The sequence below is a fragment of the Colwellia hornerae genome (genome assembly GCF_007954355.1).
GTDB classification, from domain to species: domain Bacteria; phylum Pseudomonadota; class Gammaproteobacteria; order Enterobacterales; family Alteromonadaceae; genus Colwellia_A; species Colwellia_A hornerae.
The window spans coordinates 1-115343 of record NZ_VOLR01000014.1; the positions used below are offsets into that span (position 1 = coordinate 1).

Annotated in this window: 106 protein-coding genes and 1 riboswitch (1 of these 107 running past the window's edge); of the genes, 53 read left to right on the forward strand and 53 right to left on the reverse strand. The window is 38.9% G+C overall.

All coding sequences use genetic code 11. The features are described from left to right. From ftsY to ftsX, 3 genes are all read left to right on the forward strand, one after another. A partial coding sequence (ftsY, locus tag ESZ26_RS11015; RefSeq protein WP_146829403.1) for a signal recognition particle-docking protein FtsY occupies window positions 1–1057 on the forward strand: 1057 nt, incomplete at its 5' end. A 71-nt stretch (window positions 1058–1128) separates the two neighbouring features. Beyond that, the gene (gene ftsE, locus ESZ26_RS11020) at window positions 1129–1827 is read left to right on the forward strand and encodes a cell division ATP-binding protein FtsE (RefSeq protein ID WP_070375328.1); all 699 of its coding nucleotides are present in this window, start codon (window positions 1129–1131) and stop codon (window positions 1825–1827) included. Then, a complete protein-coding gene (gene ftsX / locus ESZ26_RS11025; protein ID WP_395880379.1) occupies window positions 1811–2797 on the forward strand; it encodes a permease-like cell division protein FtsX in 987 nt (328 codons plus the stop codon). Before ftsE ends, ftsX begins: the two co-directional genes overlap by 17 nt. Before the next feature lie 21 nt (window positions 2798–2818). Here the strand turns inward: ftsX and ESZ26_RS11030 are convergent, their stop codons facing one another. Then, window positions 2819–4036, reverse strand: a complete 1218-nt coding sequence (locus ESZ26_RS11030; RefSeq protein ID WP_223271714.1) for an EAL and HDOD domain-containing protein — start codon at window positions 4034–4036, stop codon at window positions 2819–2821. 311 nt (window positions 4037–4347) lie between these two features. Here ESZ26_RS11030 and rpoH point away from each other — a divergent pair, with 311 nt between their 5' ends. Then, complete coding sequence (gene rpoH / locus ESZ26_RS11035) at window positions 4348–5211, forward strand: RNA polymerase sigma factor RpoH (RefSeq protein ID WP_146796426.1); 864 nt, start codon at window positions 4348–4350, stop codon at window positions 5209–5211. Window positions 5212–5501: 290 nt separating this feature from the next. After that, entirely contained in the window at window positions 5502–8132 is a 2631-nt protein-coding gene (locus tag ESZ26_RS11040) for a bifunctional diguanylate cyclase/phosphodiesterase (RefSeq protein WP_146796428.1), read from the forward strand. 7 nt (window positions 8133–8139) lie between these two features. On the opposite strand, the gene ESZ26_RS11045 is transcribed toward ESZ26_RS11040, so the two are convergent. Then, entirely contained in the window at window positions 8140–9162 is a 1023-nt protein-coding gene (locus tag ESZ26_RS11045) for a hypothetical protein (RefSeq protein WP_146796431.1), read from the reverse strand. Between the two features lie 92 nt (window positions 9163–9254). On the opposite strand from ESZ26_RS11045, the gene tatA reads away from it, so the two are divergent. From tatA to ESZ26_RS11080, 7 genes are all read left to right on the forward strand, one after another. Then, window positions 9255–9494, forward strand: coding sequence for a Sec-independent protein translocase subunit TatA (tatA, locus tag ESZ26_RS11050; protein ID WP_146796436.1), 240 nt, complete (start codon window positions 9255–9257; stop codon window positions 9492–9494). Between the two features lie 3 nt (window positions 9495–9497). Further along, the gene (gene tatB / locus ESZ26_RS11055) at window positions 9498–9917 is read left to right on the forward strand and encodes a Sec-independent protein translocase protein TatB (protein ID WP_146796439.1); all 420 of its coding nucleotides are present in this window, start codon (window positions 9498–9500) and stop codon (window positions 9915–9917) included. Between the two features lie 4 nt (window positions 9918–9921). Continuing rightward, entirely contained in the window at window positions 9922–10665 is a 744-nt protein-coding gene (gene tatC, locus ESZ26_RS11060) for a twin-arginine translocase subunit TatC (RefSeq protein ID WP_146796442.1), read from the forward strand. 21 nt (window positions 10666–10686) lie between these two features. Continuing rightward, window positions 10687–11478 carry a TatD family hydrolase gene (locus ESZ26_RS11065; protein ID WP_146796444.1) on the forward strand — a complete coding sequence of 264 codons (792 nt, stop codon included), beginning with the start codon at window positions 10687–10689 and terminating at the stop codon, window positions 11476–11478. Window positions 11479–11606: 128 nt separating this feature from the next. Next, window positions 11607–12314, forward strand: a complete 708-nt coding sequence (locus ESZ26_RS11070) for a GGDEF domain-containing protein (RefSeq protein ID WP_223271713.1) — start codon at window positions 11607–11609, stop codon at window positions 12312–12314. Between the two features lie 39 nt (window positions 12315–12353). Continuing rightward, window positions 12354–13373, forward strand: coding sequence for a porphobilinogen synthase (gene hemB, locus ESZ26_RS11075; protein WP_146796447.1), 1020 nt, complete (start codon window positions 12354–12356; stop codon window positions 13371–13373). Between the two features lie 155 nt (window positions 13374–13528). After that, window positions 13529–14380 (forward strand): DMT family transporter, encoded by an 852-nt coding sequence (locus ESZ26_RS11080; RefSeq protein WP_170246365.1) that lies wholly within the window; start codon window positions 13529–13531, stop codon window positions 14378–14380. A gap of 84 nt (window positions 14381–14464) precedes the next feature. Here the strand turns inward: ESZ26_RS11080 and ESZ26_RS11085 are convergent, their stop codons facing one another. Then, window positions 14465–15991 (reverse strand): Ppx/GppA phosphatase family protein, encoded by a 1527-nt coding sequence (locus ESZ26_RS11085; RefSeq protein WP_146796453.1) that lies wholly within the window; start codon window positions 15989–15991, stop codon window positions 14465–14467. A 6-nt stretch (window positions 15992–15997) separates the two neighbouring features. After that, window positions 15998–17260, reverse strand: coding sequence for an ATP-dependent RNA helicase RhlB (gene rhlB / locus ESZ26_RS11090; RefSeq protein ID WP_146796456.1), 1263 nt, complete (start codon window positions 17258–17260; stop codon window positions 15998–16000). 177 nt (window positions 17261–17437) lie between these two features. On the opposite strand from rhlB, the gene trxA reads away from it, so the two are divergent. The 5 genes from trxA to arfA all read left to right on the forward strand — a co-directional run bounded on the left by trxA (window position 17438) and on the right by arfA (window position 21907). Further along, window positions 17438–17764, forward strand: coding sequence for a thioredoxin TrxA (gene trxA, locus ESZ26_RS11095; RefSeq protein WP_070375344.1), 327 nt, complete (start codon window positions 17438–17440; stop codon window positions 17762–17764). Between the two features lie 214 nt (window positions 17765–17978). Further along, window positions 17979–19238 (forward strand): transcription termination factor Rho, encoded by a 1260-nt coding sequence (gene rho, locus ESZ26_RS11100; RefSeq protein WP_146796459.1) that lies wholly within the window; start codon window positions 17979–17981, stop codon window positions 19236–19238. A gap of 138 nt (window positions 19239–19376) precedes the next feature. Then, window positions 19377–20879, forward strand: coding sequence for a 4-hydroxy-3-polyprenylbenzoate decarboxylase (ubiD, locus tag ESZ26_RS11105; RefSeq protein WP_146796462.1), 1503 nt, complete (start codon window positions 19377–19379; stop codon window positions 20877–20879). Between the two features lie 53 nt (window positions 20880–20932). Further along, window positions 20933–21628 carry an NAD(P)H-flavin reductase gene (fre, locus tag ESZ26_RS11110; RefSeq protein ID WP_146796465.1) on the forward strand — a complete coding sequence of 232 codons (696 nt, stop codon included), beginning with the start codon at window positions 20933–20935 and terminating at the stop codon, window positions 21626–21628. Between the two features lie 75 nt (window positions 21629–21703). Further along, entirely contained in the window at window positions 21704–21907 is a 204-nt protein-coding gene (arfA, locus tag ESZ26_RS11115) for an alternative ribosome rescue factor ArfA (RefSeq protein ID WP_146796468.1), read from the forward strand. 100 nt (window positions 21908–22007) lie between these two features. Here the strand turns inward: arfA and ESZ26_RS11120 are convergent, their stop codons facing one another. From ESZ26_RS11120 to cyaY, 7 genes are read right to left on the reverse strand one after another with little or no spacing between them, the layout of a single operon-like run. Next, complete coding sequence (locus tag ESZ26_RS11120; protein WP_146796471.1) at window positions 22008–22436, reverse strand: hypothetical protein; 429 nt, start codon at window positions 22434–22436, stop codon at window positions 22008–22010. A gap of 53 nt (window positions 22437–22489) precedes the next feature. Next, window positions 22490–23128, reverse strand: coding sequence for a hypothetical protein (locus ESZ26_RS11125; RefSeq protein ID WP_146796474.1), 639 nt, complete (start codon window positions 23126–23128; stop codon window positions 22490–22492). Then, window positions 23125–24369, reverse strand: coding sequence for a heme biosynthesis HemY N-terminal domain-containing protein (locus ESZ26_RS11130; protein WP_146796477.1), 1245 nt, complete (start codon window positions 24367–24369; stop codon window positions 23125–23127). Before ESZ26_RS11130 ends, ESZ26_RS11125 begins: the two co-directional genes overlap by 4 nt. Further along, a complete protein-coding gene (locus ESZ26_RS11135; protein WP_170246366.1) occupies window positions 24369–25793 on the reverse strand; it encodes a uroporphyrinogen-III C-methyltransferase in 1425 nt (474 codons plus the stop codon). The genes ESZ26_RS11130 and ESZ26_RS11135 overlap by 1 nt, the downstream gene beginning before the upstream one ends. Further along, a complete protein-coding gene (locus tag ESZ26_RS11140) occupies window positions 25786–26544 on the reverse strand; it encodes a uroporphyrinogen-III synthase (RefSeq protein ID WP_146796483.1) in 759 nt (252 codons plus the stop codon). Before ESZ26_RS11140 ends, ESZ26_RS11135 begins: the two co-directional genes overlap by 8 nt. Next, window positions 26531–27466 carry a hydroxymethylbilane synthase gene (hemC, locus tag ESZ26_RS11145; protein ID WP_146796486.1) on the reverse strand — a complete coding sequence of 312 codons (936 nt, stop codon included), beginning with the start codon at window positions 27464–27466 and terminating at the stop codon, window positions 26531–26533. Before hemC ends, ESZ26_RS11140 begins: the two co-directional genes overlap by 14 nt. A 4-nt stretch (window positions 27467–27470) precedes the next feature. Further along, complete coding sequence (gene cyaY, locus ESZ26_RS11150) at window positions 27471–27791, reverse strand: iron donor protein CyaY (protein ID WP_146796489.1); 321 nt, start codon at window positions 27789–27791, stop codon at window positions 27471–27473. Window positions 27792–27872: 81 nt separating this feature from the next. On the opposite strand from cyaY, the gene lptM reads away from it, so the two are divergent. From lptM to ESZ26_RS11190, 8 genes are all read left to right on the forward strand, one after another. Next, complete coding sequence (gene lptM, locus ESZ26_RS11155; RefSeq protein WP_146796492.1) at window positions 27873–28079, forward strand: LPS translocon maturation chaperone LptM; 207 nt, start codon at window positions 27873–27875, stop codon at window positions 28077–28079. A 2-nt stretch (window positions 28080–28081) separates the two neighbouring features. Continuing rightward, the gene (lysA, locus tag ESZ26_RS11160; RefSeq protein ID WP_146796495.1) at window positions 28082–29332 is read left to right on the forward strand and encodes a diaminopimelate decarboxylase; all 1251 of its coding nucleotides are present in this window, start codon (window positions 28082–28084) and stop codon (window positions 29330–29332) included. 25 nt (window positions 29333–29357) lie between these two features. Next, complete coding sequence (dapF, locus tag ESZ26_RS11165; RefSeq protein ID WP_146796497.1) at window positions 29358–30188, forward strand: diaminopimelate epimerase; 831 nt, start codon at window positions 29358–29360, stop codon at window positions 30186–30188. A gap of 46 nt (window positions 30189–30234) precedes the next feature. Then, a complete protein-coding gene (locus ESZ26_RS11170) occupies window positions 30235–30918 on the forward strand; it encodes a DUF484 family protein (protein ID WP_223271712.1) in 684 nt (227 codons plus the stop codon). An 8-nt stretch (window positions 30919–30926) separates the two neighbouring features. Next, window positions 30927–31688: an HAD-IA family hydrolase gene (locus ESZ26_RS11175; protein ID WP_146796499.1), complete on the forward strand. Its 762-nt coding sequence runs from the start codon at window positions 30927–30929 to the stop codon at window positions 31686–31688. Between the two features lie 46 nt (window positions 31689–31734). Further along, a complete protein-coding gene (gene uvrD, locus ESZ26_RS11180) occupies window positions 31735–33909 on the forward strand; it encodes a DNA helicase II (protein WP_146796502.1) in 2175 nt (724 codons plus the stop codon). Window positions 33910–33970: 61 nt separating this feature from the next. Next, window positions 33971–35224, forward strand: coding sequence for a diguanylate cyclase (locus ESZ26_RS11185; protein ID WP_146796505.1), 1254 nt, complete (start codon window positions 33971–33973; stop codon window positions 35222–35224). Window positions 35225–35340: 116 nt separating this feature from the next. After that, window positions 35341–37251 carry a YfiR/HmsC family protein gene (locus ESZ26_RS11190; protein WP_146796508.1) on the forward strand — a complete coding sequence of 637 codons (1911 nt, stop codon included), beginning with the start codon at window positions 35341–35343 and terminating at the stop codon, window positions 37249–37251. A 332-nt stretch (window positions 37252–37583) separates the two neighbouring features. On the opposite strand, the gene rarD is transcribed toward ESZ26_RS11190, so the two are convergent. Together rarD and ESZ26_RS11200 are read right to left on the reverse strand one after the other, a co-directional pair. Further along, window positions 37584–38507: an EamA family transporter RarD gene (gene rarD, locus ESZ26_RS11195; RefSeq protein ID WP_146796511.1), complete on the reverse strand. Its 924-nt coding sequence runs from the start codon at window positions 38505–38507 to the stop codon at window positions 37584–37586. 261 nt (window positions 38508–38768) lie between these two features. Further along, a complete protein-coding gene (locus ESZ26_RS11200; protein WP_146796513.1) occupies window positions 38769–39236 on the reverse strand; it encodes a thioesterase family protein in 468 nt (155 codons plus the stop codon). A 164-nt stretch (window positions 39237–39400) separates the two neighbouring features. Here ESZ26_RS11200 and recQ point away from each other — a divergent pair, with 164 nt between their 5' ends. Beyond that, entirely contained in the window at window positions 39401–41212 is a 1812-nt protein-coding gene (gene recQ / locus ESZ26_RS11205; RefSeq protein ID WP_190278359.1) for a DNA helicase RecQ, read from the forward strand. Window positions 41213–41285: 73 nt separating this feature from the next. On the opposite strand, the gene ESZ26_RS11210 is transcribed toward recQ, so the two are convergent. Then, window positions 41286–41585, reverse strand: coding sequence for a c-type cytochrome (locus ESZ26_RS11210; RefSeq protein ID WP_146796519.1), 300 nt, complete (start codon window positions 41583–41585; stop codon window positions 41286–41288). A 251-nt stretch (window positions 41586–41836) separates the two neighbouring features. After that, window positions 41837–42838: a GGDEF domain-containing protein gene (locus ESZ26_RS11215; RefSeq protein WP_146796522.1), complete on the reverse strand. Its 1002-nt coding sequence runs from the start codon at window positions 42836–42838 to the stop codon at window positions 41837–41839. Window positions 42839–43075: 237 nt separating this feature from the next. Then, window positions 43076–43158: riboswitch (cyclic di-GMP riboswitch) on the reverse strand. A gap of 174 nt (window positions 43159–43332) precedes the next feature. On the opposite strand from ESZ26_RS11215, the gene ESZ26_RS11220 reads away from it, so the two are divergent. Beyond that, window positions 43333–45165 (forward strand): tetratricopeptide repeat protein, encoded by a 1833-nt coding sequence (locus ESZ26_RS11220; protein ID WP_146796525.1) that lies wholly within the window; start codon window positions 43333–43335, stop codon window positions 45163–45165. Window positions 45166–45374: 209 nt separating this feature from the next. Here ESZ26_RS11220 and ESZ26_RS11225 read toward each other — a convergent pair whose 3' ends face one another. Next, window positions 45375–45629, reverse strand: a complete 255-nt coding sequence (locus ESZ26_RS11225; RefSeq protein ID WP_190278360.1) for a hypothetical protein — start codon at window positions 45627–45629, stop codon at window positions 45375–45377. Window positions 45630–45781: 152 nt separating this feature from the next. Here ESZ26_RS11225 and tesB point away from each other — a divergent pair, with 152 nt between their 5' ends. Further along, window positions 45782–46639, forward strand: coding sequence for an acyl-CoA thioesterase II (gene tesB / locus ESZ26_RS11230; RefSeq protein WP_146796527.1), 858 nt, complete (start codon window positions 45782–45784; stop codon window positions 46637–46639). Between the two features lie 12 nt (window positions 46640–46651). Here the strand turns inward: tesB and ESZ26_RS11235 are convergent, their stop codons facing one another. Next, window positions 46652–47887: a mechanosensitive ion channel family protein gene (locus ESZ26_RS11235; RefSeq protein WP_146796530.1), complete on the reverse strand. Its 1236-nt coding sequence runs from the start codon at window positions 47885–47887 to the stop codon at window positions 46652–46654. 26 nt (window positions 47888–47913) lie between these two features. Continuing rightward, entirely contained in the window at window positions 47914–48816 is a 903-nt protein-coding gene (locus ESZ26_RS11240; RefSeq protein ID WP_146796532.1) for an acyltransferase, read from the reverse strand. A gap of 419 nt (window positions 48817–49235) precedes the next feature. Here ESZ26_RS11240 and proB point away from each other — a divergent pair, with 419 nt between their 5' ends. Next, the gene (gene proB / locus ESZ26_RS11245) at window positions 49236–50333 is read left to right on the forward strand and encodes a glutamate 5-kinase (protein WP_146796535.1); all 1098 of its coding nucleotides are present in this window, start codon (window positions 49236–49238) and stop codon (window positions 50331–50333) included. Between the two features lie 30 nt (window positions 50334–50363). Here proB and ESZ26_RS11250 read toward each other — a convergent pair whose 3' ends face one another. The 3 genes from ESZ26_RS11250 to ilvC all read right to left on the reverse strand — a co-directional run bounded on the left by ESZ26_RS11250 (window position 50364) and on the right by ilvC (window position 52969). Then, entirely contained in the window at window positions 50364–50759 is a 396-nt protein-coding gene (locus ESZ26_RS11250; protein ID WP_146796537.1) for a Fis family transcriptional regulator, read from the reverse strand. A gap of 280 nt (window positions 50760–51039) precedes the next feature. Continuing rightward, window positions 51040–51357, reverse strand: coding sequence for a pyrimidine/purine nucleoside phosphorylase (ppnP, locus tag ESZ26_RS11255; RefSeq protein WP_146796539.1), 318 nt, complete (start codon window positions 51355–51357; stop codon window positions 51040–51042). A 127-nt stretch (window positions 51358–51484) separates the two neighbouring features. Beyond that, on the reverse strand, window positions 51485–52969 hold the full coding sequence (gene ilvC / locus ESZ26_RS11260) for a ketol-acid reductoisomerase (RefSeq protein WP_146796542.1): 1485 nt from the start codon (window positions 52967–52969) through the stop codon (window positions 51485–51487). Window positions 52970–53171: 202 nt separating this feature from the next. On the opposite strand from ilvC, the gene ilvY reads away from it, so the two are divergent. Further along, complete coding sequence (ilvY, locus tag ESZ26_RS11265) at window positions 53172–54050, forward strand: HTH-type transcriptional activator IlvY (protein ID WP_146796545.1); 879 nt, start codon at window positions 53172–53174, stop codon at window positions 54048–54050. Window positions 54051–54439: 389 nt separating this feature from the next. On the opposite strand, the gene ESZ26_RS11270 is transcribed toward ilvY, so the two are convergent. Further along, window positions 54440–55963, reverse strand: coding sequence for a YifB family Mg chelatase-like AAA ATPase (locus tag ESZ26_RS11270; protein ID WP_146796547.1), 1524 nt, complete (start codon window positions 55961–55963; stop codon window positions 54440–54442). A gap of 502 nt (window positions 55964–56465) precedes the next feature. On the opposite strand from ESZ26_RS11270, the gene ilvG reads away from it, so the two are divergent. The 8 genes from ilvG (at window position 56466) to ESZ26_RS11310 (ending at window position 66638) form a co-directional block, all read left to right on the forward strand. Next, a complete protein-coding gene (gene ilvG, locus ESZ26_RS11275) occupies window positions 56466–58130 on the forward strand; it encodes an acetolactate synthase 2 catalytic subunit (protein WP_146796549.1) in 1665 nt (554 codons plus the stop codon). 1 nt (window position 58131) lies between these two features. Next, entirely contained in the window at window positions 58132–58377 is a 246-nt protein-coding gene (ilvM, locus tag ESZ26_RS11280) for an acetolactate synthase 2 small subunit (protein ID WP_146796552.1), read from the forward strand. Window positions 58378–58492: 115 nt separating this feature from the next. Beyond that, the gene (locus tag ESZ26_RS11285) at window positions 58493–59419 is read left to right on the forward strand and encodes a branched-chain amino acid transaminase (protein WP_146796554.1); all 927 of its coding nucleotides are present in this window, start codon (window positions 58493–58495) and stop codon (window positions 59417–59419) included. A 232-nt stretch (window positions 59420–59651) separates the two neighbouring features. Further along, window positions 59652–61514, forward strand: a complete 1863-nt coding sequence (ilvD, locus tag ESZ26_RS11290) for a dihydroxy-acid dehydratase (protein ID WP_146796556.1) — start codon at window positions 59652–59654, stop codon at window positions 61512–61514. A 35-nt stretch (window positions 61515–61549) separates the two neighbouring features. Then, window positions 61550–63121 (forward strand): threonine ammonia-lyase, biosynthetic, encoded by a 1572-nt coding sequence (gene ilvA / locus ESZ26_RS11295; protein WP_146796559.1) that lies wholly within the window; start codon window positions 61550–61552, stop codon window positions 63119–63121. Between the two features lie 137 nt (window positions 63122–63258). Beyond that, window positions 63259–64701 (forward strand): DUF418 domain-containing protein, encoded by a 1443-nt coding sequence (locus tag ESZ26_RS19455; protein ID WP_223271646.1) that lies wholly within the window; start codon window positions 63259–63261, stop codon window positions 64699–64701. A gap of 234 nt (window positions 64702–64935) precedes the next feature. Further along, the gene (locus tag ESZ26_RS11305; RefSeq protein ID WP_146796561.1) at window positions 64936–65706 is read left to right on the forward strand and encodes a response regulator; all 771 of its coding nucleotides are present in this window, start codon (window positions 64936–64938) and stop codon (window positions 65704–65706) included. 209 nt (window positions 65707–65915) lie between these two features. Next, window positions 65916–66638 (forward strand): helix-turn-helix domain-containing protein, encoded by a 723-nt coding sequence (locus ESZ26_RS11310; RefSeq protein WP_146796563.1) that lies wholly within the window; start codon window positions 65916–65918, stop codon window positions 66636–66638. A gap of 60 nt (window positions 66639–66698) precedes the next feature. Here the strand turns inward: ESZ26_RS11310 and ubiK are convergent, their stop codons facing one another. Further along, entirely contained in the window at window positions 66699–66947 is a 249-nt protein-coding gene (gene ubiK, locus ESZ26_RS11315; RefSeq protein WP_146796566.1) for a ubiquinone biosynthesis accessory factor UbiK, read from the reverse strand. Window positions 66948–67143: 196 nt separating this feature from the next. On the opposite strand from ubiK, the gene rep reads away from it, so the two are divergent. Together rep and ESZ26_RS11325 are read left to right on the forward strand one after the other, a co-directional pair. Further along, on the forward strand, window positions 67144–69165 hold the full coding sequence (gene rep, locus ESZ26_RS11320) for a DNA helicase Rep (RefSeq protein ID WP_146796568.1): 2022 nt from the start codon (window positions 67144–67146) through the stop codon (window positions 69163–69165). Window positions 69166–69300: 135 nt separating this feature from the next. Beyond that, complete coding sequence (locus ESZ26_RS11325; protein ID WP_146796571.1) at window positions 69301–69663, forward strand: hypothetical protein; 363 nt, start codon at window positions 69301–69303, stop codon at window positions 69661–69663. Window positions 69664–70151: 488 nt separating this feature from the next. Here ESZ26_RS11325 and ESZ26_RS11330 read toward each other — a convergent pair whose 3' ends face one another. From ESZ26_RS11330 to ubiE, 5 genes are all read right to left on the reverse strand, one after another. Further along, complete coding sequence (locus tag ESZ26_RS11330; protein WP_146796573.1) at window positions 70152–70433, reverse strand: hypothetical protein; 282 nt, start codon at window positions 70431–70433, stop codon at window positions 70152–70154. 71 nt (window positions 70434–70504) lie between these two features. Further along, the gene (locus tag ESZ26_RS11335; RefSeq protein WP_146796576.1) at window positions 70505–70864 is read right to left on the reverse strand and encodes a hypothetical protein; all 360 of its coding nucleotides are present in this window, start codon (window positions 70862–70864) and stop codon (window positions 70505–70507) included. Between the two features lie 499 nt (window positions 70865–71363). Beyond that, window positions 71364–72929: a ubiquinone biosynthesis regulatory protein kinase UbiB gene (gene ubiB, locus ESZ26_RS11340; protein WP_146796579.1), complete on the reverse strand. Its 1566-nt coding sequence runs from the start codon at window positions 72927–72929 to the stop codon at window positions 71364–71366. A 15-nt stretch (window positions 72930–72944) separates the two neighbouring features. Next, window positions 72945–73583: a ubiquinone biosynthesis accessory factor UbiJ gene (locus ESZ26_RS11345; protein WP_146796581.1), complete on the reverse strand. Its 639-nt coding sequence runs from the start codon at window positions 73581–73583 to the stop codon at window positions 72945–72947. Between the two features lie 2 nt (window positions 73584–73585). Continuing rightward, on the reverse strand, window positions 73586–74377 hold the full coding sequence (gene ubiE / locus ESZ26_RS11350) for a bifunctional demethylmenaquinone methyltransferase/2-methoxy-6-polyprenyl-1,4-benzoquinol methylase UbiE (RefSeq protein ID WP_146796583.1): 792 nt from the start codon (window positions 74375–74377) through the stop codon (window positions 73586–73588). A 152-nt stretch (window positions 74378–74529) separates the two neighbouring features. Between ubiE and ESZ26_RS11355 the strand changes: the two genes are divergently transcribed. Together ESZ26_RS11355 and ESZ26_RS11360 are read left to right on the forward strand one after the other, a co-directional pair. After that, window positions 74530–74838, forward strand: coding sequence for a hypothetical protein (locus ESZ26_RS11355; protein WP_146796586.1), 309 nt, complete (start codon window positions 74530–74532; stop codon window positions 74836–74838). Window positions 74839–74860: 22 nt separating this feature from the next. Then, window positions 74861–77482: an immune inhibitor A domain-containing protein gene (locus tag ESZ26_RS11360; protein ID WP_146796589.1), complete on the forward strand. Its 2622-nt coding sequence runs from the start codon at window positions 74861–74863 to the stop codon at window positions 77480–77482. A gap of 48 nt (window positions 77483–77530) precedes the next feature. Here ESZ26_RS11360 and recG read toward each other — a convergent pair whose 3' ends face one another. The 8 genes from recG to ESZ26_RS11400 form a co-directional block, all read right to left on the reverse strand. Next, entirely contained in the window at window positions 77531–79621 is a 2091-nt protein-coding gene (gene recG / locus ESZ26_RS11365) for an ATP-dependent DNA helicase RecG (RefSeq protein ID WP_211361224.1), read from the reverse strand. Window positions 79622–79706: 85 nt separating this feature from the next. Further along, complete coding sequence (gene trmH / locus ESZ26_RS11370; protein ID WP_146796592.1) at window positions 79707–80414, reverse strand: tRNA (guanosine(18)-2'-O)-methyltransferase TrmH; 708 nt, start codon at window positions 80412–80414, stop codon at window positions 79707–79709. Between the two features lie 165 nt (window positions 80415–80579). Continuing rightward, window positions 80580–80972, reverse strand: coding sequence for a RidA family protein (locus ESZ26_RS11375; RefSeq protein WP_146796595.1), 393 nt, complete (start codon window positions 80970–80972; stop codon window positions 80580–80582). A 35-nt stretch (window positions 80973–81007) separates the two neighbouring features. Continuing rightward, a complete protein-coding gene (gene spoT / locus ESZ26_RS11380) occupies window positions 81008–83125 on the reverse strand; it encodes a bifunctional GTP diphosphokinase/guanosine-3',5'-bis pyrophosphate 3'-pyrophosphohydrolase (protein ID WP_146796598.1) in 2118 nt (705 codons plus the stop codon). Window positions 83126–83295: 170 nt separating this feature from the next. Next, window positions 83296–83580 carry a DNA-directed RNA polymerase subunit omega gene (gene rpoZ, locus ESZ26_RS11385; protein ID WP_070375402.1) on the reverse strand — a complete coding sequence of 95 codons (285 nt, stop codon included), beginning with the start codon at window positions 83578–83580 and terminating at the stop codon, window positions 83296–83298. A gap of 105 nt (window positions 83581–83685) precedes the next feature. Then, window positions 83686–84312: a guanylate kinase gene (gene gmk / locus ESZ26_RS11390; RefSeq protein ID WP_146796601.1), complete on the reverse strand. Its 627-nt coding sequence runs from the start codon at window positions 84310–84312 to the stop codon at window positions 83686–83688. 176 nt (window positions 84313–84488) lie between these two features. Then, window positions 84489–85517: an L-threonine 3-dehydrogenase gene (tdh, locus tag ESZ26_RS11395; RefSeq protein ID WP_146796604.1), complete on the reverse strand. Its 1029-nt coding sequence runs from the start codon at window positions 85515–85517 to the stop codon at window positions 84489–84491. A gap of 22 nt (window positions 85518–85539) precedes the next feature. Continuing rightward, complete coding sequence (locus ESZ26_RS11400; protein ID WP_146796607.1) at window positions 85540–86751, reverse strand: glycine C-acetyltransferase; 1212 nt, start codon at window positions 86749–86751, stop codon at window positions 85540–85542. Between the two features lie 178 nt (window positions 86752–86929). Between ESZ26_RS11400 and ESZ26_RS11405 the strand changes: the two genes are divergently transcribed. After that, the gene (locus ESZ26_RS11405) at window positions 86930–87358 is read left to right on the forward strand and encodes an Lrp/AsnC family transcriptional regulator (protein ID WP_070375406.1); all 429 of its coding nucleotides are present in this window, start codon (window positions 86930–86932) and stop codon (window positions 87356–87358) included. Window positions 87359–87372: 14 nt separating this feature from the next. On the opposite strand, the gene ESZ26_RS11410 is transcribed toward ESZ26_RS11405, so the two are convergent. After that, window positions 87373–88143, reverse strand: a complete 771-nt coding sequence (locus ESZ26_RS11410) for an alpha/beta hydrolase family protein (RefSeq protein WP_146796609.1) — start codon at window positions 88141–88143, stop codon at window positions 87373–87375. Window positions 88144–88328: 185 nt separating this feature from the next. Here ESZ26_RS11410 and waaA point away from each other — a divergent pair, with 185 nt between their 5' ends. Next, the gene (gene waaA / locus ESZ26_RS11415) at window positions 88329–89621 is read left to right on the forward strand and encodes a lipid IV(A) 3-deoxy-D-manno-octulosonic acid transferase (RefSeq protein ID WP_146796612.1); all 1293 of its coding nucleotides are present in this window, start codon (window positions 88329–88331) and stop codon (window positions 89619–89621) included. A gap of 6 nt (window positions 89622–89627) precedes the next feature. On the opposite strand, the gene ESZ26_RS11420 is transcribed toward waaA, so the two are convergent. From ESZ26_RS11420 to ESZ26_RS11440, 5 genes are all read right to left on the reverse strand, one after another. Next, window positions 89628–90434, reverse strand: coding sequence for a DUF4198 domain-containing protein (locus tag ESZ26_RS11420; RefSeq protein ID WP_146796615.1), 807 nt, complete (start codon window positions 90432–90434; stop codon window positions 89628–89630). Between the two features lie 51 nt (window positions 90435–90485). Then, window positions 90486–91004, reverse strand: a complete 519-nt coding sequence (locus tag ESZ26_RS11425; RefSeq protein ID WP_223271647.1) for a DUF2271 domain-containing protein — start codon at window positions 91002–91004, stop codon at window positions 90486–90488. Window positions 91005–91057: 53 nt separating this feature from the next. Further along, entirely contained in the window at window positions 91058–91648 is a 591-nt protein-coding gene (locus tag ESZ26_RS11430; protein WP_146796618.1) for a PepSY-associated TM helix domain-containing protein, read from the reverse strand. A gap of 71 nt (window positions 91649–91719) precedes the next feature. Further along, complete coding sequence (locus tag ESZ26_RS11435) at window positions 91720–93813, reverse strand: TonB-dependent siderophore receptor (protein ID WP_146796620.1); 2094 nt, start codon at window positions 93811–93813, stop codon at window positions 91720–91722. Between the two features lie 231 nt (window positions 93814–94044). Beyond that, complete coding sequence (locus ESZ26_RS11440; protein ID WP_146796623.1) at window positions 94045–95118, reverse strand: glycosyltransferase family 9 protein; 1074 nt, start codon at window positions 95116–95118, stop codon at window positions 94045–94047. A 52-nt stretch (window positions 95119–95170) separates the two neighbouring features. On the opposite strand from ESZ26_RS11440, the gene ESZ26_RS11445 reads away from it, so the two are divergent. Further along, window positions 95171–95938 (forward strand): 3-deoxy-D-manno-octulosonic acid kinase, encoded by a 768-nt coding sequence (locus ESZ26_RS11445; protein WP_223271648.1) that lies wholly within the window; start codon window positions 95171–95173, stop codon window positions 95936–95938. Window positions 95939–96014: 76 nt separating this feature from the next. Here ESZ26_RS11445 and ESZ26_RS11450 read toward each other — a convergent pair whose 3' ends face one another. Then, the gene (locus ESZ26_RS11450; protein WP_223271649.1) at window positions 96015–96695 is read right to left on the reverse strand and encodes a TetR/AcrR family transcriptional regulator; all 681 of its coding nucleotides are present in this window, start codon (window positions 96693–96695) and stop codon (window positions 96015–96017) included. A 144-nt stretch (window positions 96696–96839) separates the two neighbouring features. Between ESZ26_RS11450 and coaD the strand changes: the two genes are divergently transcribed. Further along, complete coding sequence (gene coaD, locus ESZ26_RS11455) at window positions 96840–97313, forward strand: pantetheine-phosphate adenylyltransferase (protein ID WP_146796626.1); 474 nt, start codon at window positions 96840–96842, stop codon at window positions 97311–97313. Here the strand turns inward: coaD and mutM are convergent. The 9 genes from mutM to radC all read right to left on the reverse strand — a co-directional run bounded on the left by mutM (window position 97310) and on the right by radC (window position 102454). After that, a complete protein-coding gene (gene mutM, locus ESZ26_RS11460; protein WP_146796629.1) occupies window positions 97310–98125 on the reverse strand; it encodes a bifunctional DNA-formamidopyrimidine glycosylase/DNA-(apurinic or apyrimidinic site) lyase in 816 nt (271 codons plus the stop codon). The genes coaD and mutM overlap by 4 nt on opposite strands. Before the next feature lie 29 nt (window positions 98126–98154). Continuing rightward, complete coding sequence (locus ESZ26_RS11465) at window positions 98155–99060, reverse strand: ATP-grasp domain-containing protein (protein WP_244947084.1); 906 nt, start codon at window positions 99058–99060, stop codon at window positions 98155–98157. A 33-nt stretch (window positions 99061–99093) separates the two neighbouring features. Then, entirely contained in the window at window positions 99094–99579 is a 486-nt protein-coding gene (locus tag ESZ26_RS11470; protein WP_146796635.1) for a hypothetical protein, read from the reverse strand. A 96-nt stretch (window positions 99580–99675) separates the two neighbouring features. Then, window positions 99676–99831: a 50S ribosomal protein L33 gene (gene rpmG, locus ESZ26_RS11475; RefSeq protein ID WP_070375415.1), complete on the reverse strand. Its 156-nt coding sequence runs from the start codon at window positions 99829–99831 to the stop codon at window positions 99676–99678. Between the two features lie 24 nt (window positions 99832–99855). Next, complete coding sequence (rpmB, locus tag ESZ26_RS11480; RefSeq protein WP_070375416.1) at window positions 99856–100092, reverse strand: 50S ribosomal protein L28; 237 nt, start codon at window positions 100090–100092, stop codon at window positions 99856–99858. A 233-nt stretch (window positions 100093–100325) separates the two neighbouring features. Continuing rightward, on the reverse strand, window positions 100326–100706 hold the full coding sequence (locus ESZ26_RS11485) for a hypothetical protein (protein WP_146796638.1): 381 nt from the start codon (window positions 100704–100706) through the stop codon (window positions 100326–100328). Beyond that, complete coding sequence (locus ESZ26_RS11490; RefSeq protein WP_070375418.1) at window positions 100693–101361, reverse strand: AAA family ATPase; 669 nt, start codon at window positions 101359–101361, stop codon at window positions 100693–100695. Before ESZ26_RS11490 ends, ESZ26_RS11485 begins: the two co-directional genes overlap by 14 nt. Window positions 101362–101426: 65 nt before the next feature. Further along, the gene (locus tag ESZ26_RS11495; RefSeq protein ID WP_146796641.1) at window positions 101427–101753 is read right to left on the reverse strand and encodes a PilZ domain-containing protein; all 327 of its coding nucleotides are present in this window, start codon (window positions 101751–101753) and stop codon (window positions 101427–101429) included. 26 nt (window positions 101754–101779) lie between these two features. Then, window positions 101780–102454, reverse strand: coding sequence for a RadC family protein (gene radC / locus ESZ26_RS11500; RefSeq protein ID WP_146796644.1), 675 nt, complete (start codon window positions 102452–102454; stop codon window positions 101780–101782). Window positions 102455–102535: 81 nt separating this feature from the next. On the opposite strand from radC, the gene coaBC reads away from it, so the two are divergent. The 4 genes from coaBC to ESZ26_RS11520 all read left to right on the forward strand — a co-directional run bounded on the left by coaBC (window position 102536) and on the right by ESZ26_RS11520 (window position 106744). Next, on the forward strand, window positions 102536–103756 hold the full coding sequence (gene coaBC / locus ESZ26_RS11505) for a bifunctional phosphopantothenoylcysteine decarboxylase/phosphopantothenate--cysteine ligase CoaBC (protein ID WP_146796647.1): 1221 nt from the start codon (window positions 102536–102538) through the stop codon (window positions 103754–103756). 11 nt (window positions 103757–103767) lie between these two features. Beyond that, window positions 103768–104352: a nucleoid occlusion factor SlmA gene (slmA, locus tag ESZ26_RS11510; RefSeq protein WP_146796649.1), complete on the forward strand. Its 585-nt coding sequence runs from the start codon at window positions 103768–103770 to the stop codon at window positions 104350–104352. Between the two features lie 95 nt (window positions 104353–104447). Further along, entirely contained in the window at window positions 104448–105920 is a 1473-nt protein-coding gene (locus ESZ26_RS11515) for an aminoacyl-histidine dipeptidase (protein WP_146796652.1), read from the forward strand. 164 nt (window positions 105921–106084) lie between these two features. After that, on the forward strand, window positions 106085–106744 hold the full coding sequence (locus ESZ26_RS11520) for a response regulator (protein WP_395880463.1): 660 nt from the start codon (window positions 106085–106087) through the stop codon (window positions 106742–106744). A gap of 132 nt (window positions 106745–106876) precedes the next feature. Here the strand turns inward: ESZ26_RS11520 and ESZ26_RS11525 are convergent, their stop codons facing one another. Continuing rightward, window positions 106877–110314 carry a hybrid sensor histidine kinase/response regulator gene (locus tag ESZ26_RS11525; protein ID WP_146796656.1) on the reverse strand — a complete coding sequence of 1146 codons (3438 nt, stop codon included), beginning with the start codon at window positions 110312–110314 and terminating at the stop codon, window positions 106877–106879. A gap of 184 nt (window positions 110315–110498) precedes the next feature. Between ESZ26_RS11525 and ESZ26_RS11530 the strand changes: the two genes are divergently transcribed. The 3 genes in view from ESZ26_RS11530 to ESZ26_RS11540 are tightly spaced (at most 28 nt apart) and all read left to right on the forward strand, a layout consistent with a single transcriptional unit that may run on beyond the window. Then, a complete protein-coding gene (locus ESZ26_RS11530) occupies window positions 110499–111221 on the forward strand; it encodes a TetR/AcrR family transcriptional regulator (RefSeq protein ID WP_146796659.1) in 723 nt (240 codons plus the stop codon). Window positions 111222–111249: 28 nt separating this feature from the next. After that, window positions 111250–112347, forward strand: coding sequence for an efflux RND transporter periplasmic adaptor subunit (locus tag ESZ26_RS11535; RefSeq protein WP_146796661.1), 1098 nt, complete (start codon window positions 111250–111252; stop codon window positions 112345–112347). Window positions 112348–112356: 9 nt separating this feature from the next. Beyond that, window positions 112357–115343, forward strand: partial view of an efflux RND transporter permease subunit gene (locus tag ESZ26_RS11540; RefSeq protein ID WP_146796664.1) — the 5' portion only. The gene runs 118 nt beyond the window's last position; only the first 2987 of its 3105 coding nucleotides appear in the window; the start codon lies at window positions 112357–112359; its stop codon lies off the right edge, out of view.

The following is a 115343-nucleotide window of genomic DNA, read 5'->3' on the forward strand; positions in this document are numbered from 1 at the left end:
AGAGCCAGAGCCAGAGCCAGAGCCAGAGCCAGAGCCAGAGCCAGAGCCAGAGCCAGAGCCAGAGCCAGAGCCAGAGCCAGAGCCAGAGCCAGAGCCAGAGCCAGAGCCAGAGCCAGAGCCAGAGCCAACAGCTAAGGCTGGTTTTTTTGCTCGATTAAAGCAAGGACTTACTAAAACACGCGAAAATATTGGTGGTGGAATATTTACCTTATTCAGCGGTAAAAAAATTGATGATGAGTTATTTGAAGAACTCGAAACACATTTACTGTTAGCTGATGTGGGTATTGAAACCACCACGAAAATTATTAAATCACTTACCGAAAGTGCATCGCGTAAACAGCTTAAAAATGCTGAAGCTTTGTATGATTTACTCAAAGAAGAATTAAAGAAAATTATTGAGCCAGCAAGTGTACCGCTAGAGATTAATAATGATTCAGGTCCTTTTGTCATTTTAATGGTTGGCGTAAATGGCGTCGGGAAAACTACCACTATTGGTAAATTAGCGAAAAAATTTCAAGCGGAAGGTAAATCGGTCATGCTAGCAGCTGGTGACACGTTTAGAGCGGCGGCGGTCGAGCAATTACAAGTTTGGGGCGAGCGCAACGATATTCCTGTCATTGCCCAGCATACTGGCGCAGACAGTGCTTCAGTTATTTTTGACGCGATTAGTGCGGCAAAAGCCCGTGGTGTAGATGTACTCATTGCCGATACGGCTGGGCGACTGCAAAACAAAAGTCACTTAATGGATGAATTGAAAAAAGTCGTTCGTGTTATGAAAAAAATTGATGATAAAGCACCTCATGAAGTAATGTTAACCCTAGATGCAGGCACTGGACAAAATGCTTTAAGTCAAACAAAGCTATTTGATGAGGCTGTTGGTTTGACTGGACTAACACTAACCAAGCTTGATGGTACCGCTAAAGGTGGTGTTGTTTTTGCTATTGCCGATAAAAATGCGATTCCGATCCGCTATTTAGGTGTCGGTGAAGGCATCGATGATTTGCGGCCATTTAATGGTGATGACTTTATTGATGCATTGTTCACTCAAGATAGTTAATACTTACGGCATAGTTTTGATGCCCGACTGCACTATGTAAAAACTAATAAAAATAAGAGTATGGCCATTTTATGATCCATTTTAATAATGTCAGTAAAACCTATCCTGGTGGCTTTTTAGCACTTAAGAATGTCAGCTTTGAGTTAGCTGCAGGTGAAATGGCATTTTTAACCGGACACTCAGGAGCGGGGAAAAGCACACTCTTAAAGCTGATGAGCTTAATGGAAAAACCGACCAGTGGTAAAATCCAAATTAATGGTAGTGAAATATCAAATATCAAATATAAAGATATTCCTTATGCTCGTCGAAAAATAGGAATGATTTTTCAAAATCATAACCTATTAATGGACAGAACTATTTTTGACAATGTTGCGCTACCTTTAGTTATTGAAGGGTATAGCCACAAAGAAACCCGCAAACGTGTTGAAGCGGCACTAGATAAAGTCCATTTAAGTGATAAATTACGCTGTTTTCCTAATATGTTGTCAGGTGGCGAGCAACAACGGGTCGGTATTGCCCGAGCATTGGTAAATAAGCCATTAATCTTGCTTGCTGATGAGCCTACGGGGAACTTAGATCCTAAACTCTCCTTAGATATTATTCGCTTGTTTGAAGAGTTTAATGATTTTGGCGTTACCGTACTCATTGCCACACACGATCTGGGTCTGATTGCTAGAATGAAATACAGAACGTTGACGCTAAAGCAAGGCTCTATGATCACCGATGGTATTGTTGAAGGTTTACAAGTTAGGCATGAAAACAATGAATAAATCTTCCCGCTTTGGCCAACCTGCACAGAAATTAAGTTTTGCAGCAAAAATAACTGCACGATTAATTCGACATGTCCAACAAGCGGTTGGTAGTTTAGGTGATTTATGGCGCACCCCTTTCACCTCAATCATGACAGTTTTAGTGTTAGGTATCAGTTTGACCTTACCTGCCACATTACATTTATTTGTCAAAAATGCTAAGGCGATCAGTGAACAGTGGGATACCGCCTCAGAAATTAGCTTGTTTTTGAAGTTGTCTGTTACTGATAAAGCGGCACAAAATTTAGTCCATAGAATTGAACTTTATCCTGAGGTCGCCAAGGTTACTTACATTTCGGCAGACAAAGCTTTAGAAGAGTTTAAAACGTTATCTGGTTTTGGACAGGCGCTAGAATATTTAGATAAAAATCCTCTACCGGCAACACTGTTAGTGACCCCAACAACACGTGCTAGTCAAACACAAGCGGCCGGTGAGTTGTTATTAAAATTAGAAAAAGAACGAGAGGTTCAGCAAGGAAAGTTAGATCTTGAATGGCTTTCTCGACTAGAGGCTATTGCTAAACTCATTGAAGATATCGTGGTGGGTATTGGTGCCTTGCTATGTTTGTCTGTAGTGCTTATTATCGGCAACACCATACGGTTAGCTATTTTAAATCAAAAAGACGCGATTGCGGTGATGAAACTTGTTGGTGCAACTGATAGCTTCATTCAACGGCCTTTTTTATATGCGGGTCTCTGGTATGGTGTCTTGGGTGGTGTGGTTTCCTGCATATGTGTGGCTATACTCGCTAAATACTTATCGGGAGCTCTCTCTGAATTAACAAATTTATACCAGAGCAATTTTACCATTAGCGGCTTAAGCTTTGTAGAAGCGATGACACTGATATTATTGGCCGTTATACTTGGCTTGTCAGGAAGTTATATTTCAGTGCGTAAACATATTCGTGCGATAGAGCCTACTGCAGATTAATAAAGTCTACTTACTATAGGTTTAAGTGCCACTGCTAAGCATTTCGTCTGCCCATGACAGTGAGTCTTTATAAGCTTGAAAACAAATCTCACTATCTAAGGTAATTGTGTTGGCAATTTTTTCAGCTTCTGCCCATAAGCCTTGTTCTATCTTTCTCACTAACGACAGATAATCGCCAAGGTCGCACTGCTCGCTTCTTAATGCTGACTTTATACCTTCATGAATAGGTAACACCCCCAGTACATATTCTAATTCATGATCTAAAATACCATCGATTAACGATAATATTCCGGTGAGAAAAGCTTTAGGGGGATTTTCATTTTCAAAGCGAGAAAGGGCTATTTTTTCACAGAACTTAGCTCTAACTAAAGAAAGACGCATAATCTCTGGGTTTTTATCTGAGCTCAAATCTGACAGCGCAAGCAAAGCAATGAATTTTTTCAGTTCAACTTGTCCGATGTATGCAAGAGCATGTTTTAATGATGTTATTTCTTGGCTACTGCCATAGGTAGGGCTATTGATAAAACGCAGTAATTTATAGGTTAAGCCGGGGTCAATGGCAAAAATTTCACTGATTTTGTCAATGTTTAACTCTATTTGACTCGCTTGGCTGATCAGTTCGAGGATATTTTGTTTTGCGGTAGTAATTTTACGCTGTTTAAGCATTTCTGGCCTAGCAAAAAAATAACCTTGAAAAAGTGTAAAACCGAGCATTTTTAATCGTTCAAATTGTTGTGAGGTTTCTACTTTTTCCGCTAATAGCGTTACATTTAGTCCGGCAAGCTTTCTGACCAGCTTGCTAATTTCTATAATAGAAAACTGCAGGACATCAATTTTGATAATATCAATGATTGGGTAAAATGGAGCCCATTTTTCATCAAAATCAAAATCGTCTAAGGCGAGTTTATAACCTTTCTCATAAAGTGATTGGCAAGCGGCTAATAGTTGAGGGGTTACTGGAACGTCTTCTAAAATTTCTAATACCACGTTTTTGGGATCGAGGAAGCTGGGAAAGTGAAAAATCAAGGTATCGGCATGAAAGTTAATATAAGCGGGTAAATCACCAGTAATTTGCTCTATTCCTAAGGTTAAATGGTTGTTAGTCAGTATGTTAGATGTTGCTTGATTGGGATCAATGTCAGGAAAACTGTTACTTTTTCCATCGCGAAAAAGCAACTCATAGGCCACAACATTCTGTTTAATATCTAAGATTGGCTGACGAGCAACATATGAGTACAAATTGTAACCCTCTAAAATTCATTTATAAGCTAATTAAATAGGTAAAGTCATAGCCACATCCTTGTTGAACTACTTGTTGATAAAAAATAAGTTATTGTTTTTTATATTATAAGTGTTTATTTCTGCTTTTATGTTAACAAATATACACAAAAAAAGCAGATAAATTTACAGGACTGAGTTGTTTCGTCTTGTGTTGTAAGGTAATGTGTGATGCGTTGCTCGCCTACACGGTTGATGTATGCTATTATAGCGGGCTAGAAAGTTAAGAATTTTTTAAGAGTTATTAAAGAGCGATAAAGAGGGGTTTTAAAATGAGTAAACCGATACAATCAATGGCGCTAACGGTTCCACGTAGCGGTAGTATTGAATCTTACATGCAGTCTGCTTACGGCATTCCAATGCTTACTGCACAGCGTGAGAATGAACTCGCCACTCGTTTATATTCAGAAAATGATTTACAAGCGGCACAAGAGCTTATTATGTCGCATTTACGTTTTGTTATTCATGTAGCAAAAGGTTATGCAGGTTATGGTTTACCTCAAGCAGATTTAATTCAAGAAGGTAACGTTGGTTTAATGAAAGCTGTTAAGCGTTTTAATCCAGAAGTGGGTGTTCGCTTGGTTTCGTTTGCTGTTCATTGGATAAAAGCTGAAATTCATGAGTTCGTGTTACGTAATTGGCGTATTGTTAAAGTGGCAACGACCAAAGCACAACGCAAATTGTTTTTTAACCTACGTAAAAATAAAAAGCGTTTAGGTTGGTTTAGTAACGACGAAATTAATAATGTTGCAGAGACACTGGGTGTTACACCTAAAGACGTTTTAGAGATGGAATCTAGAATGAGTAATCAAGATCAGGCTTTTGAGCTGTCATCTGATGATGTTGATAACTCTGCCGGTGGAGGTTACTCGCCTGCATTGTATCTTGAAGATCATCAGTCAGATCTCGCTGTTCAGGTTGAAGACGAAGATCACTCTGCTCATGCTAATAAACGTTTATCTAATGCCTTAGTGATTCTTGATGAGCGCAGTCAAGATATTATAAGAACTCGTTGGTTAACTGAAGATAAAACGACACTACAAGATTTAGCCAATAAATATCATATTTCGGCAGAACGTGTCAGACAGCTAGAAAAAAATGCCCTTAATAAACTTAAAGGCTCAATGGCTGCTTAGTTATTAAATATCGTCTGTCATAATAAAAAAACCGACGACAGTCGGTTTTTTTATGGCTGTTTTTGTCGATTTGACCTTTTGATTATTGGTATTAGTTTGTTTTAGTTAATTGAACCGTTATTGCCTCTATTTTCGATCAAATTAGCGTAATTCCTCAACTGTGGTGTATAAAAAGCATACATATACTGTATTGATCTTAACAATTCAAATAAGGTACTAGCCAAGTGATATTAATTTGGTAGACTAAACGCTTAAAAATAATACTAATAACTAAATATGGAATCGCCTTGATGGAATCAAAGGCAAAGGAAGATATTCTGGCATTACGTCAGCTTCCAAAATTAAAGTCTCTACTTAAAAAGTATCGGCAAGTTAAAACCATGCAATCGGGGTTGTTGCAGTTGTCTGAATTGGCAAGCACAGTTACCGATATGGCAGCGTTTTATGCTGAGCTTAAATCGGTGATTAAAACCTTATTAATTACCGATAGTTTTCATATCACCTTGATCAACTCAAAGCATAATCTCGAACTTGCCCATTGCCACAACCCTGAAGAAATTCGTTTACATGATCATTTAAAAGTTGCTGATTGGCGAAAATGCCTAACAGGTATGGTTTTTGAAAATGAAAAACCTATGCACTGTTCTGCCAAAGAACGTATGGCATTAGCAAAATCAGGTAATATTTTTCTCTATGGTTCATCGTGTATTGATTGGCTTGGTGTACCTCTTAGGCGTGGCAGTCAAGTTATTGGTGTTTTAGCCTTACAAAGTTACGATGATAAACTTTATTTTGATGAATCTGACTGTCAGTTGCTTGAGTTTATTGGCCTACACTTAGTGACAGCGATCGATCGTGTTCGTAGTCGTGAGTTATTAGAGCAAAGTATTTTACAGCGTACAGAAAAGCTGACCGAAACGAATAAGCAGTTACAAATTGAAATTGCCGAGCGAAAAAAAGCGGTAAAAATGCATAAAGCCTTATTATCAATTTCAGAAATTACCGCTAATTCACAAGATATTGACTGCTTCTATCGAGCTATTCATCAAGAAATAAACACCCTATTACCGGCAAAAAACTTATATATTGCCCTGTTAGATAATAGTGATAGCAAAGATCACTCTATAGTGACCTTTCCCTATTATGACGATGAAAAAGTACATTCTCCTCTACCAAGAATGCTAGGTTACGGTTTAACCGAATTGGCAATTAAAGCTGCCGCGCCGACTTTAATTGCGGAAGGTGAAGTATTTTATTTATCCGAACAAGGTAAGATAACAAGTGAACCACTGACCTTAGATTATCCTGAACATAAAATGCCACAAGCATGGCTTGCTGCGCCATTAATGGAAGATGGAAAAATATTTGGCATTTTAGCTATTCAGCATTACCAAGATTCGCAAGCCTATCAACAGAGTGATTTAAAACTTATTCGTTTTATTAGCCAGCATGTTGATACCGCTATTTTGCGCAAACGCTCACAAGCTGAAATTAAAAAGCATCACGAAAAATTAGAGAAAACGGTTAATCAACGCACTCAAGAACTACAAGCAAGTAATTTAAATTTGCGTATGCAAATTGATGAAAGACGTAAAGCTGAAGCGCAACTTTACTATCAAGCACACCACGATGGGCTGACGAAATTGCCCAATAGAGCGATGTTTTCAGACCGATTGAGCTACGCACTGCGACATTTAAAGCGCCATCCAGAACAAGGGTTTGCGGTGTTATTTATCGACTTAGATCGCTTCAAAATGATCAACGATACACTGGGACACCATGCTGGAGACGAATTTCTTATTGAGATTGCGTTAAGGTTGCAAGACTGTGTCAGAGATAACGATATTTTGGCGCGTTTAGGTGGAGATGAATTTGTTATTTTGCTCGATTCACTGCAATGCCAAGGTGACATTGAAGAAGTCGCCTCACGCATTATTACCGCTATTGCCAAACCCTTTAGTTTAGGTGGCCATACACTTTACTCTAATGCCAGTATAGGTATTGCACAATGCAGTGATCATTATAAAGATTCTCATGAGATTTTACGTGATGCTGATGCTGCCATGTATCAAGCAAAAAACTTGGGTCGCGGTCGTTATGTTTTTTTCGATGAAAGTATGCGAGAACAACTTATGGCAAGTATGACTTTAGAGCAAGAGTTGCGTGTTGCGATTATTGAGAGCCAGTTTGAACTGCATTATCAGCAAATATCAAACTTAACGCTAACTAATACTATTGGTTTTGAAGCCTTATTACGTTGGCAGCACCCAACTAAAGGCCTATTAACACCAAGCGAATTTTTATACATGGCTGAAGAAACGGGCATGATATTAGACATTGAAGCTTGGGTTATTAAAGAAGTGAGTGAACAATTAAAAAGCTGGCGACAAAGTAGCGAGTATTTTAATGCTTTTATCGGTATTAACTTATCGGGACGTCACTTAGTTCAGGCCAATCAGCTCAATAAATTGATCAAGCAAATTAAAGACGCTGGCATAGAGCCACATCGCTTAATTCTCGAATTTAACGAGTCCGCATTTGCGCAACAAAGTGAGTTAGCCCTGAAAAATTTACGTCGATTAAAAGATTTTGGCGTTAAACTTGCCCTTGATGACTACGGTGCTGGTTCATCGTCATTAAATTTCTTGCACAACTACCCTTTTGAATTTATCAAACTCGACAGAAGCTTTGTCCGTACACTGAATACTAATAATAAAAATTTATCGTTAGTAAAGGCTTTGCATGATCTCGGCAGTAATTTTGGTTATCATTTAGTCGCTGAAGGGATAGAGTCAGAAGAAATGTTGAAAAAGCTGCAGAACGCTGGTTGTGAGTTTGGTCAGGGTTTTCATATTAGTCGACCAGTAAAAATGCCGCGAATCATGGCTGAAAATGAAGCCATACTTGAAGTGAACGGCTAACTATCAGTTATATTTTACTGAAAAAACCTTCTATGCGTAAAGCAATTCCGGGTGTAGTGGTATAGTTATCCTCTTGGGACCATTCTAAAAAAGGTTCAACTTCAAAAAATAACCATTTTTCTAACGCATTGAATCGGTAACGATAACTTAGCGTATACTTGTCGGTAAAAAAACCATATTGACCATTACGCTCACCTTCAACTTGCAAACCAACAACTGATGCCGTTGTTGAATTTAATTGGTTTAATTGATAAAAGCCGTGTTTCCATCGAATACCACTAAATGATTCAGAGCCACGAATAGTATAGTTGATTCTATATTGTGATTTTTCATTATATTGATAATTATATTCAAGAAATAATTTTGCACCAAGACCATCACCTAAAAAGTAATAGGTTGAAGGTTCAACTTTAAAACCGTGCTTTTCATTGTAAGTATACAACTGGCGCTGGCGTACCTTTATAAAGATATCACCGCCTGAAATTCCTAATCGAGTATCAACTAAGCTATCGCTCTTCTTTTTGACTACATAACGCAATGCTGCAGCGAAGCTCTCTTCATTTATTTCTGGGCGAGTACCAATGCCATCGAGCGGCAACTGGCCATCTTCAACATCATCTTCATCAGAAAGGATCAAGCTCATTTTGTCTTTAAAGTGGGGTAACTTTACTTTTAATCGAAAACGAGAATCAAGCTCTGCCAAATGACGGGCTTTTGGGATCCAGCCAAAACGTATTTTTGCTGTTGCTTTAGGTTCAATTTGTTGACTATCAATATCGGTAAAAAAACTATCAAACCAAGTCGCTGATTGATAAACAGAGTTAGCGATGGTGTCGTGTACTTCTTGACCCCAGTGATCGGGCACAAGCGTAGGCACGACATGCCTTTCTGGCTGTTTGATTGGTTTTACTATTTGCTTCTCAGTGTCACTGTCCATGTTTTGATCTTGTCTAGCATTACTTTGAAAAGTAGTGAAGGTAATGCTGATCATCAACAAGCAACTCAGATAAATAAGGTGCTTTTTCTGCAAAGTTTGTCCTATCGCATTATTTTGTCTATCAAAGGATGATTTTTCATTTTAAAACTTTATAATGAATCCATTCTAAATAATAGGGGTTTATCATGGGAAATATGGGAATTTGGCAATTATTAATTGTTGCGGTTATTATAGTGTTGTTATTTGGCACAAAAAAATTACGTAATCTAGGTGGGGATTTAGGTTCTGCCGTAAAAGGGTTTAAAAATGCTATGACTGATAGCAGCGCCAAAAAGGAAGAAGAAAGTGCAGAAAATATTGCTGATAAGTCTACTGCTGTCGATGCCGAAGAGAAAGTAAAAACAAAAGAAAAAGATCAGGCATAAGCGATGTTTGATATTGGCTTTTGGGAGCTGTCGCTGATTGCGATAATAGGTATGATCGTTTTAGGTCCAGAGCGTTTACCTGTTGCTATTCGTACGGTTCGCAGCTGGATAAGTGGTGTTCGTAAGTTTAGTGACAGTGTGAAAACTGAGCTTACTGAAGAATTACGTATTCAAGAATTACATGCTAATTTGAAAAAAGCAGAACAAGCGGATATGAAAAATCTCTCACCTGAGATTGCAGAATCATTAAAAACCTTACAAGAAGCTGCTGAGATGGTCAATCGTCCTTATCAACTAGATAAAGGGCCTGAAAAAGTTGACTCACCAAGCATTGTCTCAGAAAATATTGAAAAGAGTGATAAGGTGACTGAAGAAACAACGGTCACTGCGAACCTTTCATCTTCACAAGAAAATAAAAAGTAACACCATGAATTCATCTTCAGCCAGTAGCTATACTTTATTTGATCATTTACTCGAATTACGCAGCCGATTATTGAACGTTGTAGTGGGAGTATTGATTGTCTTTTTAGGTTTGTTTTATTTCGCTAATGAGATTTATGAATATGTTTCCAAACCCTTAATGGAAACCTTACCTGAAGGGGGGCAAATGATCGCAACAGATGTTGCCTCGTCATTCTTTGCTCCGTTTAAATTAACCATGGTGCTTTCTATATTTATCGCCATGCCATTTATTCTTTATCAAATTTGGGCTTTTGTCGCGCCTGGTCTATATAAAAATGAAAAACGCTTAGTTATTCCGTTGATGTTTGGCAGTACCTTGTTATTTTATAGTGGTATTGCTTTTGTTTATTATGTGGTCTTTCCAATAATTTTTGCTTTTTTTACTTCTGTCGCGCCTGAAGGGGTAAATATTGCAACGGACATTACCAGTTATTTAGATTTTGTTCTAAAATTATTCTTTGCCTTTGGAGTTGTTTTTGAAATACCCATTGTCATTATTTTACTGTGTTGGACCGGTTTTACCGATCCCGCCAGTTTACGTGCAAAAAGGCCCTATGTTGTCGTTGGTGCCTTTGTGGTTGGCATGTTATTAACACCGCCTGATATTATTTCACAAACATTACTGGCAGTACCTATGCTGTTATTATTTGAATTAGGCGTTTTTATAGCGTCTATATACCAGAAAAAAAACGAATCTGAAGAAGCTTAGTTTGATGAAATTGGATAGCTAATGATAGATGTTGGCGTTAATTTAACAAATACGCGTTTTGATAAAGACCGTGATGAATTAATCGCGCGGGCTAAATCTGTTGGAATTACTGCTATGTTGGTCACGGGTACCAATATAGCTGAAAGCCATAAAGCTTTACAATTGTCTGCACAATATCCTGATTATCTTTATAGCACAGCAGGTGTGCATCCTCATGATGCCGATAATGTCAGTGATGATTATTTACACGATATTAGAAGGTTAGCCAAACATAAAGCGGTAAAAGCGATTGGCGAATGTGGTTTAGATTTCAACCGTAATTTTTCAACGCCAAAGCAACAAGAAAAAGTATTTGCCGAACAAATCTCGTTAGCGGCAGAACTCCAGTTGCCACTTTTTCTTCACCAGCGAGATGCTTTTCCTGCTTGGTTTCAATTACTTTCTCCTTACTTAACCGCTGTGCCCGCTATGGTTTCTCATTGTTTTACTGGTAATGCTGATGAGTTAGACCAATGCTTATCAGCAGGAATGTATATTGGTATTACTGGCTGGGTTTGCGACGAGCGTCGCGGAAAACCATTACAAGCGCTTATACCATCAATTCCATTAGATAAGTTGATGATTGAAACCGATGCGCCATACTTAACGCCAAGAAGCATTAAGCCTAAACCTAAAAGCAGCCGAAACGAACCGGCCTATTTGCCATACGTTATAGAAAAACTTGCTGAATTATACCAGTGCAATAATAACGATATTATTAATGCTACCAGTGAAAATGCACGAAAAGTTTTTAATTTAGGTGAGTTTCAATGATTTCACTATTTAATCGTTCGATTTCCTACCTTTTTATCGTCACAATATTAGTGTTGATGTTCACGACAATTCAGTTGGTTTTGCAATTTTCATCGCTAACCTTATTAATATTATTAACGGCTCTGTTAATGACACTATTAGTCTGTCTACAAGAAAAAAACACTACTAAATTTCATGATAATGTTACTGAAAATCAGCATGTTGAAAATGAAGTTCAAGATAACGATGAGCTCGAAAGTAAAGTGCAAGAGCGTACTTTAGAACTCAACATTGCCTTGCAAGAACTCGAAGAAGTTAATAAAGAGTTGGAAGAAAAGAATACGTTAGACGAGCTGACCGGTTTATATAACCGCAGATTCTATGATCAAAAAATACTGGCTGAATATCGACGTAGTCGCCGTAATTTAACGCCCTTGAGCTTATTGGTTATTGATATCGATCATTTCAAAACAGTGAATGATAATTATGGTCATTTAGCTGGTGACGAATGTTTAGTCGCGGTTGCTGCTTGCATTAAAAGTTGCTTGCGGCGCAGTGCTGATATTAGTTGTCGTTATGGTGGTGAAGAGTTTTGTTTAATATTACCCGAAACCGACAGCAAGGGCGCAATGGCGCTTGCTGAGGAATTAAGGGAAAGTATTGCCAGCTGCCAAGTTAGCTATAACGACATCATCATAAATTTAACCATTAGCTGTGGCATTAGCACTTATTTACAACAAAAAGATGTTCAAGCTGAGCATCTCTTTGTCGTAGCAGATCAAGCCTTATATCAAGCAAAACATAATGGCCGCAATCAAGTGATTCAACAAGATTTTGTAAAAGTTAGTGATATTTAACCACTAATCTATCAACTTTATTTATATAGGAATATTTTTATGAGTAACGCTTTTGGGCAATTTCCTGCCCGCAGAATGCGCCGCATGCGCCGTGATAATTTTTCGCGTCGCCTAATGTCAGAAAATCAATTAACCGTTAATGATTTAATTTATCCCGTTTTTGTCCTCGATGGCGAAAATCAGCGCGAAGCTATTGCCTCTATGCCTGGCGTGGAACGTAAAAGTATTGATTTATTATTAGAAGAAGCGCAAGAACTGGTTGATTTAGGTATTCCTGCCATCGCTATATTTCCTGTCACCCCGGCAAATAAAAAGTCATTAATGGCTGAAGAAGCTTATAACCCTGAGGGACTAGCACAACGCACTGTTCGTGCACTTAAAGCTAAGTTCCCAGAATTAGGGGTAATAACCGATGTTGCTCTCGACCCTTTTACGACCCATGGACAAGATGGCATTCTTGGCATTAAGGGTAAAGATGAAGGTTATGTATTAAATGATATTACCAAAGAAATTCTAGTTAAGCAGGCCTTATCTCATGCCCAAGCTGGCGCGGATGTCGTTGCTCCTTCTGATATGATGGATGGTCGTGTTGGCGCTATTCGTCAAGAATTAGAAAAACATGGTTTTGTAAACACACGAATTTTAGCTTATTCAGCAAAATATGCCTCTAATTATTATGGCCCCTTCCGTGATGCTGTTGGCTCTGCGAGTAATATCAAAGGCGGTAATAAATTCTCATATCAAATGGACCCAGCAAACAGCGATGAAGCATTACATGAAGTTGCTCAAGACATTGCTGAAGGTGCAGATATGGTGATGGTAAAACCGGGTATGCCTTATTTAGATATTGTACGCCGGGTAAAAGATACCTTTCAAGTGCCAACATATGCTTACCAAGTGAGTGGCGAATATGCAATGCACATGGCAGCTATTCAAAATGGCTGGTTAGCTGAAAAACCTTGTGTAATGGAGGGTTTACTGGCTTTTAAACGCGCAGGCGCTGATGGTATTTTAACTTACTTTGCCAAAAAAGTGGCTTGCTGGTTAAAAGAGCAGTAACTTTATCACTTAGCCTTAAAGGTGCTAAGCGTAAAAATCGTACTTTGCAATGGCATAAGTAGATAGTAAAAATATATAGGCAAACGACTTATTCTATTAGCTGATGTGTTTTAGCTGATAGAATGACTTGTTTAATTTTACTAAATCGAGCATTAATGCCCAGTCACAAACAGTCATTATTTTCACTGCATAGTGCGGTGTTACTTTTCGCTATATCGGGTCTTTTTGCTAAGTGGCTAAATATGCCAGCCAGCCATATTGTTTTTGGCCGTGCTGCTTTTGCCGCGGCGACTATCGCACTCTTTGTTTTGCTGATAAGAAAACAATCACTAAGGGTTGAAAAGTCACTGCTACTGCCGCTTGCTTTTACCGGTTTAGTTTTAGCTTTTCATTGGGGCAGCTTCTTTTATGCTATTCAGGTATCAAGTGTCGCAATTGGCTTGATCACTTTTGCAACTTTTCCTGTTTTTGTTAGCTTTTTAGAGCCGATGTTTTTCAAAGAAAAATTTCATTATCAGGCATTATTACAGGCCTTACTCACTGTTGTTGGTATCCTATTTATTTTACCACTTAACCATTTAAGTGCCGGTGATATCGAAGGGGTGATATGGGGAATGACATCGGCAATGAGTTTTGCTTTGTTAACACTGTTAAATCGAAAATTTGTTGCTAAAACCTCGGCTAAAAAAGTGGCATTTTATCAAAATGCGTGTGCTACGGTATGCTTATTACCCCTGATGTTTTTATATCCGATCACCATATCTTACCAACAGTTGTCGGTATTAATTATTTTAGGTGTTCTTTTTACGGCTGTTGCTCATACATTATTTAATCATTCTCTAAAAGTTGTTAAAGCGCAAACAGCAAGTATCGCGGTAAGTTTAGAGCCTATCTACGGTTCTATAGCGGCATATTTTCTTTTAGGCGAACAAATAACTGTAATGATGGTAATAGGTGGTAGTATTGTTATTTTTACCAATCTTTGGGCATCTAAAACCAATAGCTAATGGTCACTAAAGATCGATATTTAAGTGTGTTATTGACCTTTGCAGAGCAGATACCAAACGATAAATAAATTGTTATTTAGGGGCTTATTGAGTCTCACAAAAGATGTTAAGTGATAAATGAAGCTGTGTTAAATGGGCACTTTCTTGGAGCAGTTCGTCAGCGATAAGGGGGTGTGTAGCAAGCCAAGTCGTTGGTAAACATAAATTGATAATGTCATCAGACTTACTTTTAATAATAGCGGTTTGATAATCGGGTAAAGCATCATCTTTGCGGCGTCGACATAAAATGATGGCTAAACGTAAAATAACTAACAGGTAGCTTGCTTGCTGAAAATTTACTGCCGTTTGATTTCGTAGCAAATCGACATCAATGTCACCTTTGTGTAATAAAACTAAGCTGACTAGCAATTGTCGTTCTATTTGGTTAAAGCCAGGTAAATCTGCGTGTTGTAATATGTAAGCACCATGGCGTTGATGCTGCTTAAACTCTAATAACAAACCAATTTCATGTAAATCACAGGCAGCATTTAATAATGCCAAGCTGTTTTCTTCATCTAATGACCAAGACTTTTTGTAGGTATGAAATAAGCTCGTCGCTTGCTTTTGTATCCGCTTAGCATGTTGGTTATCAATATGAAATTTTTCAGTGAGAGAATTAATCGTACCCTGTCGAATACTCATATCTATATTTTCAGGTAGCATGCTGTAAAGTAAACCTTCACGTAAAGCACCGCTTGATAACTGAATATTCTCAATGGTGAAACATTCAATGACGGCAATTAAAATAGCGACGCCACTGGCTATAACCGGCGATCTTTCCTGGCTAAGCCCAGCAATCTTAATTTCACTTATTGTTTTACATTGCATTAACTGTTGTTGAATGGTCTGTAAGAAAAGCAGATTAACGCCAGTACTTTTATGGGTAAATTGTTGCATTTCGGTGAGGGCTTGCATAGTGCCAGAGCCACTTAATACTAACTTCCAACCTGTCTCTTTAAAACGCTCAACTAAAGGAAGGATTACTTTTTTTGCTGCAGCTGTAGCAAGAGCAAAATTTTCAGCCGTTAATTTATTATCAGAGAAATAACGGCTATTAAAAGTGACACAGCCAATATTTAAGCTTTCAACTTGTTTAGTGACAAAGCCATCACCTAAAATAAGCTCAGTACTTGCGCCGCCAATATCAATAACAAAGCGTTGTTTAGCACCACAACTGGTATGTGCTACTCCTAAATAAATATTTTTAGCTTCTTGTTTGCCACTGAGTAGCTTTATTGGTTGTCCTAAAATCTTATTGGCTTGCGTTAAAAACTCTTCACGATTTTTAGCAAGACGTAGGGTTGCTGTCGCAACAATACGGACATTTTTTTGAGGAATATCTTGCAGCCGTTCAGCGAAGAAGCTTAAACATTCAAGCCCTCGGGCAATAGCGGCTTGGCTAAGTTGGTTGTCTGAATTTAAACCGGAGGCTAAACGCACTTTACGTTTAACTTTATCAACCACCTGAACACTATTTGCTAGCTGTCGGGTGATCAACATATGAAAGCTGTTTGAACCTAAATCGATCACCGCATAAAGAGGTGTTGAAATCTCAGTATGGGTGATCGTCATAGCTGCCTAGTAGCGACGCTGGTTGTTACCACCCGTTCTACCACGATTTTGTCCACCATTTTGAGGCTTATGGCGACGAGGACGAGGTTTAGGGGTAGGGAAGTCTGTTAATAACGCATCTTGATTATATTTACTTACTGGTAAGGCATGTTCAATATAAGTTTCGATAGGAGGTAAGTTAAAAACGTAACCTTCACAGGCAAAACTAATGGCATGACCGGTTGCACCAGCACGACCAGTACGGCCTATGCGATGAACATAATCTTCACAATCATCGGGTAAATCATAATTAAATACATGACTAACGCTAGGAATATGTAAACCACGTGCAGCAACATCGGTTGCAACAAGAATATCTAATTCTCCGGCACTGAATTGCTCAAGAATTTTTAAACGTTTCTTTTGTGGTACATCGCCAGTTAATAAACCAACGCGAATGTTATCTATTTCTAAATGTGAATATACCTTTTCACAAACATGTTTAGTATTGGCAAAAATGATCGCTTTTTCAGGCCACTCTTCTTCAATTAATGTTTGTAATAAAGCCATTTTATCTTCGTTTGAAGGATAAAATAATTCTTCAGAAATTCGAGTGTTTGTTTTTTGTTCTGGCGCGATTTCAACACTTTCAGGCTCATTCATGTGTTCAAATGCAAGTTCTTTTACACGAAAAGACAAGGTCGCTGAAAACAACATACTTAAACGTGCTGTTGCAGCAGGCATGCGATTAAACATGTATCGAATGTCTTTAATAAAACCCAAGTCGAACATACGATCGGCTTCATCAAGTACAACAACTTCAATGTTATTAAGGTTATAGATGCCTTGTTTCATGTAATCGAGTAAACGACCACAAGTACCAATAAGAATGTCAACGCCAGCTTCAAGCTCTAAACGTTGGCTTTCATAGCCTTCACCACCATAAACTACGCCTAAACGTAAGCCGGTGCTTTTTGCCATTTCTTTAGCATCGCGGTGAATTTGAACCGCTAATTCACGTGTTGGTGCCATAATCAGCGCACGTGGTTGATTATGCTTAGGATCTGGTTTTTGTAATAAGTGATGAAAGGTTGCAGCTAAAAAGGCGATTGTTTTACCTTCGCCAGTTTGTGCTTGGCCTGCAATATCAGTACCTTTCAATAAAATGGGCAAAGATTGCTCTTGAATTGAAGTGCAATACTCAAAGCCCATAGCGTCAAGACCTGCGACAACTTTTGCGTCGAGGTTAAGTTCTGAGAACTTAGTTTCAGTTAAGTGTGTTTTATTCATGCGCACAGCTTAACAGGTTATATTGTTAATAAAAAACGGTATCGAGCAAATGTATTCATAAATACTTAATTAATGTTAGAAATAGCCAACAGTTATAAGATCAAAGTTGGTAATTCATTATGATGGCGTTATAATCCCCAGCAATTGGCAAAATGCCACCATTTAACGGAGATACAAATGAGCGATAGAATTGTTCAGTTAACAGATGACAGTTTTGATACTGACGTAATTACCGCCTCAGGCCTTATATTAGTCGATTTTTGGGCTGAATGGTGTGGTCCTTGTAAAATGATTGCACCTTTATTAAATGACATTGCAGAAGAATATGCAGGTCAAGTAACTGTTGGTAAATTAAATATCGATCAAAATTCAATTACTCCACCTAAATATGGTATTCGTGGTATTCCTACGTTATTGCTATTTAAAGATGGCGCAGTCGCTGATACTAAGGTCGGCGCATTATCTAAAACTCAATTAAAAGAGTTTATTGATAATAATTTATAAGTTTTCATAAAAAGGTTCGTATTTACGAGCCTTTTTTGTATATATTAGCTTAATAATTAAAGAAGAAAGCCATAGATCAAATTTTGATCCTTTACCTGATTAAATTTTAGTGCTAAATTTAGCTTTCTAATGAACCACATTTCAAACCAAACTCCAATTTCAATGATGCCAACAGGCAAACTCACTTCAATATAAATAGTTAAAGAACCCCACTATGAACCTGATCGAACTTAAAGAAAAACCAATAAGCGAACTTGTCGAGCTTGCCGCATCTATGAAGCTTGATAATTTAGGCCGCAATCGTAAACAAGACATAATTTTTGCTATATTAAATGCCCATGCCGAAAACGATAATGATATTTTTGGTGGCGGTGTTTTAGAAATTTTACAAGACGGCTTTGGTTTTTTGCGTTCTTCAGATTCCTCATACTTAGCGGGACCTGATGATATTTATGTTTCACCGAGTCAAATTCGCCGTTTTAGTATGCGTACTGGTGATACTATTCACGGAAAAATTCGTCCACCTAAAAAAGGTGAACGTTATTTTGCGCTATTAAAAGTCGCAGAAGTCAATTTTGACAAGCCAGAAAATGTTCGCAACAAAATACTCTTTGAAAATTTAACGCCTATTCATCCTGATCAGCGTTTAATCATGGAACGTGGTAACGGCTCAACCGAAGATATTACCGCACGTGTTTTAGATTTAGCTTCTCCAATTGGTAAAGGACAACGTGGTTTAATTGTTGCCCCACCAAAAGCCGGTAAAACCTTATTACTTCAAAACATTGCGCAAAGTATTGCTCATAACCATCCTGATGCCGAGTTAATGGTCTTGCTTATTGATGAGCGTCCGGAAGAAGTGACAGAAATGCAGCGCTTGGTAAAAGGCGAAGTCATTGCATCAACGTTTGATGAACCAGCAAACCGTCATGTACAAGTAGCTGAAATGGTTATTGAAAAAGCGAAGCGTTTAGTTGAACATAAAAAAGATGTTGTTATTTTACTCGACTCAATCACGCGATTAGCTCGAGCTTATAATACGGTTATTCCATCATCAGGTAAAATTCTTACTGGTGGTGTTGATGCTAATGCTTTACATCGTCCAAAACGCTTTTTTGGTGCAGCACGTAACATTGAACACGGTGGTAGTTTAACGATTATCGCCACAGCGCTAGTAGAAACTGGCTCTAAGATGGATGAAGTTATTTACGAAGAGTTTAAAGGTACCGGTAACATGGAACTACACCTTTCTCGTAAAGTGTCTGAAAAACGTGTTTTCCCAGCGATTAATATTAATCGCAGTGGTACTCGCCGTGAAGAACTCATCACTAAACCTGCTGAATTACAGAAAATGTGGATTTTACGTAAAATCGTTCATGAAATGGATGAAGTTGGCGCGATTGAGTTTCTTATCGATAAACTAGCGATGACTAAAACGAATAACGAATTTTTTGACTCTATGAAACGTAAATAGTTTATTGGTCGCTCATTCACATTCGTGAGATTGCGACAAACCGTACATCCTGTACATAAACGCCAGCGTTAGCAATAACGACTGGCGTTTTTGCTTAAAACACTGTCAAATTATTAAGTGGGTAAGTGATTTAAATTTATGAAATATAGTGACTTAAGAGACTTTATTAAGCAGTTAGAAAAAATAGGCCAGCTCAAGCGTATTTCTCAGCCTATTTCTACAGACTTAACGATGACCGAAATCAGTGACCGTACCTTGCGCGCAGAGGGGCCAGCGTTACTGTTTGAAAACCCCGTTGATAAAAATGGTGTTCCACACGGCATGCCAGTACTAACCAACTTGTTTGGTACCCCTGATCGGGTTGCCTTGGCTATGGGGCAACCCGATGTACGAGCCTTGCGTGATGTTGGCAAATTACTGGCTATGTTAAAAGAGCCAGAGCCTCCGAAAGGATTTCGTGACGCGATAAGTAAAATTCCGGTCTATAAGCAAGTCTTAAATATGCCGGTAAAGGTCATTAAAAAGCCATTATGCCAGCAAGTTATTATTGAGGGTGCTGATGTAGATTTAACTAAGCTACCTATTCAAAAGTGTTGGCCAGGTGATGTTGCTCCTTTAATTACTTGGGGATTAACCGTGACACGCGGCCCTCATAAAGAACGTCAAAATTTAGGTATTTATCGCCAGCAATTAATCAGTAAAAATAAAATTATTATGCGTTGGCTATCACATCGTGGTGGCGCATTAGATTTTCAAGAATTTAAGCAAACTAATCCCGGTGAGAAATACCCTATTTCTGTCGCTTTAGGGGCAGACCCTGCCACTATTTTAGGTGCGGTAACGCCCGTTCCTGATACCTTGTCAGAGTATGCTTTTGCCGGTTTACTCCGTGGCGCTAAAACAGAAGTGGCAAAATGTATTAGTAACGATTTAGAAGTACCTGCGACCGCTGAGATTATTTTAGAGGGGTACTTAGACCCTGCTGAGGTTGCTCCAGAGGGGCCATATGGCGATCATACCGGTTATTATAATGAAGTTGATAACTTCCCTGTGATGACAGTTACCCATATCACCCATCGTAAAGACCCTATTTATCACAGTACTTATACCGGACGTCCACCCGATGAGCCAGCTATTTTAGGTGTGGCATTAAATGAAGTGTTTGTGCCTATTTTACAGAAACAATTTCCTGAAATTCAGGATTTCTATTTACCACCAGAAGGTTGCTCATATCGCTTGGCGATTGTTACCATTAAAAAGCAATATGCAGGACATGCAAAACGCGTAATGATGGGGGTTTGGTCTTTTTTACGGCAATTTATGTATACTAAGTTCGTAATTGTTTGTGATGATGATATTAATGCCCGTGATTGGAAAGACGTAATTTGGGCAATGACTACACGGATGGATCCAAGTCGTGATACGGTATTAATTGAAAATACACCCATAGATTATTTAGATTTTGCCTCACCGGTTTCTGGTTTAGGTTCAAAAATGGGCATGGATGCAACAAACAAATGGCCAGGTGAAACAAATCGCGAATGGGGTGAGCCCATTGTAATGACCGAAGAAATTAAAGCAGATGTTGATAATATTTGGGATGAACTTAATATTTTTCCAGCAACTGATAAAAAGAGCTAGTAACTGTTATCCTAAACCCGCTTTAGGATCTGAATAATGAAAGGTTTAAATAAATGAATAAAATTAAGTGTCAGGTAGAATCATTAACATCACTGACAGAGTTTGTTTATAAAGTGCTATTAAAGCCAAGTGAGCAAATCGATTTTCAAGCCGGCCAATACTTAAACTTTGTGATGAGTGAGGAGGATAAACGTCCATTCTCTATAGCCAGTGCACCAAATGCTGAATTAATTGAACTACAAATCGGTGCTTCTGGTGCTGACAGTTATCCAATGCAAGTTATTGAGCATATTAAAGCCAATAATACCGTTACTGTTGAGATGCCACTAGGTAATGCGCAGCTGCGCAGTGAAAGTGAACGTCCGCTTTTGCTCTTGGCGGGCGGAACAGGCTTTTCTTATATAAAATCTATGTACGAATTATTAGCGTCACAAAACTCATCACGAAAAGTTGTTGTTTATTGGGGATTACGTGATCAAAATGCTTGTTATGAACTAGAAAAAACAGCTAAAATTATTGCTGGTTTAGAAAATGGTGCTTTTCATCCCGTCGTAGAGAACCCTGATGACAATTGGCAAGGGCAAGTTGGCATGGTTCACCACGTTGTGATGAAGGATATTAAAAATTTAGCAGATTATGATATTTATCTGGCGGGTCGTTTTGATATGGTGGGAGCAGTTCGTACTGACTTTTTAGCGCAAGGTGCCTTAGTTGAACATATGTTCGCTGATGCTTTTGCCTATATTTAATATTAGATAAAGTTTTAGATGAATTACCGATAAAGCCATCATACCGATGGCTTTTATGATTAAAGAGTAAAGTTAATGAGTAAAAATAAACAGGGTCAAGTATTGCAAAATGCTATAGCAACAGACTTAGGACGAGGGAAAATCAAAGATAATTTTTTTGCGGCTATTGTCACATCGAAAATTTATAAACTGCAGGTTGTGCAGGCTAAAAAAGGTAAAGGGTCATTCAAACGTAGCAACAAACATCAAGGTAGAGAACCTTATTTAATAAATGCTTAGTGCGTGAGTATTTATTAAATAAGGCTTTGTGAAGATAGTCATCAGGGTAGGAGTGATGATGGCTATTTTATTTTTTATAATGACTTACGATATCAAGTAGCTATGTATTCGCTATTTGATTGATGCTTAAACTATCAACAAAAAAACCATGACTCGCTAACCAGACCGACGCATCTTCAGTATTGGTAAACACTTGTCGTTCATAAGACTCATCAGTATGCGGTATTAACCTTTCTAATTGCATTTCTTTGGCGGCACTGACCGTGTAAATATGACAATCTTTGCTGCAACCATTGTCCTTAAACCACTGGCAATGTTCTTCAATATGTTTATCAATTGCAGGAACACCGAACTCCCAATCCTCAAAAGAAGAAACAATAGCCCAAGGACTACCTTTAAGCGGGCTTGCTTTAGCACGAAACTCTTTAACATAAGCAATAATAGCTTCTTCGTTCCAAGTGCCCGAAAACCATTGCACAACAACATTGCCACAAACTTCAATTCTCCATTCTCCGTGAATGCTAAACATAGTGGGCCTCTTTTATTTGTTTTTGATATAAGCTACTTAAGCTCAAAATATTTTTAGATTGAGTCTTTTAATATACTCTGTGGGCTAGCAACAAATATTTGATAGGGTAAAGGCTCAGCGAGTAAACTTTCGTCGACAGTAAACTCAACGAAGCCACTTTTAGTAAAAAAGTGAGTCAAATCCCCTATCGCTACTTTTTCAGTTTGTAAATCAGCGGCTTGATAATAAGCTTTAATAGCATCATCTTCACATTCATCGGCATCAACAAATTGGTGCATTGGCATGCTTAATACCGTGATAGATTGAGCCTTTTGATGATGCTTAACAATCTCTTTAAGCAGGTATTGACCAACAGCTTGTTGACGATATTGTGGCAAAACACTAATCGCTTCAAGTAAAATATGTGTCTTAGCTTTTTTTGTCTCAGCGGTAATACTTAACTGTTCACACAAGCCTTGCTCAAGGTTTTGGCCTTTAAAATAAAGATTGAGTGGAATTTCCCAATCAGTATCTTCATTGGCTAATAAAGTATAAGAGCCAATCGCATCGCGGTGTTTGTTGAGGGTGATCAGCTCAATTTCGGCTTTAGCAATAATATCGCCTTGCTCGTTTTTTACATTGATTTCTTGGCACAATTGCCAATCAAAAGCACCAGCAATTTCAGGTTTTTTAAAGTCGATTGTTAAATTCATTTTTGTTCATTTCCGTTATTTATAGCTAAGATATTATTTTTAAAACCGTCAATTTGACCTAAGGCTTTATTTAATACTTGATTCGCTTTTTTATAGTCGCCTTGCTGCTCTAATACTTGAGAAAAAGTCAGTAAATCAATAACGTCATATTGTCTGCCGGCTAAATTAACCAGGCTATTAAAGGCTTTTTCTGCCATTGGCAGTTGCTGAGATTTAGCGGCTAAATTAGCTAAACAACTTAACCATTTAGCGCTATGAGGATCATTATGTAATTGTTTTTGTACTGCACTGATTAATTCATCAGCAGCAAAAATAGGTAGCTGGCGAATCTTCTGTAAAAATTTATCATCGGCGCCCTTTTTAATTACAGGCAATAATATTTTATTGAGCGGCTCAGTGATTTTGTGCTCGGCTAATACTTGACAATAAGCCCATAGAATAGCTTCACTTTGCTTTAATTTACGGGCAAGTTTTTGCCAACGTAGTGCTAACGAATCCTTGCTTTCTTTGCTTATTGTTTCATTAAAAGCCCCGTAAAAAGCGCTGGTTTCCCATAGTGCTATTTTTTCACCACTAATGGTTTTTTGTTTACGGGCTGAAACGAGTTGTTCTATCACATAATCAAAGCGCTTTTCTTGCAAGCTTAAGGTGATTTCTAAGCTTAATAGCCGTGCATCATGACCAATATGTTTGTGGTGTTCATCAATAAGACCACGTGCTTGTGCAAAGTCTTCTTGAGAGATTAATAACTTAATGGTCACTAAGGTTGACTCTAACCCCGAACCTTTAAAATCACTGCCTTCTCGCGCTAATAAGGCCAAGTAATGATTAGTATTTGATCGTAGCGATTGTTTTGACGATGCCGCTGCTGCCAATAGGTAAGCGATATGAGTAAACGTCGATGGTTCAGCCGCTTTAGCTAATAAATGCTCTGCTTGTTGATGGTCTTCAAGAATAAACGCCGCAATACCGCGCTTAAAGTCTTTTAAAGCACGGCGACGGTTAGCAAAAGCAATCTTGTTCCAACCGCCAAACCCCAAACGTAGACTGCCACGCACAAGTGTCATTGACAACGCTAAGGCGATAAATAATAGCGTTAACATAATAGCTGCCGTTACTACGGTTGATTCTATGGTTAAATCGCCGATCGCAATTAAGATATAACCTTTTTCGTTGATTAACAGTGGGCTAATAGCAACCGCAGCAAAAAATATTAATATCAACAGTATTAATTTTTTCATTATAACGCCTCACTGATACGACTAGCCGGTACTTTTGACTCTTTTGGTGCAACTTCTTCAGGTAATGCTTTGGCTGAGCTATCAAGCGACTGCTCTTTGCTATCGAGTAATTTATCTGGCATCGCATGCGGCACTAATTGCTCAAGTGTTGGTTTTAAAGTAGGTTCTGCGAGCATTTTGCTAATCGCTTTTAGTGATAAAAGCGTGCTTGGGTAGTCATAAGTGATAATTTTACTTTTTAGTTGTTGAATGCCTTGATAAAAATTTTGGTTTTCAACTTTTGTCATATTAAAATATTCAGTTAACCATAATTGAATGTCATTTAAGCTTTGATTATAAACTTTTTGTTTTTTCTCTGTCACTGCCCACTGAGCTAATTGTATTTTTAAGCTGAGGTTTTCAATAAGGTTTTGTTGATGTTGTGGCGACATTAATGGTGTTACATTACCACTACTTCTGCGGACGGTGATAAAATCAGCAAGAATCTTTTGCCATGTTTTAGCTAAGTTTGCTCGCCAATCATTGGTATTATCAGACAAAGTTAAATCAGTGCCCTTACTGTCATTGTTGGGGATTTTGACCATAGCTAAGGGTAAATTTGTTAATTGTTGACTCATCGCCATTAAGGTCATAACGGTATCTTCGCTGTCTACAATCGGTATCAATGTTAATTGGGCGATGTCTTGACGAATTAATTGACGAATAGGTAAAAACTGCGGATCTTCAAGTTCTTTGAGGCGCATATCAGCATCTTGCAACAAAGCAATAGCGGCCTTTGTATCCTGCTCTAGCCACATCGTGCGAGTAGCAATACGAATAAGGTACTCTGCTTCGTGTAACAACCAATCACTGGGTTGATTTTGTGATAATCGTTCAACAGTCTTTTCAAGCTGAGCGATTTTAACTTGGCTGTCTGTTGTTATTGTTGCAATCTCACTGCTTAAACGCTGTGAAAACATGGTTTGTTGCTGAGCGAATAATTGTTTAATTTTTTGTTCACTACTAGCCAAGCTTTGTTGGGTTTTTTGTTCACTACTGGCTAAGCTTTGCTGAGTTATTTGAAAGAAGTCGTCTTTGTTCTGTGCTTGCTGCTGCATTCCCCAATAATATAAACCGCCGACACTAGCACTTGTTGCTAAAGCTATGATTAAAGAAACTACGGCAGTCTTAGATAATTTTTGTTTATTCACCTTAGCATCGTTAGCTGTGGTTGGTTCAGTTGTTTTTCCTGAGCTTTTAATGGCTGGTTTTTTTTCATCAACCACAGCTGATGTATTATTCTTTTCGGCCGGCTTCTTTTCTTCACTCGAGGATGCTTTTTTCGCTGATGTCAGTGAAATAGAAGTTGAAAAACCTTGCTCTGACTTTTCGTCAATTGCTTTGTTTTCTGGCGTATTTGACTCGTTTAGCTTTTTATCAGTCATTATTTTTTCCATATGAAGTGATTGCACTAAGCATGGCTTGATCATTAGCACCGTTAGCATTAATGATATTGAGTAACCCTAGTTGTTTTGCTTGTGCGGCTATACGCTTGCTAGCGACAACCCATAAACAATTGGTTTGCCAGTAACTCTCTGAATTCTTTATTAAGTGTACTATGCTTTCTAGCAAAGCGTTACTGGTTATAACAATACAATTTATTCGCTGATTTCGCCATTGCTGAACATGTTTTTGTGTGATGGGTTGCCATACTTTTTTATAGCTTTCTAAATAGCAAACCTTGGCGCTACGTAAACTCAGTTGCTCGGCAATATGCTCTCGGCCACCATCACCTCGAACAATAATAATGGTTTCGCCACTTATCATTTCTTCATCGAGTATATTAAGTGTTAATAAACCTTCACTGGTATGAAGCTCAGGAGAAACAGCGTTAAGCCCTCTTGATTTTAAAGCAGCTAAAGTGGCGCTACCAATGGCAATGACACGTTTTTGTTGCCATTGAGAAAAATGAACGGCGCGATGGGCAAACTCGACCGCAGCGACACTGACGAAAATAACGGTGGCTTGTGGATATTGCTTAACGAGCTTTTCGGTAGTGGTTTTACTGGCAAGTGCTTGGTAATCAAAAAAAGGTTGGCAGTGACTGTCAATGCCAATGCTTTTTAACTGTTGTGCTAAAGCACGCCCTGCTTTTTCAGGACGTGTAATTAAAACTTGCGTATTACTGCTCAGCATATACCTGACGCAATATTCTATCAGCGCCTTTTTCAAGGAGTTGTTCCGCTAGTGTATGACCTAATTGTTCAGCATTTTCACTATCACCGGTTATTTCACTGGTCAGTATCTCACTACCGTCAGTTGCGCCGACTAAACCACGTAAAAATATTTCGCCATTTTCTTGAATTACAGCATAGCTACCAATAGGGACCTGACAGCCACCTTCTAATGCACGATTCATTGCTCGTTCGGCTAACACCCGAATACGGGTGGTTTCACAGCCTAATGGTGCGAGTAAAGCTTTAAGGGTTTCATCGTTCGTTCTACATTCAATCCCAACAGCACCCTGTCCATTTGCTGGTAGCATAACTTCGGGTTCAATAAATTCTTGAATGCGTTCTGGCATTGCTAAACGTATTAAACCGGCCGCAGCAAGAATAATGGCATCATATTCGCCGTTATCTAATTTTTTTAAGCGGGTATTCACGTTACCGCGTAAATCACGAATGTCTAAATCTGGGCGCATGGCTTTAATTTGACATTGGCGACGTAAACTTGAGGTACCAACAACGGCACCCTGTGGCAGTTCGGCTAAACTGTTAATGGTATTAGAGACAAAGGCATCACGAGGGTCTTCACGTGGACAAATCACTTCTAAGCCCAGTCCTTCAGGGAACTCTACTGGTACATCTTTCATTGAGTGAACGGCGATGTCGGCGCGATCTTCTAGCATGGCAACTTCAAGTTCTTTAACAAATAAACCTTTACCACCAACTTTAGCCAAAGGCGTATCTAAAATAATATCGCCTTTGGTGGTCATGGGGACAAGTTCAACAATAATGCCAGCATGGAAATGCTCTAATTGTGCTTTTACATATTCGGCTTGCCATAAGGCGAGTGCACTTTTACGTGTGGCTATGCGTACGGTTGTTGTGCTCATTAAATTATCCTGCGCTAATAGTTATTTCGGTGTCGGCCTGAATACTGATCGCTTTTGATAAGAACTGCCAAAGTTCGCCGCCACCACGTTTGTCTGTCCATTGGCCATTCTCACACTGAAAATGATGGCCATTAAATTTAGTTGCCACCCATATTTCCTTTAAAGGTGCTTGTTTATTAATGATGACTTTACTACCACTTTTAAAGGTGAGTGTTAACATGCCGCCCACACCCTCATAATCAATGTCGGTACCACAATCTTCAATGGCTTCTTCTATTTGAAGAATAATTTCATCGGCGAGTAAATTGTATTGGCTGTCGTTCATTAATGCTTCCTTTTCTAGCGCAATGAAATTTATTCATCTTTGCTAGCTATTTGTTGGTCATGAGATTATAAAACGTCTATCATGAGAAAAAAATCGAATAAATCAAGTATGCGTAAACAAAATTCAATTATTTTAGCGTTTTTCATTATATCAGTGCTTTTAAGTGGATGTGGAATTAAAGGTCCACTAACGCAAAAATCTGTGCAAGTAAAAGCACAACAGCAAACTGACTACGCTAATACTGAGCAAAAACAACACTCACCAGCACCAAAATCGCAGGAAAATTAATCGTGGATTTTTTCAATTACAAAAATACTTCACTCTATGCTGAAGATTGTGCCGTTACTAAACTTGCTAAACAACATGGTACGCCATTATACGTATATTCGCGCGCGACTATTGAGCGTCACTGGCATGCGTTTGACCAAGCGGCTGGCGATAAACCCCATTTAGTGTGTTATGCAGTGAAAGCCAATAGTAACATTGCCGTGTTAAATGTAATGGCACGTTTAGGTAGTGGTTTTGATATTGTTTCAAAAGGTGAGCTTGCACGTGTACTACAAGCCGGCGGTGATGCCCGTAAAGTGGTGTTTTCCGGTGTAGGTAAAAAGTCAGATGAGATTGCCTTTGCTTTAGAAAAAGGTATTTACTGCTTCAATGTTGAATCAGCAGCAGAACTAACGCGCATTCAGCAGGTAGCTGAGCGCATGAAAATGATTGCCCCTATTTCTTTAAGAGTAAACCCTGATGTCGATGCCGGTACCCATCCTTATATATCGACGGGCTTAAAAGAAAATAAATTTGGTATTAGCATCGATGATGCTTTTGAGCTTTACCAACACGCCAACGGCTTATCAAATATTGCTGTAAAGGGCATTGATTGTCATATTGGTTCGCAGTTAACTGAAGTACAACCCTTTTTAGATGCACTTGATCGAGTATTAGCACTTGTTGACCGGCTGGCAGAGGTAAATATTACCTTGTCGCATATCGATGTTGGTGGTGGTTTAGGCGTTTGTTATAACAACGAAACGCCACCTCATCCAAACGAATATGCTAAAGCAATTGCTGATAAATTAGCTGATCGTGATATTACGCTGATTTATGAGCCCGGTCGTGCCATTATGGCTAATGCTGGAATTTTAGTGACCGAAGTTGAATTGCTAAAAACAAATCAAGACAGACATTTTGCGATTGTTGATGCCGCGATGAATGACTTAATTCGTCCGTCGCTTTATCAAGCATGGCAAGCGATTATCGAAGTTGAAAAAAATGAAGTTGCTGATAAAAAAACTTACGACATTGTTGGGCCGATTTGTGAAACCGGTGATTTTTTAGGTAAAGCTCGAGAACTGAGTATTGTTGCCGGTGATCTATTAGCGATTCGCTCATCAGGTGCCTATGGTTTTTCGATGAGTTCAAATTACAATAGTCGTCCAAAAGCGGCTGAAATTATGGTCGATGGTAAAGAAAACCACTTGATCCGTGCTCGGGAAACACTTGAGCAATTATGGCAAGGCGAGTCTTTGTTACCAAAGTAAGTATAAAATTGAATATGGGAAGTAAATGTTAGTTAATTTTTCAAAAATGCACGGTTTAGGTAACGACTTCCTAGTACTAGACAATGTTACCCAGAATGTTTATTTGTCTAATGAACAAATAAAGCAGTTATCCGACCGAAATTTTGGTGTCGGTTTTGATCAAGTATTAGTGGTTGAGCCACCGTACGATCCCGATTTAGACTTTCATTATCGTATCTTTAATGCCGACGGTAGTGAAGTAGGGCAATGTGGCAACGGTGCTCGTTGTTTTGCTAAATTTGTGCGTTTAAAAGGCTTAACGAATAAAAATAAAATTAAGGTGTCGACGCAGTCAGGCAAGATGACCTTGTTTGTTGAGCGTGATGGTAACGTTTCAGTGAATATGCCAACGCCTAAATTTGAACCCAGCCAAATTCCTTTTACCGCCCAAAAAGTAGAAGGTACTTATATTCTCCGTAGTGATGAAGACACCGTATTATGTGGCGTCGTTTCTTTAGGCAACCCACATTGTGTATTGACAGTTGACTCGGTTGATGAGGCTCCTGTTGCTACATTAGGTAAAGCTTTGTCGCATCACGAACGATTTCCCCAGCAAGTGAATGTTGGCTTTATGGAAATTGTTGCCCCTGACTATATTAAACTTCGTGTTTATGAGCGTGGTACGGCTGAAACGTTAGCCTGTGGTAGTGGTGCTTGTGCAGCAGTAGTTATTGGCCAAATACAAAATAAATTAGGTCGAGATGTTACGGTGGAATTACCGGGTGGTAAGTTAAAAGTTTATTGGAAAGGACCAGGTAACTCAGTAAAAATGACCGGTCCAGCCGTACATGTATTTGACGGGCAATTAAATTTATAATTAGTATAAAATTAGCTTATAACCATTCAAGATATAGAGAATTAATTTGAACGACTCAACCCCAATGCAGTTAGATGAAATAAGTTTAACGGATGATCTCATTGTTGATTACTTACACGATAATCCTGAATTTTTTAATCGTAATCCTGAACTGATCACTAGCCTACGTTTATCCGATGTTAATCGTGGTACGGTCTCGTTAGTGCAAAGGCAGCAAAGCCAGCAACGTCAAAAAATTCATAGTTTAGAAGAAGAAATTACTGAACTCATGGCGATAGCTAACCACAATGAGCAGCTTTTTGCTTTGTACAGTGATTTGTATTTACGCTTATTAGATTGCAGTTCTGCGCCTGAGTTACTTGATTGTTTGTATCAAGCAACAACAGAATTATTGTCGTTATCGGGTTTAAAAGTCTGGTTAAAAGAGAGCACCGTGGTTGACCATGCCAGCATTGTTAAAAATGACTGTGCTGGGGTGATGAATAATCGTTTATCCAAGGATGACTATTATTTTGGACGTTTACAAAAAAGTGAGCAAGAACTGATTTTTTCACAACATCAAGAAGGTTCTGTGGTCTTAATTAAGCTAAACCATATTAATGATGACATTGGTTTTATAGCAATAAGCAGTGCCGATGCCGACCATTTTGATCCACGCATGGATACTTTATTGCTCAGTCAATTTAGAAAGCTGGTGGCAAAATTACTTTTTCAACAACTGCATAAATAACACAGCCAATGAAATTTTATCGTCGCTTAGCCCCCTTTCAAGCCATTAGTTTTGATCTTGATGATACCTTGTATAGTAATTATCCGGTGATGATGGCAACAGATGCGAAAATGGTTGCTTATTTTTCGACACTTTTCTCACTAGAGATAAGCCCAACTCAGGCGATAAGAAGTACTACTTTTGATTACCGCTTTTGGTCACCCTTTAGCCAACAAGCCGTCACAGCCGATCCGCAATTAATTCACCATGTTGGCGATATGCGTTTAGCCACTTACACGCTGGGTATGAAAGCATTGGGTTTAACTGATGACATAGCGAGTGAGCAAGCACAAAAAGCGTTAGATTATTTTGTTCAACAACGCAGCGATTTTGTTGTACCTGCAGCTGTTCATCAATTATTGCAAAGCTTACAACAAAAATATCCTTTGGTGGCGATCAGCAACGGCAATGTTGATACTGACAAAATAGGTATTTCAGCTTACTTTCAGTATCGTTTTCATGCCGGCGATTTATCAACAACCACTTTACATAAAAATCAACGACTTCGACAAAAGCCTGCTGCAGATATGTTTGCTGAGGCCTGTGAAAAATTATTAATAAAGCCTTCACAATTACTACATGTTGGTGATTGCGGACGCTCTGATATTCAAGGTGCTATCAATGCCGGCTGCCAAACCGCATGGATTTCTTGCTATGATGTCGGCAAACCACTGACTGTTTTACCTAATATTGAGCTAGCTGATATTAGTGAATTGTGTCACTTGTTATAATTTTATCTATACTTACTTTCTACTTTTCTAAGGTTATTTTTCCGTTATGGACGTTTCTGAACTACTTGAGTCACTCAATGAAAAACAACGAGATGTTGTCGCCGCTCCACTACAAAATATGTTGGTATTAGCTGGCGCAGGAAGTGGTAAAACTCGGGTGTTAGTGCAACGTATTGCCTGGTTAATGCAAGTTGAAAATGCTTCTTCTCATAGTATTTTAGCGGTTACCTTCACCAATAAGGCGGCAGCAGAGATGCGGGTGCGTGTTGAAAAAACCGTTGAAGGTAATGTTCATGGCATGTGGGTCGGTACTTTCCATGGTTTAGCCCATCGCTTACTTCGTATGCATTTTCAAGAAGCTAAATTACCACAAAATTTTCAAGTGCTTGATTCTGATGATCAGCTGCGCTTAGTTAAGCGTATCGTACGTTCGTTAGGTATTGACGAAAAACGTTGGCCGCCCAAGCAAATGCAGTGGTATATCAATGGTAAAAAAGATGAAGGCATTCGTCCACAACATATAGAGGTTTATGACGATCCCACCGAACAAACGTTTGTTAAAGTTTATCAAGGGTATCAAGAAGCCTGTGATCGAGCTGGTTTAGTCGATTTTGCCGAGTTATTATTGCGTGCTCATGAACTTTGGTTGAATAACCCGGTTTTGCTTGCCCATTATCAGCAACGCTTTAAGCATATTTTAGTGGACGAATTTCAAGATACCAATGCCATTCAGTACGCCTGGTTAAATATTTTGGGTAACGCATCGAGTAAGGTAATGATTGTTGGTGATGATGACCAATCAATTTACGGCTGGCGTGGCGCAAAAATTGAAAATATTCAGCGTTTTCTTAATGAATTCGAGGATACGAAAACCATACGTTTAGAGCAAAATTATCGCTCAACGGCTAACATTCTTAATGCGGCCAATAAACTTATCGCCAATAATAATAACCGTTTAGGTAAAAAATTATGGACTGAAGATGAAGCAGGCGAAAAAATATCTATTTACACGGCATTCAACGAAATAGACGAAGCCCGCTTTATTGCGGGTCGAATTGCTGATTGGCGTAAGGAAGGCAGCTTAGATGATGTCGCTATTTTATATCGTAGTAATGCGCAATCACGTTTACTCGAAGAGGCGTTATTACAAAGTCGTTTACCTTATCGAATTTATGGTGGCCAACGCTTCTTTGAACGTTTAGAAATTAAAGATGCACTTGCCTATTTACGTTTATTAAATAACCGTGATGACGATGCGGCTTTTGAACGCATTATTAATACGCCAACACGTGGTGTTGGTAATACCAGCCTGTCGTTAATACGTGATGCTGCGCGCAGTTTAGAAATGACATTATGGCAAGCATGTCAATTCATGTTAAAAAATGATGAATTGAAAGGACGAAGTGCTAAAGTCATTCAAAACTTTGTTAATATTATTGACACACTCGAAGACGACTCTAGCCACTTAGACTTAGACCAACAAGCCAACTACGTTATTCAACACAGTGGTTTAAAAGCCATGTATCAAGCTGAAAAAGGTGAGCGTGCTGAAGCAAGAATAGAAAACTTAAATGAGCTTGTTACTGCTTGTCAGACCTTCGAAGCTGACCCAGAATTAATAGAAGAACAAACAAAACTCACTTCATTTTTAACCCATGCCGCCCTTGAAGCGGGTGAGTCGCAAGCCGATGATTATGAACCGGCGGTGCAATTAATGACTATGCACTCTGCGAAAGGCCTAGAGTTTCCATTAGTGTTTATTGCCGGTTTAGAGGAAGGAATGTTTCCTTCACAAAAGTCAGTAGAAGAAATAGGACGTTTAGAAGAAGAGCGGCGTTTATGTTACGTCGGCATGACACGAGCGATGAATAAGTTATACTTGTGTCACGCAGAAAGCCGCCGACTTTACGGACAAGAAAAGTTTCATAAAGCCAGTCGCTTTTTACGTGAATTACCGCCTGAGTGTACTGAAGAAATAAGGTTACAAAACCAAGTCACTCGTCCGTCTACTAAAGGCAAGTTTTCTTCGACTTTTACACTGGAAACCTTTGAAAATAGTGGCTTTAGTTTAGGGCAATCTGTGGTTCATGCTAAATTTGGTGAAGGTGTGGTCTTGAATTATGAAGGTTCAGGAGCGCAAAGCCGTATTCAAGTTAATTTTGCTGATGTAGGTAGTAAATGGCTGGTGGTTGCCTATGCTAACTTACAAGCTATCGTTTAATATCAGGTGAAAATGATTGGTTTTTTCATTTAATACCATTATAAAAATAAGGTAAAAATATATGTCAAAGCAATTACTCGTAGTAGAAGATAGTAAACCTATTGCTCGTGTTATTCGGCAGATTGGCGAGGCATTAAATTATCAGGTAACTATTGCGACCACTCTTGCTGAAGTAGAAGGTATTTTACAGGGTAAAACTGATTTTTTTGCTGCCACTATAGATTATGCCTTACCCGACGCTCCTAATGGCGAGGCAATAGCCTGTGTGCTCTCACATGGTATTCCAAGTGTCGTTATGACAGGTAAAATGGATGAAGCTACCCGACAGCAAATACTTGCTCAGCCGGTTGTTGATTATATTCCCAAAGAGAATAGTCAAGCTTTCCTTTATTTAAAACGTATTTTACATTGGCAAATAACCAACAGTAGCACAGGTATTCTTGTTGTTGATGATTCCCTAGCGGCACGAAATTATGTTTCTCAGCTTTTAAAACGTCGCAATTTCAATGTCTATTTAGCCAATGATGGTGTGCAAGCGCTAGAACGCTTAAAGCAGCACAAAGACATTAAATTGGTGATCACCGATCTTGAAATGCCAATCATGGACGGTATCGAATTAACCAATGAAATCCGTAAAATTTATAGTCGCGATCAACTCGCTATTATCGGTATATCTGGAGCAGACAACGGTATGCATTCGGCACGCTTCATTAAAAATGGGGCAGATGATTTCTTACGCAAACCTTTTTGCCCAGAAGAATTTTATTGTCGAATTACTCAAAATATTGAGAATTTAAACAATATTGAACAAATCCAAAAAGCAGCGAATATAGACTATTTAACAGACTTACCCAATAGACGAGCCTTTTTCTCTAAGGCCGAACAACTTGTGCCACAATACACTAAAAGAAATATGCCTTATTGTGTTGCTATGCTCGACATTGATTTTTTAAAAAAAATCAATGATAACTATGGAAATGACGCTGGCGATCATGTTTTAAAAGTAATGGCATTATATATGCGTAAACATTTAGGGTCAGGTTTGTTGGCTCGCTTAGGTGGTGAAGAGTTTGCGGTCTTAATGTATGGTACTGATGAGGACCAACTTTACACTAAATTAGACGATCTTCGCCGAGATATTTCAGTCTCTCAGCTAACCTTTGAAGAACACCATATTGTCTTTAATATCAGTGTAGGCTTAGTTTGTAATAGTACTGAAAAGTTTGCTAAACAACTTAATCAGGCAGAAAGTGCTCTGTATAACGCTAAAGAAAATGGCCGTAATCAAATGAGTGTTTTTGGTGTTGATGATTAGCTATTTAGCTGAAATTAACATCTCAAAACAATGTCAATTTCCGATTAACTTATAGGTGCTTTTTTCTAGAAAAAAAAGTAAAGTGGCTAAATTATTTTAACAATAAGGTGCATTAAATGAAGAAAAAAATAATGCTCATGAGCAAACCTTTGCTGATGTGGTTTTGTTTTTTTATTTGTTCCTCGAGCTCAATCCTTGCTCAGCAACTTGATAGCGAGCAAGTCAAAGCCGCTTATATTTATAATTTTATTAAACATGTCAGCTGGCAAAATGAAAATAAGAAACAACAATTTGTTATCGGTGTTTATGGCGATGATATTTTTGCTGATTTGCTTAATAAAACACTGGCAAAACGTGTTATCAGAAACAAGACAATTAAAGTTATCGCCATAAAAAATATTAGAGAAGGTAAAAACACCGACTTACTTTTCTCTGCTGCCAATCGTAATACAGAAATTGCCAATATCGCTGCCACTCTTCGCCGTAGTAACACTCTTTTTATCACAGATAACAGTATTGATAAGCATAGCGTCATGATCAATCTGGTGAATGATGCTAAAAATTCGGCGATAAGTTTTGAAGTGAACAAATCAAATATTGTTTTTGAAGGTTTAGTGATGTCTGCTGAATTATTACTGCTAGGAGGCACTGAGCTTGATGTAGCGACCCTGTATCGAGAAACAGAGTTGGCGTTACAAGCCATTAGATCGCGCGAAGCCAGATTAAACCAAAAGCTTACCGACCAAGAAAATCAAATAACCTCAGCAAAAGAAAAATTAAATACCTTAAATGAGAATCTAACACAGCAAGAAAAAGTTGCGGGTAAGCGTCAACAAGAGCTTAATGTTTTAAAAATAGATACTGAACAACAGCAACACTCGATAAGAACCAAAGAGCTGCAACTACAGCAAGTAGCAACACAGTTAAAAGTAGCAAAAACTAATTTAGAAAACCAGCAGAGCTCAGTTGACAATAAGGAACAAGAAAATATTGTTATGGCTGAAAAAATATCGACCAATAAAGATATATTGCAACAGCAACAGCAACAAATAAGTTTTCAAGGTGTGCAATTAAATAAAAAAAATGAAGAGTTAGAGAATCGCGAAGAACACATTGATAAACAAAGATTTTATCTTATTGTGATGGCTTTTTTTATTACCCTATTAGTGTTGATTTCAGGATTAGTGGTCTTACTTTTTGTTAAAAATCGACAGACAACACGAACATTAAGTCGTACGCTCGAAAATTTAAAAAATATGCAAAAACAATTAATTCAATCTGAAAAAATGGCGTCGCTAGGCACGTTAACCGCAGGTGTTGCTCATGAAATTAATACCCCGCTAGGTATCGCGGTAACATCAACAAGTTCGGCTTTAGAAAGTACTTTGAAAATTCGTAAAAATTTTGAAACAGGCAATTTGACCCGTACAGCAATGCAACACTATTTTAACGGCATTGAGAAGGCTTCAAATTTGAATACTAACGCTTTAGAGCGTGTTATTGAGTTGTTGAATAACTTCAAGCAAGTCGCAGCAGATCAAATGGTGGGTGAAGAGCGAGAAATTGATTTAGTCAGTTATATTGAAGAGGTCATGTCTACGTTATCGGCAGAAATGAAGCGCTTTAGGGTGAGTTATCAATATAGTGGTGAAAGTGAATTGAAAATAACGACTATTCCTGGAGCGTTAGCGCAGGTGCTAACAAATTTAGTGACGAATGCGTTAAAGCATGCTTTTGAAAATAAAGCACAGGGCAATATTGCTATAGCCTTAACGAAAACCAAAGACGATCATGTTGTTATCGTCTTTAAAGATGATGGCCATGGCATGACTCAACATGTGCTAGATAATATTTTTGAACCTTTCTTCACTACCAAAAGAAATTCTGGCGGTACTGGCTTAGGCATGAATATTGTTTATAATATTATCTGTCAAAAACTACAAGGCAATATTAAGATAGAAAGTAAGTTAGAACACGGCGCAAGCTTTCAGATTACTTTGCCAATGAAACTGAAGGCTAACACCTAACCAATCTTAGCTAATATCTTTAGCTAGTGTCCACAGCATTGCGATCTGTCAAAAACTACAAGGCAATATTAAGATAGAAAGTAAGTTAGAACACGGCGCAAGCTTTCAGATTACTTTGCCAATGAAACTGAAGGCTAACACCTAACCAATCTTAGCTAATATCTTTAGCTAGTGTCTACAGCATTGCGATCTGCCAAAAACTACAAGGCAATATTAAGATAGAAAGTAAGTTAGAACACGGCGCAAGCTTTCACATTACCTTGCCAATTACTTTGCCAATGAAACTAAAGGCTAACACCTAACCAATCTTAGCTATAATCCCAGTAATAAAATTAACTGTTTAATCGCTTATCTAACGCTAATTTGCGTTTTTCATTTCTGGCTTTTAGTGAGTCAAGGCTATAAACAACTAATGCCAACCAAATAGCAGCAAAGGTGACTAATTTAGCGGGTTGCAATGCTTCTTGATAATAGAAGGTTGCTAAGAAAAACATAATACTGGGTCCTATGTATTGAAAAAATCCCAGCGTTGATAACGTTAATCTCTTTGCCGCAGCAGTAAAACATAGCAGCGGTGCTGTAGTAACTACGCCTGCAGCGATCAATAATAGGTTTAAATTTGAGCTGTTTTCAAACATGTTAGCGGTATTACTATTAACAAATAATAACCAATAAACAATGGCGAGTGGCAGCATCATGCTTGATTCAATTAATAAACCAACAAAAGAATCGAGGTGCATTTTTTTACGCAACAAGCCATAAATACCAAATGTTCCAGCAAGTGCTAATGAAATCACGGGTAATGAACCTAACGCAACCAGTTGAATTAATACCCCACATAACGCCAGTGCAACGGCAAACTTCTGCATTGTTCGCAAACGTTCACCTAAAAAAATAACACCGAGTGCGACACTAAATAAAGGATTGATAAAATAACCTAAACTCGCGTCTAGCAGATGATCATTATTTATCGCCCAGATAAATAAAAACCAATTTACTAATAAAAAAGTAGCAGATAAGGCAAGTTTAGCCAACAACTTAGGTTGTTTAAGAGTGTCGAGTAATACGCGAGATCTTTTACTGATGATAACAATTAAAAATAACAGTAGGCTCGACCAAATAATACGATGAACCATAATTTCATCAGAGCTGATGGAAGAAATTAATTTAAAATAAATGGGCGCTAAACCCCAAAGGAGATAAGCACTAATCGCGTTAATTACACCATTACGGTCTTTGTTATCAGTTACAGTCATGATTGTCAGTAAACTTTAGCAGCAAAAATAAAGAGCCGAATTATAGCACAATGATTTTAATTTCAGCGCTTTACTTGCTCTATAACAGCATACTTTTCGGCTGGATCTTTAGCATACTTTAGCTGGCGTTATTCACTTTAATTAGGCAACTATTATTCATTTCCAATAAATAATAGTTTAACGTTTTTAAACGGACACTGAGTCTTGAAATGGCCCAGCCATAGAATTAAAGCCGACACTTTAAAAACTGATCGGCTTAAATTAACCGACTAAATAAGTACCGGTGCCAAAAGCAATGTGGTCACCTTTTTCGTTATGCAATTCCATACGAGCGACCGCGACTTTATTGCCGCTGCGAATAATATGGGCAGTGGCGATAAACTCTTCTCCGCGACCGGGTCGTAAATAATCGGTACGAAGATCTATCGTTCCTAAGCAGCTTAAACTTTGCTGAATCGTTGTTGGCGTTTTGTGTTCAAGTTGTTGAATCATATTTGCTGCGACGACGACACCACCGGCAAAATCAAGGGCTGATGCGGTAACACCACCATGGAGAGTTTTTTGTAATGGGTTGCCCATTAATTTATCTTGCCATAAAAAACGCACTTCAGAAGTATTACAATCGAACTTACTCACGGTGAGACCTAGTAATTTATTAAAGGGAAGGTTGTTTGACCAAAAATGAGTAAGTTGCTCAATCATTTGTTTTTCATCTAAATTATTTGTCATAATACTTCCAATTCAGCCGGTAGATTTTTCTAACTGGTCTAATGTCTTCATTGTAGCTTAGCACTTATCTTTCTAGGCATTCAAGAAATACTAAAATAGTGCTCTCGACTTTTTTGTGGCTGAGGTAAAATAACAGTAATTGTCGTTTAATAAAGTTTATTCCGTTGCTAAAAGCTCCCCCTACAGTCTCACAAGCTCAGCTTGAAGATGCGTTAAAACATCATTTTGGTTATCAAACGTTTCGAAGTGGACAATTAGAAATTATTCAGCAATTATTTCAGGGTCGAGACAGTTTAGTGCTTATGCCAACAGGTGGCGGAAAATCAATGTGTTATCAACTACCTGCGGTATTATTACCCGGAATAACCATAGTTGTTTCACCCTTAATTGCGTTAATGAAAGATCAAGTCGATGGTTTAACTCGACAAGGTATTTCAGCGGCTTTTGTTAATTCGAGTTTAGATCAAGAAACAATTAATGATATTTTTGAGCGTTTATCCCGTGGTGAGCTTAAGTTGTTATACATAGCTCCAGAGCGCTTAAAAAATTATTATTTTATGCAACGCTTGGCGAATATACAGATAAGTTTATTTGCTATTGACGAAGCGCATTGTATTTCACAATGGGGACATGATTTTCGACCTGCCTACACACAACTTCATACAATCAAACAGCGGTTTCCATCGGTACCCGTTATGGCGTTAACAGCAACAGCCGACGTTACAACCCGTAGAGATATTCTTCTTCAACTCGCATTGAATGATCCTTATATTCATCTTGATAGCTTTGACCGACCAAATATTCGTTTTACCCTCGCCGACAAATATAAGGGCGATCACCAGGTATTACGCTACATTAAAAAGCGTGGTGATGATTGTGGTATTGTTTACTGTAGTAGCCGCTGGCAAGTTGAGAAATTATCAAAAATGTTAGCAAGTGCGGGTATCAATTGTTCTGCCTATCATGCAGGCATGGAAACAGAAATGCGCAATATTGTCCAAGATGGTTTTGCCAAAGATAATATTCAAGTGGTGATTGCCACCGTAGCTTTTGGATTGGGTATCAATAAATCAAACATTCGCTTTGTGATCCATTTTGAACCTCCGAGAACATTAGAGTCATATTATCAAGAGATTGGCCGTGCCGGGCGAGACGGTTTAGCGGCAGAAGCGTTATTTTTGTATGATGAAAAAGATGTTGAACGCATTACCAAGTATATAGCTGATGGCGATAATGAAGAAAGAGTAAATGTTGAACAACAGCGTTTTCAAGCGTTAAAAGGCTTTATTGAAGCTCAAACCTGCCGTCGACAAGTTGTGCTTAATTACTTTGCGGAATTTACCACTAAAAAATGTGGTAACTGTGATATTTGTTTAGATCCACCCACTCAATTTGACGCCACTGAAGCTGCACAAAAAGTATTATCTTGTGTGTTTCGTATTCAGCAACAAGGTGATATTGAGCATGTTGTGCAAGTGCTCAGAGGGGAATTAACCGAAAAAGTTAGGCAACTGCAGCATGAAAAAGTGTCAACTTTCGCTATTGGTAAAAGTAAAACGCCGGGTTATTGGTTTGCTATTATTAGGCAATTGATTCATTTGGGTTTTTTACAGCAAGACATTTCTCAACAATCTGCGTTATGTTTAACACAAGCATCACGTTCGGTGTTGAAAGGTGAAGAACCCTTAATGTTAGCCTCGCCAAGGTTGCAAAAAGCGAGTTACTGGCAACAAGATAAAACGGATAAACGCTATGACCGTGTCTTATTTGTTAAATTAAGAAGTTTGCGCAAAACAATTGCAGATGCGGAGGATATTGCGCCTTTTATTGTTTTTAATGATGCAACGTTATCAGAGCTTGCCCGTGTAAAACCAAAGACATCACAGCAAATGCTAAATATTAATGGAATTGGTGATACTAAACTTGCGCGTTATGGGCATGAATTTTTACAAATTATCCAACAGCATAGTGCTTAAAATAAAAAACGCTCAATTGAGCGTTTTTTAATATTAATTTTTGATGAACGAGGTTCAACAAAAATTATTGAGGTTATTTTAAACTAGCGTAATAAGCCGCAATATTTGCGATATCTTCATCACTTAAACCCATAGCCATAGGTGCCATAACAGGATCTTTACGTTTGCCAGCTTTAAAGTCTTTTAACTGTTTAGCAATGTAAGCTTCTTTTTGGCCAGCAAGGTTTGGGTACATAGGTACAGCAGAGATACCAGCAGCTCCATGACAAGCAGCACACATACCAGTTTTTGCTTTACCAGCAGCAGCATCACCAGCAAAAACAGGAGACGCCATCATTAAAGTAGCAGCAACAGCTAAAGTAATTTTTTTCATAAATTATTTCTCTCTTAGTCGTTAGGAATTTTACACTGCATTCAGTATATGAGAAAAGAAGGAGGCTGTCGTCGACTTTTTTTAGCTAAACCGTAGCAATGTAACCTTCTTTGATTTGTCACCAGAAATATAAGGATTATCACGGGTTATATTGACTCAAAGAGGGGAATACCTGACTGATGTTATTTACTGAAGTATGAATATCATGCGTTTGAGAACTTTAACCTAGTAAAAGGTATTATGTTGAATTATTAAGAACTTAATGTATTATTTTTTTGGTGTAAATCGGGTATTAACTGGCGAGATTTTTTTAAAATACTGTTGGCATTTTCAGCAACATCAAAGGTATCTACGCCAATAGATAATGTCATTTGAGGTAATCTAACACCAGACTTACTACTAACAAAGCGCAACTTTTCAACGCCCTGCGTTATTTTATCAGCAATCTCTTGGGCACTTACTTTGTTTACATCCGGTAAAAGAATTAAAAACTCATCGCCACCAGAACGAATCGGCAAACCGCTACCATCAACATAGCTACTTACTTTACTCGCTATTTTTGATAAGAGAACATCACTAATTAAATGACCAAACTGTAGATTAACTTCAGAAATTTGGTCAACACTGACGACAATCGCAGCAACTTGTCTGCTTGGATCTTCTGTTAGCCATAAATCTAAATGCTTAGACATCGCCTTACAATTATAAAGACCAGTGAGTGGGTCCATGTAAATTTCTTTACGCACTTCTTTTAATTCAACTTTTAATGCTCGTGTTTTTTTACGGGTAAATAAAATATGTTCAGCAAATTTTTGTTGATGTAGTTTAAATGCTTTAGATGCATGGCAAATACTATTTACCGCAGCGACTATTTTTTCTTTATCAGTCGATTGTAGATCAGAAATATTGCTGTCTAGCGTGGTAATAAGCTTATTTATACTCAAAGATGATTTTTGGCTATTTTTTTCGACATGGGTGACAACATCATCAAGGTCGTCAATAAGTTCATCTCTGAATTTACTTTGGCCTAAAATGAATTGACGGTAGTTTTCTTCAATAAAAAAATTATCGAGCTTTTTACCTGTGGCAAGTTTGTTTTCAATAGCGGTATTGAGGGGAATATTTTTTTTATTAATATATTCGTAGCTTACAGAATAATTAATTGGGCTGACAGGTAAAAACCACCGCTGTAATTGTTTTACAGCCATGTTCATTTTTAGTTCAGCTTGTTCTATGGAATCATGATATTTCATTGTTCCATCTCAATTTGCACACCCAATTAAAATCTTAATAGACCATTTTCTAGTAAAAACAAGTAAAGTACCACATATATTTTTTATCTATAAAAAACAGTTAATTAATTACGTAGTATTCGAGTTCAAGGTTATTAAAAATATATAAAGAAGAAAATATTAAAAAGAAGAGAAGGACCGCAAAGTATACCGAAAGCAAACTGTTCAAAATAAAGACAAGCCCCCACTATATCTAAATTTGGCAGCTCCGCTATCTTAGGTTTCCCCTTAGACCGGTAACTTTGCGTCTCTAGCTTTCACTAGATTTGCCCTTTTCGAGTTTTAGAAACTCTAATTTCATTATAAGCGTTGAACTATGCTTGTAAACCTTTATTATGAATAATTTGTTGTACTATAATTTGTTGTACTATAATTTAAGGCTATAAATAATAGATCAATTTATAGGCTATGGCTGATCACTCTACAGATCATTAGATAAAGGATTTTAGTTAATAATGCCATGTAAACTCTTGTTGATCCTTTTTTTATTTATCGCTCCTTCATTCTGTTTCGCCAATGATGCTTTAAACGTTGAGCAAAACATTAAAGATGTTGAACGCTATTTTTTACAAGACGCTGAAAATCTTCCTTATGAAGATGTTATTGCCTTATCAAAAAAAATTTTGGAATATCAAGAAAATTATACCGTTCAAACCCGTGGCAAAACCTTCATTATCCTTGCTGATGTTGCCAATAATAAGGGTGAAGATAGCGAAGCTTTTCAATTTGCTCAAGATGGACTTTCTTTACAAGGACTTGAGCAGGCAATAAAGTTTAATTTATTACTTAAAGTTGCGGATGGTTATTACTTACAGGAGAAGTACGAACAAACTGAAAATATGGCAACCAATGTCATTTTAATGGCAGACTCCCCCCAAGTGTTAAAATATCGTTTAATTGCTTTAAGTTATCGGGCCGTTACCTATGCTTTGCAAAATAAAAACGATTTAGCGATGAACGACCTTAAACAAGTAGAGATACTTATATCGGTGAACCCTCAGTATGAGGATCATCTTTGTCTTTTAGAAATATTATCAACGGCACATTATTACTTAAGCGATTACCAAACGTCGCTAACCATGCAAAATAAGTTACTGACGTTAAAATTTGATTTAAATAAATTAGCTAATATTGATCAAACTTATTTACATTTAGGCCGTGCTTATTTTCAGTTAAATTTATTTGATGACGCTTACAATGCTTTTTGGGAAGCACAAAAATACAGTAAAAATAAAAATGCTCCAATTAGTGTTGCCTATGCCGAATTAGGATTAGCAGAGGTGTTATTAAAACAGGGAGAGTTTCGTAATTCACATAATTGGCTGTTATCAGCCAGTGCGAAATTTAATGAAAAGACTCTAAGTAAGCCTTATTTAACCTCGTTAATTTTATTAGCCGAGACCGCAAGTCTATTAAACAACAAAGCTTTATATCAACATTATCTCCAGCTAGCTGAATTAATAGCTAAAAATATAAAATTATCAAAAAAACAAGCTAAATTGCTGCTCTTATTGAGCGATATGTATCAGCAAAATGGCGATTATAAAAATGCCTTGATGGTACATAAAAATTATCTCAAACTCCTCCAACAATTTCAGAAAAAGGTTGAACCATCATTAATTACAAATCCCAGTCATATGTTAAGTGCCAATGACAAGAGTCGAAATTTAATATTGAACTTGGCTGAGCAGAGTAAACTACAGGCTCAATTTAATGCTAAATATATAGCACAAGAACAAATAATATACTTACTGGTTGTTATTGTTATTTTATTATTAATTACCTTAGTATTTTTTGGATTAAGGCAAAGAACATTGCGCTTAAACCAGGTCTACGATGAAGTGGAACAGCCATTATCTTATTTAGTAACGCCCTCTCAAACTAAAAAAAATTATCAACTAAACTATAAAATGGCGAGAAAATATGACTACCCCTTAGCGATTGGCTATTTATCAGTGGTTAATTGGCAGGAACTCTCCTTTCATTTTAATGATAAAATAATGCTTGAGGTTTCGAAAACATTAGCGACCTTACTTAATGGCTCAAAAGGTGAGTTTGATGAAGCGGGCACTATTAACGATGGTGAATATTTACTGATAGGTCCTCACCAAACAGAAAGTGAAATAGCGATTAAACTAAATAGTTTAGCTAACGCAATTAAGCTCAGGTTCTTTGCTAATTTAGGGGATTATTCAGTTAAAATTGGCTACGCTTATGGTTCACCAACAGCACAAGATATTGACCCTTATATCTTTTTGTCGCGTTTAAGTGAAGCCACTAAAGCTTAAGAAAAAATTATTTTTTATCTTAATAGGTATACATGATTGTTGCGTTGAGGATTTATTTTTGAGCGGATGGCGTATGTTATAGAGCAAGAGTTTGGCGGAGTATATTTCTCCAATAGCCGCTTTATTACTGACTAAAACTAAAAAAGATGCCTAGTAATAGTCACCTTTTTTAATGGAGCTTTGAAAATAGGGTGGCAATCAGCCTATTATTAAGGGCGAATAATAATACTAGGTGTTGAGTCTACTTCACCCTCACCATTAATGGTTGCTGTTTTACCATTGCATTGCAATATGGCTAAGCTACCACTATTACTGTTTCTAATAAAAGATAAGTCGTAACCAAACTGAGTCATGCTGCTGGCGGCAAACTTTTGTGCAAGAGAAAGCCTATCCCATAGAGATTGTTCCTCATGAGAATATTGCCTTCTTTCTAATAACACTTCTCTTTCTAATAATGCTTCCATTAAAATCTCTTCGTGTTTTTGATCATTAATGCTATCTGTTAACAGATACTACCCTGCACCGTATGAATTTTCAACAATTTTAAAATGTCGTTAAAGATATAAATTATAACTATGCTATAGTCAAAATTTTATATCAGTGAGTGCTAAATATTATGAGTCAAGTGTTGGATGATTTATCTTCATTATTGGAATTAGAGGTAATCGAACAAGGAATCTATCGGGGTCAAAGTCAAGATTTAGGCTTTCGGGCACTGTTTGGTGGCCAAGTAATGGGGCAAGCCGTTTCTGCCGCACAAGAAACCGTTGATTCAGCACGTAATGTTCACTCTCTTCATTCTTATTTTTTACGTCCAGGTGATGCGAGTAAGCCCGTTGTCTATGAAGTAGAAAATATCCGCGATGGTAAAAGTTTTAGCACTCGTCGTGTTAAAGCTATTCAAAATGGTAAAGATATTTTCTATATGACCGCTTCTTTTCAACAGCATGAGAAAGGCATCGAGCATCAAGATATTATGCCCGATGTTCCGGCACCAGAAGACTTAGCGTCCTATACTGATTTTATTTTCGATCACCAAGATAAAATACCTGAAGAAATTAGAGGTAAATTTTTAGCAGAAAAGCCTATCGAGATGCGTCCTGTTAAACCTTATAATTGGCTGCAACCTGAAAAAACCGCAGCTAAATCTCAAATGTGGATAAAAGCAAACGGTACTTTGTCTGATGACTTACGTATTCACACCTACATGTTGGCCTATACTTCTGATTTCCTTTTTTTACCAACAGCGTTATTTCCACACGGCTTGAGTCATTGGCAGCCAAATTTACAAATTGCCACTATTGATCATGCCATGTGGTTTCATCGCCCATTCCGTTTTGATGATTGGCTGCTTTATGTAATGGACAGTCCGTCTGCTAGTGGCGGTCGAGGTTTAGTCAAAGGGCAAATATTTAATCGTCAAGGACAGCTTGTTGCCTCGACGATGCAAGAAGGTGTGGTTCGCCAACGTTAGGGTTAACAGACTTTACTTTTTTTGCCAGTCATAACCGGTAGGATGTTGAAATACGCGTAAGCTGAATATCGGTGCCATGGCAAATAAATGATCAAAAATGTCGGCTTGAATAGCTTCATAATTTTTCCAGTTCTGATCATTACTGAAACAATAAATTTCCAGCGGTAAGCCTGATTCGGTTGCCGCTAACTGTCTGACCATACATGTCATTTCATGGTGTATTTTGTCATGTGTAGATAAGTAAGCGGTAATATAAGCGCGAAATGTGCCGACATTGGTTAATTGTCGGCTATTAACATTATTACCAGATAAATTAGCTGTCTTTAAACTTATCGCTATATCATCAGACTTTTGCTGCAAATAATCTTTTAATAAACTGATTTCTTTAAGCTTTTCAATCTGTTCATTTTGATAAAACAAAATACTATTGATATCTATAATAATGCTACGCTTAATTCGTCTTCCGCCTGAATTGAGCATGCCTCGCCAATTCTTAAACGAGCCGTTTATTAAGGCGTACGTAGGAACGGTCGTCACGGTATTATCAAAGTTTTTTACTTTAACGGTATTTAAACCAATATCGATGACATCGCCATCCGCCCCATAATTAGGAATTTCAATCCAGTCACCAGGTGCGACCATTTTGTTCGCTGAGATTTGAATACTCGCGACTAAGCCTTTAATGGTGTCTTGAAACACTAATAATAAAACAGCAGTTAATGCGCCTAAGCCACTGAGTAAATAAATAGGTGATTTATCTAATACAAATGAAACGGCTAAAATAGTGGCAACTAAATAAATAATCAGTTTTATGACTTGGATAGTTGAGCTTAATGGCAAGTAACGTTCACGAGCGGTATTTTGATATAGACTTCTAATGACGTTCAAAACAGCACTGATAGACCGGGCAATTTGAAAGCTTAGCGCTATTTTTACAAAAACCACTAAAACGGTGCCGAGCAATGCTTGTTCAGGAAGTAAAATAGGCGTTAAAAATAGTAGTACTAATAATGGAATTAAAAAGGCAAAGCGAGAAAAAACATTGTGCTCTAGTAAAGCATCATCCCAAGTGTTCTTTGTTTTACTGACAATTTTATTTACAAAAGCTAATACCTGATACTTTGCTAGGTAATAGCCCAATGCAGAGATGATGAAAATAAGCATGCAACCAACAAATATCGTGGTCATCGCTAAATAAGCTTGAGCGATACCTTGGTTAGTTAACCATGTACTAATGAGTTCACTCATTTAAATTTCCTTTTTACATTTCAATGTTATTTTGCACGGGGTTCATTATTGAACTCGATAAGTTTTTGGTCTTTATCAAGCCATAATTGATTAACCCATTTTTGAAATTTAATTTTAAAATGTCGATCGCGAACATAGTCGCCAACAAGTTCATCACCAATGTTAGAAACTTCTACATCGACATTAACCTGTTTAATCTGACCCGCCAAAAAGTCACTAAAAGTTGGAATACCTTCGGGGTAATGAATGGTAATGTTGACTATTTTATGTAAGTTGCCACCCATGGCTTCTAACACAAAACCTATACCACCCGCTTTGGGTTTAAGGAGATGTTTAAAAGTAGAATTTTGCTTATCGTGTTTTACATCGGTAAAACGCGTTCCTTCAATAAAATTCATTATACTGACAGGTTTATGTTTGAACTTAGCACAAGCTTTACGCGTAGTTTCAACGTCTTTACCTTTTAAATGAGGGTTCTTTTTAATGAAAGATTGGCTATAACGCTTCATAAATGGGAAGTCGAGTGCCCACCAAGCCAAGCCTAAAAAGGGCACAAAAATAAGTTCTTTCTTTAAAAAAAACTTCAAAAAAGGAATTTTGCCATGCATTACTCGCTGCAATATAACAATATCAACCCAGCTTTGGTGATTACAGACCACTAAATACCATTCTTTCATGGTTAGTTGATCTAAGCCGGTCACCTTGATTTCTGTTTTATTAAAGAGCTTTTGAATGAAAGTATTAACGCCGACCCAATTGCTTGCCATTTGGTCTAATAAATAGCTGAATATTTTTTTAGTAAAGGCTAAGGGAATAATAGCCTTACAAAATGAAAACAAAATAATGGGTATTAACCAAAAAAGCGTATTGGCGGTATAAATCGTTAGCGAAAGAATGTGAATAAGCAGACGAGGTAAAAAGTTCAACATGGAATACTTGCTCAATGAAACGAAAATAAATAGATGTCCGATCATAAGCTGATTTGAAGTTATTTTCAGCAAAAACAGTGAAATAAATTAATCACGATTAACAACTGTTTGAAAACGATTATTCATCAAGTTGTTGAAATGAGTGAAAGTTAACGGGAATTTACCCAACAATCCCTAGAGAATGGCATTTTAGGCGTCTATCATTGATATTTTAAAATGAGTTAAAAAGCACCATCTTGTTATTTCAAGGTAGGTAACTCGCTATATTTTCAACTTTAACAAAGATAAACACCGAATTAATTAGATATAACCAGGCAACAGCCTGAAAAGAACAAACTCTTCTATATTATGGTAAAAAGTTGATTGCAAACCACCCGCATATCGAGGCATGCTAGGGCTTGGAACATAGAGGAATAACAATGAATTTTAATCGTGCGGTTATTAAAGTAGGCAGTGCTTTAGTTGCACCAGACAATAACGGTTGTAGCGGTAAGTATATTCTCGCTATTGCCCGTTTTATTACCGAATGCCAACAAGCAGGTAAAGAAATTATTATCGTTTCATCAGGCAGTGTTGCTGCCGGACGGCAATTGATTAAGCACGGTTCGCCCATTCCCTCTATTCCCACTAAACAAGCGATGGCATCTGTTGGACAAATGAAAATGATGGCCAACTGGCAGCGATTTTTTGATGTTCCCTGTAGCCAGTTGCTTATTACCCACGGTGATTTAAAAGATCGGCAGCGTTACATCAATATTAAAAACACCCTACGTATCTTATTGGAAAATGGTGTTATCCCTATTGTTAATGAAAATGACACGGTCGCGACCGATGAATTAAAGGTCGGTGACAACGATAATTTAGCCGCTTTAGTGGCTTTAGTAAGCGAGGCTGATTGCTTATTTATTCTAAGTGATATCGATGGGCTTTATGATCAAGATCCTCGTGAAAATCCTAAGGCAAATTTACTTCCTGAAATTCATGAAATTACCGCTGAAATTTATGCCATGGCAGGGACAACAAATAATGTTATTGCCACTGGTGGCATGAGAACAAAAATTCAAGCGGCTGACAAAGCGGTTGAAAATGGCATAGAGACTTATATTTTAAATGGTAGCCGTAGTGAAGTTTTTCAACAGATTTTAAAAGGTGAAAACCCTGGTACACATTTTAGTGCTAAGCAAGCGGCTACCAAAGCACGCAAACACTGGTTAAAACATACTTTAAAAAGCAGTGGCAAAGTCTATCTTGATAAGGGGGCGGTGCATGCTGTGATTCATCAAGGTGCTTCGCTATTACCCTCAGGTGTTAGTCAAGTAGACGGTGACTTTGTCGCTGGAGAGTCTGTTGATATTATTGACGCGCATTCTAAAAAAGCGATTGCTAAAGGTATTTGCCAATACAGTCAACGAGATTTGTTGCGTATTATGGGCTGTAATAGTGATGACATCATCACTTTATTAGGCTGTTGCCCCAGTAAAGTGATTATTCATCGTGATGATATGGTGGTTTTATAAGGCTAGGTAACGGGGTGACTACCTGAGGCTCTAGCGACCAAACTGTTTACTTTGTGTCGGCTTTTGCTTAGTAACCCTGAGCTTTAGCCGTTCAGGCCATTGGCCGTTATGGTCACGTAAACAAGACTCTTCACTATCTAAATGTACATTATGACGAACGTTTTTTAAGACAATACCCACTTTGAGCAACTGCTTTTGAATAACGTCACGCAAGTGGTCATCAACTTTTTGTTCTTTGGCTGCAAGCACTTCTGCATCGATATCAAAAACACAAGTCACCACTAAACTCGCTGGAAAATTAGTGTAATTAGCGCGGTGGGTTAACCAACAAAAGCCATCAACTTCACTAGTGAAGTCTTCGCAGGCTAATTTAAGTGCTTTACAAACATTATTATCGATTTTTTGCGTGGTTTTATTGAGTTTCATTATTTAGATTCAGCAATGATTAATGAGGACAATTTTTTCATTAAATGAGTAATATTGATAGTAAATCATTAATATTTTTAGTGGTGAGGTGTTAAAGAGTTTTTCAGCGGTTCTTGGCAAAAGCAAGTTCAACTATAGTGATAATAGAGTTGAATGGCCATGCCCGTTTTAAGGCATCGGTAGCTTCAAGGTATAAGTGCTTCTTGGTCTGTTATTTCTAAGGTAGTTATAATTACCTCCACTATCCATGGAGGTACTAGTTAAGCGCGCCAATATGGCTTTATGCTGCGATATAAGAACAACAATAATCAGCTAAGCTTTTTACTTTGATATCAAATTTAGCATCGCCGTCGACATAAAAGTGTCCACCTGCAGAAATGCTTTGCCATTGTGTCTCATTAGGTAATAATATTTCAACCTCACCCGCGATAATTTCCATCAATTCTTTTTCTGCAGTAGCAAAAGTATACTCACCGGGCATCATAATACCTAAGGTTACTACCGAACCATCTGCTAGCGTTACTTTTCTACTGGTTACCTTGCCGTCGAAATAAACATTAGCGGCCTTGGTCAGTGTCACATTCTTGAATTCTGTCATGATAATCTTCCTCTTTATATAAAGTAAAGCGTTGCAGTTTAGCACTTGTTGGCCAGAAAATAATATCAACAGAGTATCTGGCCTAAGTGTTTACCTTCAGTGTACTACAAGGCTATTCTTATTTTACTTATTGATTTGACTCTACAATGCGTTTCATATCTGTCATGTAACCACGCAATTTTTTACCTACGCTTTCAACACCATGGCTGCGAATTGCTTCGTTAACTTCAATCAAACGTACGTTATCAACACCATTTGAACTTTCTTTTATGCCTTCACCCAATTCTTCAAGTGACAATTTGCTAGCGAAATCACTAAGTAAAGGTTGTGCAGCATGAGTAAATAGGTAGTTACCGTATTCAGCGGTATCTGAAATAACCACGTTCATTTCGTATAATTTGTTACGGGCAATACAGTTAGCAATTAATGGTGTTTCGTGTAATGACTCGTAATAGGCTGACTCTTCAATAATACCGGCAGCAACCATAGCTTCAAATGCTAGTTCAACACCCGCTTTTACCATAGCAACCACAAAGATGCCTTTGTCGTAGTATTCTTGTTCGGTAATTTCAATGTCGCAATCAGCTGCTTTTTCAAAAGAAGACTCAGCTGTTTCTTCACGCCATTTTAATAAATTCACATCATCATTCGCCCAATCTTCCATCATAGTAGCAGAGAAGCGACCTTCGATAATGTCGTCCATATGCTTTTCAAACAACGGACGTAAGATGACTTTTAAGGCTTCAGACATATCAAACGCTTTAACTTTTGCAGGGTTTGATAAACGGTCCATCATATTAGTGATGCCGCCATGCTTTAAGCCTTCGGTCGTTGTTTCAATGCCGTATTGTAATAATTTACGTGCATACGCAGCATCCATACCTTGCGCAACTAGCTGCTTATGGCCAAGTACCGCTGCAGTTTGCAACATGCCACATAAAATAGTTTGCTCGCCCATTAAGTCAGACTTCACTTCAGCAATAAATGATGATTCAAGTACGCCAGCACGATCGCCACCGGTAGCTGATGCGTAAGCCTTAGCTATTGCTAAGCCATTACCCTGTGGATCATTCTCAGGGTGAACAGCAATTAAAGTAGGAACACCAAAACCACGTTTGTATTCTTCTCGTACTTCAGTACCCGGACATTTAGGTGCAACCATGACTACTGTAATATCTTCACGAATTTTCATACCTTCTTCAACGATATTAAAACCGTGTGAGTAGGCTAAAGTTGAACCCTGTTTCATATGAGGCATAACGGCAGTCACTGCAGAAGTATGTTGCTTGTCTGGTGTTAAATTAAGCACTAAGTCAGCTTGTGGAATTAATTCTGCGTATGTACCTACGGTAAAACCGTTTTCTGTCGCCCATTGCCAAGATTGACGTTTTGATGAAATGGCAGCTTCGCGTAATGCGTAAGAGATATTTAAACCCGAATCACGCATGTTCAAACCTTGATTTAGCCCTTGGGCGCCACAACCAACAATGACAATATTCCAGTCTTTAATAAAATTACAGCCATCGCTGAACTCTTCACGCTGCATAAAACGACATTTGCCTAACTGGCCTAATTTTTCGCGTAAACTTAAAGTGTTAAAATAATTGCTCATTGGGTTGTCCTCTTGGTCTCAAATCTGCTCAGGGCTATGCTGGCGATTTGATAAATTAAATGGCTTTATCGGTCTTTCCGACGATGGAGACATCATAGCGCAAGATTAATGTTGCTTAAAATGATATATTCGCAAGGTGGCGTTGCATAAAATGCAACGATTAGTGAGAAAACAAGTCACCAATGAATGATAAGAGTAAATAATGGATCTTAAATCGTTAAAAATGTTTGTGCATTTAACCCACAGCCTCCACTTTGGGAAAACCGCTGAAGCCCACCATGTCAGTACTTCTACCTTAAGTCGAATTATTCAAAGGCTGGAAGATCAGTTAGGCTGTTTGCTATTACATCGTGATAATCGCTCTGTCGTGTTAACTGAGGCAGGCGTGTTATTTTACAAATATGCTGAGCAACAACTTGAACAATGGCAATTATTGCAATTGTCGCTCGACCAGAAGCAGGCTGAGTTGCAGGGTAAACTTCATATTTATTGTTCGGTAACTGCCGCCTATAGTCATTTACCGCCGTTATTGGAACGCTTTCGCCAGCAACACCCGCTAGTTGAGATTGTATTAACGACTGGTGATGCTGCTGATGCCTTTGACCAAGTGCAGCAAAAATTGGTAGATTTCGCCTTTGGTGTAAAACCTGAAAGCTTATCAAGAATGTTCTATTTTCAGCATATTGCCAATGTGCCGTTAGCCGTAATTGCGCCAACGATGGCTTGTCGGGTTCAGCAACAATTACAAGATGAAACGATTACTTGGTCTGAAGTACCGATTATTTTAGCTGAGCATGGTGCGGCACGTAAGCGTTTTGAGTTTTGGTATCGTAAAAAGCAACAAGGTAAGCCCAACATTTATGCGACCGTTTCGGGACATGAAGCGCTTGTTAGTATGGTTGCTTTAGGTTGTGGCGTTGGCATGGCGCCAAAAGTTGTTGTTGAAAATAGCCCAGTAAAAGACCGGGTGCAATATTTACAAAATGTTGGCGACATTGAACCATTCGACCTCGGGATTTGTTGCTTAAATCAAAGTCGAGAACAAACCTTAGTCAAAGCCTTTTTTGAGGCGATTAAATAGCCTCAGCAATCCATTTATGCCAGATATATGCAATATTACTGCTCCAATATAATGACTGTAATCTTATTGATTGTGCTGTCCGGCTAAAGAGAAACAGCATCGGTTAGGTGTCTCAGTTATTGCTCCATTGCTGGGTAATTATTAGCACTATGCTTGAATACTACTGCTTGAATACTACTGCTTTGATACTACTGCTCCAATATAATGGTTTAAATCTTATTGATTGTGCTGTCCGGCTAAAGAGAAACAGCATCGGTTAGGTGTCTCAGTTATTGCTCCATTGCTGGGTAATTATTAGCACTATGCTTGAATACTACTGCTTGAATACTACTGCTTGAATACTACTGCTCCAATATAATGGTTTAAATCTTATTGATTGTGCTGTCCGGCTAAAGAGAAACAGCATCGGTTAGGTGTCTCAGTAAACGGTCCATTGCTCGGTAAGACAAGGCTTCAATGATATGTTCATGCAGAATATCTTCAATACCATTCATGTCTGCCAAGGTACGGGCTATTTTCAATATCTTATGGTGGGCTCGGGTCGACAAACCAAGTTTTTCAACCGCTAGCTCTAAAAACTCATGTTCATCATTGCTGAGTTTGCAAAACACCCGTGTTTCAGCACTTCCTAAGTGAGCATTAGCTTTACCCTGTCGCGCTAATTGCACTTCTCTACAGATTGCGACCCTTTGCTGTATTTGCACGGAACTTTCATTGTGATGATCATTCTTGGCCCACATACCTTTTGGTAAACGGGTCACCTCAATTTGAATATCAATACGGTCAAGAAAAGGTCCCGATAGGCGATTCAAATAACGTAAAATCTGCTCGGGTGTACTGCGGTTGTCATTGTAAAATCCAGTTGGGCTAGGATTCATCGCAGCCACTAATTGAAACTTTGCCGGAAAGGTTTGCTTGTACATCGCTCTAGAAATGGTGACTTCGGCTGATTCCATAGGTTCACGTAAAACATCGAGCACTTTACGAGCAAATTCCGGTAATTCATCTAGGAACAACACGCCATTGTGCGCTAACGAAATCTCCCCCGCTTGCGGCTGGCTACCGCCGCCAACCAGGGCTGCAGAAGAAGCAGTATGATGGGGAGCACGAAACGGACGAGTTAACCAAGATTTATGATTGATTTTTTGATGGCTAATGGAAGCAATAGCCGCAGCCTCTAACGCCTCACTTTCGCTCATCGGTGGTAATATGCCGGGTAAGCGGCTCGCTAGCATGGTTTTTCCTGTGCCGGGTGGACCAATAAAAAGTAGATTGTGTGCGCCACAAGCGGCAATTTCTAGCGCTCTTTTTGCCAGAGGTTGACCAATAACATCAGCAATGTCTTTACTGGTAGGCACTTGATAATGTTCTACTGCTTGTGCTGATACTAAGGGTAGCGAGCGTTGCTTTAAAAAGTGTGGGTATAATTGACTTAAATGTTCTATTGATAAAATATTGGCTTGTTTAACCCAACTGGCTTGTTCAGCATTTTGCTTAGGAATCACTAAGGTTCTTTTAGCGTTAGCGCAAGCAATCGCCATCGGAATTTCACCAATGATTTCACGCAATTCACCTGAAAGTGCGAGTTCGCCGGCAAACTCATATTGGCTTAAATCTGTATTCGGCAGCTGCTCACTCGCCACCAAAATACCGAGCGCTATTGGTAAGTCGAAGCGACCGCCCTCTTTAGGTAAATCAGCGGGGGCTAAATTTATGGTAATACGCTTCGCTGGGAATTGATAACCACAATTGATGATAGCGCTGCGCACCCGATCTTTTGATTCACGTACCGAGGTTTCTGGTAAACCGACAATATTAAATACTGGCAGTCCATTGGCTAAATGCACTTCGACTGTGACAAGGGGAGATTCAAGCCCAACCCGGGCTCTGCTATAAATACAAGCTAGGCTCATAAAAATCCATTTAATTAGCAATCCTGTAAGTTACAGTTTAGGCAGGATTTATCTAAAGTGCTAACACAGCATATAACTAAATTATTTATTTCAATTAAAAAACGCTAGTAAAAAAACTTGCACTTAATATTAGAGCTATGGTACTAATTTAAATAGGCAGTGCAATAGCCAACAAATTTAAAAGTTTTTCATTGTGTTTTTATAAAGAATCAAGGTAATTGAATAAACATGCAAAAATTTAGTTCAGTGATTATTAACATTCTCGTCGTGGTGATTATTAAATCATCGCGGGGTTGTTTGTTGAGCTAAGAAAAACTAAAGCAAAAAACAAACCCTCGCTCCGAAAGGAACGGGGGTTTTTTTATAGATAAAGATGAAAGTAATGATGGCTTGTTTTTAAATCAATATTTTATATCAATTAATCATACCAACTCAGCGCAAAGGAGAAAGCTCAAACTAACGGTTATGCAAAATGTATTCAGTTGGGTGGGTTAAAAAAAAGATGACAAGTGAAAAGAAACAAACAGGCGGTTCATTACTTTTTGACGTACTTCAACAGCACGGTGTTGAGCATGTTTTTGGTTATCCTGGTGGCGCTATTATGCCAATTTATGATGCACTTACCGATAGCGACATCCAACATTTTTTGTGTCGTCATGAGCAAGGTGCGGCATTTTCAGCGGTTGGTTATGCAAGAGCTGCCGGTAAAGTAGGGGTTTGTTTTGCGACTTCTGGTCCGGGGGCAACTAATTTAATTACTGGCCTCGCTGACGCTCTTGCCGATTCAATACCTATTGTTGCCATAACCGGGCAAGTTGCCACCTCGGTGATGGGCTCAGATGCTTTTCAGGAAATTGATATTTTTGGTTTATCACTCGCCTGTACTAAGCATTCTTTTCAGGTAACCGATATTAATGATCTGGAAAAAGTTTTACATCAAGCTTTTGCTATAGCACTTGAAGGGAGACAAGGTCCTGTTCTTGTCGATATCCCAAAAGACATTCAAATTGCGCATGTGGTTAGTCAAGGCAGTGTGGTTTCAACCTTGAAAAATAAAGTTAATTTACCGCCTGCTAATGTTGGTTCTGCTATCGCTATGCTTTGTCATGCAAAACAGCCCATTTTATATGTGGGTGGCGGTGTTGGTATGGCAAATGCGGTCGATGAATTACGCGACTTTATTGATATTACCCATATACCGAGTGTTTCAACACTAAAAGGTTTAGGTGCAATTTCGCCCGATAATGAAAACTATCTTGGCATGTTAGGTATGCACGGCACCAAAGCGGCAAACTTGGCGGTACAAGAAAGTGATTTATTAGTCGTTGTTGGTGCTCGTTTTGATGACCGGGTTACCGGGAAGTTAACTGAATTTGCGCCCAATGCGAAAGTTATTCATTTTGATATTGATACCGCTGAAATTAATAAACGCCGAGCCGCTGATTCAGCGATTTTAGGTGATTTAAAAACTAATCTTCCCGCCTTAGCGATCCCTTTAGAAATCAAAGGTTGGCAACAAAAATGTCAGCAAATGAAAGCTGACTTTGCTTGGGATTATAATCATCCAGGCAGCACTATTTTTGCACCAGCGGTATTAAAAGAGTTGAGTGATAAAATGCCGTTAAACAGTTGTGTTACCACTGATGTTGGTCAACATCAAATGTGGGCGGCACAGCATATGTCATTTGATCATCCCAGTAACTTTCTAACCAGTGCTGGTATGGGCACCATGGGCTTTGGTTTACCGGCAGCGATTGGCGCGCAAGTGAGCCGTCCAACAGATTGCATTATTACTGTTTCAGGGGATGGTTCTATTATGATGAATGTTCAAGAGCTATCAACCATTAAGCGTTTTCAGTTACCGGTAAAAATTGTTCTCATTGATAATGCCAAGCTAGGTATGGTTCGCCAATGGCAAGATTTATTCTTTGAAGGACGCTTGAGCGAAACGGATCTTTCTGATAACCCCGATTTTGTCATGCTTGCTAATGCGTTTGATATAAAAGCCAAACAAATAAGCTCTAAAGCAGAGGTTTCGGGGGCGATTGAAGAGATGTTAGCACATAACGGTCCTTACCTTTTACAAGTGAAAATAGATGCAGCAGACAATGTTTGGCCACTAGTTCCACCCAATACAGCCAATGATAAAATGATGGAGAGTACTTAAGATGAATCATTATCAATTACTTATAAAGGCTGATGATAAGCAAGTGGTGCTAGAACGTATTTTACAAGTTGCCCGCTACCGAGGCTTTCTCATTGAAGGCATTAAGGCGCGAGTTAATACCGGTACAAATATTGGCACAATAGAATTGATGGTGCGAAGTGAGCGACCTATTTCTCTTTTGGTTGATCAAATTAATAAACTGATTGATATCAAAGACGTCAAGGTAGACAAAAATACCACGCAGTAATATTGCTCATAACCAGTTATAATAATTACGTAACAAGCACTCATAAAAATTCAGAGTTGGTTGGGTCATTAAACTACAGCTAACTCGTTAAAAATATTATAAATTAGGAAGAAAAATGGCTAAAGTAAATGCAGAACTAATTTGGTTTAATGGTGAACTCATGCCGTGGAAAAATGCCACTGTGCACGTAATGAGTCACGCTTTGCATTATGGTTCTTCAGTATTTGAAGGTATCCGTGCTTATGATACTCATAAAGGTACGTGTATTTTTCGTTTAGAAGAACACATCAAACGTTTATTTGATTCAGCAAAAATTTATCGAATGAATATCCCTTTTACCCAAGAAGAAATTGTACAAGCCTGTAAAGATGCTGTTGCTGAAAATGGTTTAGCTTCTGCGTACTTACGTCCGTTGGCTTTTCTGGGTGATATCGGTATGGGCTTACGCCCACCAATTGATGCAAAAGCTGATGTAATGATTGCCGCATTTAGCTGGGAAGCATACTTAGGTGCTGATGCTATTGAGAATGGGGTAGAAGTTGGAGTGTCAAGTTGGAATCGATTAGCACCTAACACTATGCCAACAGCAGCAAAAGCTGGAGGGAATTACCTTTCATCACAATTAATTTCAGCCGAAGCTGCTCGTCATGGTTATGCAGAAGGTGTTGCACTTGATATCAATAACATGGTTAGTGAAGGAGCCGGTCAAAACTTATTCTTGATCCGCAAAGGTATTCTTTATACGCCTCCAGGAACCGCTTCTATTTTACAAGGGTTAACGCGTGACACCGTATTCTTCCTTGCAGAACAACTCGGTTATGAAGTACGTGAAGAGCCTATTTCTCGTGAGTCATTATACTTAGTTGACGAGTTCTTTATGTGTGGCACGGCAACGGAAGTTGTACCGGTAAAATCAGTGGATGGAATGCTGGTCGGTAATGGTTCTCGTGGACCAATTACTAAAGCGATTCAAGAAGCCTTTTTTGGTATTTTTAACGGAACAACCACTGTCCCAGACAATTGGTTAGATCCGGTTAAATAGCGGTAATAATTCAACTCGTTGTTATTTTTACTTTATCGGCAATACTTACTTATAGCGATAAGTTAAGTATTCCTTCTTTGTTAAAGTGGCAAATCTTGGCGAGTTGCGTCATCACCGTAAACTATAAATAAAACCGATAAGGTTTTATTTTAAAAGCTTATTGATTCAGTGGCTTTCAAAATAAAATTTTTCACCAATATTAATCAATACTATCAATTGGAATGTAAATATCATGCCTAAATTAAGATCTGCAACTTCTACTCAAGGCCGCAATATGGCTGGTGCTCGTGCATTATGGCGCGCAACAGGAATGACGGATAATGATTTTGGCAAACCAATTATTGCGGTTGTTAACTCCTTTACTCAGTTTGTACCCGGTCATGTACATTTAAAAGATATGGGGCAGCTTGTTGCTGGCGCTATCGAAAAAGCTGGCGGTGTCGCTAAAGAATTCAATACCATTGCGGTTGACGATGGTATTGCCATGGGTCACAGCGGTATGCTTTACAGCCTACCTTCGCGTGATTTAATTGCCGACTCGGTTGAATATATGGTTAATGCGCATTGTGCTGATGCTATGGTCTGTATTTCAAACTGTGACAAAATTACGCCGGGCATGTTAATGGCGGCTATGCGCTTAAATATCCCGGTAATTTTTGTTTCGGGTGGCCCAATGGAAGCCGGTAAAACCAAGCTTTCAAACCAAATTATCAAGCTTGACCTCGTTGATGCAATGATCCAAGGCGCTGATCCAAAAGTGTCTGACGCGCAAAGCGACCAAGTTGAACGCTCAGCGTGTCCTACTTGTGGTTCATGTTCGGGCATGTTCACCGCTAACTCAATGAACTGTTTAGCAGAAGCGTTAGGTTTAGCACAACCGGGTAATGGTTCCATGCTCGCCACCCATGCCGACCGTGAGCAGTTATTCTTAAACGCCGGTAAAGAAATTGTTAAATTAACTAAGCGCTACTATCAAGAAAATGACGAGTCGGCATTGCCACGTAATATCGCTAACAAAGCGGCGTTCGAAAATGCCACGTGTTTAGATATCGCTATGGGTGGTTCAACAAATACCGTGTTGCATTTAATCGCCGCTGCGCAAGAAGCGGATATCGATTTCACCATGAAAGACATGGACCGGTTATCTAGAATTGTGCCGCAGTTATGTAAAGTTGCCCCTTCTACGCCTAAATACCATATGGAAGATGTGCATCGCGCCGGTGGTGTTATTGCAATCTTAGGCGAATTAGCTCGTGCTAACTTATTAACCATGGACATCAAAAACGTGCTTGGTTTAACACTTGATGAAATGCTAGAAAAATATGATATAACGTTAACTAAAGACCCAAGCGTCATCGACTTTTTCCGTGCCGGCCCCGCTGGCATTCGCACCACTAAAGCCTTTAGCCAAGATTGTCGTTGGGATACGGTTGATGACGATCGTGAAAACGGCTGTATACGTTCACTTGAACACGCGTATTCATTGGAGGGTGGCTTAGCGGTATTAGCCGGTAATATTGCCCCTGACGGTTGTGTTGTTAAAACGGCTGGTGTAGCCGATGATAATCTAGTCTTTACTGGTCCGGCTCATGTTTTTGAAAGCCAAGATGATGCAGTTTCAGGTATTTTAGCGGGCAAGGTTGTTGCTGGCGAAGTAGTTGTTATTCGTTACGAAGGCCCTAAAGGGGGGCCAGGTATGCAAGAAATGCTTTACCCAACTACTTACTTAAAATCTATGGGGTTAGGTAAAGAATGTGCCTTGTTAACCGATGGCCGTTTCTCTGGTGGCACTTCTGGTTTATCTATTGGTCATGTTTCTCCTGAAGCCGGCAGTGGCGGTACGATTGCCTTAGTCGAGCAAGGTGACATTATTCATATTGATATTCCTAATCGTGATATTACCTTAAACGTCAGCGAAGCAGTATTAACTGAACGTCGCGCTAACATGGAAGCAAAAGGCAAAGATGCTTGGAAACCACTTGATCGTGTACGCCCGATTAGCTATGCCTTGAAAAATTACGCGATGTTGGCGACAAGTGCAGATAAAGGTGCAGTACGTAACCGTGATTTACTTGACGGTTTAGTTGGGGCGTAATGTGAATTTCTTGATGGCCTTTTGGAACAAATATAATGACTGAAGCTGAACAGCAAGCTTTAGTGCTTGCGAAAGAAACTCAAGAACAAGGGCTCGATTATTTACGAAAAATTCTATTGGCGCCAGTTTATGATGTTGCTATTGAAAGTGAATTAACACCATTAACTAAGTTATCATCACGTTTAGGTAATCAAATCTTCCTTAAACGTGAAGACCAACAACCAGTTCATTCTTTTAAGATCCGCGGTGCCTATAATAAGCTCGTTAATTTAACCGAAGAGCAGTGTATTCATGGGGTGATTGCCGCTTCTGCCGGTAATCATGCTCAAGGCTTGGCACTTGCGGCAAATAAGCTTGGTATTAAAGCCACGATTGTTATGCCCATAACAACACCGGATATCAAGGTTGATAACGTGCGCCGTTTTGGCGCCGAAGTACGTTTAGTTGGTAAAAGCTTTAATGAAGCGCAAGTTGCTGCATTAGATTTTTCCCGTGATGAAAATAAAACCATAGTTCCTCCATTTGACGATATTGATGTTATCGCTGGACAAGGAACGGTTGCCAAAGAACTTTTACAGCAACACCCAAAAGTTGAAGTGGTTTTTATTCCTGTCGGTGGCGGTGGTTTACTGGCAGGTATGTCGGTTTATTTAAAGCAACTACGACCCAATATAAAAGTCATCGGTGTTGAAGCAGAAGATTCTGCTTGCTTGAAGGCCGCGATGGAAGCTGGTAAACCGGTCGACTTAGCACAAGTGGGACTCTTTGCAGACGGGGTTGCCGTAAAGAGGATTGGTGAAAACACCTTCAATGTCATTAAACATTATTGTGATGACGTGATCACAGTAACAACTGATGAAATTTGTACCTCTATCAAAGATATATTTGAACAGACGCGCGTGATTTCTGAACCGGCCGGTGCATTGTCATTGGCGGGCTTACAAAAGTATTGTAAAACCAGTGTCGGAGATGAAGCATTAGTTGCCATCTTGTCTGGCGCTAATATGAACTTTCATACTTTACGATATATTTCAGAGCGATGTGAATTAGGTGAGCAAAAAGAAGCGGTATTGGCAGTAAAAATTCCAGAAAAGAAAGGTAGTTTTAGAACATTTTGCCATGCCTTAGACGGACGTGTGATCACTGAATTTAATTATCGTTATGCAACAAAAGCTGATGGTAGCCATAAAAAGGCTAATATTTTTGTTGGAGTGAGAACCAGTGGTGAAGACGATCGAAATCACTTACTTTCACTGTTAACTGAAAAAGATTATCAAGCAACAGATCTTACTGATAACGAATTAGCCAAACTTCATGTCCGCTATATGATTGGTGGCCAAAATTCTTTACCAACTCGCGAACGTATTTTTCGTTTTCAGTTTCCTGAATACCCAGGCGCATTGGAAAAATTCTTAGATACCTTAGGAGAGCATTGGAATATTACCTTATTTCATTATCGTAATCATGGTGCCGCTTTTGGTCAAGTATTAGCCGGTTTTGAAGTGAAAAATGATGACCAGCTCGCCTTTTTTAATCATCTAAAAGATTTAGGTTATGAATGGCAAGAAGAAACCGAAAATAAAGCTTATCAAGCATTTCTAAATTAAGCAGATAGATTATTTAAATAACCTTTACTGATCAAATACTAAAGCCACTTTAATTGAAGTGGCTTCTTACATTTTATACTTTTCAATTGCAGGTGAATTAGTTTATTCTATATCGATAAAAATTATATGGACAATTCATGATGCAAGTAAGCCAAGAAGATGAATCAGTAATACCCCCCCCTGAGTTAAAACCCTTAGATAAAAATAAACGTGTTGATGCCTTAGATATTTTACGTGGCCTAGCCCTCGTAGGTATTTTATTGATGAATATTGAATGGTTTAACCGTGCAATTATTTCTTTAGGCGGCCACGATACAACATTAACCGGCATTGACCATGCGGTTGGTTGGTTAATTCGTTGTTTTGTTGAAGGTAAATTTTATAAATTATTTGCCCTTATCTTTGGAATGGGCTTTGCTGTTATGTTGTTACGTGCCAAAGATGCAGGTCGACCTTTTGGTGCTTGGTTTGTTCGTCGCATGCTGGTATTGCTGCTCATCGGTATAGCTCATATGATTTTTTTATGGGGTGGTGATATTTTACACGACTACGCTATAGCGGGTTTAATTTTGTTAGCTTGGGTTACTTATAAAAAAACAGAAGACCCAAAAGCTTACCTAAAATTAGCCTTAATGTGGCTAGCAATCCCTATTTTTCTGGTTAGTTTTGGTGGCTCTATATTTGGTATGATGTTCAATGAATCTAAGTATCAAGAAATGTGGCAAAACGAACTTGATATATATACGGCTGTAGAACAGCAATTAGCTATTAATACTGACGCTATATTAGAAAATAATGATGCCATTGATGGTGTAGCATCTAGCGTGGAAGACACTTCATTTATTATGCCTACCGATGAAGAAATAAGAGAGATCACTATTGCTGAAACTATCGAGCAACGTAAAAAATTACTGGTCGATATTGCTGAAGAAGATAGTGCATTTATGCAGAATAGTTATTGGCAAGCAACCGAATATCGTTTTGGTTTTATGGGGTTCATGTTGATGTTCACGCCTATTATGTCGTTGGTCGTTTTAATGCCAATATTTATCTTAGGTTTTTGGCTGGTGGTAACAGAAAAAATAACCAAACACCAAGAGCATCATAAGTTTTTTAGTCTTTTGGCTAAAGTCGGCTTAGCCGTCGGTATTCCATTAAATGTTGCTAGTGTCTTAATTATTCAACACCCTGCGGCAGGTATTTCAGGAATACTGCAAGGTGTCGGGCAAATGCTCTTTTACATTGCTCAATATTTATTATCGGCAGGATATTTAGGTCTTGTCGTTTGTGCGTTGAATAAACAAAAGTGGCAACAATTTTTTGCCGCATTTTCACCTATGGGGCAAATGGCATTAACCAATTACTTGATGCACTCTGTTATTTTAACCAGCATTTTTTATGGTTATGCCGGTGGACAATACGGAGAGATATCAAGAGCACCGCAAATGCTCATTGTTATAGCGATTATTGTTGCACAAATAATATTCTCTAAATGGTGGTTAAATCGCTACCGTTTTGGCCCTATGGAATGGTTATGGCGTAGTCTAACCTATAAACAAAGGCAGCCAATGAAGCTGTAACGGGCTGTAGGTTTAATTGAGTTTATTTCTAAAAGTAAAAAGCAGTCATTGGCTGCTTTTTACATAAATGAAAGAGATTAACTGGTTTTATTGTTTACTTTAATGATGCCGGTTACCTCTGCTTAGCAGCAACAAATAAGCAAAGTACAGCTATCAGGTAATATAAGTTTACTTAGTGAAAGTCTCAGGTATAGTAATTTATAATTAAGTTATAATAATTCGAGTGAGTTTGATATGACAAAAAAAAGGTTACTCGTTGTTGAGGACAGTAAATCAATTGCGTTAGTTATTGAAAAAATTGCTGTTTCTTTAGGGTACTCTGTGACCATCGCGCATACCTTTGCTCATGTTAAAGTGTTGCTCGCCCAAGAGCATAGTTTTTTCTTAGCGACGCTGGACTATGGTTTGCCTGACGCACCTAATGGTGAAGTTGTCCCCTATATTGTTCAGCACAATATCCCTAGCATCATCATGACTGGCCGAATTGATGACACCACACACAAGAAATTACTTAACCAACCCATTATTGATTACATTACAAAAACGAATGCTCAGGCTTATCATTACTTACTTAGAATTCTTCATGGTCAACTTCACAACCCAAAAATTGGCGTTTTAGTCGTTGATGACTCTTTAGCTTCAAGAAATCATGTTTGTCAGTTACTCAAACGAAGAAATTTTACCGTATATGATGTTGAAGATGGTACCAAAGCGATTAAAAAGCTTGAGGAACAACCCGATATAAAAATTGTGATCCTTGAGCAAGATTTAACGGGGGTAAGTGGTTTAGAATTAGTGCATAAAATTAGAGCGAAACACCCGATTAATGAATTAATCATTATAGCGGTAGCGAGTTCAGAAAAGAGTTTTCAATCAGCACGATTCATTAAAAATGGTGCCGATGATTTTCTACGAAAACCTTTTTGTCCCGAAGAATTCTATTGCCGCGTTATGCTAAATATTGAGAAGCTACAATATATTGAGAAACTAAAAGATATCAATTAAATTAAGTTTATCTTTAAAATAAAAAAGCAGCCAATGGCTGCTTTTTTATTGGTAAGCAATGACAATAAACATAGATGTCAAATAAGCCTAACAACATTTCTATATTCAACAATATTCTTAAATATTCACCTTTATATTATTACAGGAATAACCAAGAATAAGCTTGCTGTCGACGGCATTTTAAAACTTAATCTAAAAAGGAAAAGCAAATGACGCTTGGTGAACAGTTAAAAAAACTTAGAAATGAAAAAGCATTAAGTCAGCCTGATTTAGCTGATTTAACAGGAATAGAGCAATCTTATTTATCAAAGTTAGAAAATGATAAATCAATGCCATCAAATGATATTTTTAGAAAGTTATTAACCGCTTATGGTTTATCTTTAGCTGATTTTATAGCTTTATTTGACCGGCGTTACGCTGAGACTCAGCTCAAGCAAATACCTGATATAGAGCATTGGTTAAAGCAGCAACAACAATCACAAATGTTAAATCAAAGGCGTTATCTTTATATCTGCAGTACACTGATTGTCCTTGCGCTTACTTTATTTTATGTCGGGCAAAGTAAAATATTGTTTCCAGAGGTACAGTTTGGATACTATTCTCAAGGCGTTGTTTTAGCGGGAGAGCCAAAAGATATATTTGATGATTGGGACAAAATGATCCCGCGAGAAGATGTAAACAACCAGCTTTATTATAAAAAGAAGATGGAGATGACACAGCGTAAGGATGAAAAATTCATCTTGTCTGAGAAATTCTTAGGGAAAAACTATGTAGTAACATTACCAAAAGGGCTGCGACTTTATCGTGCTGACAGTGAAAAAATGATTGCTCAGCCAATAAATGCCTGGCTATGCATAGCGGGTGTATTCTTTTTTGTCATGGGAATTATGGGCTTTATTTTAGAACGACGTGTGTATAAAACCGTCACTTAGTAATACTCTTCGAAGCGATAAGTTAATTGGATCGATAATAACTTATCGCTATTTATGACGTTATTCAGCTAACTTAGCTTCGATTTCAGCGAGCTTATTTTCTAATTCAGCCAGTTTCTGACGCGTTTTTAATAATACTTGTGTTTGAACATCAAACTCTTCACGCGAAACTACGTCAAGTTGTGCTAATTTTCGTTGTAACACTACTTTGGTTTTTTCTTCAATATCTGTAGCTATATCTTTGAATTTAGGTGGAATTGCATCGGAAACTTGTTTGGCGATTTCTTCAATCTTTTTAGCGTTAAACATTATTATTATCCATAGTTCATCAATGAGCTTATTGTAATGTATTTAATGATTTTGCCAATGGCTAATTTATTAACTCAATGATATTTAAAATGTAGGATTTTAGCCGCATTTTGCCGATTCATGGGTATATACGGTATAGGACAAACAAGGTAAAATTAGCGCCCTGAAAATATAATTATCTGAAAAACTGATCACTATGAAACTTAACCCTGGACAAAATGAAGCGGTAAAATATGTTACTGGCCCCTGCTTAGTATTAGCCGGCGCGGGTAGTGGTAAAACAGGGGTTATCTGTAAAAAAATTGCTTATCTTATTGAAAAATGTGACTACAAAGCGCGTAATATTGCCGCAGTAACCTTTACCAATAAAGCTGCACGAGAAATGAAAGATCGTGTAATTAAAATGATGGACAAAAGTTTAACGCGAGGTCTAACCGTTTCTACTTTCCACTCGCTGGGTCTTGATATTATCCGTAAAGAAATTAAAACCTTAGGCTATAAACCTGGTTTTACTTTATTTGATGACCAAGACACTTTGTCTTTATTGAAAGAATTAACCCATGATGAGCTTGATGGTGATAAAGATTTACTGAGTAAATTACAGAGCATGATTTCCAATTGGAAAAATGACTTAATGTTACCCGATGCCGCAATAAAAATGGCTGGCGATGCAGATACCACCATGTTTGCTGAATTCTATCAGCTCTATCAGAAGCATATGAAAGCCTATAACGCGCTTGATTTCGATGACTTAATTTTAATCCCTACCTTGTTGCTAAAAAACTTTCCTGACGTTAAAGCTCGCTGGCAGAAAAAAATTCAATACTTACTGGTTGATGAATATCAAGATACCAATGCCAGCCAATATGAGTTAGTAAAATTAATTGCCGGTGAACGGGGCTTGTTAACGGTTGTTGGTGATGACGATCAATCTATATATTCATGGCGTGGTGCCAAACCACAAAACCTTGTTTTACTCGGTGAAGATTTCCCTCAGCTCAAGCTGATTAAGTTAGAGCAAAATTACCGCTCAAGTGGCCGTATTCTTAAGTGTGCCAATACTTTAATCGCTAATAACCCTCATGTTTACGACAAAGCGTTATTCAGTGAGCTGGCTTACGGCGTTGAACTGCGCGTTATTCAAGCGAAAAATGAAGAGCATGAAATTGAGCGAGTGGTCGGTGAATTAATTGGTCATAAGTTCTTAAACAAAAGTAAATTTAAAAATTATGCGATCTTATATCGTGGTAATCATCAATCGCGCTTATTAGAGAAAGCATTAATGCTTAACCGTATTCCTTATAAGATCAGCGGTGGAACGTCATTCTTCTCACGCAGCGAAATTAAAGACATGATGGCATTTCTACGTGTTTTGGTGAACCCTGATGATGACAATGCCTTTCTAAGAATAGTCAATGTACCACGCAGAGAGATTGGACCCACGACTCTAGAAAAGCTGGGTAATTACGCCAATATGCGGCAAATAAGCATGTTCGCCGCTAGTTTTGAGTTGGGGCTTGAGCAGCACTTAACGGGGCGTGGTTTAGTGCACGTACAACGATTTACGCGTTGGTTAGTTGAAACCGGCGACCACGCTGAGCGAGGTGACACCCCAGCCGTGCTTAGAGCGATGATCCGTGAAATAAATTATGAAGACTGGTTGTACGATACTTCGCCCAGCCCAAAAGCGGCAGAAATGCGCATGAAGAACGTTACGCAACTTTTTAGTTGGGTAACCAATATGCTTGAGGGTGATGACGAAGAAGAGCCTATGTTATTGCCAGCCATTGTCACCCGCTTAACCTTGCGCGATATGATGGAACGTGGCGAAGATGAAGATGATGCTGACCAAGTGCAATTAATGACACTGCACGCTTCTAAGGGGCTAGAATTTCCTTATGTCTTCTTGATTGGCATGGAAGAAGGTTTATTACCACACCAAACAAGTATGGACGAAGGTAACGTTGAAGAAGAGCGCCGCTTAGCTTATGTGGGTATTACTCGTGCGCAACGAGAATTGATCTTTACTTATGCCAAAGAGCGCCGACAATATGGTGAAGTTTCTCGCACTGAAGCGAGTCGATTTTTACACGAATTACCGCAAGACGATTTAAGTTGGGAGCTTACAGAAACTAAGAAAAGCCAAGAGCACAAAGACAAAACAACTAAAATGGGTGTGGCGAATTTACGTGATATGCTCAAGAATAAAAATAAGTAAGTACTTTTTTATTAAAAAATTAGCCATAAAAATTAAAATAATCTTACAAAGTTAAACAAATGAAATACAAAAACTGAACAGTTAACGTTTTGTATTTCATTATAATTAATTTACAAAAAGCTGGACCTTAGCTTAATGAAGGGTGATGAGTCGTTTGTTGGCCTTACTTTTAATGAAAAATTAATTATATGGATATCGCCGTTGATGAGTTTAAAGAAAGTGCTGTTGAGTTGTTTTATTTGTCTTTCCGTCACTTCATGTGCATTCGTTCCCTCTTCTTCACCTGATCAGCCTTACTATTATGACTGTGACATGGTGACTAAAAAACTAACCTTAAAACCAACTCAAATGGGCGAATTAGGAGATTGCGACGATGGCGGTATAGCGGAATGTATCATTATGACGGGCATTTTAAGTACAGCAATTTTGATTGTTTCTGGCAGTATCGTTTTGTTAGGGAATACTTTGCATTGGTCAGAATATAAGTTGAAATGTTAGACAGACAATAAGGTCATCTAAAATTAAAACAGCCCAACAGATATAATTTATTGCTGGTAGTTTTCCTATTCATTATCTTAGGGTTTGTAAAAATAACTTATGCGCTTTATGAAAGCGAGTAACGCACAAATTACAAAGTCTGCTTCAAGTTCAAAGCGGTCTGAAATCACAAGTAATAATCACCTCAATTAATGGTAACTAAGATACGAAAGCTGACATTAAAATAAATTGCTTTTTGAGCTGTTTTTAGTGTTCATCAGGCATTGAGCTACCTTCATCTTGATAGTCAACAAAGCAGTCATAGATACTTTAAATCAAAGCGGAAACTGATCCGGCAGAGCATAGATTAGTAATACTAAATTAAATCTAATTAAGTTATTTATTCAACCATTTTTAATACTAATCTAGACCACACATTACCAATGTTCAATAAATGGTTAAATAAGCTCTAGTCTATTATTTAAATTTCAATAATGAGATTTATATGCTTAAACTTTAGCGTTAAAGCGAACACTTGTATTTTGTACTATATCTAGTACATTGAAATAGACATCTTCACTGAACATGGATCTTGCATCATAAGGTTTCATAACAACATTCTCTTCAGTGATTCTGACTCTTTCAGCAGACCTTTTTTCAGCTTGTTCAATTACGTCCCTGACATGAATTCGGCCAACAACGTCTTCTTTGGTGTATATTGTATTGCTTCTTGATGTCTGTGTTTTTTCTCTAGCTAGGTCAGTATTTAAAAAATCAGTGGCTTCAATCAATTTATCACTAGCGTTAAGTTTGGCTTTTAAGTAGTTATATTCTCTTTTTGTTAGATCATGATCAATGATGTCTATTTCATCGCCTGTGTTGGTAAAATCAAATTTTTTTTTAGTAGGTTGGGTTGCTCTTTTGCCACCTCCGCTAAAATACGCTGAGTTTCAGAGACCATGTCATCAGCATATTTTTTTTGTTCCTTTTCAATAGCTACTAAGTCTAGAAGACCCTCTTTTAATTCAGCTGCTGTTGGTTTAGTTACTACCTTAATTGTTACCGTATTTTGTTGTGATGATGTTGCTATCGTGTTATTGGAAGTGCGGGTGTCATAGTGTGTTTTAGACTGGCTCACTTCCATGCTATTAATTTTTTGCGCTTGTGCAGAGGAGTTAGCTGAAACAGATATTGGCGTGGGTGTTGACGTAATAGCTTTCATGTTCTATTCCTTTTGAACGTTATTTATAAACTTGACAGAAAAGGTTATCGGCTACTTTTTTATTAACTTAAGCCATCCCATAAATGAGACCATACTTTAATGACACATCAATGAGTAGTTTAAGCTCATTATTAGCATTCATAGGCCAATTATTAACGGCAGCAATGAGCTTACAGCAGACCCATAGGTATGCAGTAAATTTTGATTAAAATTATCCTTAATATGTTCATGACTTCACAAAAGCTAATGTCAGCTTATGGCTATCAGTTGACCTGAAGAATAATCAGCAGAGAACGTCAGGAATGTGCGCAGAGTGATCGTTAATGTTGGTTAGCGGCCTTTATAACACTAGTAGTTAAGACCTCAAATAGGCACAAAATAATAAGGCTTTGTCGTCTCAAAAAATTTATTTCGTCTTAAGCCGATAACGTTAACTTAGATTTAGTCCTCGAACGGATAACTCCATTACTGATATCTACTCAGACAGTTGAAGCAGATATCAATGAAATATAATGGCTGCACAAATACATAAGGTACTAAAGAGCAAAGTACCAATAATAATTTTATGGTTTTTGTGCTGCTGCGCTTTTAATTCAGTGAATAAGTGCATTTGCTTTTGACGGGTTACTTGGGTCGTTTTTAAATAATCATAAAGCAAGTCTGGCATTTCAGGCAATTTCTCATTCCAAAAAGGCAGATTCTCTTTTATCTTTTTGAATACGGCTTTAACACCCATTTGCTGTTTTACCCAATTCTCTAAGAAAGGTTTAGCTGTTTGCCATAAGTCGAGTTGCGGGTATAGTTGTCGGCCTAAACCTTCAATATAGAGCAAGGTTTTCTGTAATAAAACCAATTGCGGTTGTACTTCCATATTGAATCGTCTGGCGGTGTTAAAAAGACTGACCAGCACTTGTCCGAAAGATATTTCTGATAAGGGTTTGTTAAATATTGGTTCGCAAACGGTGCGAATAGCAAATTCAAATTCATCAACACTGGTCTCGCTTGGTACCCAGCCAGAGTCAACATGAAGCTCGGCAACTTTGCGATAATCTCTATTAAAAAACGCGACAAAATTTTCGGCCAAGTAGCGTTTATCTTCACGGTTTAACGTGCCACAAATACCACAATCTATCGCTATCCATGTTGGATCTGCAGGGTGTGTTGCATCGACAAAAACATTGCCTGGATGCATATCGGCATGAAAAAAACTGTCACGAAATACTTGGGTAAAAAATACTTCAACACCACGCTCAGCCAGTAATTTCATATCTACGCCAAGCCCTTGAAGTGTTGCTATTTCTCCAACGCCAATACCATAAATACGCTCCATAACCATCACGTTTTCATGGCTAAAATCACTATAAACCTTGGGGACATATAATACGCTATCGCTGGCATTACCTTGGGAGAAATTATGCTTTAATAAGGTTGCATTCGCAGCTTCACGGTTGAGATCTAGTTCGTCAATAATTGTTTTTCGATATTCATTAACGACTTCTTTTGGGCGTAGTCGTTTACCATCAGGTAAAAATTTAGCGACAACACCCGCAAATAACGACATGACTTTTACGTCAGCTAAAATTGTCTCGGTAATATTGGGCCGTAAAACTTTAAGGACCACTTCAAAAGATTGTCCGTCTTGCAGCAAAGTGGCGGTATGCACTTGGGCAATTGACGCCGAAGCAAGGGGTTGAATATCAAAATCACTAAAATGCTGATTAAATGTTTCTTCACCTATGGCTTTTAAAATAATAGCCTTGGCTAATTCACCGTCAAAAGCAGGTACTTGATCTTGCAGTAATGCCAGTTCGTTGGCAAAATCTTCAGGGAGTAAGTCACGACGGGTTGATAGCATCTGGCCAAATTTTACAAACACCGGACCTAAAGATTCAATCGCTAGACGAAGGCGCAAGGCTGAAGGTTTATCTTGGTGTTTATTGCGTAACCAGAATAATGTGAAGCGAATAAGTTTCGCATACCAAGGTAGCATATGGCTTGGGATCAGTTCATCAAGACCAAATTGAAGAAATGTTTTAATGATGCGATAAAGTCGAAAACTGCTCACAATGTTCCTTGAGAATTAAGTTAAGAGAGTTATTTTTTCAGCAAGTCGCTGAATACGTTCCGCTACTGTATTTGTTTGCTTAGTTATTTCAGTGACTTGCTCACTAAAACTACCGAGTTGACTGGCTGTCACCACTAAGCGTTTTTCATGTACTAACCATTCGCTGGCGTCTGCTTGTATCTGTTGTGTGGCAAAATTAATTTTTTTTGCCCAACTCTTACCTAACTGCGACAACTTATACGTAGGAATATCACCAATATGCTGAGCAAGCTCGCTTTGCCAATCTATTTCTAATGATTGGGCAATATTAGCAAATTGTTGAGCCACTTTAATATCGCCTTGAACATCGAGTTTTTCTTGTTTGATCAACTCAGTAATTTGTTGTTCTTTCTTTAGTTCTCGTAAAGTTTTTATGCTGGTATTTATTGTACAGTCGCTGCGCTCAGTTAAGCTGGTCACTAAAACTTTGTTGCCATCAATAGAAAAACTTAGCGGAAAACCTAACTCAGTTAATAAAACGGTTAATGTTTTTTGCTCTAAGACCTGTAAAACTCCAGCACCCTTAATATTGAGTGCCAGTGCTTGGTTAAAGGCAAACTCTACTGTCGAACAGAGCGTTTGCTGAAACATTAACTGACTATTGAGGTTTGTCACGATTAAAACTTATAACCTTTGTGCAAGGCAACAACACCGCCGGTGAGGTTTTTGAAACTTGTTTGTTCAAAACCCGCTGAGTCCATCATCTCTTTTAATGTTTCTTGATCTGGGTGCATGCGAATTGATTCGGCTAAATATTGATAGCTATCGCCATCTTTAGCGACTAACTCGCCCATTTTAGGGAGAATATTAAAAGAATAAAAGTCGTAAGCCTTACTAATTAACTCGTGCTCGGGTTTTGAAAACTCTAGCACCAATAAACGACCTCCGGGTTTTAATACGCGGTAAATAGAGCGTAGCGCCATGTCTTTATCAGTAACGTTACGTAAACCAAAAGCGATAGTGACAATATCAAAGGTATTATCTTCAAAGGGTAAGTATTGTGCATTAGCTTGTACGTATTCAATATTTTGTACTAAACCTTTGTCACGTAACTTATCTCGGCCAACATTGAGCATAGAGCTATTAATATCAGCAAGAATAACCTTACCTTCTCGGCCAACTAGTTGTGAAAACTTTGCGGTTAAATCACCGGTACCACCAGCGAGATCTAGTACTTTATTACCAGGACGTACACCACTAGCATCAATGGTAAAGCGTTTCCATAAGCGGTGAATACCAAAAGACATCAAGTCATTCATCACATCATATTGTGCGGCGACAGAGTGAAACACACTGGCAACCTTCGACTCTTTATCGTTTTTATCTACCGTTTGGTAGCCAAAATGCGTAGTGTTGTCACTTGCAGAGCTTGAGCTATTTTCTTGATGATTATCTTGTTGAGCAGCCATCTAACATTCACTTATCACTAAAATTACTAACAGTTTACCGCATTTTTTAGCAATTATTAACACTTGAAATCAAGTGGCAGTGTTTTTTATTAAATGGACTGTGCTGGTTAAACTTTATCCGCTAATTAATATACGTTATTATGGTTAATATTATGTTTACCCTTATTGTTGCAGGTGGCGATATTATGAAATTTTATTTAGTAGTGTTGATGTTTTTATTGCAGGGCTGTCAGCAAAATTCAGCAGCAGTGGCAGCAAAAAATAGTAGTGAAAAAGTAGGTATAAATAAAATTATTTGTCAGCAGTCAACGACACCACCACTTAAAAACACGCTGAAGTTAAAAGAGTTGTTAATTGCCAACGGGAAAATTGACGCTTCATTATCTGACCAAGAAGTAGAGCATGCAGTTAATGCGTATATCCGTAAGAAGAATGCGGCCTTGAAAAACTGTGCTAAATAATAAGTCACACCGAGGAAAATTGATGAAGATACCCTATTTATTAGCGTTGTTGGTCTTGATAATCCAGCTGCCTTTACGAGCCGAAAACATTGACAACACAAAACGTTTTTCTAAAAGTGCACCAGCAGATGCCGGTGTTATTAATAAAGAGCGTATCCTCTATTGGTTAGAAAAAAGAGGTGAATTGTCAATAAACGCCACCGAAGAACAAAAAAAACAAGCACTGACTGACTATCTGATAAAAAAATCATTTAAACCTAAAGCTTTGCCGTTGGCACTATCAAAAAAAGTTGTTGCGGCTGAACGTTTTAGTAGTGGTGAGTTTCGTCAAAAGATGAGCTTCAATCATGAGTTGAAAAAAACTCAAATCGCCCATTATTTATTACAAGAAACTGCTGCTGCCGACGTTGAAACCACGGTTAAAGTTTTAGCGATACTGATCGATTTTAATGATTTAAAGCATAATGATAATGGTTTGTCAGCGAATGATACCGATATGTTTTATTCAAGCTATTCGGTTGCTCATTACAATGATCTTTTATTCTCTGCGAAGGGCTTTGATGGCCCTTCAGGACAAAATATTGAATCGGCTTTTCAATATTATCAACATGAGTCTGGTCAGCAATTCTTTTTTACTGGTCAAGTTAAGGGGTGGGTGACTGCAGAAAACAATGCCAGTTACTATGGTAGCAACGACGAAGAAACTGAAAATGATCAAAATGTTAAGGAGCTTGTTGTTGAGGCAGTTACACAACTTGTTGCTGAAGGTATAGATTTATCAGCTTACGACAAAACTGATTTATTTGATTTTGACGGAGACGGTAATGTTAATGAACCCGACGGTATTATTGATCATATTATGCTTTTCCATGCCAGTATCGGTGAGGAAGCGGGCGGTGGTAACTTAGCCGAAGATGCTATTTGGTCGCATCGAAGTTTTGTGCTCAATGAAACGGGTGATCAACCAGCCACTATTCCGGGCTCTGAGATAAAAGCGTTTGGTTATACCATTAACCCCATCGATGCGGCTCCTGGTGTTGTTGTCCATGAATTTGGTCATGATTTAGGTTTGCTTGACGAATATGATATCGATAGTAGTGATATCGGTGCGCCTGTTTCAGAGTGGTCAGTCATGGCTTCTGGCACTTGGCTCGGTTCTCCAGCAGGAACGCGTCCTTCTGCCTTTAGTCCTCTTGCGCGTGATTATCTACAAGAGCGTTATCAAGGCAACTGGATAACTCAACGCGAAGTTGATTTTGCAAGCTTAAGCACTGAAAGTATTTCCTTGGTTAGTACTGTCGATCATACTGCGATTAACCAAATCAAGGTGAACTTACCGCCGTTAGCATTAGACTTTCCTGCGGCTTACGCAGGCACATATCAGTTTTATTCTAATAAAGGCGACATGATGGAAAACAGTATGTCGTTTTCTGCCAATTTACCTACGGGTACCTCAATATTATCGATGAAGGCGCGTTGGGAAATAGAACAAGACTACGACTACGTGCAAGTATTGGTAAATAACACCGCGATTAAGGGAAATTACAGCCAAAATAGTAATCCTTATTACCCGAGTATAGGCGAGTATATCAGTGGAAATTCAGCAGATATTGTTAGTGGCGAAGGTGATTTAAAATGGGCTGATTTAACTTTTGACCTCGCTAGCTTTGCCGGACAAAGTGTCGTTATTAAAATTAATTATGTTACTGACCAAGCAGAAGGTGGTTATGGTTTTGTCGCGGATGAAATAAAGGTAACCAATGGTGTCAGTGAGGTTATTGCGATTAACGGTGAAACTGAAAATCAGGCAACATTGGCGGGCTTTAGTCGTTTATCGGATAAAATTGCTGGTTTAGCTCATTATTATTATGTACAGCTACGTAGCCATACCAGTGTCGATAGTCGCTTGAACAGCATTGGTTATGATGCCGGTGTTTTACTTTGGTATCGTAATGACAATGTTGCTGATAACAAAGTCGATGAGCATGCCGGGCAGTTATTTATTGGTGTGGTTGACGCGGATCAAAACCTAGTAAAAGCAGGTGATGGCAGTAGCAAAAATTCGGCATATCAGATACACGACGCAGCATTTAGTTTATACGACCAACAACCCTTTAATGGTGATGTTAATAATGTCGCGACGAGTTTCTTTAGTGATGCCGATGATCACTCCTCGCCAGGTCAGCCTGAATCTGGTGTGATCCTACCCAAACTCGACTTTAGCATGAAGGTCGACTTGCAAAGCTCTGATAGCACATCGGCAACGGTAACACTTTCAAGCTCCTCGGAAGCGTCCGATTTAAGCGTTTCATTTTCTTATTCAGCCAATGATTTAGTGGTGAACTTTACTTCAGTGCCAGTTGGGGGCGATTCGCAATATAGCTATGCTTGGGATTTTGATGATAATAGCAGCAGTAACATACAAAACCCGAGTCATACTTATACTCAGGCTGGCAGCTATAGTGTTGAATTAACGGTAATGGACAGCACAGGTCTTAGTGTTAAAACGACCAAAAGCATTACGGTCAGTAAAACAGCTGCTGTTGTTGTTATAGCGCCATCAAAAGTGAAAAGTTCAGATGGAGGAGCAATAAGCTTTGCTCTATTATTGGGCTTATGTTTATTGAGAATAATAAGAAAGTAATTTTGGCTATTCGCCTTTGCTTAGGTGCTTTTATTTTTATAAAGCAGTCTAAGCATTGGTAAAGTGTTCGCGCTCTCCCATCCAACGCTCAATAATAGCTTGGGCATTTTGTGGGTACTTTTTCCAAATAAGATAAGCATGTTGCTGAACTTCTGGAATTAAATGAGCATCTCTGAGCAAGTCTGCAATTTTCAGATCGGCGAGACCGGTTTGCTTGGTACCTAAAAATTCACCTGGGCCTCGTATTTCTAAGTCTTTTTGTGCAATGACAAAACCGTCATTACTTTCACGCAATACCGCTAAGCGTTTGGTTGCGGTTTTAGAGAGTGGGCTTTTATACATTAAGACACAATGTGAAGCGACGGTGCCTCGTCCTACACGCCCACGTAGCTGATGGAGTTGCGCTAAGCCTAACCGTTCCGGATTTTCAATGACCATTAAACTCGAGTTGGGTACATCAACACCGACCTCAATAACGGTTGTCGCAACCAATAAGTCTAGTTCGCCTTTTTTAAACGTTTCCATTACCGACTGTTTTTCAGCGGCTTTCATTCTTCCGTGTATCAAACCAATTTTTAATTCTGTTAATTGCTCTTGTAAATACACCGCGGTATCTTCTGCTGCTTGGCATTGTAATACCTCAGACTCTTCAATTAATGTACACACCCAATAAGCTTGTCGGTTGTCTTCTACACAGCCTTTTCGAATGCGTTCAACTACGTCGTCACGGCGTGTATCAGGTAAGGCAATAGTATTTATTGGGGTTCTTCCTGGGGGAAGTTCATCAATAATCGAGGTGTCTAAATCGGCATAAGCAGTCATGGCTAATGTGCGAGGGATTGGGGTTGCTGTCATAATCAATTGATGTGGATAATTCCCCTCAAAAGCGCCTTTCTCACGCAGTGATAAACGCTGATGTACACCAAAGCGATGTTGTTCATCAATAATAATCAGTGTTAAATTATGAAAGATAACTTTATCTTGAAATAAAGCATGGGTACCAACAATCATCTGCATAGTGCCATTTTCGATATGCTCTAGTGCGCTACGTCTTGCTTTTGCTTTCGTTTTTCCAGCTAGCCAGCCAACGCTGATATCGAGTGGTTCAAACCAGTTTTTAAAATTAAGGGCATGTTGTTCTGCTAATATTTCTGTTGGCGCCATTAAGGCAACCTGAAAGCCTTTACTGATAGCGGTGAGTGCCGCAAGTGCTGCAACTAAGGTTTTTCCTGAACCAACATCACCTTGTACTAAGCGCATCATTGGCTGAGTTTTCATTAGGTCGTGACGAATTTCTTTTACCACTCTCGCTTGAGCATTGGTGGGTGAAAAAGGTAATGAGGCTAAAAATTTATCACTGAGCGCTTTATCATCGATTAAAGAGATTGAACGATGAGCATCACTAGACTGGCGCAATTTCAGCATACTAAGATTATGCGCCAACAATTCTTCTTTTATTAATCGCAACTGTGCTGGGTGCTTACCCTCTTCTAATTGTATAACCGATGTTTCAGGGGGCGGACGATGAATAAGTGCCAAAGCTTGTGCGAGTGAGTAGTTTTGTAAATTAAATTCATCCGGTAATAACTCTTCAACTTGACCACGTTCCAATCTAATTAACGCTTGCTCTGTTAGATTGCGTAAGGTTATTTGTCGTAAGCCTTCAGTGGTTGGGTAAACGGGTGTCAGCGTTTCTTCTACCTCGGTTAAAGGCTGGTCTTGGTCAAGAGGTTTATACTCAGGATGGATTATTTCAAAACCACGAGCGCCACGCTTAATTTCACCATAACAGCGAATGCTCAGCCCCAATGCTAAGCTATTTTTTTGTGCAGCGCTAAAGCGGAAAAAACGTAAATTTACTGTTCCTGAGCCATCTTGAACGGTAACCAATAACATACGCCCCTTGCCATTAATGATTTGGCTACCGGTGATTTCACCAATAATATTAGTGAAAACACCAGGGAAACAGTCTCGTATTGCGGTAACACGAGTCCGGTCTTCATAACGATTGGGTAAATGAAAAAGTAAATCTTGTAGTGAGCGCAAGCCAACTTTTTCAAGTTTTTCTGCCATGCTTGGACCAACACCTTTTAAGCTGGTGATGGCTATTTGTGCGAGTTTGGCTAGCCCTTTTGACACTAAGTTATTGTCCTTTTATCATGTAGTCAAATCACCTAAACGGCATCTTTAAGGGCTTAGCTATAAAATTCAGCAATGCTGTCGATTAATTATCTAATGCTTTCCAAGCCGCTTGAGTCATTTGCATCTGTTCCCACCATGGTTCAGAGGCAATGATTTGTCCCTCTTCATCAATTACAGGGTAAGGTAGCCCTTTACGTTTACATGCCTCAGCAAAAATTGGGTGCCCGCCTTCAAATAAGAAACGCTGACGACGGTTATCATCAATACGAGCCGTGTCATACATTCCCGCTATTTGACGCTGACGTTGTGCTTCATACAAGACCACAGACGAGGCAACAGAAACGTTTAACGATTGCACCATGCCAACCATAGGAATAACAATATCTTGATCGGCCATTGCCAGTGCAACATCCGAAGCACCAAATTTTTCTTGGCCTAAAATAATAGCGGTTGGTTTGGTGTAATCGATCTCGCGAAAATCTACAGCGCTATCAGAAAGGTTGGTCACTAAAATTTGCATGCCTTGCTTTTTTAATTCATCAATAGCAGCTTTAGTTGTCGTGTAATTGTGCACATCAATCCAGTTTTGACTACCGGCAGCACTGCCGCCACGGACTTCCATTTCGTCACTTTTCCAGATGGCATGCACATCACTAACGCCAACTGCATCGGCGGTGCGAACAACCGCGGCCAGGTTATGTGACTTATGAACACCTTCCATACAAACCGTTAAATCTGGTTGGCGTTTATCGAGCATCGCGTTTATTCTTTTTAATCTTTCAGGAGTCATTACACTTCACATCTACACTTTATAGTTCATGGTCTAAAAATACCTAAAAAATCACTTATAAGAGATAAGTTCATTGTTCATATATTTTTGACGGTTTCCCCTTAAAGTTACCTGTAACACTGCTCTTTAAGGAGGGGTAATATACTTTACAGCTTACGGCGGGAGTTAGCCGACGTTAGGTAATTCCATCACGCCATCTATTTCAATTAATACATCTTTGGGTAAACGAGAAACTTGTACGGCAGCGCGTGCTGGGTAGGGTTGTTGAAAATATTGACTCATCACCTCGTTTACGGTTGCGAAGTTGGCAAGATCCATCATAAAAATGTTTACCTTGACCATATCGTTAATATTACCACCTGCGGCTTCGCATACCGCAACTAAGTTCTTAAATACCTGGTGGGTTTGCTCGGTAAAGTCTTCAGAAACAACGACCATGGTCTCTGGAATTAGAGGGATTTGACCTGAAAGGTAAACGGTATTATTCACTTTTACGGCTTGACTGTATGTGCCGATTGCACTGGGTGCGTTATCTGTACTGATAATTGTTTTCATCATATTTCCTACATGGTAATTTTGTTAAAGATGATTGATTACTTATTGCGCACAACACGCTGCACATCAATCATCACTTTTATTTTTCGAATAATATCGGCTAAATGAACGCGGTCACGACAGGTTATTTCCATGTCAATCGCATATAGCCCCGAGTCTTTTTCACCAGAATTTAGCGCATGAACATTGGATTCACATTTAGCAATAACATTGGTCAGCGCTGCGAGTGCACCTTGATGATTCATTATTTCAATACGTAATTTTGCAATGAAGTCTCGGTTGATGTCACTGTCCCATTTTACTGGGAATAAGCTACCTTGCTCATGGTTTTTAATGTTACGACAACCTTGTTGATGCACCATTAAACCTTTGCCAGGGCTCAAGTAAGCTAAGATAGCATCGCCAGGAATAGGACGGCAACATTTGCCGTAACTGACCAACATACCTTCGCTGCCTTTTATTGGCATTTTGGTTTTACTGTTCGGATCGGCGAAGCCACTCTCTGCACTGTCTATCGTAAATTCATCGGTTAAGCGTCTCGCAATACCAATACTTAACGCATTACCTAAGCCAATATTCACCAGCAGGCCATCAAGACTGGTATTACCGGTTTCTTTAACGACCTGATCAATTTTTTCTTGGTCAATATCTTCAATACGGACTTTACCTAAGGCATGACTCAGTAAACGTCGCCCTAAACCATAAGATTCTGTTTGCTCTTGTGAACGTAAATAAGTTCGAATTTGTAAACGTGCTTTAGCCGTGACAACAAAATTTAACCAGGTGGCATTGGGTCGAGCGGCAGAAGAGGTAATTACCTCAATGGTTTGCCCAGAATCAATAGCGCGACTTAATGGATAAGGTTTACGATCGACTTTAACCCCGACACATGAATTACCCACATCGGTATGAACAGCATAAGCAAAATCGACAGCCGTTGCGCCCATCGGTAATTCAATAATGCGTCCGTCTGGGGTAAAGACATAAATTTCTTCAGGAAATAAGTCTGATTTTACATTTTCAATAAATTCAAATGAACTACCGGCACTTTGTTGTAATTCTAATAAACTTTGCATCCAACGACGGGCTTTCATTTGAGCTGTGGTACCGCTCTTGTCGCCGTCTTGTTTGTACAACCAGTGAGCGGCTACCCCTTTGTCTGCCATTTGATCCATATCTTGTGTACGAATTTGAATTTCAACAGGGATGCCATGTGGGCCAATCAATGAAGTATGCAGCGATTGATAACCATTGGTTTTCGGAATAGCGATATAATCTTTAAAGCGGCTTTCAATCGGTTTGAATAAGTTATGCACAGCGCCGAGTGTTCGATAACAATTATCAATTTTATTCTCTACGATGACACGAAAAGCGTAAATATCCATGACTTCATTGAACATTAATTCTTTATTGAGCATTTTACGGTAGATAGAATAAAGGTGCTTTTCTCGACCAATAACTTGCGCTTCAATACCACTTTCTTTGAGGCGAGCCGCAATTTCTTCTTGAATGTTATTAATAATTTCTTTGCGATTACCACGGGCTTTTTTTACCGCTGACTTTAACGCACGTGCGCGCATCGGGTAAAGGGCTTCAAAACCTAAAACTTCTAATTCACTTTTAATATCGTGAATACCCAAACGGTTAGCAATCGGTGCGTAAATTTCTAATGTTTCACGGGCAATACGTCGACGTTTATCTGGGCGTAAAGATTCGAGCGTGCGCATGTTGTGTGTGCGGTCGGCAAGTTTAATTAGAATTACGCGAATGTCTTGCACCATGGCAAGTATCATTTTACGGAAGTTTTCCGCTTGCATTTCTTCTTTGTTATCAAACTTTAGTTTATCAAGCTTACTGACCCCTTCAACTAATTCAGCAACGGTATAGCCAAATAATTCGGCTAACTCGTCTTTGGTTACCGGGGTATCCTCAATCACATCATGAAGCAATGCCGCCATTAAGGTTTCGTGGTCAAGGTGCATTTTTGCTAAGTTTAAAGCAACAGCCACTGGATGAGTGATATAAGGCTCACCGCTTGAACGCATTTGTCCTTCATGCGCTTCACGCGCAACGAGGTAAGCTTGCTTTAATAAGTCAATTTGTACTTTAGAAAGATAGCTTGAAACAAGTTCTTTTAATGGTTCAAAAAGGTACACGCATTGAATCCTTGATGATTAAGCTGAACGGTCTTATTACCGCCAGTCAAAGCTTTAAGTCAGCATAACACAATACGTTATTCGTTAAATACTGACAATAAAAAACGCGTATCATTAGCAATGATTACGCGTTTAGTTTATATCTCGTCGCTATAAGGCGACAAAAGATTTTATAGCTGTGGCTGAGCGCCACCAACAATGGCTGCAACAGCAGCAAGTTCTGCAGAATCTTGCTGAACTTGTTCATGACGGTCGCTATTGTTCATTACTTCAGTAGTGATTAAACCGGCTTCAATTTCACGTAAAGCGATAACGGTAGGCTTGTCATTTTCAGGGTCAACTAAAGGATCTTTACCGCCTGTGGCAATTTGACGAGCACGACGTGATGCGATTAACACCAAGTCAAAACGATTGCCTACTTTTTCTACAGCACCTTCAACAGTTACGCGAGCCATTTGGTCACTCCAACTTAAAATTTATAAAATAGTGCCGTAGTTTACTGAGCTACAGGGGATTAAGCAAGGTATATAGCGATACTAGTTCAAAATACAGCAGAAATATTAGCCTTTTAATAATTCATCGAACATCACTTGGTGCGTTATTGCTTGTTGTTGACATCTTAGGCGTTGGTTATTAACGATGGTGGTTAATTCGCTCAGTGCTTGAGAGAAGTCGTTATTAACAATAATGTAGTCAAACTCAGTGTAGTGCGAGCATTCTGCTTTTGCTTGTGCCATACGAGATTTAATGGTGGCTTCGCTATCTTGCCCACGTTTTTTTAAACGGTCTTCAAGTTCTGCTTTTGAAGGTGGACTAATAAAAATAGTGGTAACACTGGGTTGTTTTATCCGCACTTGCTTGGCACCTTGCCAGTCGATATCGAGAAACACATCAATACCTTGTGCGAGTTGTTTATCAATCGCAGATGCTGAGGTGCCATAATAATTACCAAAAACTTCAGCATACTCATAAAATTCATTTTGTTTAATCTGCTTTTGAAATTGCTCAACATTAATAAAATGGTAATGTTCAGCGTTATTTTCACCCGGACGAGGTGCTCGAGTGGTGTGAGAAACCGACACTTGCATCGGTCTGGCCGACTCTTGAGATAATAAGGCTTTAATTAAACTAGATTTTCCTGCACCACTAGGTGCGGAAAGAATAAATAAATTACCGGGAGTTGTCACAATATTGCCTTATAAAAGAGGTGAAAAATAAATAATGCTTATTATAACGAATTGATGGGGTATTTCATCTCTAAACTTGCTTACCGATAGCAAGAGCAACATTGTTAATAAAAAAAGCCAGCTTTTTAGCTGGCTTCATATCTTTATTAACAGGTTAGTTTATTAAGCCAAAAGGTTTAACTTTCCCAGTTTAAGATAACTTTACCTGAAAGGCCTGAACGCATGGTATCAAAGCCTTTTTGAAAATCATCAATATCAAAATGATGAGTAATAATAGGTGATAAGTCTAAACCTGACTGAATTAAGCTCGCCATTTTGTACCAAGTCTCAAACATTTCACGACCGTAAATACCTTTAATTGTTAAACCTTTAAAAATAACTTGGCTCCAATCAATGGCCATATCTTGACCAGGAATACCGAGCATGGCGATTTTACCGCCGTTATTCATGTTTTCTAACATAGCCGTAAAGGCCATAGGTACGCCCGACATTTCCATGCCAACGTCAAAGCCTTCAGTCATGCCTAGTTCGGACATTACATCCGTTAAACTTTCTTTGCTGACATTAACCGCTCGAGTGGCGCCCATTTTTCGGGCCAAATCTAAGCGATATTCATTAATATCGGTAATAACAACATGGCGCGCACCAACATGTTTAGCGACGGCTGCTGCCATAATACCAATAGGACCTGCGCCAGTAATAAGTACATCTTCACCGACTAAGTCAAAAGACAAAGCCGTATGAACAGCATTACCAAAAGGGTCGAATATTGCGGCTAAATCGTCAGATATTTCATCGGGTAATTTAAAAGCGTTATAAGCAGGGATCACTAAATATTCAGCAAAGGAGCCTTCACGGTTAACACCGACACCAACAGTATTTCGGCATAAATGTGTACGTCCACCGCGACAATTTCGGCAATGACCACAGGTAATATGCCCTTCGCCAGATACCCGGTCACCTAAAGTAAAACCTTTGACTTCTTGACCAATACCGACCACTTCGCCAGCATATTCATGACCAACCACCATAGGAACCGGAATAGTTTTTTGCGCCCATTCGTCCCAGTTGTAAATATGAATATCGGTGCCACAAATAGCGGTTTTTTTAATTTTAATTAATAAATCATTATGACCGAGTTGTGGCTTTTCACTGTCGGTCATCCAAATGCCGGGTTCGGCTTTTAACTTTGCTAATGCTTTCATGGTATTTCCTTTAATCCTAACCTTAGCCAATAATGTTCATTGCTTTGCCGATACGAATAAAGGCAGAAATGGCTTTATCAAGTTGCTCTTTGGTATGAGCTGCTGAGATTTGAGTACGAATACGTGCTTGCCCTTTAGGGACGACCGGGAATGAAAAACCAATTACGTAGATGCCTTCCGCTAGTAAACGGCTTGCCATTTCGCTGGCTACTTTTGCATCACCTAACATTACTGGGATTATCGCGTGATCAGCACCCGCACAGGTAAAACCGGCCGCTTCCATGTTCGTGCGAAAGTAACGGGCATTATCTTTTAATGTTGTACGTAATTTGCCACCTTTAGCTAATAAATCAATCACGGTAATTGAAGCATTAACAATAGCCGGTGCTAACGAATTAGAAAATAAATAAGGGCGTGAACGTTGACGCAACCATTCAATGGTTTCTTTTTTACCTGAGGTGTAGCCGCCTGAAGCGCCACCCATAGCTTTACCTAGTGTGCCGGTAATAATATCAACACGGCCCATTACATCGCAATACTCGTGGCTCCCACGACCTTCTTCACCGACAAACCCGACGGCGTGAGAATCATCAACCATCACCAAAGCATTGTATTTATCGGCTAAGTCGCAAACGGCTTTTAAGTTAGCAATAACGCCGTCCATTGAAAATACGCCATCGGTGGCAATTAATTTAAAACGTGCACCAGCAGCATCAGCAGCAATAAGTTGTTGCTCTAAATCGTTGGCGTCATTGTTAGCGTAACGATAACGTTTTGCTTTACATAAACGTACACCATCAATAATTGAAGCATGGTTTAAGGAATCACTGATAATCGCATCTTCAGCGCCCAATAAAGTTTCGAATAATCCAGCATTAGCATCAAAACATGAAGAATAAAGAATAGTATCTTCCATGCCTAAAAAGGTACTTAATTTCGCTTCTAGTGTTTTGTGAATATCTTGGGTTCCACAAATAAAACGGACCGATGCCATACCAAAACCGTGCTCGTCTAAGCCAGCTTTTGCTGCGGCAATAAGTTCAGGATGATTTGCTAAGCCTAAGTAATTGTTGGCGCAGAAGTTTACCACTGCTTCACCACTAGCCACCGCAATGTTTGGCTGTTGTGCTGTGGTAATAATACGTTCGGCTTTATATAAACCGTCTTCTTTAACTTGCTCAATTTGATCATTTAAATGTGCATAAAAACTTGCGTTGTTTGAAGAGTCGCTCACAACAATTCCTTATTAATAGGTTTGAATAATAATAGTATTATTATCCTAGACGAAGATTGAAAAAAGTGACACTAGTTAATTTTATGGTTATTTGATTAGTTAAAGTGACATGTGACACTATCAAAATGACTATTGTTAGTGTCTAATTGGTTTTATTAACCGTTAACGGGCATAACAGATGATCACAGAAAAAGATGAAGAGTTACTCGCTATTTTACGATGCAACGCCCGGGCAAGTGTTTCCGACATAGCTAGAGCGACCGGAGTTTCTCGCACCGCGATACAAAATCGCCTGACTAAGTTAGAGAATAGTGGTGTGATAAAAGCCTATAGTATTGTCTTGGGCAGTGAATATAGCAATCAGCTAATTTCGGCTAATGTTTCACTGAAAGTAAATCCTAACCTTAGGCGAAATATTTGTATCGCGTTAAGAAAAATACACAATATTAGTCATATTTACTCTATTAGCGGTCAATATGATTTGTTAGCGACGATTCAGGCACAAACATTAAAAAAATTAAATGAAATTCTTAATATCGTTTGTTCGCTAGAAGGGGTGGAGCGGACAAACTCCTCGATTATTCTCGATACGGTTTTTGAGAAATAAAGCGTATGTACTTATCACTTCAACGTGGTGCTTAGCCATGAGGCAAGATTTATTGCTAGGAACTTATTACGACGTAATAAGTTATGCCCCTGATCAACGCCTTGAAAGACTTGGGTGGTAGAACGACGATCGCCATTCCATGAAAATAATTCTTGGGCGGTTAAAAAACTATCGGCATGATGCGCTGAACTAACGAAGTAAACAGGAATATCAATTAAGTTTTTATAATGCTCTTTTTCCATATGATCCATAATAGGCGAAAGTATAACAAAGCTACTAATACGAATTTTTTCAGCTAATTGCACCGCTTCATTGACTGAGCAGCCACTGGCGACAAGAGATATCGGTTGTTGATCGCCAATTTTACTGCGTAAATAATTATAAGCCGCCAGGACATCTTTTTCCCAATACGAGGTCAGCATGGCGACTTCAGCTTGGTAGCTAACAATGTTTTTTACTTGGTGTTTTATCGTTTGGTGGGAAAAATCCTCGGATGCGCTTGCGCCATAACCTCTAAAGTCAATGGCCAGTGCATTAATGCCTTGCTCGGCAAGTAATCCACCCAGTACAGCATAACTTTGACTACTGTGAGAGCAGTCGTGTAGTAATAATACACCGCCAGTAAGGGGATCACCGAGATAATAATCAGCCGATAAAACAACGTCGTCTTCGGCGATAAATTTTACTTTTTCTGGTATGTTTATTTTGTTGACTTGGCTAACATCGGCTTGATTATATGTTGGCGCTGAATATTCTTGTGCAGATAATAAAGGCGCTATTAGCATAAAACTTACTATGGCGAAGCCATGATTGAATATGTTCTTGATGAAATAAAGCTTACTCATTTTCCTAGGCTACTATTTTAGTTCCTTTAATACCAAGACGATAACAAACTCCATCAGCTTTGGGTATTTTTATTGTTTGCTTTAGTCGCTATACTGCGCTTATCAACAACTAAAGAGTTTTTTCTGTGCGTTATCAATTATCTTTGATGTTATATCGACTTGTTTTTCTTGGCTTACTCCCGATTGCTTGGTTGTTACTTCAGTTGCGCTCAATAAAACAAAAAGCTTATCGACAACGTATTGGCGAACGTTTTGGTTTTTTGCCTCGACAATTTAAAGCCGGCGGTATTATTGTTCATGCGGCGAGTGTCGGTGAAGTTATTGCCCTAAAAAGCTTTATTAGCCAATTACTTGAAACAAAACCTAACCGTGTTATCACCGTCACTACTTTTACCCCAACCGGTTCAGAGCAAGTTAAAAAGCTCTTTGGCGAACGTGTTCAACATTGTTATTTACCCCTAGATAGTACCTTCTGCGTAGCGGCATTTTTAAATAAATTGAAACCACAGGCGATGGTTTTTATGGAAACTGAGTTATGGCCAAATTTAATTGCCCAAAGTGCCGAGCAAGGTATAAAATTGTTATTGATTAATGGCCGTTTATCACAAAAGTCGATGGACAGTTATCGCAAGCTAGCTTGGTTGATCACACCTACCATTAATCGTTTTGATAAAGTACTGTGTCAAAGCCAAGTGAACTATGAGCACTTTTTAGCGTTAGGTGCTGATGTTGCTCGCTGCAAGGTTTCTGGCAATGTGAAGTTTGACATCAGTGTTAATCAAACGATAGAAGATAAACAGCAAGAACTGGCTGAATTTGTGGTAACAGAGCGATTGATTTGGGTTGTAGCCAGTACCCATAAAGGTGATGAAAGCATTGCGTTAAATGCGTTTACTGAATTACTGAAAAGCTTGCCACAATTATTACTTATTATTGTACCGCGCCATCCAGAGCGCTTTAATGATGTTGCATCATTATGTTTAGCGCAAGGTTATAATCTTGCCCGTCGTAGCACGCAAGAAAAAGTCACCAGTGATAAACAAGTTTGGTTACTCGATAGTTTAGGGGAGTTATTACCAACGTGTGCTTTAGCTAGCGTGGTAACTATGGGCGGCAGTTTTTCAGATATCGGAGGGCATAATCCGCTTGAGCCGGCGCTATTTAAAAAACCAATTGTCGTTGGTCCTAATATGAGTAATTTTGTCGAGGTGATGCAGCAACTGATTGCGGAACAAGGCATTATTCAGCTCACCGACCAAGACAATGTGGATATGACTGATGAGCTTAGTAAAGTCATTACTGATATTTTGTTGTCAGAGAAAACGCAGCAAACACTGGGAGAAAATGCTTACCGCGTCGTGACACAGAACCAAGGGGCTAGTGCCCGAAGTGTGAAACAATTATTGAAGTTACTTTAGTTTATTTTAATTAAGCTGTGCTTCAAACGTTAAAAACACACTGCCCATTTGCTGGTCTGCTAAAGGAGAGTTTGGTGTGTCTTCTTGGTACTCAGCAACCAATAAATATCGACCAGCAACACTAGGTGTGAAGGTGATTTCACCTTTTTCATTTGACCGTAAGGTTAATGTTTGCGGGTTATTGCGATAACGTACGCCGTCGGCTGTTATTTCCACGGCAACATCTTTTTGCGCTTTACCATTAAATAAAAATTTGAAAGTCACTTTTTCATGTTCAACAATATCTGATGGGTGAGTAACCGGCAGCAATTCTAATAATTTACCCTGGATTTTAAAGTTATCACTCGGGGCATTTAAAGTGACATAACTCTCTATTCTTGCATAACGATAAGTGGTTTTGATCGCGGTAGCTTGGGTTGGTAATTTACCAACTAATTCTGTCTTATTGGCTGATAGTCTTTTATGGTCGCCGTCGATAGTATAATAGGTGATAAAGCTAGCCTCACTGTTATTGGTGATTTTATAGGTTCCCGAACCTTTTAAGAAGTAATCTACCACACTTTTTCGATGACCTTTATAGCTTGACGAAGCTCTTGATGGCTCACCATCAGGGGTAATAATTCTCACTAAATCTGCCCCCATCGCTTTATCCACATTAAAAGTTTCATTGGATGCAGTTATATCAACCATGATCCATTCGCCTTGTTCAGCAGACAAATTGAAATGGCTCGGTAAAACCCAGCGAGAATGTCCGAATGTTTGTGTGCTAATGGCACAGGTTAAGGTAAAGGCGATTATTTGTTTTAAAGTCATTTTATATTCCAAGTCTAGTGGTTAAGTTGTGCGTTAAGGCAGTGAATAAATTTATTGCGGTAGCACAGCAAACTGTATTTCATCAGTTTCATGGCTTGGCGCTAAGGTAAATGTTGATTTTATGTTGTTTAATACAAATGGTTGGCGAAGAATAGCCCGTCCACCATTTTCTCTGACCACTTCAATAAACAAAGTATATTGTCCTTTTTTTAGTGATTTTTTCTGATCATCTTCGGCCAAGAAAGTCAGAGGATACTTGCCTGCAGCCCGAGTCGCAGAAGTTATGCCGTCAACAAAGTCAGCATCTTTTTTACCGACCTTACGCCACCAGCGTCGAATATCCTTTAACCATTTAGCTTTTTCTCGCCAAAGTAATAAGGTGCGTACGGGTTTTCCTTGTGAGTTTTCAATCCAGCTCGCAACATAGGGCGGATGATACTCACCGAGTTGCTGCTTTAACGTAAGCTCAAGCTGTAATTGTGCTGGCGCTGAGTTGCTCGGATTGGCAACGGCATTAAAATTTATCCAGCTTAATAAAATAAGCAATAATCCAATTTTTTTTATCTTCATCTAAGTTCCTTTTGTGCTCACTCAAGCAGAGAGCGTTGCTTATGCTCATTGATTTAAACCCACCATATCGCGGTGAAAATCATGGCGACGGTCACGGTTAAACTCAGTGTTAAGGTACGATTAAACCGTCTTTGTGGCATGGCTAAAATAAAACCACTTAGGGCAAATAAGATGCAAAGCAAACTGGTTATATCAATAATCCAGCCCCAAAAAACACTGGTATTTCTTCCCTTATGTAAATCGTTCATTAGCGCCCACCAACCGTAGTCAGTTTCTTCAAAAAACAGCTCGCCGCTAACTAAATCTAGGGTTATAGCGGTATTTTTTCCTGCGCGTTTTATACTGAAAAATAATTCGTCTTGGCTACTTTCGAGAATCGTGTTGTTTAACGATATCGACAATTTTTGCTCAATAGCTGTTGAGACCTTAACAATTTGTTGTGGTGTCAACGGCGGATTTTCAATCATAGATAAATCAATCATTAATGCTCTTTCTACGACGTCAGCTTTGCTGTCACGAAACCATTCGGGATGATTAAGGGTAATGCCGGTTACTGAAAAAAACAGCAGTAAACTCAACAATGCCATCGACACATAGATATGAATCAATCGAGAAAAACTTAAGGTACTTTTATTAATTTGCATAACAGCTTTAGCGTCTTTAATTGACTAAGGAGCAACAAATACCTATTTATCACTCCTCATTTTTAATGAATTTAGAATGACATTTGTGCCGCTAATCGATAGCTAGTGCTTTCTCCTGCGGTAACGCTAGATATACCACCACCAGCAAGATAATCAGTAGCGAGTAAGTTTTGTATGTTGAAGCGAAAGCTAACATCTTGGCCACTAATTGTGGTTTTATAGGTCGCGCCAACATCAATACGGGTATAAGCATCTTTGCTTATAGTGTTATCACTATCAGCAAAGCGTTCACCTTGATAAAATGCACCGGCATTAACAGCAAGTTGGTCAGTTAATTCATAACGAGACCAAATTGATGCTGACCACTGTGGAGCGTCAACAGGGGTTTTTCCTTGATAATTTTCATCTTTGTCGTATTGTGCCGCTAAGTTCATTAACGATGCCATAACAAAGAGCTTATCGTTTATTGCGCCTTGTGCAGCAACTTCGACACCTTTGTGGCGCTGCTCACCTGCCTGTTCAGTTTGCGTATCAAAATTCGGATCGCCGTTGATCGTTTCAGTGATTAACTTTCCTGTTTTGGTAATATCAAAAATAGCCGTAGTGAGTAATAAACGTTCAGCAAATAATTGCCACTTAGCGCCGATTTCAACTTGTTTAGATGTCATGGCTTCGAGCTTCATGCCATGATTAATATCTCGATCTTTTTCGAGTGTTTCGCTGCTTTGTGGTTCAAACCCTTCAGAATAACTCGCGTAGAAAGTGGTTTGGGCATCAGGATGAAATAAAAGCCCAGCTTTAGGTAAGAAGGATTCATTGTTTGCGCCTTCTTTACTTTGCTTGTCGTAACGTCCACCAACCGAGACTTGCCATTGATCATTTAAGGTGATTAAGTCTTGTAAATAAATGCCATAGTAATCATAGGCACTGCTGTAAAGTGAATCGTCAGTTGTGTAGCTGATCTCAGGTCTTGTTGGCTCTTGTTGGTCGCTAGCGTAGTTAATTGACTCGCCGTTTACTTTACGTTGCCCATAGTAATAATCTAAAGAATTAGCGCCAATTAATAACTGATGATCGAGACCAGCGAGGGTAAATTCGCCAGTGAAATCGATAAAAGCAGTTTTAAACTGCCAGTCATCAAAACGGTCATAGGGTTTAGAGGTATAGCTATCACCCTCTAAAAAAATTGCGGGTTTTTTTGGTGATGACTCAAAACGTTGGCGTTTAAAGCTTTGTTCATTGTAGCCGAGGGCAACCTGCCAGTGATTATTTAGTATGTAGTTGACATCAACTCCGATATTTTCAACGGTAATGTCAGTAAATGCCCAAGACATATCACGAATGGTTTTATTATGACCGATGACATTGCCTTTTTCATCTAACCAAGAACCGGTATCTAATCCGGCTTCATCATCCGTTCGGTCATAATGAACGCGTACCATGGCATCGTCTGAAATATCATAGTCAATGACTAACGCACCAAGAAAACGATCGCGCTGACGTTGTTCATTGTTTTGGTACTGATGCTGATATTTAGCATCTTGTTTAACAAGTACGCCTCTGTAACGTAATGACTCATCATCAGTTAACGAGCCACCAGCATCTAACGATAATCGGCTTGAACCTTCTTGGTCAACATCAACACCTAGCGTAAATAATGTTTTAGCGGTTGGCTTTTTTGTCACCATATTCACTAATCCACCAGGGCCTGATTGACCATATAAAATACTTGAAGGACCTTTAATCACTTCGATATTTTCTAAGATTTCGATAGGTTGTTGATAGTGTGACCAATGTTGGTGACCATCTCTAAGGTAGCCATTTGAAGAGCTTAGTTCAAAGCCACGGAGATTGAATACTTCACGATTACGTTGTTTAGAGCCAGCAGTTAAACTTGCGTCATTAGTTAATACTTCACCTAATGTTGTCGCTAGTTGTTCTGTGATTACCGAGTTTGGAATAACGGTGACGGACTGAGAAGTTTCTAATAAAGAAACATGAGTACGCATTGCGCCATGTGCTTGGTCAACTTTATAGTTATTAAAATAACTACCTTTAACTTCGATAACTTCAACAGAGGTATTATGGGTAGCGCCTTGATTGGCACTTGATGAAAAAGGCGTTAAGCCAACGAAAATTGCTAAGCAGACAGGTGAATACTTCATTGTTATTCCTAAGAGAAAAGAGAGCGATAATTTACTTGGTGCGAATACTAATGATAGTGATTATCATTTGCAACAAGTAAATTTACTTTATTGTCTTTTTTCTGATGAGAGATATTCGGTTGATGTTATTCGTCAGGTGAAATACCGGGCAAGGAGCGCCGACCTTGCTAACAGCATGCAAGGCTCTGTGTTGAATTTATAGTTGATACGGGAAAAGTTTAGCTGTCGAAATTATTTAATGATGAGCTCAGGGTAATGTTCATCAATAAGTAAGTGTAGTTTTTCCTGTACTTGGGTGAAAGTAATGCCGTTCATTAAGTCACTACCCTTGGCACGAATACCCCAAGGTAGCTGCTCTAGTGGCTGTTTATATTGCTCTTGTGCGGTATGCTGATAACAGCTAACCACATAGTTTTGATATAAATATGGACCCGTACGACAAGGATTACTGTGTGCGTACAAACCAATGACCGGTGTGCCAACAGTGACGGCCATATGTGCTGGTCCCGTGTCTGGAGCTATCACCAAATGTGCTAATTTAAGTACGCCTAGCAGCTGTTTCAAGTTGGTTTGACCAACAAGATTAACAATCTCGCATTGGCTCAAGGTAATAATCTCAGTGGCTAATAATGTTTCTAACAAGGTTGGTCCGCCACAAACAACGACTTGAAACCCTAGCTGTGTTAAATAATCGGCTGTTTTTGCATAACCTTCGGCATGCCAATTGCGCTCTGCTTTACTTGCCGCCGGCGAAATAACAGCAATGGCTTTATCAGATGCTAACGACAGTCGCTCGCTGGCCCAAAGTTCGTTTTCGTCACCAATTGGCATTTGCCAGCTAGGACTTTCGCTGGGAACACCGATAGCTGCTGCAAAACCAATAAAACCATCAAGTACATGCGGTTGATGTTGTGGCGCTATCTGCTGATTAGTAAAAAGCCATTGGCCTTCTTTAGCTCGTTTGCGGTCGAAACCTATTTTTACTTTTGCTTTAATACACCAACTCGCTAAACTGGCACGCAAGGCAACTTGCATATGTAATAACACATCAAATTTTTGATCTGCTAACTCAGTACGTAAATCCCGATAGCCTTTTAAGCCTGCTTTCTTATCAAAGATGACAAATTTTACCTGTGGCAATCCTTGTAATAGGTTCGCCTCTACTTTGCCTATCACCCAAGTTATTTTTGTTTGAGGATAAAAACGTTGAATTTGTTGCACCATAGCTACGGCGTGACAAACGTCTCCGATAGCAGATAAGCGTAATAAACATAAATTTTTTGGCGCTGTTAATTGACCCAGCATAAAGGAATCACCACAATAGAGCATATAAAGTATTTGAATTGAGTCTATTATCTTGAAACAGTCAGCAATTGTAAAACCTTACCAAGAAAAAATTTACCAACAAGCTAATATTTATTGTTGTTATAACGCCAATGCAATCGATGACTTTTCTCCCGAAATGCTTAATAGTGATTTTTGGCATGAAAATAATGCCATTACCGGCAGTGCTCAAGGGCGTGGTACTACTTGGTTTGTTCAGTACGACTCTCCACAAGTAAACACCATGGAAAAACAACAGTGGGTGTTACGTCATTATTTTCGTGGCGGTTTAATTGGCAAAATAATTAACGATAAATATTTTTTTACTGGACAAAATAGTACTCGAGCCGCCCAAGAATACCGTTTATTAAATACGCTTCAGGTTTTAGCATTGCCAGCGCCAAAGCCCGTTGCTTTTCGAGTGACTAAGTTGGGGCTTTTTTATCAAGCGGATTTGTTATCTTCTCGAATTGAACATGCTCAAGATTTAGTGGCGGTTTTATCCAAAGCACCATTAGTCGAGCAAGTTTGGCGAGAAGTGGGCAAGGTTATTCGTCGTTTTCATGAAGCTGGTATTTATCATCATGATTTAAATAGCCACAATATTTTACTCGATGAAAACAACAAGGTTTGGTTGATTGATTTTGATCGCGGCGAACAACGAGCGGTTGCTTCATCATGGCAGCAGGCTAATATGGCAAGATTATTACGTTCTTTTGAGAAAGAAAAAGTAAAATTGCCAAATTTTTATTGGCAAAAATCAGACTGGCAATTTTTATTAGCGGGATATACAGACAAATGAGTGATTAACGGCATTAGTAAGCGACATTTTAATTGAGTAAAAGGTCAATCTTTTAACTCACTAAGAGAATTGACGATTAAGCGACGTCAGCGACTTCCATGCAACGTTTACGATACATGGTACGTGCTTCTATAAACTCAGGCATTGCAGACTCAGTGATATAGGGCTGAATAATGACCAATATTTTCAAGACACCTTCATAAAAAACGGCGTCAGTAATTTCAATATTCTTATTTTGGGTTTGATAAAAGCTTAACCAGAAAGTGTTCACTAAACGCAAAATACTGACTATATCGGGTAAGTCTTCGTCAGCAAACTTCATCATATCAGTACTACGCAATGACAACAGCATCTCACTGACACGTGTCGCTATTGATGATTGCACATCAACATATTTTTCATGTAATAAAGGGTTTTTTGCTAACAATACCGGTAGGTTGCTGTAGAAAAATCGAAATTTCATGAGTGCTTGAAAAACCGCATCCATATATAAAATGATGGTGTCGAGGGGCTTTACTTCGGGAGAGACAAAGGGAACGGTTTCTAATAATAGGTTACGTGCATATTCTTCGTAAATAGAAAGAATAATGTCTTCTTTATTGCGGAAATGATAATACAAGTTACCCGGACTGATGCTTAAATGCGCTGCAATATGATTGGTTGTTACGTTGCGCTCGCCTTGATCATTGAAAAGCTCAATGCTGGCCTGAATTATTTTATCACGGGTTTTCATGTCAGTTACTTCTGTTTTTATCATTGTATTATTTTCCATCATACTATCAAAATTGAACTGACGGAAAGGCTTTTCGAGTAAATACTTTAACAAATTCGTCTTTGTAAGTTTCCATTCACTAAAAATAGCCTTTACAATGTTTTTAAGTTTATAAAGAAGATACCACTAATGACAATAAAAGCGATTTACCCAGGAACCTTTGATCCGGTCACTAATGGCCACACAGATTTAATTGAACGTGCAAGTGCTTTGTTTTCTGAAGTTATTGTTGGTGTTGCTGCCAGCCCAAGTAAAAAACCTCGTTTCGATCTAGCGCAACGTGTTGCTATGATTGAAGAAGTAAGTCGACATTTGCCCAATATTACGGTGGTCGGTTTTAGTGGTTTATTAGTCGACTTTGCTAAAAAGAATCAAGCCAAAGTACTGATCCGCGGCTTACGTGCGGTGTCTGATTTTGATTATGAATTTCAATTGGCCAATATGAATAGACGTTTAGCCCCTGAACTTGAAAGTGTATTTTTGACACCATCAGAAGGAAATTCTTTTATCTCGTCAACCTTAGTAAAAGAAGTTTCCTTGCATAATGGTGATGTCAGCCAATTTGTTCATCCTATTGTAAAAGCCGCACTCGACGATAATTAATCAGTTTGGCAGCTTGGACAAAAAACTGAGCTGCGATTCGACTGCCTAACCTCTTCTAGAATTGTTTGGCAGCGGTAACATTGCTTTCCTGCTCGACCATAAACGAATAGTTCTTGTGCAAAATATCCAGGGCGACCATCCGCTTGAGTAAAATCTTTTAAAGTTGTGCCACCTTGGGCAATGGCCGCAGTTAATACTTGTTTGATAATATCGGTAAGCTGGTCAAAACGTGCGACAGAAATAGTGCCGGCTAAGGTCGTTGGTAAAATACCGGCTTTAAATAACGCTTCGTTGGCGTAAATATTACCGACACCGACCACAACTGGATTTGACATTAAAAAGGTTTTAATCGGTACCTTGCGATTCTGTGCCTTATTAAATAAATAACCGTAAGTGAAGTCATCACTTAATGGCTCGGGTCCTAATTTACTTAATAAACCTCGTTCGTCAATATTGTCTTTAAACCATAATACGGCGCCAAAACGTCGAGGGTCATTCAAACGTAACGCTTTGCCGTGCGAGAAGACTAAATCAAAATGATCATGTTTTGCGACAGGGGTATTTTTTTCAATAACTCTAATGGTTCCGGACATGCCTAAATGCAAAACTAAGGTACCGTGCGAAAATTTGATTAACAAATATTTTGAACGTCGTTCAACGGCATGAACACTATGACCAACCATACTTTGTACTGTTTCAGGAATAGGCCAACGTAATTTTGCATTACGTACCACAACTTGTGAAACGGTTTGCTCTAAAATGTGTGGACTAATGCCTTGTCGGCAAACTTCTACTTCAGGTAATTCAGGCATAGTAACTCTATATCGGGTTTATTTTAAAATTACAGCGTTAATGCTTGCATGCGATGAACAAAAGCATCGGCAAAACGTGTTGCTGATTGCTCATCCATATTAAAATACAATGAAGGCTCAATCAGTTCAGCTTCCATAAGCGCAAAGCCTTGTTCACAGCGTACAAAATCAATACGTGCATACAAAGGCATGCCTATTTGTGCTTTTATCGCTTTAAGGGCTTGTTCTGCATGCTCAGTTAAGCCTGCTTCGGGTATTATTGACCTTAAACGGCCACCATGTTCTTCTTGAACACGAAAATCATCGTTTTTTGGTGTTTTTAAAATGGCATGACTGTAGTGGCCATTAAAATAAAATAGTGAAAATTCTCCTTCATCAATGACACTTTCCATAAAGGGTTGAACTAAAAACTCACTGGCTGAAAATGCTTGGGCAAGTTGTGGGTAAAATGTTTGATGATTTTCTTTTGTTAGCCAAAAAGTATTGTCAGCATTGGCACTTATACGAGGCTTAATGACTAATTGATCAACATTTAATTCAGCAAAGTATTGATCTAGCTGTTGCCGCGTTAGATTTTCCCGCCACAATGTTTTAACAATATGCACCCCAATGCTGGCGAGTTCACCTAAATACTTTTTATCAATGTTCCATTTTACCGTCTGTAAACTATTTTCAAGGTGCGCACTAGATTGCTCAATAACAGTTAATACTTTTAAAAAATCGGCAGCGTCGTCTTGATAATCCCATGGCGAACGTATAATAACAGCGGCGTAATTATTCCAATCAACACTTTTATCGCGCCATGACACCATGTGCATTTGCCAACCTAAGTCGAGTAGTGGTTGTGCAAGTAAATGGTCGTATGCCTCAAAATTTTCAAGGTTGTCCATGGTCAATATCGCGCAGTGTTGTCTTTTGTGATGAGTCATTGGCATGATCTTCTTTATAGTTTCAGTGAAAGGGGGACGTTAACTGGCTAATACTTCATTGGGAATGAGTTGTGAAAATATTACTAGAGGAAAAGTTAGCCACCTTTTTTGCTGACGATTAAAGACCAGCAATTCATTATCAGTAATAAACAAATTTAGTAATTGAACGGGTGTTTCACCGGCCAGCTCAACCGTAATAACCAACGCCATTTGGTGGTCAAGCTCGGGTGGGTCAATAACAATATTACCTGCTATCTCATGCCAGGTTAGCATCATTTGTTCTAATGCTTGTCCTGATATTTTTGCTGGCGTTGCTCGCCAAGTGCGTCCGATACGCTCTATCACCACTTGCTGGTTAACCGCTAGCGATAGAATAACAGCATGCTCGGCAAATAAAGTCTGTTGTTCATTATCTTGTTGGTCAGTTGATGAATATAATTTTTTATTGGTCACGTTAATCACCAGAATAAAAATCATCACTGAAAAAATGATAACGTTGTTCCAACCGGTACGAGAGAGCTTCATAAAAGACTCATTGTTTAATAAGATAATAGTGATGATACTAAATTTTAGGCAATAAAAAACCCAGCAATTGCCGGGTTTTTAAAAACTTGAATCAAATTACTTAATTTTAGCTTCTTTGTACATTACGTGCTGACGGATGCGTGGATCAAATTTCTTGATCTCCATCTTTTCAGGCATAGTCTTTTTATTCTTATCAGTAGTATAAAAATGACCAGTACCGGCACTAGAAACTAAACGAATTTTATCGCGCATAATAATTTCCTCTAAAAGTAGTTGTTAAACTTTTCCGCCACGGGCACGGATGTCAGTTAATACTACATCAATACCTTTCTTATCGATAATACGCATTCCTTTCGGAGTTAAACGTAATTTAACGAAACGATTTTCACTCTCCACCCAAAAACGGTGAGATTGAAGGTTTGGTAAAAAACGACGACGAGTCGCGTTTCTTGCATGTGAACGGTTGTTTCCAACCATTGGCACTTTGCCTGTTACTTGGCAAACTTTAGACATTCTGAGTACTCCAAAAATTAATTCCAGGTCGAACTATTATTCCCCAAGACCGTCGCCTCGGGATCCTGAAAAAGGTGGCATATTATAGTGAAACTGAAAAATGAAAGCCAGCTTTAATAAGAAAAAACTATGTTAACCTAACATTGCATTACTTTACAATGGTTTAGGTGCCTTTTGTGGCAGTAGAATGCAATGATTGAATAATAATTACACAGATAAATATCAAATTGTTGCTAATTTATCCCTGAGTCGAGCAATTTTTTCAATTTTTTATGCTGTTCTTCATCACAAAGTTCGTTAATTAAAATACGAATAATATGTGATTTGGCTAATTTAGTTTCTTTGGCTAGATTCTGTAATTGAATAATCGCTTGTTCACTGAGAGTGAAAGTGGCGTGACGAAAGGGTTTATTACCTTTCATTTTTTTACTTGCCAATTGCTTTTTTGCAGCAAGAATGGCTTGTTCAATAGAAACATTTTTGGTGTTGTCGCTATTAACAATTTCAGGGTGACCTAACGCGTAATTTTCTGCGTCAGCAATAAATTCGTCAACAGTAAATTCCCTTTTCTTTTTATTTCCTTGTGTGGTTTTCTTTAGGTCAGTTAAACTCATGTGAGTTGTCCGGTTTCATTGCTAATAATTCTTCAGCTATGGCAGTCATTTCTATTGCTGCTTTACCCTGAGGTTCTATTTCGAGTACTGAAGAGCCTTGTTCTTCGCTATCATCATATACATTACGGCTAAAGGTTACCGCGTTTAATACGTTAATACCATATGAGCGGCAAACATCTTTTGCTTCTAAGATTCGTTTACCTTGGTTGGGTAGTGACGGGCATTGGGTAATAACAAAAGAGGCGAGCATTTTGGGATTAACCATTTTACAGGTACTGAGCATATCTTCCATGTGAGGCACCGTTTTTAAATCTCGGCGTTTAGGGCGCAGCGGAATAATAACATGGTCGGCAACCGACATTGCAGCACGAAGCGCTAAGTTATCTTGGCCACCACAGTCAACAATCACATAATCATAATGCTGTACTAAACTGAGTAAATCGTTACGAATTTTACCATACAATTGGATACAGTTTATTGCCGGCAACGACGGATCAGAATTTCTTGCTTGTATCCAGTCAGAGGTTGTTCTTTGTGGATCACAGTCAACCATCAACACGATAGCTTTTTTATCTCGGGCAAAATAAACGGCTAAATTCTGTGCTAAACAGCTTTTACCACTACCACCTTTTTCGCCACCTACTAAAATCATCATAATATAAAATGTCCTTACCTCTTGTTGTAACATTTGCGTCGAGCATTAATTATAGTGCAACTATTTTATTTTGCTTTTTCATTTTCTAAGCGAAGTGCTAATTCAAAATAACCGTTCGATTGTTCAAGACAGCGAATTACCGTGCCATATAAATTTTGGCTATTGGGGGTGGCTACTTTAAAAACGACGGTCACTTTAGTTTGTAGTGGAATGACATGGTCACAATCGAGCTTTAGGCCGCCGCGTGAAAAGTCTAAACAAGTAATTTTTCGTTGCACAGTTTTTTGTTGGTCATTTACCCAACGTATATCAACCAACTCCTTCTCCATATCCAAACGAAAAGACCGTCGTCGTTCGTCGTCGCTACTCTGATTTAATTCAGACTCATTCATTTAACGCTCCTCTTGTTGTTTATCGTTTATAATTCACCGTGTTCAGCAAACGAGTAACACTGGTTACCGGCCACAATGATGTGATCTAGCACTCGTATATCAATTAAGCTTAGCGCTTGTTCTAATCTTTTGGTAATTTGTTTATCAGCGATGCTCGCTTCGGCAATACCCGAAGGATGATTATGCGCCAATATTACCGCGACAGCTTTTTGTTTTAAGGCTTGCTCAACCACTATTCTTGGGTAAACAGCTGCCGCATTGATGGTGCCAAAAAATAAGCGTTCAAAAGTTAATACTTGATGCTGGCTATCAAGAAACATGACCGCAAACACTTCTCTGCTTTCGCCACGTAATTCACTGATTAAATAGTCTCGTGTCGCTTGTGAAGACGTTAATGCACTACCTGTTTGTAATTGTTCACTAAGATAACGTTTTGACATCTCCAAACAAGCCTGTAACTGTACATATTTCGCCACACCTAAACCATGATGTTGGCAAAACTCTTGCTCAGTTGCGCGATAAATAGCGGCAATGCTGCCAAAACTTTTTAAAAGCTGTTGAGCTAGCTTAACAACATGGCATCCCTTTACACCCGTGCGTAAAAATATGGCCAATAATTCCGCGTCACTTAAACTACTAGGCCCTTTGTGGAGTAACTTTTCCCTAGGTTTTTCATTTTCTAACCAATCTTTTAACATCACAGCATCCTTGCAAAGCAAATTTGTAAATAGACCAATTAATGGTATCTTATCGCCACTTACCGTTATTAAGACTAGCAGTTTATGCAAATTTTACAGGGGAAAAAAATAGTTCTGGGTATTACTGGCGGTATTGCTGCCTATAAAACCCCAGAATTAGTGCGTCGTTTAAAAGATAATGGCGCAGATGTTCGTGTGGTGATGACAACAGCAGCGAAAGCTTTTATCACCCCATTAACATTACAGGCCGTTTCTGCCAATGCGGTTTCAGACAGTTTGCTTGATAGCCAAGCAGAATTAGCGATGGGGCATATTGAACTAGCAAAATGGGCAGATTTTATCCTAATTGCACCAGCGACTGCCGACGCCATTGCCCGTATTACCTGCGGTATGGCGAATGATTTATTGACGACATTATGTTTGGCAACAAGTGCGCCAATTGCTATTGCGCCGGCGATGAATCAACAAATGTGGCATGCTGAAATCACTCAAGAAAATATTGCTAAACTTATTTTACGAAAAATTGCCGTATTTGGTCCCGGCTCTGGAGCACAAGCTTGTGGTGATGTTGGTTTAGGGCGAATGTTAGATGTTGACCCTTTAGTTAGCCATGTCTGTCAATTTTTCCAGCCAGCGTCGAAGACTGCTCAATTAGATTTGTCGGGTCAACGTTGGGTGATCACAGCAGGACCAACGCGTGAAGCGATTGATCCGGTGCGTTATATTTCAAATCACAGCTCAGGAAAAATGGGCTATGCCATAGCACAAGCCGCACAATTGGCGGGCGCAGAAGTACAAATAATATCAGGACCGGTCAGTATTGGCGTCCCCGATGGTTGTAAAAAAATAGCGGTGGAAAGTGCATTGCAAATGCACCAGCAAGCGCTTGAACTCGCCAATAAAGCTGATGTTTTTGTTGCTTGTGCTGCAGTTGCTGATTATCGAGTCAGTGATGTAGCAACGCAAAAAATTAAAAAATCAGCCGATGAAATGCAACTTAATTTAGTGAAAAATCCGGATATTGTTGCCGATGTTGCGGCTTTACCAGCAAAACCTTTTACCGTCGGTTTTGCTGCTGAAACACAAGATGTAGCGCATTATGCGCTTGATAAATTAAAAAGAAAAAATCTTGATATGATTGCCGCCAACAATGTTGCGCTGTTAGGGCAAGGCTTTAATAGTGATGATAATGCTTTAACGGTTTTTTCTAGTAAAAATAAAACTGAGCTACCGTTAGCATCAAAAAAAATACTTGCCGAGCAATTAGTGCAACTAATTTCGCAACATTATATTGAAAAAAAATAAGAGAACGATTTATGACCGCAGCGCAAAAACCTAATCGCAAACAACAAATTTTAGAGTGTTTGGCAAAAATGCTAGAAACTTGTCCTGGCCAGAGAATAACGACCGCCAAACTTGCCGCAGAAGTCGGCGTATCGGAAGCTGCGCTTTATCGCCATTTCCCTTCAAAAGCGCGTATGTTTGAAGGTTTAATTGATTTTATTGAAGAATCAACGTTTTCACGGGTGAATTTAATTCTTAGTGATCACAAAGAAGCCTTGGTGCGTTGTCATCATATTTTGCATGTTTTGTTGGTTTTTTCAGAGCGTAATCCTGGGATGTGCCGCATCTTGGCTGGCGATGCGTTAATGGGCGAAAACGAAAGATTACGGACGCGTGTTAATCAGTATTTTGAAAAATTAGAAACGCAATTTAAACAAGTTTTACGTGAACGAAAATTACGTGAAGGTAAAGGCTTTAGTATTTCAGAGCAAGCATTAGCCAATATTTTAGGCGCCTATGTTGAAGGAAAAATTAGTCAGTATGTGCGTTCAGGTTTTACCAAAAAACCCAGTGAAGACTTCAATGACCAATGGCAATTTTTAATGGCGGGTAAATAAATTTCGCGCAAAAATGCTATAAGGCAACCCTGAGCAATGCAGATTTCAGTAAGTCGATAAACTAATAAGTCTTACAATAAAATTAAGGAAACAATGTGAGTAATTTATCACAGCTTCAACCGACACATTTATGGCAGTTATTTGAAAAAATATGCAGTATTCCACACCCTTCAAAGCATGAGCAAAAAATATCGGCTTGGATCCAAACTTGGGCAAAAGAGCAAGGTTTAGCGGTAAAAGAAGACGCCGTTGGTAACATCTTTATTAAGAAACCAGCCACAGCCGGTATGGAAAATTGCCAAGGGGTCATTCTTCAAGCACATATGGATATGGTGCCACAAAAAAACGCGGATACCGTTCATGATTTTTTAACCGATGCTATTAAACCTTATACGGTTGAAGAAGCTGATGGGCAATGGGTTACAGCCGAGGGCACGACATTAGGCGCTGATAATGGTATTGGCTTATGTTCAGCGTTAGCGGTTTTAGCAAGCGATGACATCGCTCATGGCCCTTTAGAAGTTTTAGTGACCATAGATGAAGAAGCCGGCATGACCGGGGCTTTTGGCTTGGAGGCGGGCTGGTTAGAGGGTGATATTTTAATTAATACCGATTCTGAACAAGAAGGCGAAATCTATATGGGTTGCGCCGGTGGTATTGACGCTGAAGCGACCTTTAAACTGATTTTTGAAGATGTTGCCCAAGACTTTACTTCATTTACCTTGTCTCTTTCGGGTTTAAAAGGTGGGCATTCTGGGGTAGATATAGATACGGGTCGTGCTAATGCAAATAAACTTTTAGTACGATTTTTGCTCGATGCGAGCCAGCAGTTTGATTTGCGCTTAGTCGATTTAAATGGCGGGAGCCTGCGTAACGCTATTCCTCGTGAAGCTGATGCCAGTTTCGTTATTGCAGCAAAAGATGTCAGCGCCTTTAAACTTAGCCTAGCCGATTATTTAGCAACGCTGCGCGCGACATTGGGCAGTATTGAAAGCAATATGGATATGTTACTTATTTCACCCGAGGTTTTCGACCAGTGTTGGAGTATTAAAACACAATCATCAATTTTAAATGCCCTTAACGCTTGCCCCAATGGTGTTATTCGCATGAGTGACGATATCGAAGGTATTGTCGAAACATCGCTTAATTTAGGTGTTGTTCGCTGTAAAGGACGTAAGTTTGTGGCGATGTCTCTTATTCGTAGTTTACATGACGATGGCCGTTTAATGGCCGAATCTATGGTGCAATCAGTCTTTACATTGGCAGGAGCCAAGGTTGCATTTTCTGGTGCTTATCCAGGCTGGAAGCCTGATACCAGTTCAAATATTATGAAAACTGTCCGTGATACTTACCAGTCACTTTTCAATAAAGTGCCTGAGATTATGGTTATCCATGCCGGTTTAGAGTGTGGTTTATTTAAAACCGCTTACCCAAACTGGGACATGGTATCGTTTGGACCGACTATTAAATTTCCTCATTCGCCTGATGAAAAAGTTAATGTCGAAGCGGTTGGGCTTTATTGGCAGTTATTGGTTGAAGTCTTGAAGAATATTCCAGAAAAAGCTTAATTTCTCCGTTGTTATCTTGCATGTGCTAGCTTACTATTTAGCCAAGTAGAGCAGATAATTTCAACATAACACGGTTTAAATCAAAACAAGGTTTGTTAGGCTAAGGTCTAATAAACTTTTTCTGGTAACACCGTATACTCGAAGAAGGAAGTTTTAAGGATTACATTATGTTCCAGCCAGAAAAAATAATAGTTGCTGACGATCACCCTTTATTTAGACAAGCGTTATTGGCCGCGCTCGACGTTAAGTTTAATAAAACCCAGTGGTTAGAAGCACAGACAATCGAGCAACTTGAACAACAACTCTCTAATAATACGGACAGTGATTTAGTCTTGTTAGATTTAAATATTCCTGGCGCTCATGGTTTTAATACCTTAATTCATGTGCGTAATCATTTCCCGCAAATACCGGTAGTGATGATCTCAGCTCATGAAGATAACGATACCATTCGTAAAGCGATGGAATATGGCGCAGCTGGTTTTGTACCTAAATCGACCCCAGTTGACACTATTATTTACGCGATTCAACAAATCTTAGCGGGAGAAGTATGGGTACCCGAAAGTTTTTCCCAGGCGAGCAAAGGTGATGGTGAAAGTAACATTGCTGAGCGTGTGGCGAGTTTAACTCAGCAACAATATCGAATTTTAATGATGTTTGCCCAAGGCTTATTAAACAAACAAATTGCTTACGATCTTAATGTTTCAGAAGCGACCATTAAAGCGCATGCTACCGCTATTTTTCGTAAGCTCAATGTCCGTAATAGAACGCAAGCCGTTATTGCTATTGCGCCATTGAATGTTGCTGAGCCAAATATTAACCACTAACCGAAATTATTAACAATAATGAGTAATAGCAACGGTTTATTGCTCACCAAAGGCTTGTTAGTGCCCCACCCACTAATTAATCACTCATAACGGCTTGTAAAAGCAATCATCAACAATCGTTGGTGATAACGATTACTCAGAATAATTATCTTGTAACTTCTTCGCTAGCAGTGCACTCATCATTGCGCGCAGCGCTGCTGGTTTAACCAGCTTTCTCATAAAACCAACATCGGCTTGCTGGGTTTTTTCTTCAATGTCACTATCGGTAGTCGCAGTAATTAATATTGCTGGAATATAATGACTACTGCTTGCACGTAACGCTTTAATAAGGGTTAAGCCATCTTGATTGTTATTGAGTTGGTAGTCGACTAATAAAATTTCAACTTCATTTTGGTGCTGTGCAAATATCGCGATTGCCTGCTCAAAAGACTCAGCCGATAGCACATTACACTGCCAAGCACTGAGCAGTTCGGTCATGCCATTAAGTACATCAGGGTCGTTATCAATGCACATTACTGTCACGTCTTTTAGGCCTATTTTAGCAACTGGCTGCTCAATTTTAATATTAAATTGTCGATGTGCTTTGGTAATGGCGAGTGAAAATTTACAACCTTGCTGTTCTTTTGATGTTAACGACAGTGGGTGTCCTAATAAGTGTGCAAAACTTTGGGTAATATTAAGACCCAGTCCCAAACCTCTACTGGCATGACTTGGGTTGTTTTCTAATTGAGTAAATTGCTCGAAAACAAGTTCTTGTTTTTCAAGTGGAATACCGGGACCATTATCTAATACTTGTAGAATAACTTGCTGACCGACAGTGCGCGCTCCTAATAAAATTTTACCAGGACTGGCGTAGCGAAAAGCATTGCCAATTAAGTTCTGTAAAATACGGCGCAATAAATTACGGTCAGAAGTGATCCAGGCTTTACAACGAGCAACTCTAAATTCAACTTGATACTCTGCAGCAGAAGCTGAGAATTCTTGTGCTAAATCCTTAAATAAATCATTAACAGCAAAGGTAGTATAATGAGCAGTAATATTGCCACTTTCGATGCGGGCTATTTCACCTAAATCAGCCAGTAAATCGTTAGCAACTTTTAAAGAATGATCAATGTTTTTCACTTGCCTGAGCTGACTTTCGCTTAAACTTCCTTGGCTACTTAACGCCGAAGTAAACAACCTTGCGGCCTCCAACGGCTGCATTAAATCATGGCTACAGGCTTTCAAATAGAGACTTTTCTTAACATGTGCCTGCTCAGCTTTCTTTCGAGCCGCATCTAAATCCTCATTGGTTTTTGCCAATTTTTTAGTGCGCTCGCTAATAATGGCTTCTAAATCAACATTGGTATCTTTTAATACTCTTTCTGCATCTTTATAGGCGGTAACGTCAGAAAATAACATTACAAAGCCCCCGCCAGGTAAAGGGTTCCCTTGAATTCTGATCACTTGGCCGTCAGGGTGTTCACGTTCAGAGCTATGAGGACTGCCATTTCGTAAATACTCTAAACGCTTTTCAACTTGTCGGCTAATTTCACCTTCGCCACACAAGCCTCTTGAGGCGTTGTAACGAATAAGGTGTTTTATCGGACAACCTTTGTAAATTAGCTCTTTAGGGTAAGAAAACAAGTCAATATATTTATTGTTCCAAGCGACGAGTTTCAGTTCATTATCGACAATTGAAATACCGTCACTGGCATTTTCTATGGCACTTTGTAGTAAATTTTGGCTGAATTTACGCTGCTGGCTTGAAGCATCTTCAACTAACACCGCAATTTCGTCGAGGGCAATATCGCGTCCATCTAAAGCTGAAGATAAGACTAAACGTGCTGAAGAGGCGCCCATAACACTTGCCAGTGTATTTTCAGTATGCAGTAATAGCTGTTGATTATAATCGTGATGAGTGACCTCTTTTTTAACGATACTCTGCTTAAAGTGCTTAAAACTAATTTTTGCTTTTCCTTCGCCAACAAAGCGTGAGACGAGTACTTCTAAATCACGTTCATCGATATGACGCTTTTTCTGTGAATTGAGTAATTTAGGTGCTTGCCACTCTAAAAATAACGATGCCTGTACCCGCTCTTGTACACTCTGGCGACTAACTTGTGATAATGCCCACATGACAAAAATATTAACTGTTAAACTCAGTAGGCTAACGGTGGTATTAGCCGATAATAAGCCGCCAGTAAAAGGCTGCTCGTACAAGCCAAATTGTGGAATAAAATTAAGTAATAACCACAATGAAAAACCAATTAAAATACCAGCATATACCCCCGTTAAGCTTGCTCTTCGCCAGTAAAATGCAGCGACAAGTGCTGGCGTTAATTGTGCAAAAGCTCCAAAAGCAATTTCACCTAACGAGCTTAGGGTATCGGGAGAGGTCATTAAAAACACCCCGTAACCCAGTAAAATAACAAGAAAAACGAGTGCTTTACGAATATTGAGTAAACGAATTCTAAACTCATCGAAATCGGTGTTTTTAGTTTTGCTAGCACGAAAAATATAAGGGAAAACTATTTCATTACTTAGCATAGTGCTCAGCGCAATCGAAGAAATAATTACCATAGAGCTGGCGGCAGAAATTGCACCCAGAAAAGCAAACAGCGTTAACCAAGTTTGTTGTTGATGCCAAGGTAAAAATAAAACATAGGCATCTGAGGGTACACTATCACCCAACAGCATTTGACCGGCAATGCCCAGCGGAGCAGCAAAAACCGCAAAAACTAATAAATAAAGCGGAAATATTTTTCGACTCAGTTTAGTATCTTTAGGATTTTTAAGTTCAACGACCATAACTTGGAATTGTCGTGGTAACGATAAAAATGCCGCCATGACAATAACTAACATCGCTAACATCGACATCATATTGGGGAAGTTAAGTTGTTGCTCTAATTGTAAACTTGCTCCTGACTTGTGCCAAATGTCCATAGGTGAGTCGAAGACAAAAAAAGTCACGAAAATACCGACTGCAAGAAAGGCAAAAAGTTTGACTAAAGATTCAAAAGCAATGGCGAGCATAACACCGGGGTGGCGCTCGGTAACATCGATGTGACGAATACCAAAGATCACCGTGAAGCCAGCAAGTACTATGCTTGAAATCAGTCCAAAGCGCCAAGTCACTAATGTTTGTTCAGCTTGAAGTTGTTGAAAAGAATAGACAATCGCTTTTAATTGCAGGGCGATATAGGGCATGGTGCCGATTAAGGCGACGATGGTCACCATAATTGCTAGCTTATGTGACTTGCCATAACGTGAGGCAAGTAAGTCGGCAAGTGAAGTTAAGTTTAACTTTAAGCTAACACGTACAATACGTTGGATAAAAGGCCAAGCAAAAACGAATAATAAAATTGGCCCTAGATAAATAGGAATATGAGAAAGAAAATTGGTTGAGGCCTGGCCGGTAGTGCCTAAAAAGCTCCAGGACGTACAATAGACCCCCAACGTTAGCGCATAAATAATGCCCTGACTTTTACGGACAATTTTATGGCGGTATTTATTTCCTAAATAGGCAATGAGAAAAAGCAGGCCAATATAACCGATACTCAATACAGATAATTGCCAGTTAGGAAACATAATAAATCTCAATTTTTATTTTTATACTTCTACAATACCAAGCCTGTAAGCTAATTTATACAAAACTTAACGGGTAATTAAACGAAGTTTTTTTGGCAATTAACTTTCGGACATTGCAGTTCAGTAATATTACTATACAATCGCATTCGAATATCATTCGAATTTATAAATCAAAGAGATTTTTATGGCACCAGCGCCAAAGTTTAGCCTTGAAGAACAAGAGAAGTTAATTCTGTTTGCTGCGGTTGCCGCAATAGAAAAAAGTAACTTATTAGATTTTTCTATGTCATCAATTGCCAAGTCTGCTGGCTTATCTATGGGGTCGGTCTATAAATTTGTGCAATGTAAAGAAGACTTACTTATTGTCTTAGCAACAAAAATGTATCAAGAAAAACATCGGGTTTTTAGTCAAGTGCTAGCGTTGCCGCTAACCACACCCGAACGAATTATCGCTTTGAGCTTACTCGATTTTTCTAAAGTACAAATGTTTAGTTTTGATGACCAACTAGAAAGTATCGTTAATACGCGTTCTATTATCAAGCGATGTTCACAACGTTGGCTTGATTATATGATTAACTGTAGTCGCGTCTGTGAGGATTCTTTTAAAGTATTGTTGCAAACGGCGGTAGATACTAACGAACTACAGTCGGACGTTAATGACATGGAACAAATAAACATCGGCGCATGGTCTTTAACGGTTGGTTATTTTCAAACGGTAAGACTACATCACGATAGAAACAGCAAACAAGATAATGAGTCTCAAGCGTGTATCGCCTCTTTATCAACAGACAATGTGCACATTCTTAATTTACAACGCTTTATCAACACCTTTAATTGGCGACAAAAAGTCAGTAAAGAAGATCTTGAAAAAATAGTTCAACAGCTCACTACATCAGAGCTTAGATAACAATATGAGAAATAATAAAGGAAGTACTATGAAAACCCGTCAATGGATCCTGATCATTATAATTTTAGCTGTCGTGGTCACTAGCTTGTATTTTTATAAGTCATCATTACAAGCCGAAGCATCGCAGAGCGCCAATATGCCTGAACCTTCAGCAACGGTCAATGCGACTGAAGCGGTTCGTGTCGATTATCAAAAGATGCTTAAAGTCAGTGGTGAAGTACAAGCCTTTAAATCATTATCATTAAATAATGAATTTGCTGGGCAAATTACCCTGTTAAACGCACAGTCAGGGCGCTTGGTAAAAAAAGGTCAGGTGCTTATTGAAATTGACCACCGTGATGAAGACTCGAAGTTGGTTGCTGCACAAGCACAGCTAACCCTAACGAAAAAGACCTATAGCCGCTATCTTGTACTAAAGAAAAATAATGAAATTAGCGCCGAACTTGTCGACCAAGCTGAAGCTGAAGTTGCATTGGCTAAGTCTAATGTAGCTTTATTAGAAACCATGATTGCCAAGAAAAAACTGAGCGCGCCTTTTGATGCAAAAGTGGCTATTCATAATCTTGAAATAGGACAATATTTAGATAAAAACAGTCAAGTATTGACCTTGATTGGCGTCAATGAATTTACTTGGGTTGATTTTTACTTACCACAAGTTTATCAAGAACTCGTGGTGGGCTCTGCAGTTAACGTGCAACCGATGAATCAGCTTAAGTCATATGAAGCGACGATCATTGCCATCGACCCGCAATTAAAACGGGCTTCACGTAGCTTAAAATACCGCGCACAAATAAAATCTTCACTATTAGCATTGAAGCCTAATACCTTAGTCAGTGTTTACTCACCGATTGCCGCCAATACTTCGCTAATATCAGTACCTGATCTCGCCATAACGCGAGACCCACTAGGCAGTTATGTCTTTATACTTGACGCTGAAGCGGATGGTGCTTATCGGGCTAAAAAAGTTAAAGTGATTTTGGGTGACCGTAATGATGACCGGGTGTTGGTGTTGTCAGGCCTTAATGAAGGGCAATTAATTGCTACAAAAGGCGCATTTAAATTGTTCCCACAAATGAAAGTTTACCTCGCTGAGTCTTTGTCAGCGAGCACTGCTGATAAGAAATAGCGAGTTATGATGAAAAAAACTTCAAATCCAATTTCACACAGCAAAGCATCGGTAATGGATATTTTTGTTCGCCGTCCCGTGGTCGCGTTAGTTTTGTCTATTATTATTTGTTTAGCGGGACTCTGGTCAATCAGTAAGATCCCGGTCTTGCAGTTTCCAAAAATAGAGAGTGCTTCGTTAGTTATTGACACCTATTACATTGGCGCTTCAGCTGAAGTGGTGCAAGGTTTTGTTACTGAACCGATAGAACGAGCCGCGGCAACGGTGCCTGGTGTTGAGTATGTCGAGTCTAAAACGACTTCAGGCAGTAGTAAAGTTACCGCGTGGCTCAACTTAAATGAAAATAGTACGTTAGCATTAGCTGAATTAACCGCACGTTTAAGCCAAATTCGCTATGAATTACCCACCGGGGCGCAAGATCCGATAGTCTCAGTAAGTCGAGCAGATCGACCTTTTGCGGTGTTCTATTTGAACGTTAATGCCAATGGTAATGATTTATCAAAAGTCACTGATTATTTAACTCGACAAGTTAATCCCGTTTTAAATGCCATAGAAGGTGTACAGCGTGTTGGTATTGAAGGTGCAAGAACACCAGCAATGCGTATCTGGTTGGATACCCAAGCACTGGCAGTTTTTAACTTAAGTTCGACAGAGGTTTACCAAGCATTAGCAACCAATAACAGTATTGCCACTATGGGTTATGCTGAAAATAGCCGACAGCGCATTGATATTGTTGCTAACAGTCAATTAACCTCAGTGACTGAGTTTGAACAATTAGTGGTGGCAAATATCGACGGAGCTACCATTCATTTAATTGATATTGCTCGTGTTGAAATAGCTGCAGAAGATGCCAGTGTTACGGCAAGGTTAAATGATAGTGACACTGTTTATATTTCTATTTGGCCCTTACCTGGTGCCAATGAAATTGATATTGGCGATAGTCTTTATAGTAAGATTGCCGAATTAAATAAAACATTACCCTTAGGCATGACGATGGATTTTGCCTTCGACGGTACACTTTATATGCGTGATGCGTTAAGTGAAATTTTTATTACTTTAATGGAAACTGTTATTTTAGTGGGCTTGGTAGTTGTTTTATTAATGGGTTCCTTTAGAAGTGCCATGGTACCACTTATTACCATACCTATTTCTATACTTGGCGCGGTCGCAGCGATGTCATTTATGGGTTTTTCACTTAACTTATTAACCGTGTTAGCGATTGTATTATCGGTAGGTTTAGTGGTTGATGATGCGATTGTGGTGGTGGAAAACGTTGCCCGTTTAATGCGTAAAGGTTATTCAAAATTTGACGCGGCTTTAGAAAGTTCACGTCAGCTACTCGTTCCCATTATTTCGATGACCTTAACTTTAGCCGCAGTTTATGCCCCGATTGGATTTTTATCTGGGTTAACTGGGGTTTTATTTAAAGAATTTGCTTTTACCTTGGCTATTGCGGTCATTATTTCAGGGATTGTCGCGATTACCTTATCATCGGTGATGAGCGCACATATCTTGCCTAAAGGAGGAGAAGAAGGGTGGTTAACACGAAAAGTAAACCAACTTTTTGATAATATTCAACAGGCCTATGGAAAACTACTGCAACGTATCTTTAAATGGCAAGGGCAGGTTTTCTTAATTGCGGCGGTGGTTTCTTTGCTTTCAGTACCTTTTTACCTGCAATCAAAGAAAGAGTTAGCGCCTGTTGAAGATCAAGCGAGCGTTATGTTTGTTGTTATGTCACCACCAGACTCTTCATTAGCGTATAACGTTGCTCAAATGGGGCCTGTGGTGAAGACCTTACAAGAAATTGAAGGTGGCTTGAAAGTTTGGCAATTACTGTTTACTTCTGGTGGCTTTGGTGGCTTAGAGTTAGTTGGTGCTGACGACCGTGATTATTCTACACAAGAACTTATTCCACAAATGTATGGTAAGTTGGCGCAAATTCCGGGGTTAAATATGTTACCTATATTGCCGGGTTCATTGCCAACCGCCGGACAATTTGAAATTGAAATGGTGGTTAAATCTTCGGCATCTTACGCTGAAATGAAAAACTATGCTGATCAGTTGGTGGGAGCAGCGTTTGCCAGCGGCGATTTTCTTTTTGCAGACAGCGATTTAAAAATAGATTTACCTCAAGTTGAGTTACAACTAAATCGCGAAAAAATTGCTGATTTGGGACTTAATGTGGCTGATATTAGTCAACAAATGGGCATTCTACTGTCGAGTAACTTTGTTAACCGTTTCGACGCTAACGGTAAGGCATATCGTGTTATTCCAATGGTTGATAATAATATTCGGGGTAAAACTGAAGAAATTTTAGCGTTAAACATTAAGATACCTTCAGGCGAATTAATACCGGTTTCGGCTGTTGCTGATTTAACATGGAAAACCGTACCGCGTGAATTATCAACTTTTGCTCAGCAGGCTTCATTTAAAGTTTATGGCGGCGTTGCACCAGGCGTTAATAAAGAACAAGCGCTGTCAACACTAGAAAATGCCGCGAGAAATATGTTGCCTACGGGTTACAGTATTGACTATGCCGGAGAATCACGTCAGCTTCGCAAAGAAGGTAGTACGTTAATTATGGTCCTAGGCGTGTCATTATTGATCGTGTTTTTGGTCTTAGCGGTACAATTTAACAGCTTTAGAGACCCGCTTGTAGTGCTTTTAGGCTGTGTACCCTTAGCGTTGTCGGGAGCATTACTGTTACCTTATATTGAGTTAACCACCATTAATATTTATTCACAAATTGGTTTAATCACCTTAATTGGTTTAATAGCTAAAAATGGTATTCTTATTGTCGAATTTGCTAATCATGCGCAAATAGCTGGCGCTGATAAATTGGCGGCGGTTACAGAGGCGGCAACGACACGTTTACGGCCGATATTAATGACGACTGCGGCAACTATTTTAGGACATTTTCCTTTAGTCTTAGTAACGGGAGCTGGAGCAGAAGCGCGAAACAGTATAGGTATTATTTTAGTGGCGGGTATGTT

Coding starts and splice junctions, on each gene's coding strand:
- ftsE (WP_070375328.1), top strand. CDS start 1,129: ATGATCCATTTTAATAATGTCAGTAAAACCTATCCTGGTGGCTTTTTA.
- ftsX (WP_395880379.1), top strand. CDS start 1,811: ATGAAAACAATGAATAAATCTTCCCGCTTTGGCCAACCTGCACAGAAA.
- rpoH (WP_146796426.1), top strand. CDS start 4,348: ATGAGTAAACCGATACAATCAATGGCGCTAACGGTTCCACGTAGCGGT.
- ESZ26_RS11040 (WP_146796428.1), top strand. CDS start 5,502: ATGGAATCAAAGGCAAAGGAAGATATTCTGGCATTACGTCAGCTTCCA.
- tatA (WP_146796436.1), top strand. CDS start 9,255: ATGGGAAATATGGGAATTTGGCAATTATTAATTGTTGCGGTTATTATA.
- tatB (WP_146796439.1), top strand. CDS start 9,498: ATGTTTGATATTGGCTTTTGGGAGCTGTCGCTGATTGCGATAATAGGT.
- tatC (WP_146796442.1), top strand. CDS start 9,922: ATGAATTCATCTTCAGCCAGTAGCTATACTTTATTTGATCATTTACTC.
- ESZ26_RS11065 (WP_146796444.1), top strand. CDS start 10,687: ATGATAGATGTTGGCGTTAATTTAACAAATACGCGTTTTGATAAAGAC.
- ESZ26_RS11070 (WP_223271713.1), top strand. CDS start 11,607: ATGACACTATTAGTCTGTCTACAAGAAAAAAACACTACTAAATTTCAT.
- hemB (WP_146796447.1), top strand. CDS start 12,354: ATGAGTAACGCTTTTGGGCAATTTCCTGCCCGCAGAATGCGCCGCATG.
- ESZ26_RS11080 (WP_170246365.1), top strand. CDS start 13,529: ATGCCCAGTCACAAACAGTCATTATTTTCACTGCATAGTGCGGTGTTA.
- ESZ26_RS11085 (WP_146796453.1), bottom strand. CDS start 15,991: ATGACGATCACCCATACTGAGATTTCAACACCTCTTTATGCGGTGATC.
- rhlB (WP_146796456.1), bottom strand. CDS start 17,260: ATGAATAAAACACACTTAACTGAAACTAAGTTCTCAGAACTTAACCTC.
- trxA (WP_070375344.1), top strand. CDS start 17,438: ATGAGCGATAGAATTGTTCAGTTAACAGATGACAGTTTTGATACTGAC.
- rho (WP_146796459.1), top strand. CDS start 17,979: ATGAACCTGATCGAACTTAAAGAAAAACCAATAAGCGAACTTGTCGAG.
- ubiD (WP_146796462.1), top strand. CDS start 19,377: ATGAAATATAGTGACTTAAGAGACTTTATTAAGCAGTTAGAAAAAATA.
- fre (WP_146796465.1), top strand. CDS start 20,933: ATGAATAAAATTAAGTGTCAGGTAGAATCATTAACATCACTGACAGAG.
- arfA (WP_146796468.1), top strand. CDS start 21,704: ATGAGTAAAAATAAACAGGGTCAAGTATTGCAAAATGCTATAGCAACA.
- ESZ26_RS11120 (WP_146796471.1), bottom strand. CDS start 22,436: ATGTTTAGCATTCACGGAGAATGGAGAATTGAAGTTTGTGGCAATGTT.
- ESZ26_RS11125 (WP_146796474.1), bottom strand. CDS start 23,128: ATGAATTTAACAATCGACTTTAAAAAACCTGAAATTGCTGGTGCTTTT.
- ESZ26_RS11130 (WP_146796477.1), bottom strand. CDS start 24,369: ATGAAAAAATTAATACTGTTGATATTAATATTTTTTGCTGCGGTTGCT.
- ESZ26_RS11135 (WP_170246366.1), bottom strand. CDS start 25,793: ATGACTGATAAAAAGCTAAACGAGTCAAATACGCCAGAAAACAAAGCA.
- ESZ26_RS11140 (WP_146796483.1), bottom strand. CDS start 26,544: ATGCTGAGCAGTAATACGCAAGTTTTAATTACACGTCCTGAAAAAGCA.
- hemC (WP_146796486.1), bottom strand. CDS start 27,466: ATGAGCACAACAACCGTACGCATAGCCACACGTAAAAGTGCACTCGCC.
- cyaY (WP_146796489.1), bottom strand. CDS start 27,791: ATGAACGACAGCCAATACAATTTACTCGCCGATGAAATTATTCTTCAA.
- lptM (WP_146796492.1), top strand. CDS start 27,873: ATGAGAAAAAAATCGAATAAATCAAGTATGCGTAAACAAAATTCAATT.
- dapF (WP_146796497.1), top strand. CDS start 29,358: ATGTTAGTTAATTTTTCAAAAATGCACGGTTTAGGTAACGACTTCCTA.
- ESZ26_RS11175 (WP_146796499.1), top strand. CDS start 30,927: ATGAAATTTTATCGTCGCTTAGCCCCCTTTCAAGCCATTAGTTTTGAT.
- uvrD (WP_146796502.1), top strand. CDS start 31,735: ATGGACGTTTCTGAACTACTTGAGTCACTCAATGAAAAACAACGAGAT.
- ESZ26_RS11185 (WP_146796505.1), top strand. CDS start 33,971: ATGTCAAAGCAATTACTCGTAGTAGAAGATAGTAAACCTATTGCTCGT.
- ESZ26_RS11190 (WP_146796508.1), top strand. CDS start 35,341: ATGAAGAAAAAAATAATGCTCATGAGCAAACCTTTGCTGATGTGGTTT.
- rarD (WP_146796511.1), bottom strand. CDS start 38,507: ATGACTGTAACTGATAACAAAGACCGTAATGGTGTAATTAACGCGATT.
- ESZ26_RS11200 (WP_146796513.1), bottom strand. CDS start 39,236: ATGACAAATAATTTAGATGAAAAACAAATGATTGAGCAACTTACTCAT.
- ESZ26_RS11210 (WP_146796519.1), bottom strand. CDS start 41,585: ATGAAAAAAATTACTTTAGCTGTTGCTGCTACTTTAATGATGGCGTCT.
- ESZ26_RS11215 (WP_146796522.1), bottom strand. CDS start 42,838: ATGAAATATCATGATTCCATAGAACAAGCTGAACTAAAAATGAACATG.
- ESZ26_RS11220 (WP_146796525.1), top strand. CDS start 43,333: ATGCCATGTAAACTCTTGTTGATCCTTTTTTTATTTATCGCTCCTTCA.
- ESZ26_RS11225 (WP_190278360.1), bottom strand. CDS start 45,629: ATGGAAGCATTATTAGAAAGAGAAGTGTTATTAGAAAGAAGGCAATAT.
- tesB (WP_146796527.1), top strand. CDS start 45,782: ATGAGTCAAGTGTTGGATGATTTATCTTCATTATTGGAATTAGAGGTA.
- ESZ26_RS11235 (WP_146796530.1), bottom strand. CDS start 47,887: ATGAGTGAACTCATTAGTACATGGTTAACTAACCAAGGTATCGCTCAA.
- ESZ26_RS11240 (WP_146796532.1), bottom strand. CDS start 48,816: ATGTTGAACTTTTTACCTCGTCTGCTTATTCACATTCTTTCGCTAACG.
- proB (WP_146796535.1), top strand. CDS start 49,236: ATGAATTTTAATCGTGCGGTTATTAAAGTAGGCAGTGCTTTAGTTGCA.
- ESZ26_RS11250 (WP_146796537.1), bottom strand. CDS start 50,759: ATGAAACTCAATAAAACCACGCAAAAAATCGATAATAATGTTTGTAAA.
- ppnP (WP_146796539.1), bottom strand. CDS start 51,357: ATGACAGAATTCAAGAATGTGACACTGACCAAGGCCGCTAATGTTTAT.
- ilvC (WP_146796542.1), bottom strand. CDS start 52,969: ATGAGCAATTATTTTAACACTTTAAGTTTACGCGAAAAATTAGGCCAG.
- ilvY (WP_146796545.1), top strand. CDS start 53,172: ATGGATCTTAAATCGTTAAAAATGTTTGTGCATTTAACCCACAGCCTC.
- ESZ26_RS11270 (WP_146796547.1), bottom strand. CDS start 55,963: ATGAGCCTAGCTTGTATTTATAGCAGAGCCCGGGTTGGGCTTGAATCT.
- ilvG (WP_146796549.1), top strand. CDS start 56,466: ATGACAAGTGAAAAGAAACAAACAGGCGGTTCATTACTTTTTGACGTA.
- ilvM (WP_146796552.1), top strand. CDS start 58,132: ATGAATCATTATCAATTACTTATAAAGGCTGATGATAAGCAAGTGGTG.
- ESZ26_RS11285 (WP_146796554.1), top strand. CDS start 58,493: ATGGCTAAAGTAAATGCAGAACTAATTTGGTTTAATGGTGAACTCATG.
- ilvD (WP_146796556.1), top strand. CDS start 59,652: ATGCCTAAATTAAGATCTGCAACTTCTACTCAAGGCCGCAATATGGCT.
- ilvA (WP_146796559.1), top strand. CDS start 61,550: ATGACTGAAGCTGAACAGCAAGCTTTAGTGCTTGCGAAAGAAACTCAA.
- ESZ26_RS19455 (WP_223271646.1), top strand. CDS start 63,259: ATGATGCAAGTAAGCCAAGAAGATGAATCAGTAATACCCCCCCCTGAG.
- ESZ26_RS11305 (WP_146796561.1), top strand. CDS start 64,936: ATGACAAAAAAAAGGTTACTCGTTGTTGAGGACAGTAAATCAATTGCG.
- ESZ26_RS11310 (WP_146796563.1), top strand. CDS start 65,916: ATGACGCTTGGTGAACAGTTAAAAAAACTTAGAAATGAAAAAGCATTA.
- ubiK (WP_146796566.1), bottom strand. CDS start 66,947: ATGTTTAACGCTAAAAAGATTGAAGAAATCGCCAAACAAGTTTCCGAT.
- rep (WP_146796568.1), top strand. CDS start 67,144: ATGAAACTTAACCCTGGACAAAATGAAGCGGTAAAATATGTTACTGGC.
- ESZ26_RS11325 (WP_146796571.1), top strand. CDS start 69,301: ATGAAGGGTGATGAGTCGTTTGTTGGCCTTACTTTTAATGAAAAATTA.
- ESZ26_RS11335 (WP_146796576.1), bottom strand. CDS start 70,864: ATGAAAGCTATTACGTCAACACCCACGCCAATATCTGTTTCAGCTAAC.
- ubiE (WP_146796583.1), bottom strand. CDS start 74,377: ATGGCTGCTCAACAAGATAATCATCAAGAAAATAGCTCAAGCTCTGCA.
- ESZ26_RS11355 (WP_146796586.1), top strand. CDS start 74,530: ATGTTTACCCTTATTGTTGCAGGTGGCGATATTATGAAATTTTATTTA.
- ESZ26_RS11360 (WP_146796589.1), top strand. CDS start 74,861: ATGAAGATACCCTATTTATTAGCGTTGTTGGTCTTGATAATCCAGCTG.
- trmH (WP_146796592.1), bottom strand. CDS start 80,414: ATGACTCCTGAAAGATTAAAAAGAATAAACGCGATGCTCGATAAACGC.
- ESZ26_RS11375 (WP_146796595.1), bottom strand. CDS start 80,972: ATGATGAAAACAATTATCAGTACAGATAACGCACCCAGTGCAATCGGC.
- rpoZ (WP_070375402.1), bottom strand. CDS start 83,580: ATGGCTCGCGTAACTGTTGAAGGTGCTGTAGAAAAAGTAGGCAATCGT.
- tdh (WP_146796604.1), bottom strand. CDS start 85,517: ATGAAAGCATTAGCAAAGTTAAAAGCCGAACCCGGCATTTGGATGACC.
- ESZ26_RS11405 (WP_070375406.1), top strand. CDS start 86,930: ATGATCACAGAAAAAGATGAAGAGTTACTCGCTATTTTACGATGCAAC.
- ESZ26_RS11410 (WP_146796609.1), bottom strand. CDS start 88,143: ATGCTAATAGCGCCTTTATTATCTGCACAAGAATATTCAGCGCCAACA.
- ESZ26_RS11420 (WP_146796615.1), bottom strand. CDS start 90,434: ATGACTTTAAAACAAATAATCGCCTTTACCTTAACCTGTGCCATTAGC.
- ESZ26_RS11425 (WP_223271647.1), bottom strand. CDS start 91,004: ATGAAGATAAAAAAAATTGGATTATTGCTTATTTTATTAAGCTGGATA.
- ESZ26_RS11430 (WP_146796618.1), bottom strand. CDS start 91,648: ATGCAAATTAATAAAAGTACCTTAAGTTTTTCTCGATTGATTCATATC.
- ESZ26_RS11435 (WP_146796620.1), bottom strand. CDS start 93,813: ATGAAGTATTCACCTGTCTGCTTAGCAATTTTCGTTGGCTTAACGCCT.
- ESZ26_RS11440 (WP_146796623.1), bottom strand. CDS start 95,118: ATGCTGGGTCAATTAACAGCGCCAAAAAATTTATGTTTATTACGCTTA.
- ESZ26_RS11450 (WP_223271649.1), bottom strand. CDS start 96,695: ATGATAAAAACAGAAGTAACTGACATGAAAACCCGTGATAAAATAATT.
- coaD (WP_146796626.1), top strand. CDS start 96,840: ATGACAATAAAAGCGATTTACCCAGGAACCTTTGATCCGGTCACTAAT.
- mutM (WP_146796629.1), bottom strand. CDS start 98,125: ATGCCTGAATTACCTGAAGTAGAAGTTTGCCGACAAGGCATTAGTCCA.
- ESZ26_RS11465 (WP_244947084.1), bottom strand. CDS start 99,060: ATGCCAATGACTCATCACAAAAGACAACACTGCGCGATATTGACCATG.
- ESZ26_RS11470 (WP_146796635.1), bottom strand. CDS start 99,579: ATGAAGCTCTCTCGTACCGGTTGGAACAACGTTATCATTTTTTCAGTG.
- rpmG (WP_070375415.1), bottom strand. CDS start 99,831: ATGCGCGATAAAATTCGTTTAGTTTCTAGTGCCGGTACTGGTCATTTT.
- rpmB (WP_070375416.1), bottom strand. CDS start 100,092: ATGTCTAAAGTTTGCCAAGTAACAGGCAAAGTGCCAATGGTTGGAAAC.
- ESZ26_RS11485 (WP_146796638.1), bottom strand. CDS start 100,706: ATGAGTTTAACTGACCTAAAGAAAACCACACAAGGAAATAAAAAGAAA.
- ESZ26_RS11490 (WP_070375418.1), bottom strand. CDS start 101,361: ATGATGATTTTAGTAGGTGGCGAAAAAGGTGGTAGTGGTAAAAGCTGT.
- ESZ26_RS11495 (WP_146796641.1), bottom strand. CDS start 101,753: ATGAATGAGTCTGAATTAAATCAGAGTAGCGACGACGAACGACGACGG.
- coaBC (WP_146796647.1), top strand. CDS start 102,536: ATGCAAATTTTACAGGGGAAAAAAATAGTTCTGGGTATTACTGGCGGT.
- slmA (WP_146796649.1), top strand. CDS start 103,768: ATGACCGCAGCGCAAAAACCTAATCGCAAACAACAAATTTTAGAGTGT.
- ESZ26_RS11525 (WP_146796656.1), bottom strand. CDS start 110,314: ATGTTTCCTAACTGGCAATTATCTGTATTGAGTATCGGTTATATTGGC.
- ESZ26_RS11530 (WP_146796659.1), top strand. CDS start 110,499: ATGGCACCAGCGCCAAAGTTTAGCCTTGAAGAACAAGAGAAGTTAATT.
- ESZ26_RS11535 (WP_146796661.1), top strand. CDS start 111,250: ATGAAAACCCGTCAATGGATCCTGATCATTATAATTTTAGCTGTCGTG.